Genomic DNA, 115343 nt, shown 5'->3' with positions numbered 1-115343 from the left:
CCTGCAGTTGAACAGGACGCTGTTGAAACCGACGAAGACGCCGTTACCCACGCTGCAGGGGCCATGGACGATCGCTCGGTGGGCGATCGACGTGCGCTGCCCGATCTTCACGCCAGCGCCGGACTTCGAGTGGATCACGACACCATCCTGAATATTCGAGTGTGCGCCGATGACGATGGGCTCGATCTCCCCTTCCTGGTTCATCTCGTCGGCACGAATCACAGCGTAGGGGCCGACGAACACGTTCTCCTCGACCACCACGAGACCGCAGAGGATCGCGGTCGGATCGACAAAGGCACTTGGATGGATACGCGGCAGGTCGCCGCGTGGATTCTTCCGGATCATCTAGGGCGCTCCATCGAAGCTCGCGACTCCCGGTCGCGGTCGCTAGGTTCAAAAAGGCTGACGTTCCGCCAGGCCGCGACGATCGCGGGCGAAAACTGGATCTCGCCAATGTCGATGCGGCCCATGCGAGGGTTTTCGGCGTCCTCGCGGAAGCAGTGCGCATAGCCCGTTTCAGTTTCGTGGACGATGACGGAATGCAGTCGCACGTCGGCCTCGCCATTGCTCAACGGCGTCGTCGACAGTGCAGCGTCCACCAGGCGGAAGATCACGCGAGAGAACTGTTCCGCGCTAGGCGAGACGGGCAGCAGAACCCATCTCTCCGAATGGCGACGCACCGCAGTCAGATAAGACTCGTCATCGCCAGACCAGAGAGCAAGCGCATGGTCGAACGAATCGATCAGCTCCCGCACCTCCCCTTGCAACAGGCCGAAATCGTAGATCATCTGCCCGTGATCGAATGCATGTGCTTCGAGGAACAGCTCGACCCTGTAGGAATGACCATGGATCGAATGTGAACACCGCCGCGTACTGCACCCGCGAACGACATGCGCGTTCTCGAATCGGAACAACTTCCGGATCAACATCGTTGCTTCAACTCCTGCTCATGGCGAGCACCAAATCCGTTCCGCTGTGGCCAAGCCACGCACCGCGTGCATCATGTGCAAGGACAGGCGAGCCACCGCCGTGGGCGCCGTACGCGGTAACCGGCTCCCTCGCGAATGTCGGACACCTGCCGGGCGACGGCAGCGCTGTCCGGACCACACATCGACGCATGCGCGATTCCTGCTGGCAGCGAATGCCACGAACGCGATGAATTCTGCGCAGGCCACTCTCATCAGTTCTCCTGTTGAAACGGTCGGAGAACCGGGCCGTCCAGCTTATCTTGTATCGCAAAACCGGCGCGAGCGAGTTCGAGACGCAGCGCATCTGCCCTCGCAAAGTCTCGTTCGCGTCGTGCCCGACTACGCTCGTTCAACAGCTGTGCAGCCAGATCGGCGTCCCCACTCTGCGGAAGCGAATGAGCGCAGAGACTCTGCAGCGCCACATGGGCCGGCTGCCGAAGTAGGCCGAGCAGGGCTGCCGACTTCAGCAGACGTGCTTTCGCGACGGATTGCGCAGCGACTGTTTCCGCGTCGTCCAGAACTGTGAGGAGCGCGCGCAGCCGCGCGAGGGCCAACGGTACGTTCATGTCGTTTCGAAGCGCAGCGAGCACGGTTGGATCGGGCAGTGCGCTGCCCGATGCGGTGACGTCATGCACTCTCGCCAGACTTTCGTAATAGCGCCGCAACATGCGCCGGGCCCCCGACAGACGCTGCGCATTCCAGTCGAACGGATACCTGTAGTGAGTTGCAAGCAGTGCCAGCTGAATCGCCTCGCCGGGCGCCTGCCGAAGGAGATCGCGTACCAGCAGCACGTTACCCATGGACTTCGACATCTTCTGCCCGTTCACGGTCACGAAACTGTTGTGCACCCAAGTCTGGCAGTAGCGTTGCCCGTAAGCGCACGTGCCCTGCGCAATCTCGTTCTCGTGGTGCGGGAAGATCAGGTCCTGGCCGCCGCCATGGATGTCTATCGTGTGTCCGAGATGCTGGCTAATCATCGCGGAACATTCCACGTGCCAGCCCGGGCGTCCTCGTCCCCACGGGCTGTCCCAGCCCGGCGCAGCGGACAACGAGGGCTTCCATAGTACGAAGTCCAGCGGATCGCTTTTGTACGGTGCGACTTCGATACGCGCGCCAGCCAGCATGTCCTCGGCGCGCCTCCTGGAAAGGCGCCCATATTCGGCGTATGACCGAACGTGGAACAGGACATGACCCGCTGAAACATACGCATGGCCACGCGCGATCAGAGTCTGCACCAAGTCGATGATCGCCGGGATGTGGGCGGTGACGCGCGGCTCCAGGTCCGGAGCCGCAACACCGAGTGCACGCATGTCGCCGTGGTAGGCGTCGATGTAACGATCTGCGATCGCAGCAATCGACACACCCTGCGCCGCAGCCGCGGCATTTATTTTGTCATCGATGTCGGTGAAGTTCCGCGCATAGACCAGCTCGGCATAGTCGTGGCGCAGCAGGCGAGCCAGCACGTCGAAAACCACGGCCGGTCGAGCATTGCCGAGGTGGGCATAGTCGTACACCGTCGGGCCGCAGACATACATCGTGACTCGGTCCGGCACCAGCGTACGCAACGCCTCCTTTTTGCCGGTAAGCGTGTTGTGCAGGCGGATGACCGGTTTCATGCCGTCGCCTCCGCATTAGCGCAACGAACCGGAAACAAGGACGGCGCGAAGCGCTCGATTGGCAGCACGTCAGGCGGAATCGTGATGGGGACACGACGGTCGGCCGCTTGCATGGCCCAGGACCTGTGGCGCACTCTGCCGGCGCGCGCCAGATGCGACGCATCGCGAGCGTCGACGTTGGCGCGGGCACTCGACGCGCCAGCGCCGGAGCCCATCGGCCGCTCGCTGTATCGAGGTTCGGTCGCGCTGTCCGTACCGACTCGATTAGCAAAGCTACGTGTCACGACACAAGAGAGACATCCTGCTGGAATCGAACGCCACATCTCAGTATGACCCATCAAATTGCGCCGACCGCGGTGCGGCAGTCCAAGCTACCGCATCGTGCGGGTGCAGGCTTTCAAGATGCCGTACATGGACATGCGTGCCAATATAGTCGTCGAGACGCGTCTGGATACGGCGGGCGGCATCCTCGACGAACATCAAATTCTGGCCATTGAGCGCTGCAAACGCCTGCTCGTCGGCACGCTTGACCGCCGTCTGCAACGGGGTTTCCAGCGCGTGCTCGACGGAGTCGATCAATCCCATTATCTCGAACGAGTCCGCGCCGCAGTCGACGTCCACTGCCACTTGGGCTTCGCTGCGCTGGCTGTGCGGCGTCGCCAGCGTCGCATGGTCGCGGAGCCATGCCGAGACAGTCGCCGCATCCAGCGATTGCTGACTCGCGAACTCGTCAATGAAGCATTGTGCGACGAGATGACGGGAAAGGGCCGCCGAGCACGGGCATGTCGACGAATAGCCGACTACTACCTGCAGGCGGCAGTGTCGCGCGCCATCGATGAGTGCCGTTTCGACGCGAACCGGATAACGCTTCCAGCCCGCCAATCCCTCCGTCACCAGCGCGCGACGACGCACCAGCAAATCGAAGCCAAGCCGCAGGCGGGCACGCCCGCTGCCGCAGTCGCGGTGACTGTCGAGCATCGCTTGCGGCAGCGCCGCGACCGCCGACGGCGACAGCGGTACACTCGCATCCAGTTCGTCGAGCAGGCGATAGAGTCGGGACATGTGGATGCCCTTGGCATGCGGCGCCGGCAGATCCACATGCATGTCGACGCGGGCGTCGACTTCGCGTCGATAGTTGCGCTCCGCCACGGTGACCGGCAAATCGATGCCTTGCATGCCGACCCATGCCAGCGGACCCGGGCGCGCCGCCTCATCGGTCAGCGATACGTCGGGAAGTATTGTATTCATGCTTCCGTTCCTGGCGCCGTCGCGCCCGGGCCGAGGCAGATGCAGACGCATGTGCAGACGCAGATGCAGATGCAGATGCAGATGCGGCCGACGATCATTACGACCAATCCGGAAAAGGCGTCTCCCACGTCGTCCACGTGTTCGGCCCCTTGGCCATTTCTTCGTCGGTCAGCAGACATGCGTCTAGCCGCGCGCGAAGCGATGGCTCGTCCATGTCCATGCCGATCAGCACCAGCTCCTGGCGGGCATCGCCGACGCTGTCGTCCCATTTGCTGCGTATCGCAGCGACGCTCTCCGCATCTTGCGGCCAGCGCTCTGGCGGCACCGCGGCCCACCAGTAGCCGGCCGGTCCATGCCTGGCGACAGCACCGGCCTGCGACCACGAGCCGGCGAGGGTCGGATGACTGGCGAGCCAAAAGAAGCCTTTCGAGCGAACCACGCCCGGCCATTCGCTCTCGACGAACTCGAAGAAGCGTTGTGGATGAAACGGTCGACGCGCGCGGTAGACGAAGCTGCGAATCCCGTACTCTTCCGTTTCCGGCGTGTGGGTGCCACGCAATTCCTGCAGCCAGCCAGGCGCTGTGGACGCCTCGGCAAAGTCGAACAGCTTGGTATCGAGCACCCGATCGAGCGGTACCTTGCCGAACTCGGCGACCTCGATGCGCGCACGTGGGTTCAACCCGCGCAGGATGGCGTGCAGCCGTTCACGGTCTTCTTCACCAATCAGGTCGGTCTTGTTGAGCACGATCACGTCGCAAAACTCGATCTGCTCGATAAGGAGATCGACCACGGTGCGCCGGTCCTCCTCTCCCAACGATTCGCCTCGGGTCTGCAGACTGTCCCGCGAACTGTAGTCGCGCAGGAAGTTGTAGCCATCGACGACCGTCACCATGGTGTCGAGCCGTGCCACGTCGCCGAGGCTTCGCCCATCCTCTCCCTCGAAGGTGAACGTTTCGGCAACCGGCAACGGTTCGGAGATACCGGTGGATTCGATGACCAGTTGGTCGAAACGGCCGTCCCGCGCGAGCCGGTCGACTTCGACAAGCAGGTCTTCGCGCAGCGTGCAGCAGATGCACCCGTTGCTCATCTCGACCAGCTTTTCGTCCGTTCGCGACAGTTCCGCGCCGCCGTCCCGGACAAGGGCCGCGTCGATGTTGACCTCGCTCATGTCATTGACGATGACCGCGACTCTCCGCCCCTCTCGGTTGTTGAGGATGTGGTTCAGCAGGGTCGTCTTCCCGGCGCCCAGGAAACCGGATAGGACCGTAACGGGAAGCTTCTGCGCCTCCGCCACGTTGCTTGCTTCAGTGCTCATCTTGATTCTCTTTCCGGGAAGAATGGCGAAACTTGCCGCCCTCGTTTGCTGCGCTGCCCGAATCACCGCAGCCGGCGCAGCGGCCAAGCAGTTCGATGGCGGCGCCGCGTAGCGAAAATGCGTTGCCTTTCACCCATCGATCGAGGCAACCGCTGAGGTCACTGTCAGCGAGCTCGCTTACGCTGCCGCATTCATCACAAATCGCGAACGCCCGCAGGTCGTGCCGACAGGTTGCGGTGCAAGCGCAGCACACGTAGGCATTCAACGTCGACAGGCGGTGCACCAATCCGCACGACTGCAAGCGATCGAGCGCTCGATACACCTGAGTCGGCGCACTGAACCCGTGCGAGCGCAGCCGGTCGAGCAACGCATAAGCGCCGAGCGGGCCACGCGCCTCTTTCAATGTCGCCAGTACCGCTTGCTGGTTGCTCGTCAGTCGCATGCACGCCTTGTCCGATCGCTGATCAGTGCGTAAACGATATGTTATAACGTTACCGATGGCAAGCGTGAGATCGCGTTGCCGCGCCGATTACACCGGAGTCCGTTCTCGGAGACGTCGACAATGATCCCCTCGACCTACGCGCAATGGCGCCACTGCATCACTGTCGAATGTGGCATTCCGCTAACCCACGCCTTCATCGATCAACGGCTTGGCATCTGGCGGAACGCCGACTGCGACGAAACGATGCGCTTCCGTCGCCTGTACGGCGACCTGCATTGGAAAAAAGTCCTGATGTGGCTGGAACACGCCAAGCGGGAGCTGAACGTTCCGTCTCGTTAGTTCCGTCTCGCTAGTCACGTTCTCGCTAGTCACGTCTCAGTCGACGCTGGCAACGCGCCGCGCCATCGAAGCGCGGTTCGGCCGGAGCTTGCGCAACCGTGTTGCCAGACGCGCCGTGAGGTCAAACCAGATTTACTTCTTGGTCGGCCGCGCAGCGGTTGGCAAGACAAACGGCGAATCGTGCGGCGCGAGCAGAATTCGCAGTTGCGCGTTCTCGTGCGCAATGCGGCTGAAGCGATCGGCGCCGCTCTCGCTGCTCACTGCATGCGGCAGCGCATCAGCCACCTGCTGCGCATGGCCAATCCGCTCGGCCGAAACAGGTGCGCGCGGCGGGCTTTCCGAACCGCGCGCCACGACGCATTCTCGCTTTCTCGAAACACTACGCTTGCACAAGATGACGTGCTCCTCGGGACGTGCCCAAGCGACGTCGCCTCTGAATTGGCGCCTCCGACGAATGCGTCTGGAGGCGTGCCGGGCCGGCCGCAGGACGGGCATGACCGCGCAGCCGCGGCCCATGTCAGGCGGCCGTGCCGCGACCGGCGGGCGCGCTCGCAATACCACCCTTCGAGCGGCGACCGCGTGCCTCGCTGCTGTTGCTCCGGTTGGACTCATTCCGCCTGCCGACGCTTCAGCGTTGCGAAGCCAATTGCGCCGCGGCCGCGTCCAACTGCCGGGCAGCTACGGCCAGGGCCTGCGTGCGCTTGCTCTGTCGTGCGTCTTCGGCACTCAGCTCTCGCCGCGCCTGCTCGATGGTCCGCTGCACGGCGGCGGGCGCGGGGCCGCCGACGCCGTTGCGTCGCGCCACGTTGCTGGTCGGGTCCAGTGCATCGCGAATCGCGGCATCGGACACGTTCAGTGGATGACCGAGTTGCGCCTGTGCCGCCTGCTGCACCATCTTCGCGTCGATCCTGTTCGCCGGCATCCCGGCGTCAATCGCCGCATTCACGACCCGCGCGACAATCTCATGCGCCTCACGAAAATCAATGCCGCTCTCCCTCACGATGGCATCGGCCAGGTCGGTCATCGTGGAAAAGTTCTCGGCCGCGTAACGCAGCATCTGCTGCTTGTTCGGATGCAGCGTCTGCACCACCCCGGTCATCGCATGCGTCGCTGCGAGCAGCGCATCGATCGAACGCGGTTCCAACGGCACGCGCGCCACACTGTGCTGATATTCGATGGCGTTCAAAGAGGTCAGGATCGAAGTCAGCGCGCCGACACTGTTGGCAGCAATCTGCCGCGATCGCTCGATCGAATCCGGGTTCTTCTTCTGCGGCATGATGCTGCTGATGCCGGCATAGGCGGAATCGAGCTCGGCGGAACGATATTCGTCGGTGGTCCAGAGCTGTATCTCGGAACCCAGGCGTCCCAAGCCACTCAGGTAGATCGCATTGTCCGAAGCAAACTCGGCAATGTGATCCCAGCCCGCGGTTCCCTCGATCGTGTTGACCACCAGACCGTCGAAGCCAAGCAAGCCGGCGGTTCGCTCGCGGTTCAACGGCCACCCGGTGCCGGCCGACGCGGCTGCGCCAAGCGGGCTCTGATTGACTCGCTGGTAAAGCTGTTCGTAGCGATCGATGCTTTTGCCGAGGCTCTCGGAGACGGCCATCAGGTAGTGCCCCAGCGTGATCGGCTGCGCCTCCTTGCGATGCGTGTACACCACCATCACGGTGTCGACGTTGTCCGCGGCCTTCTGCACCACCGCCTTGCGCAGGGCGATCAACGCCTCGATGGTTCGGTTCAGTTGGTCGCGGTAGTACATGCGATTCACCGTGTTGGCGAGATCGTTACGGCTGCGGCCGGTATGCATCCGTCCCGCGACGGGACCGATTTCCTTGATCAACGCGGCCTCATAGGGCAGATAGGTGCGCAGGCCAGGATCGCGTGCAGCGCGAGCGTCGACGGCATCGAGCCCGCGCAGGATCGTCGCTGCGTCCGCCCGCGTGACGATGCCTTGCTCTGCCAGCATCACCACATGCGCGCGATGCACCCTTACCTCGTAGCGAAACGTCGCATCCGCGAGCGTGGGCGCGGCCGCGTCGAAGTCGTAGAGTTCCTGGAAGCCCGGCGCCTTCGGGACCGATGTGCGACCGATGCGGGTGGCGTCGGCTCGCGGCGATTCTTCGGCTTGCGCGGAGGCCGCGAGACCGATCATCGAAAGCGCGACAATGTTGGCGATACGACGCAGTGCATTCATGCATGACCTCATAGAAAGTACCGAGAACCTTGGGCCCGAACGGATCGACCGAGCTGTAGAGCGATCGAGGCCACCACAGCTGTTCAGGAGCGCCATGCGCGCACGCAGGCGAGGCAGGCGTCGGCCGTTCGCCCAGTCCGCATGCAGCGATGGCATGTTGGACCGTTGACAAAAGTGCTCCGCTGCCAGACGCTGAATGCGTTCGCGGCACGAGCCGATTTCCTTGTCCGGTGCGGCCGCTTCTGTTGGCGTGATACGTATTTATCGCGGCATGCGGCCGGCGCCGGCGTCTCGCGGTGTCGGCGCCGGCAACGGCTGTCTCCTTTGCCAGACATTCTTCCGGCTCTCGACATTTTCCGGAAGCGACACTTTCTCTATCAAAGGTTGAATTGCGCTCAACTCATGAAGACCATTGCGACGCGTACTCCCCCGCTCACGGCGCTGCGCGCGTTCGAGGCCGTCGCCCGCCTCGGAAACCTGAGCCAGGCCGCGGCGGAACTGCATGTCACCAAGAGCGCCGTCAGTCACCAATTGCGCGCCCTCGAAGCGGACCTCGGCGCGACGCTCCTCAAAAGAGGCGGCAAGCTGCGTCGCGCGGAGCCGACCGAGATCGGCTGGGGCTTGCTGGCTTCCGTTCGGCACTCGCTGTCGCTGCTGGAGGCCGCGTGTCGGAGTACCCGGGCCGCCGCCCAAGGTGAGGAGCGCCGTCGTATCAGGATCTCGGCGAATGCGTCGTTCGCCTCGCTGTGGCTGGTTCCACGACTCGGGGGATTCATGTCGCAACGGCCTGATGTCGACGTCGAAGTGCGACTTCATACCAACCAGGCGCCGTCCTGGAAAGCGGGAGACATCGATGTCGCGTTCCTGCACGTCCGTGACCAGGGACCCCATCGCATGCACGCTGATGACGTACCGCTGATGCGGGAGACCATCGTGCCCGTGTGCAGCCCAGGGCTGATCGCGCCGGCGTACCGCACTGACCCGGAGGTGTTCCGACGGCATCGGCTGATCATCGAGAAGCATGTCGCGAGCCCGGAGACCTCCTGGCGCACGTGGCAGGCGCGATTGCAGTTGGCCGAGGCAACGTGGTGCGAACCCCTGGTGCTGCACGGAATGAGCGCGGTCGTGTCCGCCGCGGTCGCTGGCTTGGGCATCGCGCTTGGACGGCTACCGCTGATCGACGCGGAGCTGGCCGATCAACGCCTGGTGAAGTTGATGCCCGACGCCGAGATGGAAGGATCGTGGCGCTATGTGATACGCCCGCGCCCCGAGCAGACGATAGACGAGGCCACTGCCGAGTTCATCGACTTCTGCGTCGCGCAGTGCGTCGACGACACGACACTGAAAACGACTGTGCGCACCATCGCACGAACCTGACGGCACGGCTGTCGACCGACACGGTGAGGCAAGCGCACATGCCGCAGCACCGTCATGCGCGTTTGCGTTACATTCTCTGCGTGGCTCGCGTGGCAGGCGCGTCGAACGTATTTCGTGAGGTTCACAGCAGAGACGGCCGACGCGTGCGCCGCTTGCATCGTACAGACGTTCGGCACGCCGAGCGGGGCGAATGCGGGCGCACGCCCCAAGCCGGACGCAGTCCGGCCGCATCGCCGATCATCGGCCATAACGTTGTCTGCGACGTGGGCGCGGCGCACTGCGTTGCCGAGCGCCAGCCCAGGGCAGTCGCGGCGCGGCTGGCAGGGATCGCACGCATCGGCACCATGGCCGGCCTGGACGATGCGAACGCGCGACGCCCCGCGCCCGTCCGCGATACACGATGTCGATCGCTCACGCCCTCAGCGACTTACCGCGCAGCGGACGATCGCGACGCGCGGGGCCGGCCGCCGCGCGTTCAAACGGCTAGCGGTTCTCCGCGCGCTTCGGCGGCGCATCGGCCTTCGCGGCCTTGCGCACCTTGGCGACCTGCTCGGCGCTGACCGCGGGGGCGTGGTTGCCCCAACTGGAACGCACGAACGTGAGCACGTCCGCAACGTCGCGGTCGCTGAGCCGATCGGCAAAAGCCGGCATCGCATAATGCGTCGGCGCAGCGTCGGTCCACGGCATCTCACCGCCGCGCAGCACGATGCGGATCAGCGAGGTCGGGTCGTCGGTATTGACGACGCTCGACAGTGCCAGCCGTGGGAACGTGTACGCGTAACCGCTGCCGCTCGTCCGGTGGCACGCCGCGCAGTTGTCGATGAACGTCATCGCGCCGTTGCCGCGGTCCGTGCCCGCGCGCAGCGCCTTCGCGGCCGTGTCGTCGGCGCGCAGCGGCTGCGCGGCCGGATCGACCGGCGAGAGCGTTTTCAGGTACGCCGCGATCGCACCAAGATCTGCCTCGGTCATGTACTGCGTGCTGTCCTGCACCACCTCGGCCATGCCGCCGAATGCCGCGGAGTGCGCGTTGCGCCCGCCCTTCAGGAACGCGACGATGTCCTCATCGCTCCAGCTGCCCAGCCCGTCCTTCGGATCGCCCCGAAGATTCTTCGCCAGGTAGCCGTCGATCAGCCCGCCGGACAGGAACAGCCGACCATCATCGCCCAGCGCCTTTTCCTGCAAGCCGACACCGCGCGGCGTATGGCAAGCGCCGCAATGGCCGAGACCTTCGACAAGATAGCGCCCGCGCGCCACCCGGTCGGACGGTGCCGACGGGTCGTCGCTTGCGACGTCGGGCGCGAACGCCATCCGCCAGAAGCGCAACGGCCAGCGCATCGACAACGGCCACGGAATGTCCGTGCCCTTGTTGGCCTGCGCCACGGGCGGGACTGCCTGCATGAAGTAAGCGTACAGCGCCTTGATGTCGGCAGGCTTCACCTTCGCATAGGACACGTAGGGCATCGCCGGATACAAGGTCGAGCCGTCCTTCGCGATACCGTGCCGCAGGGCCCTGTCGAAATCTTCCAGCGAGTAATTGCCGATGCCGGTCGCCTTGTCGGGCGTGATGTTCGTCGAGTAGATGGTACCGAGTGGCGACGCGATGCCAAGCCCGCCCGCAAACGGTTTGCCGCCCTTCGCAGTGTGGCAGGCAACGCAGTCGCCGGCGGCCGCCAGATAGCGCCCGCGCGCGAGCACGGGATCCTCGGTCGCATTTGATGCAGCCGCCGACGCGGCGCCGGGAGCCGCCCGCAACGTCCCGTCCGCAGCCGCCGGCGGGACGGCCTCGGAGGATGGACGGGGCGTCGCGTCGCGGCCCTGGCCGTGCTCGTTCGACGGGCCCAGCGACGAGGCCGGCTCGGGCGCGCGCGGCGCCGACGATCCGATCGGTGCCTGCGCGTGGGCAAGCAGGGTCCAGCCCGCACCGGCGAGCACGGCGGACGACATGGCGCCAAGCGCCCAATTTCTGATCTTCATGCCGGTCTCCTCAAGCCTGCACCAGCGGAGCCGGGTCTTTGAGATACTGTTCGCGAATTGCCTTGGCCGCGTGGAACGCGAGCGCAGCCACGATACCGGTCGGGTTGTAGCCCATGTTCTGCGGGAAAGCGGACGCGCCGGTCACGAACACGTTCGGCACGTCCCAGCTCTGCAGATACTTGTTGACCACGCTGTTGACCGGCGAGCTGCCCATCACGGCGCCGCCGGTGGTGTGCGTCGACTGGTAGACGCGTGTGTCGTAGTGCTGTCCCTTCTTGCGAATCGAACGGAAGTATTTCTCCGGATTCATCGCCTTCGCCACCTCCTCCATCCGCGTCCCGATATGGTCGAGCATCGCGTATTCGTTGTCGTGCCAGTCGAACGTCATGCGCAGCAGCGGCAGACCGTGCGCGTCGCGATAGGTCGGGTCGAGGTCGAGGTATGCGTCGCGATAGGGCATCACGGAGCCGGATATGCCGATCGCCATGTAGCGCTGATAGGCATCCGACACCCCCGCCTTCCATTGACTGCCCCAACTCGGCGTGCCGGGCACGGCTTGCGCCTGCTTGATCGGGCGTCCGCCTGTGCGGACGTGGCGAATGCTCGCGCCACCGACGAAACCCAGCGGACCGTGGTCGAACTGGTCGCCGTTCAGGTCGTCCATGCCGACGCCGCCGGCACCGGAACCGATGAATGGATTGAGCTGCGTACCCTTCGGCAGCAGCACGTTGATGCCGCCATTCATCTGGTACGCGTAATTGCGGCCGACCACGCCCTCCCCGGTCTGCGGGTCGTACGGCTTGCCGATGCCGGAGAGCAGCAGAAGGCGTACGTTGTGCATCTGGAAAGCGGACAGGATGACCATGTCGGCCGGCTGCTCGACTTCGCGGCCCTGCGCATCGATGTACACCACCCCTGTCGCACGCTTCTTCTCGGCGTCGAGCAGCACGCGGGTGACATAGGCATTGGTGCGCAGTTGGAAGTTCGGCTTCTTCAGCAGCACCGGCAGGATGGTCGTCTGCGGCGACGCCTTCGAATACATGTAGCAGCCGAAGTTTTCGCAGTAGCCGCAGAAGTTGCACGGCCCGAGCCGCACGCCATATGGGTTCGTGTACGGTTCCGAGCAATTCGCCGCGGGTGCCGGATACGGATGGAAGCCGACGTCGCGCGCCGCTTTCTCGAACAGCGAGGCACCCAGCGAGTTGGCAAGCGGCGGCGTCGGAAACTCGCTGCTGCGCCGACCTTCCAGCGGATTGCCACCGGCCTGGATCGTGCCGTTTAGATTGCCGGCCTTGCCCGACGTGCCGAACACCTTCTCGGCAAAGTCGAAGAACGGCTCCATCTCCTCATAGGTCACGCCGAAGTCCTGCACCTGCATGCCCTCGGGAATGAACTTCTTCCCGTACCGCTCTTCATAGCGGGTACGCAACTGCAGTTCTTCCGGCAACATCCGATAGTGCATGCCGTTCCAGTGGAAGCCCGCACCGCCGACCCCGTTGCCGAGCAGGAACGAACCGTTCTGACGGTAGGGCACGGCCACGTCGCCCAGACCGTGCCGGATCGTCACTGTTTCGGCCGACAGGTCCTGGAACAGATCGCCGCGAACCGCATACCGGAGTTCGTCCGCGACGCGTGGATAATTCGCCTCGGTCGGCGTGTCACGCATCGGTCCGCGTTCGAGCGCCAATACCTCGACGCCCGCGCTGGTCAGTTCCTGCCCGAGAATTGCGCCCGTCCAGCCCATGCCGACGATGACGCACTCCACCTTCTTGTTTTTGATCGCCACGACTCAACCCCGGCTGCCGTCGATCGACACCGGGCCGTACGGATACTTCGCGCCCGGCTGTTCGATCCAATCCATGAAATCCGCTCGCGCGCCCGTGAAGCCGACCATCTTCCAGCCGACCATGTCGCGATTGCCGCCGTAGATCGGGTCCGACAGGAACCCTTCCTTCGCGTTGTTCAACAGGTAAGAGAAAAAAGTTTTCGCCGGCACCGGCTCGAGGGTGATCTTGCCGTGTTCGAGATCGCCGAGCACCTTGACCTGCGTATCCGCATCGAGATCGGCAAACGACTTGCCACCGAATTGCCGCACACAGAAGTCGTTGCAGGCCTTGATGCCGTGACGATACATGTCACGCGGCGCGAGACTCATCTGATAGCCCATCTCCGGCGCTTGATCGGGATGGAAGGGTCCCTGCATGTACCAAAGTTTGCCGTGCCCGTACGGCGTGTCCATTTGCCGGTCGATGAACTCCGGCACCCCTGCCTGGAGCGCACCCGGTCCGAGCGCGTCTGCGGGAATCAGTTTGTCGACTGCCGCATTGATGAAGCGCCACTCGTCGGCAGTGAAATAGGACGGATGGTAGTCAGCCCTGGCCGCCGGCGCGGCGTGGTCCGCCGCGTGGCTGGTGCAGGCGGCGGCACCGAGTGTCGCGCCGGACGCCACCGTCGCGGCCGGCACGATGGCAAACACCTGTCGCAAAAATCGACGGCGCGGCTCCTTCGTCTCAGACATCAGGTTTTCTTCTTCGATTGGGGGACGGAAGATACGCGATACCTTTCGTATTCCTAACACCGACCCGATATGCCCGGGCCTGCATCGAGGCACGTCTGGACGTGCCTTCGGCATCGCATTATGAGGGCAACACAATGAAGAAAACCTGGCTTTTTGTCCAGCAATTTTAACTTTTCCGTCTCGCAAGAAAAGCTTTGAGCCGCCGACCTGCACCGATCCGGGCCGCGCTGCCCGGACATCCGACGAGCGCAACCGGAGGGCTGCGACGCAACTGTCGGACGTCCGCGAGACGTAGCCGGGGTCCCGTCTCTGCGTTGCGGAAGCCGCGTCGTTGGTCGTTCGTCGACGTAACGACCTGAGCGGGCGCAGGAAAGAACGGCAGCCCGCGATGCCGATCGCGACGACACACTCGGCGCAGCGCTCAGGTAGGTCGGCTGCGCGCTGGCGAGCTTTCAACGCTCGACGGTGCGGCGCAGGAATGCCGTCATGCGGGATGCGATCTCGCTGCCGTGCGTTTCGATCGCGAAATGGCCGCTGTCCAGGAAGTGCACTTCGGCCCGCGGGTTGTCTTGCTTGAACGCGTCCGCTCCGGCCGGCAGAAAGAACGGATCGTTCTTGCCCCACACAGCCAGCGTAGGCGGCCGATGCGTACGAAAATATGCATGGAGCTCGGCGTATTGTCGGATGTTGCTGCCATAGTCGAGCAACAGATCCATCTGCGCGTCGACGCCGATGCGTTCGATCGCGGCGTGCGCCAGCTGATAGGTCTCGGGCGCGATCAACGAGACATCGCGAACGCCTTCGGTGTACTGCCACTTGATCATCTCATAGGTGTTGAAGCGACGTAATGCTTCGCGATTGTCGGCGCTGGGATCAGCCCAAGCCTTGCGCATGTCGTCCCAGCCGTTGCTCAAGCCGGCCTCGTAGGCATTGCCGTTCTGCGTGACGATGGCGGTGACGCGCTCGGGATGGGCCACGGCCAATCGCCAGCCAACCGGTGCGCCGTAATCGAACACGTAAAGCGCGTAACGTTCAAGCTGCTTGGCTAACGTGAACGCATCGATGACGGCTGCCAGCCGTTCGAAGCGGTAGTCGAATGCAACCCCGGCTTGCACCGTCGTTTGTCCGAAGCCGGGCAGGTCCGGCGCGATCACGTGGTAGTCGCGCGCCAGTGCCGGAATCAGGTTCCGGAACATATACGACGAGGCGGCGAAGCCGTGCAACAGCAGCACGACCGGCGCACCCGGCACACCCGCCTCGCGGTAGAACAGATCGACGCCGTCGATCGGCATCGTTCGGTGGCGAACCTGCGTCGTTCCGACTTTCGTCTCCGCTGCATCGTCGCGCGCAACAACGTTGCGTGCCGGCACACTGTCGATTGGGCTCATGGCGCTCTCCTCATGTTGGAACAGATGTCTATATAACCGGTATAATTTGATATTTCAGGTTACTTGACGGCACTATCCGCCATTCGAGATAACCTGTCAAAACGTATTTACCGAGTTACTTTCGATGACCCAAGCACGGCAGACGACGACGGACGGTCGGCACGCCCCGATGCTCGGCGATCACTTGGCAATGGACCTGCTCAACACCGAAGCACGGGTGGAGGGCACCGCCGTCGATTACTGGCAGCACGAGGACGAAGTGCTCGCTTGGCTGGCGCGGTACGGCATCGCGCCTGTTGCCAGGCTCGACAAGACCGAGCGGGCCGATCTTCTGAGCAAGGCCAAGACGCTGCGAGCGGCCGCCCGCAGATTGGTCGGACAAAGCAAGGACGGCAAGGTCGGCGACGCCAGCGCGTTGCATGCATTGAACGCGTACCTGCAGGCATATGTGACCGCGCCGCGCTTGCAACGCGACAAGCAGGGCAAGCTCAGCCTGGCTCGTACCGCTTGCAGCGGTACGGTGGCCGCGCTGTTGGGGCCGGTCGCGGAGGCCGTGTCGGACCTGCTGATCGAGGGCGACTTCACGCTGGTCAAGCAGTGCGAGCACCCGGACTGTGTCCTGTGGTTCTACGATCGGACCAAGGCACACAAACGGCGCTGGTGCAGCATGGCCACCTGCGGCAATCGCTTCAAGGCAGCGCAGTTCCGGCAACGGAACCAAGGCGCCGTGAGGGAATAGGCTGCGGCTCCGCATCACGCCGATCATCGCGATATTCGAAGCGCATGAGGGAGACCGCCCGGCGTTGTCATCGTGGGATGGTTGCTAACGGACGGCGTAGCCCTGCCCGATGGCCACCAATGGAGGCTTTCGCGACCTTTCGAGGTGCCGATGCCGACCCATGTTGCCCCACCCGGCGCGACCACACCGCGCCAGCTGCGCTCGCCTGCCGTGGCGTACGCCGGTGGGGTGCCCCAAGCACCGGATGAACCAAGGCCTGCCATTACTGAGACGTGCCGGTTACATGGCCCTGCCGTGTGGAAATCCGCCCCCGAGGGCCTGTGGGCAAGGATCAAGGCAGTGTTCAACGCGCCCGTGGCCGGCACCTGGGCGCCGCCGCCGTGCGCGGCGTGTCGTGCCGCCTTCGAAGCCGAGTGCGATGGCATCAGCGCACTCCTGGGAGCGCCAGCGCCGCACCCCGTTCCAGGAGGGCCGGCGCCCCACCCTGTCGCCTTTAGGTTCAGCTGGAAGTGGGCCGTGTCGCTAGCCGGCCTGGCGCTCGGGGGTGCTGCGGCACGCCTTGCTTCCGAAGCATGGCATGCATCGCCGGCACAGCCAACCACGCTGCGCGAGAGCGGCGCGTCACGCCCCTTGCCACTACCTTTGGCAGATGTATGGCGTCAGCCGCCGCCCGGCGCAGCGGCTCCGGCTCCGGCTCCGCACGGGGCGGCAGCGCGCCGCGAGGCGTATGAACGAGCCCGCGTGGCGCCACCGCGTGCCGCCGCGCGTCTGTTGCCAGCGGCGCCCACAACGCCGCCGACCGCCACCTCGACGCCCCCCCCCTCCACGGCCTCCGACGACGTCGTCGCCATCAAGCTCGACTGGTCGTGCGTCGAAAAGCGCGCGCATCTCTCGTTCGCCGACGTGCTGCGTCAAATCGGGCGCACACTGCAGAATCCGTTTTCGGCACTGGCCGAGGAAGCGCAAGTCGTCTATTTCTATGAGAACCTGGGACGATGTCCGACGCCCGAGGAAGCCGGGCGGCTGGCCGGTATCTTCGGCGCGGTCGACAAGATAGTCTCGATGATCGTTGGCTTGCTGCCTCACTCGCAGCCCTTCGTGCTGTCGCAGGCATGTCTCGCGCCCCTCCTGCAACTGATTGCCGACGACCTCGACGGATTGGCGCCGGATACCGAGCAAACCGCCGACGCCGTCGAGAATGCAATTTTTCTCGCCCGCTCGATGGTGGCCGCCGCACCGCGTGACCGCGCGGGCAAGGTGATCAGCGAGCGCCTCGCTCCGCCGGCCAAGACCCGCTTCGATCGGGCCGGTCCACACACGGAAATCGATGGCGAAAGCTGGCGACTCGCGTATCGCGACGGGACCTTCATCGCTTCCCGGGACGGCCGCACGGTCGAGGTCGAATACCACGAATCGGCGCGGGGCTGGCGTTTCCGCAAGCAGGAAGCCGCCGCGTTGCAGATGCGCGGCGCACGCCCCGCCGCGGCGGGTAGGCGCCTCGCACGCGTCGCACGGCGGTTTGGCGTCACGCCGTCCGCTTACCAGCCAGTCGCCCATGCCGGCGAAGGCACGCTGTACGCCGTGACGTTGCAGGGTTCGACGCAGACAGCGTTGTGTGCGCAGCTCGGGCAGCGCTTCGTGCCCGTTCGCCTGGACCGCGCAGGTGTGATGCTCGAGGCGTACGACAGACGCCGGCCGCGCAAGGCAGGCTATCCGCTCAGTGTCGGCAGCGATGGCGGCTGGCGCGTGGGACGCCGCGTCCGCCTGTCGGCGAAGCTGGATGAAGAGACATCCTCGCCGCGTTCGCATCTGTCCGACCGGCTGCGTGAGGCACTTCCCCGCCAGTGGACCGTTCGCACCGATACTGCGTTCATGCATCCCACCGACAGCCGCGGCATGCTGCAAACCGAACAAGGGCGCCGTTACCTTAGGGTCGAGGGCGGCGTGGTACCGATCGAGCGTCATCGGCTCATTCCAAATCTCCATCAGATCGGACCGGCCGAGAGCGATAAGGTGCTGTGCGTCTACGACCGTGAGCAACGCCGGTTTCTACTGGTGCCGGAGGAGCGCGGCTTCGCCTCGACGGCGATCGAGCAAGGCGAGGCAGGCGAGGCAGGCGAAGCAGGCGACCGAAGCGACGAACTGACCGAATTGCTGCTTGGCCAACGTCGCATGGCGGCACGCTTTCGCGACCAGCGGAGCAAAGCCACTTACCGCGAGGGCTACCGTACCGCCCGCCGGGACGAATACCCGCGCATCGCGATGGTCGACGCAAAAATAGAGGACGCGTCGAAACGCATCGTCTGCTACGGCCTGGGTAACGACGAACTGGCCGTCGCTGGCAAGTATGCACCGGCCGCGGCGGAACTGAAGCAAGCAGTCATCGACGCGTCGCGACGCATGCAGACCCTCGCGGCTGCGTTGCGCCAAGCCGAAGCAGCGCAGCGCCCGCTCGCCCGGTTGTTCGAACTGATTGGCGGGCAAGTCGACGAGGCCACGCAAAAATACATTCGACGGCAATTCAGGCGCAGGGTCGTGGCCACCGCCCGCTTGATGAGCGATCACGTCGCCGACGATTGTGCACGGATCTGGTTGGCCGATCTGCACGACGGCGAGACCTATGGCCTCACGCTGAAGGATGACCCGCTGCACCGCATTATCGTCAACGTCAAGGCGAGCGGCGCGTATCGGAGCGGCAAGACGGGCTGCGGGCTCGGCTGCGGGCAGCGCGTCAGCGACGACGTCGCGACGATCATTCACGAGGCATCGCATTTGGGCGCGGGTACTGACGACATCTTCTACATGGACACACCGCAAGGCGCCCGGCCGCTGACCAAGGAAATCGAGCGTATGTCAGCCGGCCGGCTGACACGCCGGGAGACTCGGCAACTGTTGAATCTCGCGATGGCGAGTCGCCGGCAAGCCCGCCCGCCTACCGGGAACGAGCAGGCGGCCGACCTCTTCAACACGCGTCCCGAGCTACGCGCGCAGCTTTTGATGTCCAACGCAGACTCATTCGCGCAGATGGTGCTGGAGCTGAGCGACGGGCTAGTCAGCCGGCCGGTGCGTAGCACCGAAACGTCCCTGCCCCTGATGAAGTCACTCCTGAGCGGTTTTGCCGCCCAGGCGCTGTGGCACACCCAGCAAGGGAAGCGCGCTTGACCGCACCGTTGCCACGCGCCTCAGCGCCGCGGTGATCAACGTCGCAATGACGCTCGACGCATACAGCGTCGATGGCAAATGACGCACCGAGCTTCGGCGCTCAATGACGTCTGTCCCGACTGCGAAAAACGGGCATCGGAACCGGAGCCCCGCTTGTCCTGGCAACCGTGACCGATAGCAGATAGCGCCGGCGCGTCGGTGATTTACAAGAATACAGGTCACCTTCGTCGGGAGTCCGCATGCCCACCGATCTGCCATGTCAACGAGCCAGCGATGCTCAAAGCAAGACGCCTTTGCGTGGTGTCGAAACTCGGCCGATGCAGCGGCCGCCCGCACCGCGGTCGAGCCAGCGCGGTCTGTCCACCTGCGTCGAACGCGTCGGTAACGCACCGGCCTTCGAAGCGCGGTCGGTAAGACTGGCGTCGTTACCGTTCCACCCACACCCGCCGACCCCGCCGACCGCGTCCACTGCCCCCGCCCCCTCCCGGTCACTGACCGGCAAGCGCGCCCTGCTGCTCGGCGGCGCAGTGCTCGGCGGCGTGGCCGGCGCGTTGGCGATGAGCCATTGGCGTGCGTCGTCGATCGGCCTCGTCCATAGCAACGCTCCGGGGTTCCCGGACCTCCCGCCGACGCCGCCCCTCGCCGCGTGGCATGTGACGCAGCAGGCATCGCTTCCCGAGCCGCACGCTGAACAGTGGCAAGCAGGGCAAGCGGCGCGGCCTGCCGCCGCGGCACGCATTGGGCGTGACGCGGAAGGCGCCGAAGAAGGCACCGCAGTGCGAAGCACGGGGCGAACCGCACACGGCAGTACAGAGGGAAGCACAGGGGAACGCATCGCGCGCGCTCACCGGCAGACCGAAGCGCGCACCAAGCAGCGCGCCGGCCGCGCGGTCGCGGCCTCGAATGCCGAAGTGGCCGCGGCGACGCACAGTGCGACAGGGCATCCGCCGGTCACGATGGTGCTGCGCGATGTCGGCGGCGCTGCCGACTACCCGTTATCCGCAATGGACGGCGCAGCGCAGCTCCGCTTTTTCTCCGCATTGATCGGGCGCGACGCGACACCCGATGAAAGCAAGCGAATGAGCACGATCCTGCGGGCTGTCGACGTGGTGATTGCCGAACTCGTCGCGCTGCTGCCAGCTCCGCCCAGGACCGTGCTGCTCGATCGACTGGGCGCGCCGCTGCTCAGACTCATCGTCGACAATCCCGACGCGCTGGACCCGCGGGCTGCTGAGGACGGAAACATCGCAAACCTCGACAAGAGCCTGGCCTGCCTCACCCGCGCGATCATCGCGACGAACCTGCGCGACAGACAGGGGGACCTCATCGTCGCCTCACTCAAGCTCCCTCCGCACACGCGGCTCAGCGCGCGCGGACCGGTAGCCGAAATAGGGGGGCAGCCGTGGACGCTCAGCCTCGACGATGGAACATTCCAGGCGACGCGGGACGGTCGAACGACGCACGTCAGATACTCGGCCGAAACGGAGCAATGGCGCCCGGTGCCGTCGGCCCGGGCGCGTCCGCCAAGGCCGGTCAAAGTGCTGCTGCCGACCCGCACGCAGCTGGATGCGAGAATCGCGATGCGTCTGCGGGTGGTGGCGCGTAAACAGGACGTTGTTGCGACCGAAGGTACAGGCCGCCTGTACAACGTAACGCTGCCCGCAGTTGGCGGGCCGATCATGTGCGCGCGCGTGGACGGCTTGCTTCTGCCCGTCCGTGCCGTGCCCGACAGCCAGCACTACGAAGCATACGATCTGAACCGGCCAATGAAGGCGGGCTATCCGCTCCGCTTCGCCAGCGCAGAGGAATGGGAATTTGGCATGCCGAGCGCCACGCCGTCCGACGGCCACCAGCCAAAGCCGCCTCGTCACGTCTCCAGTCGACTTGAGCAGTTGATTCCTGACGCGTGGCTCATCACCGGCAACGACACGGCGCACCTGTCCTCGCCGGATTCGCGCGGTGTCATGATGTCGAGCCAGAGACGGCGCTATCTGCAGCTTGGTAAAGGCATCGCGCCAATCGAAGCGGTCGTCAGCCACCCACGCTTGTATCGAATCGGCCCACTCGGGAGCGATCGGATCCTCTGCACCTACGACCGCGACCAACAGCGCTTCCGACTCGTGCCGGAGGAAGCGAGCGCGGCGGCACATACGCACGGTGACGCTGGCATCGATCGCTTCGCAGTGACGCTCGCGCTGCAACAGGAGCGGATCGCGACTTGCTTTGCCCGGCAGAGCGTTGCCACCAGCCATCGCAGCGGCTTTCGCACGCAGGAGCGTGACGTCTTCCCGCAAATCGTCACGATCGACACGGCATTGCAGGACGATGTCGAAACCATTTTCTGCTATGGTCTGGACCAACACGAACTGGCGATCTCGGGAAGCTACTACCCGGCCGCGCGACGCGTCAGAGACGCGATGCTGGACACGGCGCGCCGCGTTCAGGCGTTGAGCGCGGCGCTGCACGACCCGCTCGCTGCCCCGGCCCTCTGGAACCGTTTCTTCGCACTGATCGGTCGCCACAACGAGGGCGGTTCGCGCTATCCGACCAGACGCCGCTTCACGCAGCGCCTGGCAGCCAGCGCGCGATGGCTCGCGCGCCACGTGCTGGAAGACTGCAGGCGCGTCTGGCTGGTCAGCTTGGTCGACGGCGATCTGCACGGTCTGACCTATCGGCACGATCCCCTCGAACGCATCCTGATCGACGTTGCCGAGCACTGCGCCCACGACGACGGAACGCTTGAGTGCGGGCTGCGGGTGTCGGCCGACGTGCCGTTGGCCGACGATCGCGCGCTGCTGCAACGTAAAGCATCGCACCTGCGCGATGACGCGGACGACGTCTTCCACATGCACGCGTTCGAGCTGAAGGGATCGGTGCCCGACACGCTTGCGCGACTTACCTGGAATCGTTTCGATCTCGCCGAAATTCGACGCCTGCTCAGGCTGACGGGGATCAGCAGGAAGCACGACCGCTTCCAAGCATCGAACCTCGCAGCGGCGTTCGACATCCTTGACGAACGCCCGCTGATCCGTACCCGCCTGCTGCTCGACAACCCCAGTACGTTCGCCAGCATCGTGCTGACCCTGAGCGAGTCCGCCGTTGATTCTCAGTCCGACGAAGCGGTGCCGTCCGCCGCGATCGAGCACGTGTTGCTGAGCGCCGCTGTCGCCCATGCGCAGTGGCAAGAAGCGTCGTAACAAGCGTCGTAACAAGCGTCGTGAAAGATGTCTCGCAAGGTGTTTTGTGAAACATTTCGACAGGCGTGCGAGGAGGCGTCGCACCGCACCTGCCGAACCGGTTTCTGAACGGATGGGAATCTGGAGCCGCCGGATGGACCGCTGAAACCGTCCCGGCAGCGCTGCCGGGACTCACCGCTTGCGGCAGCGCCTCCGCTACCGCAGCCCCGGCATTACAGCAGCGCCTGTGTCACCGCGGCGTAGGTCCGGTACACCGCCGTGATGGGCGGCGATGGCCCTCTCACCATCGTCACCGACCGGTCAACGGCAGTCAGGCCGCAGCCCGCCAGCCATGGCGCCAGGCCGCTCTCCGCTGGCACGTCGATGCGCACAAAGCCGCCGTCAGCGCGTGCGAGCCAATATCCGATCAGCGCGCGGGCGTCTACCGTATCGCGCGCGATCACGGGCCCGATCACGCTGCCCAAGCCGAACGCACGGATCGCAGCGTAACCCTGGACCGCTCCGGCGCGCGCGATGACAACCGCATGACCGGCGTCCAACACGGCATCGACGACCGCCTGCCGATCCATCCCACATGCAGCCGTTGCAAGCGCGGCCAGGGTCACGCGGTCGGACGGCGTTGCAACGCGCAGCAAAGCACCGTCCTCGATGCCCGGCTGCGTAGCCCGGATGCGATCGGACTGGCATTGCACGATCGCGCCGCAGGCGCGAAAGCCGACGGACTGATAAAGCGGCTGGCCAGCCGGCGTCGCGTTCAGAAACACGGTTCGCCCCGCCAGTGCATCCAGCGCCGCGCCGAGCAGTCTGGCGCCAAGGCCTTGGCCACGCTCGGCCGCGCTGACGATCACCAGGCCAATCGACGCACCGGCGTCGCCATGCTGCCAATACAGCGTGGTGCCGACCACCCGACCCGCCCGCTCCGCGACCCAGCCATGCCCCAGCCGCGCCGCGAACGCCCAGTCGTCCCGCCGGTGCGGCCAGCCCACCGCCCGGGACAAACACTGAGCAGCATCGAGATCGCCATCGTTGAATTGGCGCAACCGCAGCACACCACGCGTCATCGCTTCCTCCTCATTCGATCGCCCTCGATCCCGTGGCTTTCCCTAGCCGCCACACAGTACGCTTGCACATCTCGTCGCCGCACGCTACCGTGCCGGACACGCTTCCGATCGCCGGCGCGTTGCCAGGAGTCTCAGTCGATGTCCGTACCGTTTTTCTTCGAAGGCAAGTTCGACCCGCACCGCGAGGCCCGCGTCGATGAACTGCCCGCCGCCGCGTTGCTCGTCCGCCCAGCCGACGACGCGACCGCCGGCAACGGTTGGGTCTCCTCACTGGCACAGCCGGCCAGCCGCGTCGCCAGCGCGACGGCCGGGCATACGTCCAACCGTGTCCGCGCCGCGCTCGTCGCGTCGATGCACCGTCTGCGACGACCGCACCACCGATTGACACAGGCCGCTCGGGTGAGCCTGGCCGCGCTGGCTTGCTCCATCGCGTTGATGGTGCCGGCCGGCGCGGCGGTCGCCGCTCCCTCAGCCGATGCGCCACAGCTCGCTGCCCAAGCAAGCGCCGCGCCGGCCACGGCACAGGCAGACGCCGGCCTGCCAGACAACGTCGTACCGGTCACGGTACGCAAGCCGCGCCACGGCTACAATCGGGCCCTCGTATCCGTCACTGTCTGCGTGCCGGGCACCGACCAGTGCGAAACGATACACGATGTGCTGATCGATACGGGCTCTGTCGGCTTGCGGCTGCAACGGGACGCGATGCGTCATCCCGAACGCTTCGCCGCGATGCCCGGGCCGGACGGCAAGCCAATGGCGGAATGCCTGCGCTTTCTATCGTCGAACGCGTGGGGACCGGTCGCCCGCGCCGACGTCACGCTTGGCGGTATGACGGCGCGCGCCATTCCAGTCCAGATCGTCGATGAGGTCGGCCGCGTCGACGCCAGCCATCCACGGCCGCAAGGCTGCCAATCACAGGGGCATCCCACGTCGAACGGTACGCTCGGCATTGCCGCCACGCGGCGCACCGACTGCGGCGAACCTTGCTCGCTGCCGGTGTCCGCGGCACGGTACTTCACCTGCGACGCAGGCGAAGCGTGCGCGCCGGTGGTCGGTGCGCTGCCCGCCTCGTTCCGCGTCGCGCATCCGGTGGCCGCGTTGCCGCGCGACAACAACGGCGTCGTGCTGGCGCTGGACCTGCCGCCAGCCAACGGCATCGACGCCGTATCGGGCTCGCTGACGCTCGGCATCGATACCCGGGCCAACAACAGCCTGGACGCGCGTGCCCGCGTGCGGCTCGACAACGCCGGACGCTTCATGACGCGCTTCGCCGGTGTCGACTATCCGAAGAGCTATTTCGATACCGGGACGCAGGACCTGTACTTCAGCCAGGCAGCCGCGCCGATCGAGACATGCGGGCGGCAATGGTGCGCGTCCAGCGAGGCGTCGCCAAGCGCGACGCTGGTCGGCAATGACGGGGCGAGCGTCGATGTGACGGTTCGCGTCGGCGACACTGCCGCGCTCGAGCGCAGTGGCAAGGGCGCCTTGCGCAACGTGGCACGCGTCAGCGCTGCGACTTCGCAGGCATTCGTCTGGGGCCTGCCGTTCTTCTTCGGCAAACGCGTCTTCGTCGGCTTTGCCGACGCGCCGGGGCGGAGCGACCGGCGGCCCTTCTACGCCTTCTGATTGATGCAGCGCGTGGCACCGCGACGGCGGTCGTCACGGTGGGCAAGCCGGGGGGGCTGCGCGCGCAACGAGGCTGCGGGAGCGAAGCGATGCACTATATCGAATGCGGCGACGCACGGGTCGCTTATCGCGTTGATGGCCAGGGACCTGGGCTGCTGCTGATTTCGGGAACCGGCGGCGACGGCGACAGCAACTGGGGCCATCTGCTCGACGCGTTGACGCCGGCCTGGACAGTTTTGCGACCGGATTACGCCGGCGCCGGCGCGACCCGCGACAGTGGCGCGCCGCTCACGCTGGCCGGGCTCGCGTCGCAGGTCGCCGCGGCAGTAGACGCGTGCCGCATCTCGCGATGCGTGGTTGTCGGCTACTCGCTGGGCGCCGCGATCGCGACGGTGCTCGCGGACCGCAGGCCCGACCTGGTGCGCGGCCTGCTGCTGGTGGGCGGCTTCGCCCGCGGCGACGCGCGCCAAACGATGATGCTCGCGCTGTGGGAGAAACTGATCGCAACGGATCGGGACGCGATGGCTTCTCTCGTCATGATCAACGGCTTCAGTCCGGCTTTTCTGGCACGCATGTCGTCGGCGGAGCAGCGCGCGATGCAGCGTCAGATCGTCGAGTTCAACGATTGGGAAGGCATGCTGCGGCAGATCGAGTTGGGCGCCCGCGTCGACGTGCGCGACGCTGCAAGCCGGTTGCGCGTGCCGACCCGCGTGGTCGGTTGTCGTCAGGACCAGGTCGTGCCGGCCGCGCAAGCGATGGCGCTCGCGGCGCTCATCCGCGACGCCCGCTACGCCGAGATCGACACCGGGCATCTGACCATGTTCGAAGACCCCGCCGCGCTGCTGGCTCAGTTGCAGGCCTTCGCCGCCGCCCTGCCCGACGACCCGGCGCGCTAGGGCCGACGCGGGAACGAACGCGAGTCGGCCCGGCAGCGCAGTCGGCGCTCACATGGCGACGCCGCTTGCCGTCCTCTCGTCGAGCGGGCGAACGGTTCGTCCTGCTTTGGCTCGGCGCGATCGCTGCGCGATGCCATCGCGACGCCGATGCCGACGCCGATGCCGACGCCGACGCCGACGCCGACGCCGACGCCGATGCCGATGCCGATGCCGATTCGATTCGATTCGAAGCCGAGGTGAAGCTGAAGCCGAGCCGGAGCGGCCCGGCCGCCTGGCTCACGAAACGGTGCGCGTTCCGCCGCTCGTGATTCGACCCGGCGCATGCTGGAAGGCGTCCCGTCCGCCGCAAACTGAGCAGCCCCGCCGGCGCCCACGGCCCGCGGCCGACCGCTCGCCCGCGATCAGCGGCGCGCTTCCGGGCCCGAGCCGTCGAGCGAGCGCATGTCTCGTAACTGGGGAAACAGTCGCATCCATAGCAGACTGACGAGTATCGTGCCGACGCCGCCCATCGCGGTCGCCGCAACGGTGCCGAACAGCCCGGCAGTGACACCCGATTCGAATTCGCCCAGCTGATTCGAGGTGCCGACGAACAATGTGTTGACGGCACTGACCCGCCCCAACATTTCGTCCGGGGTCAACAACTGGACGAGCGTGATGCGGACCACCACGCTGATCGAATCGGCCGCGCCCAGCACCACCAGGGCCGCGACCGTCAGCGGCAGGCTGCGCGAGAACGCGAACACGACTGTCGCCAGTCCGAACAGGATCAATGCGCCGAACAGGATTCTCCCGATCGGGCCGCTGAGGGGACGGCGGCCCAGCCACACTGACATGGCCAGCGCGCCGACCGCGGGCGCGGAGCGCATCACGCCGAGCCCCCACGGTCCGACGGCCAGGATGTCGCGCGCGAAGATCGGCATCAGTGCGGTGGCGCCGCCCAGCAGCACCGCGAACAGATCGAGCGACAGCGTGCCAAGCACGACCGGCTGACTGCGGATGAAGCTGACGCCCGAGAACACCGATGCCAGGGTGACAGGCGTACGACTGACAACGCGCCGCGCCAGCGTCAAACGTCCGATCAACACCGCGCCGATCGCGAACAGCACGGCGGCCAATGCAAACGCAAAGGTGGGCGCGATCGCATAACACACGCCGCCGAGCGCCGGTCCGAGAATCTGCGCGGTCTGGTTGGCGGACGTGGACCACGCGGTCGCGCGTTGCAGGCCCTCGCGCGGCGTCAACGCCGGGACCAACGTGGCGCTGGTCGGCGCCTCGAACGCGCGCGCCGCGCCGTTGACGATGATCAATGCATACACTGCGGGCACCGCGAAGCTGGCACTCAGCGCACCGGCCAGCGACACCGCGACGACCGCGGCAAGGCCGAACGCGGCGAGCGACTCGATGCCCATGCAGACGGCGACGATGCGCCGTCTGTCGAAGCGATCGGCGACATGACCGACCACCAGCGTCAGGCAGACCATCGGCAGAAACTGCGCAAGCCCGACGAGACCGAGCGCGTAAGCGCTGCCGGTAAGGTGATAGATCTGCCAGCCGACCGCGACCGACAGCATCTGAAACGAAAGCGACGAGGCAGCCCGCCCGAGAAGGTAGCGCGCGAAGCGTCGCGCATCGTGCGCGGGCGGCGCGGGAGAAGGAGATGAGGAGGAAGACGGAGCTGGGGCGGAAGGCTGCGGTGCGTCGGGCATTGGCGGCAGAAGACGAGGACCGGAATGTAGACAGCCGAACGAAAGGCGCTAGCGGCATGAATGCGATCGCCTGCGTGGCAGTCATCCCGCTCGCGTGCGCGCTGCGTCCGGCAAAGCTTGCAAGGATAGCGGCAACCGCGAAATGTTGCGCACGGTCAAGTGCGCGCCGGGCCGACCGTGTGCGCTGGTTGAGCGCCCGCCGCGCGACGGCGATCGGCGCTTCGGTCCGGCTGCCCGCTTTGGCCGGTTTGGCCGGCAGCGCGGCGGCGCCGAGCGATCAGCCCGGCAACGGCGTGTCGAAGCGGCCGGCGCGATAGTCGGCAAGCGCTTCCTCGATCTCTTCGCGCGTGTTCATCACGAACGGGCCATAGGAGACTACCGGTTCGCCGAGCGGTTGCGCAGTGCCAAGCAGCACGCGCGCGCGCTCGGCCGCCCGCAGGCGTAGCCGTGGCGCACCAAAGTGGAACTCGATCATGTCCGCCGGACCCGCGCGGCTGCCGTCAGCCTCGATCACGCCGTCGATTACATGGCACAGCACCGTGTAATCAGGCGGCAGCGTAACGTCCAGTGTCGCGCCGGCATCGAAACGGACCAAGCCAAGACGCACGTCGGTCGACGACGAGAACGGTCCGGTCTGCCCGAACCAATCGCCCGACACTGCCTCGATTGCCACGCCCTGCGCCGGGCGCACGGTCGGGATCGCGTCTCCCTGCAGGCCGACGTAACGCGGTGCGACACGTTTCAACCGTGCAGGCAGATTGACCCAGAGTTGCAGGATCTCGAGGTCGCCGCCTTGCTCGATGAAGGCGGCGGGAGACAGTTCCGCATGGACGAGGCCCGCCCCCGCCGTCATCCATTGCACGCCGCCCTGCCCGATCACGCTTTCGTGTCCCGCGCTGTCGCGGTGGGCCAGCATGCCGCTGAGGATGAAGGTCACCGTCTCGAAACCGCGGTGCGGGTGCGGTCCGAACGGCAGTCCCTCATTGGCCGGCGGATAGTGCTGCGGACCGTGGTGATTGAGGAAGAGGAAGGGATCCAACTGACGCAGGCCCGGGCCGGGCAAGGCCCGGCGCGTCCGCAGCGAACCGATGTCGTCGCGCTGCGCCCGGTGCACAGCCTTGACGCTACGATAGGTCATGAGGCGCTCTCCAACCACACGCCGGCTTGGCGCGCCAGCGTCGAAGCGCTCATTTTAGCGGCGGGGTAACGAGCGCGCTGCGCGGCGGTCCGGCCATTTCGCCCGAGCGCGCCGCAATGGCCGGCGACAGGCGTCACCGCGCGGCTTCGACATGCCGGCCGACGACTTGGGGCACCGCATCCGGGCAGAAGGCGCCGGCCGCTGATTCGAGCCAACAACGCGGGCCGATCGCCCTAGAGAATCACTCGCGCGAAGCAGCCGAGCGAATCGCTCGATCCGACGAGTCGAGCCAAGCAGTCGAGCCAACGCCTCGGGTCGACGACGCGAGCCGAAAGTCCGTGCCAACGCTCAATCGGACAGCGCTTCGACCCACGCGCTGATCTTGCGCGCAGCCGCGTAATGCACCATGTGACCGGCGTGCGGCACCACGCGCAGTTCGCTATGCGGGATCTGCTTATGGAGCTTGTGCGAGTGCCGTTCCGCGCTGACGACATGGTCGCCGTCGCCGGTCACGATCGTGACCGGCTGCGTGATGCGCTTGTAGCTGCGCGCCAGCGAAGCGGCGCCTGGGATCATCAGGCTGCCGTCGCCTGTCATTCCGCCGACCGTCACCGGCCGCGTCATCATCGCGCGCGGCACGAACGCCTCGAACTTGGGCGCGACCGCTCTCGGCGCGAACATGCGCTTCGCCGCCAGCGGCAGCGTCAGCCGCCCGGTCACCGGCAGCAACGTATGACGGAGCAAGCCCCCCAGCAGCGGCGTCTTGGCCAATGCACTTGTCAATGCATCGACGCGCGGCGTCGGAAAGTAATAGCCCGACAGGAGGACCAGCGCGCGAACCGTCTCAGGATAGGACAGCGCCATTGCCGCGGCGATCGTCGCGCCATACGAGTGGCCAACGACGACGGCTCGCTCGACGCCCAGTTCCGCCAGCGCCTGGTGCAGCAGGTCGGCCTGAGCGGCCGGCGTCCAGACCCGGCCCGCCGGACGATCGCTATAGCCAAAACCGGGCCGATCGAAGGCGATGACGCGGTGGCGCTGCGCCAGCAGCGTAAACAATCCGCTGGCTTCGAAGTCGCTGGCCTGTACCGAGTTGCCGTGTATCAGGACCACCGGTGGTCCGTCGCCAGCTTCGAGGTAATGCAGGCGACCGCCGGCGACGTCGACGAAGCGCCCGGCCGGCGGGTGGCGCCGTTCGGCGCGCCGTGTCTGCCAACGCGTCCAGACGGCGGAGCCGAGCAGCACGCCGCCGACCACTGCACCTACGCCAAGGGCAACGCGCAAGCCACAGTCTGTCTCAGGATTCGCCTGCTGATCGGTCATCGTATTCTCCTTTCCTTGCTTTCTCGATGTGACATTGCTGCTCGCGATGCCCGGTTCACGGCCGGCGCCGGACTGATCGGTCAGTGCCGGCACCGCGCTTCGCTTGACTGCGCCTGAGCGCAATGACGCGGCCGACGTGCGCACCTCACGGAAGCGGCCCAGCGCTGAACGCGAGCAAAAACATGTGAAGCATGCAAAGTTTGTTCCAAGTCCCGGTCAGCGACCGTCTTCGCGCAACACCTTCATCTCCTGACGCAGATTGCGTTGCCAATCGGTCTCGCCGCAGCCGCTCGGCGTGTCTGGACCCAGCAGGGTGACGTAGCCCTTGCCATGCATGCATGACTCATAGGCCCGTACCTGCGCGCAGCGATTCGCGGCCGCGCTGCGTGCCGCCTGCTTGCAGTCGTCGACCGCCTGGTCCATGCCGCGAAAGTCGAGCTGTGAAGCCGTATCGGCGCGACTGCCCGCCTGCGGGTCGCCGATAGCCACTTCCAGCGGCGTCGCCGTCTGGCATCCCGCCAGCCCGGCGCTCCCCGCGACGATTACGGTCGCACCAGCGATCTTCTGCATACCGAGGAGCGCGCGGCGCCGGGTTCGGCGCACCGCCGTCGCGACGGACGAATCCTCATGCTCGGTTGGTCGTACGGGAGGGGTGTCGATCATCTTGCCTCCAGGAGCAGCTTTGTCGAAGCGGATAGACAGGCCAGTGCACGCAGCCGGTGCCGCTATTGTGAGGGAATGCGCGTGCGGCTGGAAGCGCCTAAGGGCTTACCCGGATAGCCAGTGACACCCTAAACGTCGAAAACTCTGGAATCGGTTCCAGTGCTGGCGGATAATGCCGCGCAGGTCGGCGCCGCGCAGGCGCGCCGGCGCTGGCCTGTCCTCCCCATTCAAGACATGACTCACCCTCCGTCCAGCTCCTCACCGCCGCCGACGGCCAGTGCCACCGCCGGCACGGACGCGGCAAAGCGCTTCCGCTCCTTCACCGCCCGTGAAGGTCGGGCGGCCGGCATCGTGGTGGCCAGCGCCTACGGCGCCGATCGCGTGCGCGAACGCGGCCAGTTGGCGGCGGCGCAGTGGGCGATGGCAGCCGGCGCCGACGGCTTCGAAGTCCGCGCCGAATTGTTGCCGCCCGAGTGGCGCGACCGGGACGCCACTGCATTTGCCGGCGCGCTCGCCGCTATGCCTGGCAGCGTCGGCTTCGCGCTGGTCTATTCGACGCCCGCCGAGTTCTTCGGCGAAGACGGCTTGCCGTCCGTCGCAACCGTCGGCCGCGCCCTGCGCGAGGCGCAGGCGTTCGGCGCGATCGCGCTCAAACTGCAACTGGGACCGTTCGATGCACCTGGCCGCCAGCAACCGGCGGACAGCGATGCGCGCGCGGTGGCCGCCGCAAGCGGCCGACGCGCGTCGGCGACCTGGGCGGCGCACTGGTCAAGCGCGATGGACGCGGTCGCGGATGTGTTGCGGCGGGCGCCGGTGCGCGTCTTTGTCGAGAACGGGCAGTCAGCGGTCGGCGGCAGCCGCGCCGATTTCGAGGCACTGTTCGCTAGCCTGCGCGCCAACGAAGCGTGGCGCGGGGCGTTCGGCATGACGCTCGACATCGGCAACTGGTACTGGGCCGGCGACGACACCGCGTCTGCCTGCGCCTCGCTGGCACGCCATGTCGAGTATGTGCATTGCAAAGGCGTGCAGATCCGGGACGACCGTTATCACGCCGTCGCACCCGACGAGGGCATTGGGCCGTGGCGAGACTGGGTCGCGGCACTGCCGCCCGCACTCCCGCGCGGCCTCGAATTTCCGATCGTCGGCGCCGACCCGGTCGCCGCCACCCGCGATGCGTTGCGCGCCGTGTTGCGCGACTGAACGATGCGCGCCCTGCCGTCCGTGCCTCGGTCCGCGCAAGTCAGCGCGTCGGCCATCGCGCTTCACAGATTTCGCTCCACCTCTCCATCATGAAGATACTGACCTACGGCGAGGCGATGATCATGTTCGTCGCCGAAGCAGCCGGACCATTGGAAAATGCCGACCGCTTCATCAAGCGCATTGCCGGCGCCGATCTGAATGTCGCGATCGGACTCTCGCGCCTCGGCCATGACGTGACCTATCTGAGCCGGGTTGGCGATGACTCGTTCGGCCGGACGATCAACGCGGCGATCGCGGCGGAAGGGATCGACACCAGTCGGATCGTCAGCGACCCACGCTATCCCACCGGCTTCCAGTTGAAGTCCCGCGCCGAGCGCGGCGAAGACCCGGCCGTGGAATATTTCCGGCGCGGCTCGGCGGCCAGCCATCTGAGTCGGGACGATTTCGATCCTTCGCTCGCCGACACGAACGCACATCTTCACCTCACCGGTGTGGCGCCCGCGATTTCCGCCAGCTCGTGCGAGCTCGCGCTGGCCCTGGCCGATGCGTTCCGACAGCGTGGCCGCACGATTTCCTTCGATCCCAACCTGCGGCCGACTTTGTGGCCGTCTCGGGAGATCATGGTGGACACACTGAACCGACTCGCCAGCTACGCCGACTGGGTGCTGCCGGGAATCGGCGAAGGCGAGATCCTCACGGGTTGCGACACTCCCGAAGGGGTCGCCGAGTTCTATCTGTCGCGCGGCGCCCGCGGCGTGTTCGTCAAGCTGGGAGCCGCGGGCGCCTACTGGGCCGACGCCAAGGGCGCGGCCGGGCGAGTAGCCGCGACGCCGGTGCGCGAAGTGGTCGACACTGTCGGCGCCGGCGACGGCTTTGCGGTCGGCGTCATCAGTGCATTGCTGGCCGGCGCCGATGCGACCGCGGCCAGCCGGCGCGGCGCGCTGATCGGGGCGCTGGCGGTGCAGGTGATCGGCGACAGCGAAGGATTGCCCACCGCGGATGCGCTCGCGGCGCTGGAGGACAGCGGCGCGGCGCCGTCGGCAAGCACCAGCCGCGCCTCCGCGGCATAAGCAGCAAGGACAAGGAGACAATCATGCAATCGCACGCGCTTCCGATACGCCGCTGGTGGTACATCATGCCGGTGGTCTTCATCACCTACAGCCTCGCCTACCTCGATCGTGCGAACTACGGCTTCGCGGCGGCGGCTGGCATCAATCGCGACCTCGGCATCACCCACGGCATGTCGTCGCTCCTTGGCGCGCTGTTTTTTCTGGGCTATTTCTTTTTCCAGATCCCCGGCGCGATCTACGCGGAGAAGCGCAGCGTCAAGAAGCTTGTCTTTGCAAGCCTGATTGCATGGGGGCTGCTGGCGGCGGCCACCGGCTTCGTGAGCAATCTCGAAGGTCTGATCGCCGTCCGTTTCCTGCTCGGCGTGGTGGAGGCCGCGGTGATGCCGGCCATGTTGATTTTCATCAGCAACTGGTTCACGCGCGGCGAGCGCTCCCGCGCGAACACGTTCCTGATCCTTGGCAACCCGGTCACGATCCTCTGGATGTCGGTGCTGTCCGGCTACCTCGTCGACAGCTTCGGCTGGCGGCACATGTTCATCGCCGAAGGCATTCCGGCGGTGCTCTGGGCAGTCTGCTGGTGGTTCATCGTGCAGGACCGTCCGGCGCAGTCGCGCTGGCTGCAACCAGCCGAACGCGAAGTGCTGGAAGCCACGCTGCGCGAGGAACAGCGCCAGATCGCACCGGTCCGCAACTACGGCGAGGCATTTCGCAGCCCAGCCGTGATCAAGCTGTGCGCACAGTATTTCTGCTGGAGCATCGGCGTATATGGCTTCGTGCTATGGCTGCCTTCGATCCTGAAGAATGCTTCCGCGTTCGGCATGGTCGAGACCGGCTGGCTGTCGGCGCTGCCCTACCTTGCCGCGACCATCGCGATGCTGCTCGCGTCCTGGGCCTCCGATCGCACCCGCAACCGCACGCTGTTCGTATGGCCGCTGCTGCTGGTCGGCGCATTCGCGTTCGTTGGCTCCTACCTGCTTGGCGCCCATCACTTCTGGTTGTCGTACACGCTGCTCGTCATTGCGGGCGCGAGCATGTATGCGCCGTATGGTCCGTTCTTCGCCATCGTGCCGGAACTGCTGCCGAAAAGCGTGGCCGGCGGCGCGATGGCCCTGATCAACAGCATGGGCGCGCTCGGCTCCTTCGTCGGCTCGTATGTCGTCGGCTACCTGAACGGCAGCACCGGCAGCCCGGCCGCGTCGTACGTCTTCATGGCGGTCGCGCTGTTCGCGTCGGTGGTGCTGACCATCATGGTGAAGGTGCCCAGGCAGGCCGCGCGCGACGTATCGGTCACTGGCGCGCGTTGAGCCGTCCGGGTGCCGTTGCAAGCATCATCCCGTCTAGCCACCGTGCGCCGCGCATCCGTGCGGCGCGCCTCATCGCCTTCCCTGATCCGTCATGAAACCTCGCATCCTTATCTACCGCGCGCAACCGGACGCCGTCGAGGCCAGGCTGGCCGAGCATTTCTCGATCGAGCGCATCGATGGCCTGCGTGCCAATCCCGACGCACTGGCTGACGCGCTGGCCCAGGTGGACGGTGCGCTGGGTTCGAGCGTGGCCATCGGCGCGGCCGAACTGTCGCGCGCGACGCGGCTGCGCGCCATCGCCACGGTCTCGGTCGGCATCGACAAGTTCGACCTGGCCGCTCTCGACGCGCGCCACGTCGTACTGTCCCATACCCCTGATGTCCTGACCGAAACCACCGCCGACACCGTCTTCGCGCTGGTCCTCGCCACCGCGCGACGCGTGGTCGAGTTGGCCGACTACGTTCGTGCCGGTCGTTGGCAGAAAAGTATCGGCGCGGAACTCTACGGTGTCGATGTGCACCACAAGACCATCGGCATTATCGGACTGGGTCGCATTGGCCAGGCCGTCGCGCGCCGCGCCGCGCTGGGTTTCGGCATGAAGGTGCTGTACCACGGCCGCCACCGCGACGAGACGGCCGAACGCACCTATGGCGCGCGCTTGTGTTCGCTCGACACGCTGCTGGGGGAAGCGGACTTCGTCTGCCTGCAGGTGCCGCTGACCGACGCGACGCGCGGCATGATCGGCAGCCGCGAACTGTCGTTGATGAAGCCGGACGCGATCCTGATCAACGCGTCGCGCGGCGCCGTCATCGATGAAGCCGCCCTGATCGCGGCGCTGACCGAAGGACGCGTCCGCGCCGCGGGGCTGGACGTGTTCGAGCACGAGCCGGTCTCGGCCGACTCGGCGCTGCTGCGACTGCCGAACGTCGTGCCGCTGCCGCACATCGGGTCCGCAACCGAAGAAACGCGCGTGGCGATGGCGATGCAGGCGGCCGACAATCTGATTGCCGCCCTGATCCGCAACGAACTGCCGAACACCGTCAACCCGGCGGCATGGGCCAAGCGTTGAGCGCCCGGGCAGCCAGCGCTCGGGCACCGACCATCGCCGACGTGGCTGCGTCGGCCGGCGTCGGCAAGACCAGTGTGTCGCGCTTCCTCAACGGCGAAACCGACATCCTGTCCGCGGCGATCCGCGAACGCATCGGCGCCGCCATCGCCGAGCTGGGTTACCGGCCGAGCCAGATGGCGCGGGGCTTGCGCGCTGGTCGAACCCGCCTGGTCGGAATGCTCGTCGCCGATCTCGACAATCCCTATTCCGTCGAAGTGATGGGGGGCGTCGAAGCAGCGTGCGGCCGTGCCGGCCTGATGCCGGTGCTCTGCAACGCCGCCAATGCGAGCGAACTCGAGCGCCGCTATCTCGATCTGCTCCAGACATACCGGGTCGACGGCGTGATCGTCAACCCGGTCGGCATGAGCGGCACGGCGTTGCGCCGCGTCGTTTCCGCCGGCACGCCGACCGTGCTGGTCGACCGCCGCCAGAGCGGCCTGAATTGCGACATCGTCGGTCTCGACAATGCGCGGGCTGCCTCGCTGCTGGCCGATCACCTGCTGTCTTCCGGGTTCTCGCGCTACTACTACGTGACCGGTCCGCATACGCGCATCAGCTCGCGGCGCGAACGCGAGGCCGCGCTGCGTCAACGCGTGACCGAAGCGGGGCTGCCATTCGAGACAATCGTCGTGACCCGCGCCGATACGCCCGCGGCGATCGACGCACGGCTTATGCCGGCGTTCGAGGCCAGCGCCCGCGCGCGCGTCGCCATCGTGAGCGGGAATGGCCAGACGATGCTGCTGGTTGCGCTGGCGTTGCAGCGCGCACGCGCCAACCCGCCCGCGGGTCCGGGCGGCGCCGCCGGCGCGCTGCATCCGGGGCTGGCCAGTTTTGACGAACCCGGCTGGCTGCCACTGGCCGTGGATGGCATCACGACCCTGCGCCAGCCCACCGCGGACATCGGCGCGGCCGCCGTCGCGTGCCTCGACGAGCGCATCGGCGGCTATGCGGGCGCGCCGCGGGAACTGCTGTTCGACGCGGTGCTGACCGTGCGCGCGTCCACCGCCGCGGCCGGAGCGCACGCCGCGCCGGCTGCACGACCCTCAAGGATCTCAGCACGCGGCGCTTGACTTCGAGTCCGCTCTAAGTCGCACCATCACGCACAAGATGACAGGACAGCACACGTGAAGATCGGCGAACTTGCACGGCGTACCGGCTTGAGTGCGCATACGCTCCGCTATTACGAACGCATCGGGCTGCTGCCCGCCACGCCTCGCGACGGCGGCGGCCAACGGGACTACAATCCGTCCGTCCTGACGTGGCTCGCCTTTCTGGGTCGCCTGAAACAGACCGGCATGCCAATCCGCGAGATGTTGCGCTATGCGCAGCTGCGCGCGGCCGGGCCTGCCACGTCGGGGCAGCGTCAAGCGTTGCTGACTGTGCATCGGGACGAGGTACGGCAAAGGATCGCGTTACTGCAGGCGGCGCTTGCCGTCCTCGACGACAAGATAGCCGGCTATGCCGGCGCCGCAGGAAGCATCGAACGTGACACACACACAGCAAAGCAAGCCCACCCCGCCCGAAAGCCGCCTCGAACGCGGCCGGCGGATGTTGAACGAGGTTGACGGCGAAGCCGGCGCGCGGGTCGTCGAAGCACTCGCCGACATCGCGCCAGACTTCGCAACCTATCTGCTGGAGTTTCCGTTCGGCGACATCTACGCGCGTCCGGGCCTCGATCTGCGGGCGCGCGAAATTGCGACGATCGCGGCATTGAGCGCGCTCGGCAATGCCGCCCCGCAGTTGCGCGTTCACATTCGTGCCGGTCTCAACGTAGGCATCAGCCGAGAGGAAATCATCGAAACCATCATGCAGATGGCCGTCTACGCCGGTTTCCCCGCCGCGCTCAACGCACTCGCAGTGGCACGCGACGCGTTTGCCGACGATGCACCCTGACGGCGGCGGCGGCTTCATGCTCCCGACCACGCTTCCGACCAGGCGCCCGGCCACGTTCGATGCGGTGCGCGCGCGGCGCCCGATCGGCCGCGCGCAGGCGCTGACGGTGGGCAGGTCAACGAAGGCCGCCCAGCATGGCTGAGCGCACTTTCACGCAAGGTCTGCGCGCCGCGCTCGCGCCCTTCTGGCCGGCAGCGATGCGCGTCGATGCGCGTGAACGCTGGCGCAGCGCCATCGGCGGCGCGATCGGCATCCTGCTCGCCGGCCTGCTCAGCCGTTGGGGCGGCGGCGGCGCCGGCGCCTGGCTGGTCGCGCCGATGGGCGCAAGCGCGGTCCTGGTCTTCGCGGTGCCGGCGAGCCCGCTGGCGCAACCGTGGTCGGTGATCGGCGGCAACTCGCTGTCGGCACTGGTCGGGGCGGTCTGCGCGATGGCGATACCCGACCCGGCGCTGGCCGGCGCGGCCGCGGTCGGCATCGCCATCGGGGTGATGTTCCAGATGCGCTGCCTGCACCCGCCGGGCGGCGCCGCCGCGCTGCTGTGCGCGCTGGGCGCGGTCGGCGTCAAGTTTGTACTGTTTCCGGTGCTCGTGAACTGCCTGCTGCTGACCGCGACGGGCATCGCGTACAACCGCCTGCTGGGGCGCCGCTATCCGCACGTGCCGCATGCGCCGCCCGCGGCGCCGGCGCGCTCGAGCCGCTTCAGCGCGACCGATCTCGATGCAGCGCTCGCGCACTACAATCAAGTGCTCGATGTCAGCCGCGACGACCTCGAAGCGCTGCTGCAATATGCCGAGGCGGCAGCGTATCAGCGTCGCTTCGGCGACCTGCGCTGCGCCGATGTCATGTCGCGCGACCCGCTCGCCGTGCAATTCGGCACGCCGCTCGACGAAGCATGGTCGTTGATGCTCGCTCGCCGCATCAAGGCGCTGCCGGTGATCGACCGCAGCCGCCGCATTGTCGGCATCATCACACGCGCCGACTTTCTCCGCGAGGCCGACCTGGGCCAGCGTGACGGCATCGGTATGCGGCTGCGGCACCTGCTGCGACCGAGCGGTCGCGTGCACGGCGACAAGCCGGAGGTGGTCGGCCAGATCATGACGCGCGAAGTGCGCGTCGCGAGCGTGGACCGGCGCGTCAGCGAGCTGGTGCCGGTCTTCTCGGACGACGGTCACCACCACATTCCGGTCATCGACGGCGAGCAACGCCTGGTTGGCGTGATCACCCAGTCGGATTTCGTGCGCGCGCTCTACCGCGCGGCGGACCCGCGCGACTGACTATCGGCGATACCGCGGCGCGGCCAGAGGAGGCGCCCTGTCGGCTCCGTCGCAGCGTCGCGCCCGCGTATAATCGGGCGCAACCGTTACCAGCCCACGACGACGCCATGAGCTACCAGACAGACAATATCTTCGCGAGGATTCTGCGCGGCGAACTGCCCTGCGTGAAGGTCTACGAGGACGCACACACGATCGCGTTCATGGACATCATGCCGCAAGCGGAAGGCCATCTGCTGGTGATCCCGCGCGAAGGCGCCGCGTCGCTGCTGGACCTGTCGGCCGAGGCCGCGCGCGAGACGATCGTCGTCGTGCAGAAGCTGGCGCGCGCGGCCAAGCAGGCGTTCGACGCGCCAGGCATCCAGGTCGTGCAGATGAACGGCAGCGCCGCCGGGCAGACCGTGTTCCACTGCCATTTCCACGTGATTCCGCGTCAGGAAGATGCGCCGCTGCGGGCGCACGCGACGGAGCCGGTGCCGACCGAACGCCTGGAAGCGCTGGCGCAGAAGGTTCGCGCAGCACTTGCGCAGACCTGAGGCGGGCCGGGTCGCGCCGGGTCGGGAATTCACTGCCCGGATTCGCAAGTGGCCGCAGGGCTGGCTCGGCGCTACCGGCTACCTGCGTGCCGCCGCGTGCAACCGCGCCGCGGCATCCGCACGGCAATGCGGGCGCGTCGCGCGGCAAGTCATGGCGCGGACACCCTTATGCGGGTATCGCCGTAGCCCACCGTCTGCCCGGCGACGATCTTGCGCGTCTTGCGCAACTCGACTTCGCCGTCGACCGTGACTTCACCCTGGGCCACCGCGACCTTGCCCGCGCCGCCGCTCGCCACCAGGCCGGTGACTTTCAGCAGATCGTTCAGCGGGATGAAGTCGCCCCGCAGCATGAATTCAATGCGATTCATCTTTTCTCCTCCACCATTGGGCCGCTTGCGCAGCCCTTGTGCCAACGCACAGCGCGGCCAGCCGCTGCGCTGAACTGCCCGACGCCACGCCACAGGCTTGCGATCATGACCCTCGACGATGAACTGGCCGCGCTGGCCGAGCAGGAAGCCCGGCTCTGTACCCCACCACTCGATGGCGATGCGCTCTGGCGACTTGGCAGCCGGGTCGTGGCGCTCGCGACCCGGCCGGTGACGGTCGAGATCGTGGTCGGCGAGCAGTTGCGCTTCCATTATGCGATGCCGGGCACCACGTCGAGCCACGCGCTGTGGGTGCAACGCAAGGCACGCCTTGCGCGGCACTTCGACCGCGCCTCGTTGTCGGTCGGCCTGCAGTTGCAGCGCGAGGGCAAGTCGCTGAGCGAACGTTTCGGCCTGGATCCGGCTGCCTTCGCGCCCTACGGTGGCGCCGTGCCACTGCGCATCGCCGGCCTCGGTTGCGTCGGCAGCCTGGCAGTGTCGGGCTTGCCGCAGCGCGACGACCATGCGCTGGCCGCCGCCGCCCTGGCCGAATGCCAGGGACTGCACTGAACGCCGTCAGAACACGACCCGATTCTTGCCGCTGCGCTTGGCGCGATACAAGGCGCTGTCGGCCAGCTCGATCAACGGGCAGCGCAACGCGTCGTCCTCCGGCGTCTGCACCGCCACCCCGATGCTGACGGTGAGGATCGACGCGACCTCGGACGCGGCATGCGCAAGGCCGAGTGCCTCTACCGACGTGCGGGTCTTCTCGGCGATCAGGCGCGCACCGAGTTGCGTCGCACCGGGCAGAATCACCGCGAATTCCTCGCCGCCATAGCGCGCCGGCAGATCCGGCGCGCGCTGGCACACCGCGCGCAGCACGCCGGCCACCTGCTTCAGCGCCTCGTCGCCGGCCACGTGACCGTACGTGTCGTTGTAGGACTTGAACGCGTCGACGTCGATCATCAACAGGCCGACCGCGTGACGCTCACGCACCGCGCGCCGCCACTCGACCCCCAGATACTCGTCGAAGTAGCGCCGGTTCGACAGCCCTGTCAAACCGTCCAGGTGAGTCAGCCGCTGCAGTTCAAGATTCATCTCCAGCAGCTTTTGCTGGCTTTCGCGCAGCGCGCGATACGCTTCGTCGCGCTCCAATTGGTTCCGATACGCGCGCGAGTGGTGGCAAACACGCGCGATCAGCTCGATTGCATCGGGCAGCTTGACGAGGTAGTCGTTGGCGCCGGCGGAAAACGCCGCACTCTTGACCGCCGGCTCTTCCTTGGTCGAGAGCACGATGATCGGGATGTCACGAGTGCTCCGGTCCGCGCGATACTGCCTCACCAGGTCGAGGCCGTCGACCCCAGGCATGACGAGGTCCTGCAGGATCACCGTGGCCTTCAGCTGGCGCGCGGCGGCCAGCGCCTGATGCGGATCGGAGACGTAATGGAAGTCGATGGCCGGCTCGCTCGCCAACGCGCGCCGCACGGCCTCCGCGACGAAAGGCTGGTCATCGACCAGCAACACCATTGCGCGGGCTTCAACGTTGGCGTCGCGCAGCGTTGCACGGGCGCCGTGCGGGCTGTCGGCGCGGCTGAGAGGGTCGATCATGACATTGCAATCCGAAGGAGCGGCCCGGCATCACGCCGAAGCTCGTCCTGCGTCGGCCCGCGCGGAACATATTGGCGGGCAGGGAAACGGTGGAGGCAAACCAATTCAGGCGCCATGTTATCGCATTCACCCAGGAAGCGCGGGAAATCCGGCAACAGTGGCGGTCTATCGCCGACCCGCCGCGTACAGCGCGCGCGCCGCCGCGCGCGCGATCCAGTCCAACGGCAGGATTTCGCTGGCGGCATCGAGCTCGGCGGCCGCTTTCGGCATGCCGTAGACCGCCGACGTCTCCTTGTCCTGCGCGATCGTGAAGAAGCCCTTGCGGCGCATCGCGCGCAGGCCCAGTGCGCCGTCGCGGCCCATGCCCGTCAGCAGCACACCAACCGCTTCGCCTTGCCAATGTCGCACGACGCTGTCGAAAAAGACATCGACCGATGGACGATACAAGGCCGCGCGCGGTTCCGGCGTGTACCGCAGCCGGCATCCGGCGTCCAGTTCGAGATGGTCGTTGGTGGCGGCAAGCAAGATTGAGCCAGCGACCGGGGCCTCGCCCGCCTCGGCCACGCGGACCGGCAACGTCGTCTGGGAATCCAGCCACGACGCCATGCCCTCGGCAAAACTGGCATCGACGTGCTGGACGATCACCACCGCCGGCGGTTCGGCACCGCCGGCGACCGTCCTGAGCATCTCTGGCAGGCCGCCGAGAATGCGGGCCAGCGCGCCCGGGCCGCCAGCCGATGCGCCGATCGCCAGTAGCGCCGCCGGCAGCGCACGTGCCTGCGCGCCCGCTACGGGCAGCGCCGCCGGCACCTCGGCGTCACGATGCATCTGCGCGATACGCGCAATCTTTTCCAGCAGTGGCGCGGACGCACGCCCGGCATCGGCGCCGGCGAGCGAAGGCGTGTCGACCGCGTCGAGCGCACCGTAGGCCATCGCGTCGTACACCCTCGGTACGTTCGCGCCGATATCGACCGTCACGATCAGAATCGGGCACGGCGTGGCGGCCATGATGCGGCGCGTCGCTTCCACGCCATCGACGCGGGGCATGATCAGATCCATCAGGATCAGATCTGGTCGATCGAGCGCGCATTGCGCGATGGCGCGCTCGCCGTCCGACGCAACCCAGGCGATCTCGTGACCACCGCGCGCCGTCACTGTCTGAGACAGCGCGGCCACTGCCAGTGGCAAGTCGTTGACGATCGCAATCCTCATTCGAACGCCTCCCCGATCAGGTCGTTCACCGCGTCGAGCAGCCCTGCGTCGTGGAAGCTGCCCTTCGCCAGATAGTAATCTGCCCCGGCCTCCAGACCGCGCTGCCGGTCCTCCTCACGATCCTTGTACGACACGATCATCACCGGCAAGCGGGCCAGCTCCGGCTCGCGCCGCAGCGTCCGGACCAGTTCGATGCCGTCCATCCGTGGCATGTCGACGTCCGTAATGACCAGGTCGAACGCCGTGCCATGCAGCGCATTGAGCGCATCGACGCCGTCGACGGCGACCATCACCGCGTAGCCACGGGAGACCAGCAAGGTGCGTTCCAATTCGCGCACCGTCAGCGAATCGTCGACGACCAGCACACGCTTGGCGCGTGCCACGTCACCTGCCTCCGCAGGTTTGGCGATTTCCTCGAAGCGTCGGGAGGCCGAGAACTTCGCCAGTGAATTCAGCAGGTCGTCGACATCGACGATCAGGACCGGACTGCCGTCGTCGAGCAAGCCGATGGCCGCGACGTCCTCGACCTTGCCGAGGCGCGGATCGAGCGCGTGGACGACGACGGGCCGCTCGCCGACAAAGCCGTCGACCGCCAGCCCATAGGGCGCGTCATCGCCGACGATCAGAATCTGCATCGCGTCGTCGCTGCCGCGGCCGGGCCGCCCGCTCGCCGTCGGCGCGCCGCCCACCCCGCCCAAGACCTGCCGTGCGCTAACCAGCGCAACGCTGCGCCCATCGCGCTCGAAGTGCTCGCGGCCCTCGACTCGCTGCACGCCATCGCGCGGCAGTCGCAACGCGGCCTCCACGCGCGCCAGCGGGAACGCGAACGGGGTCTCGTCGACCTCGGCGATCAGACAGCGCATCACCGAACGCGTCAACGGCAAGACCAGCACGAAGCGCGTGCCCGCGCCACGCGTCTGCACGATACGCAGGATGCCGTGCACTTCGCGAACCATTGCCTGGACCGCGTCCAGGCCGACGCCGCGGCCCGACACGTCGGTGACCGCGTCGCGCAGCGAAAAGCCCGGTAGGAACAGGAATTCGAGCAGCTCCGGCTCGGACAGGCGCGCGGCAACCGAGCGGTCGGCGAGCCCGCGCGCGATCACCCGGCGACGCACTGCCTCCACATCGACACCGCGACCGTCGTCGCTCACCGTAATCTCCAGCGCGCCGGCCCGATGCGCCGCGCTCAACACGATGTGGCCGGCCGCCGGCTTGCCCGCGGCGGCGCGCTCCTCCGGCGGCTCGATGCCGTGGTCCAGCGCGTTGCGTAGCAGGTGACCGAGGGGCGCGTCGAGCATCGACAGGATGTCCCGGTCGACTGGCGTGGCCGTGCCCTCGATGTCGAAGGTCACCGGCTTGCCCAAGGTGCGCGACAGGTCCCGCATCGCACGTGGGTAGGCCGGCGTGAGGTCGCCAAACGGCCGCATCCGCATCGCCAGGGTCTGCTCGTACAAGCGTTCGGCCTGCGCGAACTGGCTGCGCTCGAATGCATCGAAGGCCGCTTGAAAACGAGAAACGGCGGCGGCGTTTTCGTCGATCTGGTCCTGCAACGTCGCAAGGACACCTGCTACCGTCGTCGACAGTGACCCGATCTCGGCGCCATGCGCGCTCGCCGCCGCATCCGAGCTGGCCCGCCCTGGCGGCCCGGCCGCCAATGCGGGTTCGGTATTGAGCGCCTGCCGCAGCGTGGTCAGCGAACGGCGCAAGTCGTGCTGGCGACGATGCAGGGCGGCGAGTTCGAGGCCCAGCGGTGCAAGCCGACGCGTTTCCACCAGCGTCTGCCCGGACAGCGCAAGCAGCCGATCCAGGCGGGCGGCACCGACCCGCAACGTGCGTTCGCCGCTCTTGTCGGCGCTCGCGCCCGGTTCCTTGCCATGCGTCCGGGTGGCGCCCGCCGCGCTGTCTTTCCCGTCGCCGTTCCCCGATCCGGTCGCGCCCGGTCCGTGATTCGCAGCGGCGACGGCGCCGTCAGCGTCCGGCACGGTCGCCGGTTCGGCGTGCGCGTCGATGGGCGCATCGACGTCGACATCCGCAGCCGCCGCGCTTGCCCGGTAGGGCCCCGCAAGCGCTTCGTGTGCTTCGTGCGCTACCGCCCCACCGTCCGGCTCGTCGCGCGCCGGTCTGTCGCCGTCCGATGCCCTCCCGAGCGCTGGGTCGTCCGCTCCGCCTGCGATGCCACCGCCGGCGTCCGGCACGTGATGCGGCGCGCCGGCGCCGCCAGGCGGCAGCGCCGCCGGTGAAGCGAGTGCCGCGATCAACGCCTCGATGCGCTCGGCCGCTGGCGCACGGCCGGGTATGCCGAGCGCGCGCAACTCGTCCACGCAGGCGAACAAGGTGTCGAGATCGCCGGCAACGAGACGGCGGTCGCCGTGCTGGGCAGCGACGAAAGCGTCTTCCATCGCGTGCGCCAGGGCAACGCCGGCATCGACGCCGACGATGCGGGCGGCGCCCTTCAGCGAATGCGCCGCCCGCATGCACGCTTCGAGCGTCACGGCGTCGTCGGGGGCGCGCTCCAGCACCAGCAAACCGTCACTGAGCACCTGCGCCTGTTGTTCGGCTTCCTGCGCGAACAACTCCAGCAGCGACATATTCGAGAAATCCATGCCACCGCCCGTCATCGCAGCCCCCTGGCGATGCCCTCGTTCAGGCGCTCGGCGTCGAGCAGCCCGACCGGACGATCGCGCCACACCGCGGTGGCGAATGCGTAGTGTTGCAGTGCCCGATCCAGCGTTGCGGGCAGACGGTGCAAGGCGCGCACCGTGATCACATCGGCCACTTCATCCACCGCGAGCAGGGTACGGTGCCCGTCGTGCTCGAACACGACGCTCAAGCCGCCCTGCCGCGGACGTTCGGCGATTTCCAACAGGCGCGCCAGGCGCAGCGCCACGGTCGGCGCGCCCGCGACATTGGCAATACCCGGGCGCAAGCCGCCGCGGCGCTTGGCGATCGGCACGATCGGCGGCTCCGGCACCACCTGCGCGATGGCCCGCGCGGACAGGCCCAGCCATTCGTCGCCCACCCGAAACACCAGGAAACGCCCGATGACCGCTGCATCGCCGTCCGCTGCGTCATTCAATGCACCCGTTGATGCACCCGTCGATGCACCCTTTGATGCACCCGTCGATGCACCCGTCGATGCGACATCCGATGCGCCGGCCAGCGCGCCGTCCGCGCCGCTTTCCATGCCCGGTGCACGCGGCACGGTGTCGTCCAGGCCCGGCGCCGCCATATCCACAGGCACGCGGTCCAATAATCGAATCGCCGCGCTGGCGTATACCTCGCAGTTGCGACAGTGAATTGCCTCGGCCAGCCGTTCGCAACTGGCGTCGCCGTAGACGCCGATCCGGTTCCAGCAATCGTCGACCGCCTCGAAGCGCGCTGGCACCGCGTGCATCGCTGGCGTCCCCGCCGTGGCGGGGCGCTCCGCATTCGCCTGCGGGGCACCGCCGCCGCTCGGGCCGCCCTGACCGCCATCGGTGCTGTCGTCGGTAACGTCGACGGTCATTGCTCAACCCCGCTCGCCTGCCCGCCCCCACCCGCCTGCGCTTCGGCGCGTCGGGCCCGACCCAATAAACGCCGCGCGCCGTCGCGGTCGCCGCGCGCCTCCAGACGCGCGCTCAACATCAGGAGGGTGTCGCGATGATTGGCGTCGAGATACAGCGCCTTGCGGTAGCAGTCCAGCGCATCGTCCGCGCGGCCGCGCGCGTCGGCCAGCGCGCCTTTCAGGTAGAACGCATCGGCCGATGGTCCATACGTCGCCAGCGCCTCGCCGAGCGCGGCATCGGCCGCGTCGAGCCGCCCCGCATCCGAGAGCGTCGTCGCGTGGCGTACGGCCGCCGCAACGGCGGTGGCGCCGGGCGACAGCGACGCGGTCGGCCCGCTCGCCGGCCCTGGCTTCGGCATCGCGACTGCCGAGACTGCCGAGACTGCCGATTCAGCGCGCCGGTTTTGCGCAGCCGTCTGCGCGCCGCCGGCACGGGGCGGCGCAAGCGACGCTGCGGTGCCCGCGGGCGGCCGCGGCGCTGGCGCGGCGGCAGGGCGCCCGAGGGCGCCCTGCGCCGCTCCGCCAGGCGCGGCCAGCGCGGCACTTCGGCGCGCGCTGGACAGTGTCGCGGTTTGCCCGCCGCCGAGTCTGGCGCCGGCGTTCGGCACACCGTCGCGACGAACGCCGCCGAAAGGCGTCCGGCGCGGCAGCGCACCGGCCGCGCTTGACCGGAAGAAGCCGAAAGCGCCATGTTCGGCAAGGCTGCGCAGCCCGGCGGCCAACGCCAGACTGCCTTCGGCCGGCCCGACGAACAGCAGGCCATCGTCGGCCAGCCGCTGCGTAAGCGTGTTCAACACGCCGAGCTGGACCTCGCGCGGGAAATAGATCAACACGTTTCGACAGAAGATCGCGTCGAAGCGTTGGCCCGCGCCGAATTCGCGCGCGACCAGATTGCCCACGCCGAAGCGCACCGACGCACGCACCCGGTCGTCGATACGCCAGCCGCCGTCCTGCGGCGTGAAATGGCGGGCGCGGAAGGCCAGGTCGTGCGATCGGAACGCGTTGTTTCCGTAAATTCCCCGACGCGCCATCGCAAGTGCGGCCGCGCTGATGTCGCGCGCATCGATCTCGAATTGCTCGGGAGCGAGTCCGGCATCGAGCAGCGCGATGGCGATCGAGTAGGCTTCCTCGCCCGTCGAACAGGGCGCACACAGGATGTGCAGCGGTCCGTCGCCCGGCCGCCGGATGCGTTGCGGCAAACGTGCCAGCAGCGCGGTAAAGGCACCGGGATGCCGGAAAAACCAGGTCTCGGGAACGACCACCGCCTCGATCAGCGCCTGCAGCTCCGCGGCGTCCGCCGCCAGGACGCGTGCGTATTCGCCGGTCTCGCAGATGTCGCGCGTTTGCATCCGCGCCTGCAACGCGTGACGGACCGCGCTCGGGCCCAACAACGCGGGCTCGAGTCCGGTGGCGCGCTGCAGAATCGTCGCGATGCGGGTGTCGACGGTCGCCGCCATCATCACGCCTCCCGTGCCCGGCCGGGTGCCGCCAACCGATCGACGGCGCCGTCAGCGCTTCCAACGGCGCTTCCAACGGCGCTTCCCATGCCGCTTCCAGCAAGCTCCCGCGCCCCCCCGTCGTCCGGATAGAGACGGCCGCATACCTCCGCGCCCAGCAGCGCGTCCACCTCGACCCACTGCACCAGGCCGTGCTTGCGGCTGGCGAAGACCGGCCCGAGAAACGGTGTCTCGGGGGTGTCGATACCGCTGGGCAACAGCGCATCCTCGCCGACACGCAAGGTCTCGGTCGCCTGCTCGGCGATCAGGCCGAGCGGCACCGCCGGTGCCCAGGGGCGGTCGGCCCGCACGTAGTCGACCAGCAACAGACGCGTGCTGACGCGCGGTGTCGCTGGCTGGCCCGTCATCCGCGCAACCAGATCGATGACCGGCACCGATCCATGCCGCTTGTCGCTCGGGTCGCGCCAGAGCCCCGCCAGCCAGTGCGGCGCGGCGGGGATCTGCTTGAGGGCTTGCAGGGGCAACACGCGTCGGATCCGCCGCACGTCGAGCCCGTACCAGTCCCGCGCGATGCGGAAAGTCAGAAACAGCATCGTCATGACGCGCCGCTCAAACGTGCCGTGGTCGCAGCGTGGGCCATCGCGCCGGCGTCATGCCTTGACCTTGAAGCGCGTGACGCCGGTGCGCAGCTGGTTCGCCACCAAGGTCAGATCGTCGATCGCCTGGTTGGACTGGCGCAGGGACTCGACGGTCTGCTGCGCCGCTTCGGTCAGTTGCGACAGCGCCTGCGTGATCTGCTCCGCACCGCCCGCCTGATTCTGCACGCCGTCGTTGACGACGGCGAAGCGCGGCGCCAGTGTCTGCACCTGCTGGATGACCTGCGACAGTTGCTGGCCGACCTGCTGCACTTCCTGAATGCCGCGGCGCACCTCTTCGGAGAACTTGTCCATGCCCATCACGCCCGCCGAAACGGCCGACTGCATCTCCCTCACCATCTGCTCGATGTCGTAGGTCGCAACCGCCGTGCGGTCGGCCAGACGCCGGATCTCGGTCGCGACGACGCCGAAGCCGCGGCCGTACTCGCCGGCCTTCTCGGCCTCGATCGCGGCATTCAGCGACAGCAGGTTGGTCTGGTCCGCCACCTTCGAGATCGTCGACACCACCTGATTGATGTTGCCGGCCTTTTCGTTGAGGATGGCCAGCTTGGCGCTGATCGAGCCGGCCGCGCCCATCACCTGCTGCATCGTCTCGCTCATGCGCGACAGTCCGTCCTGACCGGTGCCGGCGAGCGCGACGGCGGTATCGACCACCTCGGTCACCTCGCTCATGGTTTGTACCAGGTCGCGTGACGTGCCGTAGATCTGCTGTGAAGTCGCGCCGATTTCGGCGGTGGTTGCCGCGGTCTCCGCGGCGGTGGCCTGCTGCTCCTTCGAGGTCGCGGCGATTTCGGCGACCGACGTCGTGACCTGCATCGACGATTTCTGCGCCTGCCCGACCAGCGCCGTGAGTTCGTCGCTCATGCGATTGAAGCCGGCTTCGAGCAACGCGAATTCGTCGCGACGGTCGCTTTCGATGCGTCCGGTCAGGTCGCCGGTACGCATGGTGTCGATCACCCCGGTGATCGTGCGCAGCGGCGAAGTCACCGCGTTGAGGAGGAAATAGCCGCAGGTCACCGCCACGCCGAGTGCTATGACCAAGGCCACGGCCATTGCGGCCTCGGCGTCGGAGACCGAATTGCGGATCTGCGCGGCGGAATCGTCGGCAGAACGCTTCTGCGTATCGGCGATGCCGCTGATCAGTTGCCGTCCCGCGTCGAAGACCTGCGTCAGCTGGCCGCTGAACAAGACGCCCGCCTCGACCGGGCGTCCATCCGGCAGTTCGAGGAAGCGGTTGATCACCGCGCGATATTTCTCGCGTGCGTCGCGGAACTGCTTGAAAGCCTGCCGGTCCTCCGCCGAACTGAGCAGGCTTTCGTAGCGCGACATCAACTCGTCGGTACGCACCCGGGAGTCGACAATGCGCAGGCGGTCGGCCTTGGCCTTGTCCGCGGTCTCGTCCGAATAGGCGATCCGGCTCGCGGCGAGGTAGCTCTCGGCCCAGGCGGCGCGGATCGCGAAGATCAGGTACATCTGCTGGACCGACTCGCGCTGCACGCTGCGCGCCTCGTCGTCGATCTTGAGCAGGCGGGTGTAGGCCAGCCCAGCCATCACGATCATCAACGCGAACACCAGACCGAAGCTGGCGATGATCCGACTACGGATTGACAGGTGCCTAATCATCCTTTCCCTGGCGGCGATGCCGCATTGCGCTAACAGGCCGGGCTGGTGCCCATGTTGTTGTGAGCTGTCGTTGTGAGCTGTCGTGCCGACGTTGTGCTGGCTGACGGTGCCGCTGTGGTCTGACAGCCGTTCCGGCCGCCACGCCAGGCGCGGCGCGTCGCATCCCGCCCACCGCGGCGCGCGCGGCCGCAAACCGCAGCCAGCGCGCCGGTCCGCCTACCCCTGTTGCGAGCGCTGGCGCACCGACATCGGGAGTGTACGTGCTTTTCCGGGGCGCAAGACCCCTTCCGTGCGCGTCAGCCCCGGCTGGCGCTGGCGCGCAACAGGCCGGTCACCGAGCCGCGCCGCTTGAGCGACCCAAGGACAATGTTCGAGGTGATGTTCATCACGCCTGGCGTACGATAGAGGCGATTGACGATGAAGTCCGAGTAGTGCGCGAGGTCACGCGTGTGCACCACCAACAGATAGCTGCACGAGCCGGTGATGATCAGCGCGTCGAGCACCTCCGGCCACGCTGCCACTGCCTCGACGAAGGTTTCGTGCCAATGTTCGACGTCGTGGCGCATCGTGACCTGCACGACGGCCTCGACTTCCAGCCCGACCTTCTTGAGGTCGATGTCGCAGTGATAGCCGGCGATGACGCCCGCCTCTTCGAGCAGCTTGACGCGACGCAGGCAGGCCGACGGAGACAGCGCCACGCGGGCAGCCAGATCCTGATTGCTGATGCGGCCGTTGCTCTCCAGGCAATGCAGAATCCGCATGTCGATCGCATCCAGCGTCACGGCAATCTCCTGTCTTATTAAGTCGGTTTGCGGCGATTCTATGCGAAAGTGCGGCGCAGGCGCCGTATTTTTCGCAAGCACATTCGAATTTTTACTCACTATTATTGTCGCTTCGAAGCACCTGCGGAAACGGCCCGGCGACGACCGGGCCTTCGCCACGCACGCCCCACGTCCCCCATGAACGAAGACACGCCTCCGACCTGCCCCTTCAACAGTCCCCGTCCGGCGAGCGAAGGGTGGCACGACGCCAAACTCGACTTCAGCAAGTCGATGAGCTATGGCGACTACCTGCAGTTGGACACGCTGCTCGCCGCGCAGAAGCCACTGTCGGGCGAGCACGACGAAATGCTGTTCATCATCCAGCACCACACGAGCGAGCTTTGGATGAAACTCGCGCTGCACGAGTTGCGTGCCGCGCTGCTGTGCGTGCGCAATGACGAGCTCGACCCCGCGTTCAAGATGCTGTCGCGAGTCAAGCGGATCTTCGAGCAGATCGTCACCGGCTGGAACGTGCTGGCTACCTTGACGCCGTCGGACTACACGCTGATGCGCGGCTCGCTCGGCTCCTCGTCGGGCTTCCAGTCGCATCAATACCGCGAGATCGAGTTCCGGCTGGGCAACAAGAACGAGCAGATGCTCAAGCCGCATGCGCACCGACCGGAACTGCACGACGCGCTCGCCACCGTGCTGGCCGAGCCGTCGCTGTACGACGAGGCGGTTCGCCTGCTTGCGCGACGCGGCTTCGAGATCGACGCGGCGCGTCTGGAGCGCGACTGGACCGGTCCGACGGTGTACGACGCAACGGTCGAGGCCGCCTGGCTCGCCGTCTACCGCGAACCGCGCCGGTACTGGGACCTGTATCAGCTCGCCGAGGACTTGGTCGACATCGAGGACCGCTTCCGCCAATGGCGCTTCCGGCACGTCACCACCGTCGAACGCATCATCGGTTTCAAGACAGGCACCGGCGGCACCAGCGGCGCCACGTATCTTCGCAAGATGCTCGATGTCGTCCTGTTCCCCGAGCTTTGGCAACTTCGCACCCAGCTTTGACGCTACACTCGCGGTTCCGAGCGCAAAGCGATCGCCCCGCGCCCGAGCCGTTCATTACCGATCCACTCACCGATTGACAGTCACCATGTTCGAACGCGTTGATGCCTACCCCGGCGACCCGATCCTTGGCCTGATGGAGGCCTATTCGAAAGATCCCCGCCCGACGAAGGCGGCGCTGTCGATCGGCCTGTATTACGACGAGAACGGCGACGTGCCGCTGCTGGCCAGTGTCAAGGAAGCCGAACGGATCGCGCAGGCACAGGCTCTGCCGCGTCTCTACCTGCCGATGGAGGGCTCGCCCGCCTATCGCAAGGGCGTGCAGCAACTGGTATTTGGCGCCGACCACAAGGCGCTCGCCGAAGGACGCGTCGCGACCATCCAGTCGATCGGCGGCTCCGGTGCACTGAAGGTCGGCGCTGACTTCCTGAAGCGCTACTTCCCAGACAGTCAGGTGTGGGTCAGCGATCCGACCTGGGACAACCACACGGCGCTGTTCCAGGGCGCGGGTTTCACCGTCAATACCTACCCGTACTACGATGCCGCGAGCAACGGCCTGCGTTTCGACGCGATGCTCGACACGCTGTCGGGCCTGCCTGCGCAGAGCATCGTCCTGCTGCATCCGTGTTGCCATAACCCGACCGGCATCGACCTGAATCGCGAGCAGTGGTCGCGGGTGATCGAGGTGGTCAAGGCGCGCGAACTGCTGCCGTTCATGGACATGGCCTACCAGGGCTTCGGCGATGGCCTGGCGGAGGACGCCTGGCCGATCCGCGCGATGGCCGATGCCGGCGTGGTGTTTCTCGCGGCGAACTCGTTCTCGAAGAACCTGTCGCTCTACGGCGAACGCGTCGGCGGTCTCAGCGTCGTCTGCGAGGACGCCGAAAGTGCGGGCCGGGTGCTCGGGCAATTGAAATCGTCGGTCCGCCGCAATTACTCGAGTCCGGTCCTGCATGGCAGCGAGGTCGTGGCCGCCGTGCTGGGCGACGCCCGGCTGTTCGCGATGTGGGAGAAGGAGGTTGCCGCGATGCGCGAGCGCATCAAGGCGATGCGCGAACGTCTGCACGCGGTGCTGTCGCAAAAGGTGCCGGATGGCGACTTCTCGTACATCCTCACGCAGCGCGGCATGTTCAGCTACACCGGCTTGAGCGCCGAGCAGGTCGACACGCTGCGCGAAGCATACGGCGTCTATCTGGTCCGCTCGGGGCGTATCTGCGTGGCCGGCCTGAACGAAGGCAATATCGAGTACGTTGCGAACTGTTTTGCCGAAGTCCTGAAAAAGTGACCGACGCGCGGCGCTGGCGATCCTGCAGGCGCCGCCCCCGCCTGCATCCACCCTACCTGGATCACCCTCCCTGGGGTCGCCCTACCTGGGTTCGCCTACCTACGTAGCGCGGCAGGGGTCCACCACCGCCAGGTTCATCCGGCTTGCCGCTGCGCAATGTAACGGCGAAGTCGCCGGCTGAGTCTTTGCTCCGCAGTCGAGCGCGCGGAAGCAGAACCGCTCGCAGCGCCGTTAAACACTTCTATTGTGTCATCGCCTCGCTCGCCGCCTGCGCGTCTGTCCTGATGGATTCGCGCCAACGGGCAGCACACGCCGAGGGCAGACCGCTTTCCGAGGTCGCCCCAGCTCGCCCATGCCGCCCATGCCGCCCATGCCGCCCTCTCCGGGCGCGGTCCGGAGTTGCCTGAACGAGTCGCCAGGGGAGCAACGCGATGTGGCCGCAAGCTCTCGCCACGCTTGCTTGCTCACCGCGCCGACCAGGCGCCGGCAGTTGCAGTGCAGCTCGCTCATTGTTCGCCATCCATCCGCTTTACTTGCCCGCGCGACCTTGTTCGCGGCACAGCCGGTCCATTTCCCGCATTGCCAGATCTCCCAGCGAACGTTCCGGCTGTCGGTGCGCCATGCCACACTGCGTAGGCATGGGGTTTGCATGTATGGGCGCTGTCTTCCGCCGACCCATGGGGGTTGGTCGCAAAGGAAGTTACAGGTTCTTAACACCTGTAAATGCCGGAAGTGCATAAGCTGTACTCACCGCGAAACAAAACGGTTCACTAAAAACGAGGAGGAACTATGACCCGCTTCCAATCGATGCTGCTTGCTTCCGCCCTGACCATCGGCGCGACCGGCGCCGCGTTTGCGCAAACCACGCCGACGACCGATGCACCCGCCACGCCGCCGGAGCAGCGCGTGACGGCGCAGACCACCGATCCGCTGGTTCAGCACCGCAACGACAACTCGGCGGCCAACGCTGAATACAAGCAGAATCGCAAGGCTGCGAAGTCCGACTACAAGCAGCGGGTCAAGGCCGCCAAGGCGGACCGCAAGCAATTGAAGAAGGATTCGGCTGCTGAAGAGCGCGCCGCCGTGAAGGCTCAAGCCCAAGGCGGCACGAACGGCGGCAATATCGCCACCAACGCGCCGGGCGGCGCGGACAGTGGCCCGGCTCAGCTGCAACAGGTGCCGACCACCACGCAGAAGCAATAAGATTGCGCGCCGCAAGGCGCGACTGATCGCTTCACGAAGGTCGACGGGACGGACGCCACGGCGTCCGTCTTGTCATTTGGGCGTCGCGCGGAGCGCACGCTTCGCGTAAGGCATGACCGGCTGGTCGAGTCGAGCAGCAAGCCGGTGCGGAGTCCCGCCAGCGGCGCACGGCCCGCACCACGTCCCGCTTCGGCGACGGTGCGGTGCTCGTCTAGCGCGCGCGACCCAGCGCGCCGTACACCGTATAGCGGTACAACAGCGCCGCGGCGCCGAGCATCGCACACGCGAAAGTCGTCATCGCCGCGCGCATGCCGAACGCGTCCGCACCGACGCCGATGGCCAGCACCGGAATCGCGTTGCCGACATAACCAAGCAAATAGAACAAGGACACCATCGCGCCGCGCTTGTCGGGCGGCGCGGCGCGATTGACCAGCCCCGCTGCGCCGACGAATGCCGCGCCGTAACTCGCGCCGGCCACGACCAGGGCGCCGGCATACAGCAACGGCCACACGGCCCATGTCGCCAAGACCGCCGCCGCCAATGCGACGCCGAGCAGGATGGCGCCGCGCAGCGCCAGACGGTCGGGGGCCCGGCCGCGCAGGGTCAACTGCGCAAGTCCGGCGGCAAGTTGGAAGCCAGTGACGGTGAGACCGGCAGCGGAACGGCTTGCAATCCCGGCGTAGTCGCTGGCGATCAACGGGCCCAGCGCTTGGATCACCGAGGCAATCGCCCACGAAAACATCAGGGTGGCGGATGCGGTAATGAAATCGGGATGGCGGATACTTTCGCCCAGCCTGCGGCTGCGCTGCGTCGTCGAATGCGCGACGGGGACACGCGCCGGCCAATGCACGGCATACAGACCTGCCGCGGTTCCCAACGCGATCAACGCGACAACCAGATACGGGGTCAGAAGCGGCCACAGATCGAAGCGCAACGCGATGCCGGCCAGAATCGGGCCGAGCGCGCCGCCGCAGGTCAGCGACAGCGTCGCCAGCGCCGCGGCACGCCCGTGCGCCTCGCGTGGCAGCAATTCAAAGAGCGCCGCGTTGCAACTGCCGGTCAACACACCGGCGCCAAGACCCGCCAATGCCCGCCCCGCGAAAAGCCACACAGGGGCGTCGCCGAAGGCAAGCGCGAGCGCGCCGCCCGCCACCATCGCCAGTCCGGGCACAATGAACCAGCGACGGTCGCGAAGCCGATCGGCAAGCGGTGCGCAGCCCAGCAGCGTGACGAGCACCGCGATGCCGTAGGCGGTGAACGCGCCCGTGAGCGCGACGGAACTCATCTGCCAGCGTTGCTGGTAGAGCGGATAGAGCGCGGACGGGGCGCTGCTCAGCAGCATCGCGCTGGCCAATGCACACACCACCAGCCACAGCGCCGCGCCGCATGTCGCCCCGACACCCCTGGTGGCCTCCGCGGCGGCATGCGGGCGCGTGTCGGGGCGCTCGGGTGCCGCCGCGCTCACGCCGGCGCGCAACGGGCCAGCCACGCCCGGCACGTTTGTGCCGGTGGCACCGTCCCTATGCCCGCTGGCGTCATGCGGGTAACCGTCCGCGGCATCGAGCGCAGGCGTGACAGGCGCTGCCCGCGACGCCTCAGGGACGGACGCTGGGTCGCTGAACGCAGCGGGCGACGAAGGTCGAGAGACAGGCACGATGGTCAACGACGAAATCTGAAAAACGGGACGGCGGACGGGCAACGCGGTACGGAATGGAACGCGGGCACAGCGCGCGACGTCGCCCTGACTCGCGCAGCCGGCCAACCGTTGGCCCGGGTCGAGGGTACGGCGAAACGGTCGAGGCAACCTGCTGCCACGCCATTCCGGGTCGGCCCGGTCCCGACGAATCCACTACAATACAGGGTTTTCCGCAGTCATTGCTGCCGACGCGCTTGGGCCCTCAAGGCAGACCGGCTTGCCGAGGTTCTGCCCGGCGCCGCCCGCGCCACTCTTTCCCCGCCGTTCCCGCCTCTTGCCATGCAGCCCACAGTTCATACGTCCCCCGCCGGGGCTCGCATCGCATACATCGAGAAGGGCCATGGGCCCACCGTCGTCCTGGTGCACGGCTCGCTCTGCGACTACCGTTTCTGGCAGCCGCAATTCCAGGTCTTCGCCGCCGAGCATCGCGTTATCGCGGTCAGCCTGCCGCACTACCATCCGGTTGCCGAACAAGCAGTGCCATTCGATTGGCACACTCACACCGAAGCGCTGCGTTCTTTGATTGATGCGCGTAGCGACGAGCCGGTACATTTGCTTGGCCATTCGCGGGGCGGCACCCTGGTCGCGCATCTCGCGGTCGCCGCGCCACATCGAATCGCAAGCCTCACGCTCGCCGAACCGGGCGGCGCCCGCGGTCCGCTGGGCGGCGCCGAGACCCCGCAAGCGGGCTTGACGCCATCGCCAGCGTATTCGCACACTCAGCCACCCACTCAGCCACCCGCTCGCGCAGCCGACTACGCGCCGGAAATCGCGTCAGAAGTCGTCCCGGTTGCGGCGGACTGGCTGGTGCCGGTGCTCGCGCTGCTCGAAGAAGGCCACACCGATGCAGCGTTGGCGCGCTTCGTGGATACGGTTTCGCGCCCCGGAACGTGGCGGCAAACGCCGCCGATGGTGCAGGCGATGATGCGCGACAACGCGTCGACCATTCCCCTGCAAGCGCGCGAAGCAATGCCCGGCGTGAGCAAGGACGCAGCAGAAGCGCTCGACGTCCCGGTGCTGCTGGTAGCCGGCGAACGCAGCCCTGTCCGCTTCCACGCGGTCATCGCGGCGCTGGCCGCGCAGTTGCCGCGCAGCCAGCGGCAAACGATCGCCGGCGCATCGCACGGGATGAATCTCGCGCACCCACGCGCCTTCAACGAAGCGGTCCTGCGGTTCGTGTCCGCGCACCGCTGAGGCCGGTATTGCGGGCGGCGCGCAGCGGCCCGAAGCAACTCGACACGACGCAACGCAACGCGCCACAAGGCGACGAAGCAGCATCACAAACGAAAGGCGCCGCGACCAGGGTCGCGGCGCCTTTTGGACCCGAGCAGGCGCGTGTGCGCCTGCTCGGTCGATCAATCGGCTTTCAGCCTCTGTTGTCGATCCACCACGCGCCGTACTGTTCGCCGTGCGTGACAGCGCTGGTCATATCCGCAAAGTATTCGATCGCGTGGAACGCGTAACGACGAGACGGATCGTCGTTGGCCGCGAGTTCGACGTTCGAATGATAGGTGCCATCGCCAAGCGGATGGGCAAAGGCGTGGATTTCATAGCCACGATACTGGTTTTGCATGTTCTGCATTTCACTCCGGTGTTGCGACGGCCCGGCCACTTCATTACGCGGCTGGGCCGATACTGTTGTCTGTTTTTCTAATGACTTGCCTGGCACGACGTGCAGCGACACGAACCTCTGTCCAGAGGGTGTCAGCCGAATACGTGGGCCCGCCGTGTTTGGTAGCTGCAGGACGCGGGCCGCTTCACGGCAACGTCTGCGTAGGAAGATAGGCGGCCGCTTCGAACCGCCAGATTGAACCGAGATTGTGACGAATCTACGATTTTCAAGGTGGCCGCGTCATTGCGGTCGGCACCTTAAGCGAGAATCATACCCGTTTTAGCAGAAGCGTGCCGGCGCCGCTGCAATCTGGCTGCCGCGTGACGGTCGATCGGATGTCGCTTGGCGCGGCATCGGACGCGGCATCGGGCGCGCCTCCGCCACGCGCCAGTGACGCGCGTGGCGAGCGGACCGAGGCCTACAGGCCCGCCATGCAAAGGTACTTGATCGACAGGTAATCCTCGATCCCGTATTTGGAGCCTTCGCGTCCCAGACCGGACTGCTTGACGCCGCCGAACGGTGCGACTTCGTTCGAGATCAGACCGGTGTTGATGCCGACCATGCCCGACTCCAGGGCATCGGCGACCCGCCACACACGGCCGATATCGCGGCTGTAGAAGTAACTGGCCAGGCCGAACTCGGTATCGTTCGCCAGCGCGATCGCCTCCTCCTCGGAATCGAACGGGAACACCGCGGCGACGGGGCCAAACGTTTCCTCGCGTGCGATCAACATCGACTTGTCGAGATCGGCCAGCACCGTTGGTTTGAAAAAATTACCGCCACGCTCGTCCGGCTCGCCGCCGAGCACCAGGCGAGCGCCCTTGGCCTGCGCATCCGCAATGTGCTCGCTCACCTTTTGCACCGCCGCCCGGTTGATCAGTGGGCCAATCGCGACGTCCGCTTCCGTACCCGCGCCGACCTTCAATTTTGCGGTCGCCGCGGCGAGCTTCTCGACGAAAGCGTCATGCACCTCGCGCGCGACGTAGATGCGATTGGTACACACGCACGTCTGCCCTGCATTGCGATATTTCGAGGCAATCGCGCCCGCCACCGCAGCATCGAGATCGGCATCGTCGAAAACCACGAACGGTGCGTTGCCGCCCAGTTCGAGCGACAGTTTCTTGATCGTGTCGGCACTCTGCCGCATCAGCAGGCGGCCGACCGCCGTCGAGCCGGTGAAGGTCACCTTCTTCACCGACGGATTGCTCGTCATCTCACCGCCGATTGCCGCCGGCTCGCCGGTCACGACGTTGAAGACGCCTGCCGGGATGCCGGCGCGCAGCGCCAACTCCGCCAGCGCCAGCGCCGTGAACGGCGTCGCCTCGGCCGGCTTCAAAACCACCGTGCAACCCGCCGCCAGCGCCGGGCCGACCTTGCGCGTGATCATCGCCGCGGGAAAGTTCCAGGGCGTGATCGCTGCAACCACGCCGACCGGCTCGCGCGTCACGATCAGCCGGCGATCGTTGGCCGTGGTTGGAATCACGTCGCCGTAAATGCGACGCGCCTCTTCGGCAAACCATTCAATGAACGACGCCGCATAAACGATCTCTCCCCGTGCTTCGGCAAGCGGCTTGCCCTGCTCCGCTGTCATCAACCTGGCGAGATCGTCGGCATGCTCATTGATCAGCGCGAACCACCGTTTGAGCAGGTCCGCGCGTGCCTTGGCGGTCTGTCGCCGCCAGGGACCGAACGCACGCTGCGCCGCATCGATTGCTCGTCGGGTTTCGGCCGCCGCCATTTTCGGCACGCGGCCCACGATGGCGCCGTCCGCGGGATTGTCGACGGACAGCACGGCGCCATCGTCGGCAGTGCACCACTCGCCGTCGATCAAGGCATTCTGGCGGAACAGCAGCGAATCGTTCAGGCTCAGCACAGCTCATCTCCTCAAGCGAGGCCGCGCGCCGGCCCCTGTCAAACACGCGGCGCAGGCCCCGTGCCAGCCCGCGCGAACCGAGAACGCGTCGGCGTTCAGTACACGCCGCCGCTCGGCGCGGCGGCCACCCGCACGTCGCGGAACTGCGCCAACACGTTCTCGGCGCCACGCGCCAGGATGGTGGTGTCCACGCCGACCGCCGTGAACAGGGTGCCGAGCTCGATGTAGCGCTTCGACGAGGCCACGTCAGCACTGAGGATGCCGGCGCCCTTGCCCGCCGCGTTGATCGCGGCGATGGCCGTGCCGATCGCGGCCTGCACGTCGGCCCGCCCTGGATTGCCAAGCGCGCCGAAGTCGGCCGCCAGGTCCGACGGCCCGATGAACACGCCGTCGACCCCCTCGACCGACAGGATTTCGTCGAGGTTGTCCAAGGCCTTGCGCGTCTCGACCTGGACCAGCACGCAGATCTGCTCGTTCGCGCGCTGCAGGTAGTCGGGCACGCGGTTCCAGCGCGATGCACGGGCCAGTGCGGCGCCGACGCCGCGCGAGCCCTGCGGCGGATAGCGCGTCGCCGCGACCGCGCGCCGTGCCTGTTCGGCGTCGTCGATCATCGGGATCAGCAGCGTCTGCGCGCCGACGTCGAGCACTTGCTTGATCATCACCGCGTCGTTCCACGCGACGCGCACGACCGGATGCGTCGGATAAGGCGCAACCGCCTGCAACTGCGCAAGGATGGTCTGCAGCGTATTCGGTGCGTGCTCGCCGTCCACCAGCAGCCAGTCGTAGCCGGCGCCGGCCACCATCTCCGCCGCGTAGGGGCTGGCGAGGCCAAGCCACAGCCCGATCATCGAGCGGCGCGCGGCCAGTGCCGCCTTGAACGGATTGTGCAGGATATCGCTCATCGTTTATCCGAAGTAGCAGGCAATCGTACCCAGCGGACCGTAATCGACATTGAAGGTGTCACCGACACGCGCCGCGCACGGCCGCGTGAACGAGCCGCCCAGGATGACCTGGCCGGCCTCCAGTTCGACCCCGAACGGATGCAGCTTGTTCGCGAGCCAGGCCACGCCATTGGCCGGATGATTCAACACGCCGGCGGCGACGCCCGTCTCCTCGATCACGCCATTGCGCGACATGATTGCCGACACCCAGCGCAGATCGATATCGCGCGCCTTGACCGGTCTGCCGCCCATCACCACGCCGGCGTTCGCGGCGTTGTCCGCTATCGTATCGAAAACCTTGCGCGGCCGTTTGGTCTCGGGGTCGATCGACTGGCTGCGCGCATCGATGATCTCCAACGCGGGCGTGACGTAGCGGCATGCGTCGAACACATCGAAGATCGTACAGTTCGGCCCGCGCAACGGCTTGTCGAGGATGAACGCAAGTTCGACTTCGACGCGGGGCAAGATGAACCGCCCGGTCGGAATCGTGGTTCCATCGTCGAAGAACATGTCGTCGAGCAGCGTTCCATAGTCGGGCTCGTCGATCTGCGAGCTGGACTGCATGGCTTTCGAGGTCAGGCCGATCTTGTGCCCCCGGACCTGCCGGCCCTCGGCCAGTTTGATTTCCAACCAGCGCCGCTGAATCGCATAGGCGTCGTCGATCGTGATGTCGGGATGGTCGAGCGAAATCTGGCGAATCTGCTGACGCGTCTTTTCCGCTTCGTTGAGTCGGTTGGCGAGCGTCTCGACGATGTCCTTCGCGAGCATGGCAATTCCCTTGCGTCAGGCGCGCTTGTAGCGCGCGTGGATGTTGTTGTGCTTGTAGGTGCCGCCTTCGTCGAACTCGGCGAATTCCATCGAGAGCGCCAGATAGCGCTTCGCGAACAACTCGGCGAAGTGGTCCTTGATGACCTCGAACACCGCGTCACAGGCGGCGCGCTTGGCCTCGGGCGGGCGCCCCGCGCCGATCTTCATCGTGACGTGCACGAATGCATCGTCCTCGCTGCCGTCGGCGACGCAGTAGTCGTGCAGCGCAAGCGCCCGCGAGCGTATGCCGCCGGTCGGAAACAGACCGTTCTGCGCGATCAGCGTCTCGTTGATACGTTTCAGCAGCACCGGCATGCGGGCTTCGCTGGCGATGTTGTCGGTGTATTCGACGACGATATGAGGCATGGCGGACCTGGGCGAAAGAAGCTGGGTCAGTTCAGCGGGAAGATCGCGTTGATCTGTCCCGTTCCGGAGCTGGTGAAGTAGTCGGTGACGACTTCTACGGGTTTGTCGTAGCTGTCCCAGCCGAGCAGCCCGAGCAGCATCGCGGTGTCGTGCATGCCGCCTTCGCCGTAGCAATGCTCGTTGTATTCGGGCAGCATCTTGCAGAACGTCGCGAAATCCCCCGCCTTCCACAGTTCCACGACGCGGTGGTCGACCTGCTTGAAGAATTCGCGGCTGATCTGATGCATCGCTTCTTCGGGACTGTTGTTGTCATTGAAACGATGCGACAGCGAACCGCTGGCGAGAAAGGCCACATTGGCGTCGCTCGCTTCGATCGCTTCCTTCAGCGCCACGCCGAAGCGACGGCTCTCGTCGAGCGAATGCCAGGCGCACCAGCCTGCGATGGACACCACCTGGAAGTGCTGGTCGCCGTTCATGTAACGCATCGGCACCAGCGTGCCGTACTCGAGTTCCAGGCTGTCGATCTCGTGGGCGCGCGTGCCGACGCCATGGCGGGTCGCGGTTTCGGCGATCAGCCGGCCGAGCGCCGGATTACCGGGATAGGCGTACCGCATGTCCTTGATGAAATGCGGCAACTCGTTGCTCGTGTAGATGCCTTCGAAGCGACTGTTGCAGTTGACGTGATAGCCGGCGTTGACGAGCCAATGCACGTCCGACACGACGATGGTGTCGACGCCGAGCGCGCGGCAGCGCTCGCCGATGATCTTGTGCCCCTGGATGGCCGCTTCGCGACATCCCTGATGCTTGCCCGGCAGTTCGGACAGATACAGCGACGGCACGTGCGTCACCTTGGCCGCCAACGACAGTTTGCCCATCACGCCTCCTTGTTTGCTATTGCGGCGCGTCGCATGCGGCGACCGGCGCCAGCCTGCGCTGCCGCGGCGCCCCGGGCGCCGCCAGCGCGCTTCACACGCCCCACTTCGGAATGTGGTGGCTGCCCATCGAGATGCAGACGTTCTTCACCTCGGCGAACACCTCCAGGCTGTACTCGCCACCTTCGCGGCCGATGCCGGAGTCCTTGGTGCCACCGAACGGCTGGCGCAGATCGCGCACGTTCTGGCTGTTCACGAACAGCATCCCGGCTTCGATGCCGCGCGCGATGCGATGCACCTTGCCGACGTCCTGCGTCCACAGATAGGACGAGAGACCGTACTTGACGTCATTGGCGAGCGCCAGGCCGTCTTCCTCGCCCTTGAACGGCAGCAGGCAGACCACGGGGCCGAAGATCTCTTCCTGCGCGATGCGCATGCGATTGTCGACGTCAGCGAAGACGGTCGGCCGCACGAAATTGCCCTTGCTCAGATGCGCCGGCAGGCCCTCGGGCTTGTCCGCGCCGCCGGCCACCAGCCGCGCGCCTTCCTGCTCGCCAAGCTTGATATAGCCGGTGACCTTCTCCCAATGCTGCTGGGTGATCATCGCGCCGACCTGGGTTTTCTCGTCGGTCGGGTCGCCTACCCTGAGCCGCTTCGCGCGTTCCGCGAACTTCTCTACAAAACTGTCGTACACCGTCTCCTGAATGAAGATGCGGGAGCCAGCGGTGCAGCGCTCGCCGTTCAGCGAGAAGATGGTGAACAGGGACGCGTCGAGCGCGCGGTCCAGATCGGCGTCGTCGAAGATCAGCACCGGCGACTTGCCACCGAGTTCCATCGACAGCTTCTTCAGACCAGCGCGTTCGACGATCCGCTTGCCGGTGGCCGTGCCGCCGGTGAACGAGACGACCCGCACGTCGGGGTGACGTACCAGGGCGTCGCCGGCCGTCGCACCGTAGCCCTGCACGACGTTCAGCACGCCGGCCGGGATGCCCGCCTCCATCGCCAGCCGACCCAGCTGGTCGGCCGTGAGCGGCGACAACTCCGACATCTTCAACACGGCGGTGTTGCCGAGCGCGAGGCACGGCGCGACCTTCCACGTCGCCGTCATGAACGGCACGTTCCACGGCGAAATCAGCGCACACACCCCGACCGGTTGGAACAAGGTGTAGTTCAGCATCTGGTCGTCGACCGGGTAGGTCCGACCGTTGACCTGCTGGCAGACTTCGGCGAAGAAGTCGAAATTGTGCGACGCGCGCGGAATCAGCTGCTTGGATGTCTGAGTGATCGGCAGACCGGTATCCTGCGTTTCGAGCCGGGCCAGCTCGGGCACATTGTCCGCAATGAGTTGCGACAGGCGTCGCATCAGGCGCGCGCGCTCCTTGGCCGGCGTGTTCGCCCATTTCGGGAAGGCGGCCTTGGCGGCGGCCACCGCCGCGTTGATCTCCGCCTCGCCGCCCGACGCCACCGCCGCGATCTCCTCGCCGGTTGCCGGGTTGTAGGTGACGAAGGTTTCGCGGCTTTCGACCTGCTTGCCGTCGATCCAGTGCTTGATGACGCTCATCGGATTGCTCTCCTGTCGTGCAAGCCGCCTCAGGCGGCGCTGTGACGTGAACCGTAGTATTCGGATTGCGCGGCGATGGTATTGACCAGCCGCCCCAGGCCTTCGATCTCCGTAACGATCTCGTCGCCCGGACGCGTATCGGCCAGTCCCTCCGGCGTGCCGGTCAGGATCAGATCGCCCGGCGCAAGCGTCATGAAGCTGCTCAGATACTCGATCAGCCAGGGCACGCTGAAGATCATGTCGCGCGTCGAGCCCTCCTGCGTCAGCCGCCCGTTCACATGGGTACGCAAGGCAAGATTCATCGGGTCCGCAATGTCTTCCCGATCGACCAGCCAGGGACCGAGCGGTGTGCAGCCGTCGCGGTTCTTCACGCGCAAGTTCGGCCGATAGTAGTTTTCGAGATAGTCGCGAATCGCATAATCGTTCGCGATCGTATAGCCGCGCACGTAGTCGTATGCGTTCTCGGCCTTGACGTTGCGCGCCTTGCGTCCGATCACGACCGCCAGTTCGCACTCGTAGTGCATGTAGTCGACGTTGTCGGGACGGACCGTGCGGGCCCGGTGGCCGATCAGCGCATTGGGCCCCTTCAGGAACACCAGCGGTTCCTCGGGCGCCTTGAACGCAAGCTCCTTTGCGTGGTCGGCGTAGTTCAGCCCGAGCGCGAAAATGGTGCCGGGCACCACCGGCGGCAGGAAGGTGACGGCCTGCTCGGCAACCAGGCGGCCGTCGCCCAGCCGCAGTGCATCGGTGTCCGTCGGATGCGCGACGTGGATGGCGCCGTCGTAGGCGACGCGTGCTGTCTTCATCGTGTTTGCTCCGCGGCGGCAGCCACCAGCCGCCCATTGACCGAACCCACGCTGGCGATATCGATGGTGAATGCCTGTCCGGCGTGCGCTTGCGGCGCGCCGTGCGGCACGCCGACCAACAGAATGTCGCCAGGCATCAGCGTCATGAAGTCGGTGACATCGGCGATCAGGGCCGCAACCGGGCGCACCAGGCTCGACGTGTTCGCGCGCTGACGCACCTCGCCGTCGATGCTGACCGTGATTGCCAGCGAGTCGGGGTTCGCCACCTCGGTCGCCACGCGCATCGCGCCGATCGGACAGAAGCCGTCGCGGCACTTCTGCCGGACTGCCGGCCGATAGACGCTCTGGTGCGGCACGCTGATGTCGGCCACCGCGACGTAGCCCGCGACGTGCGCCAGCGCGTCGCGAGGCGCGACACGTGTCGCTTGGCGACCAATCACCACGCCGAGCGCGGCGCCGATTTCCAGCGCCGGGACGTCGGCCGGCACGGCGACGGACGCGCCGTCTGGCGCGAAGGTGTTGCGCGTCTTGATATACAGAATCGGCGCGACCGGCGCCTGCTTGTAAGGCGGCTGCTCGACGGCATCGCCGAGCGCGGCCAGCGCCTCGCGATAGTTGAGCAGCGCACCGTACACGGTGCCGACTGCAATCGGCACGCCGGACGTGCCAGTGAGTTGGAATGACATCGCTTCCGCTCGGACGATTGTGCGTCATGCGCTGCCGCCCCGGCCAGCGCACCCCTGGAAAAGGCAGCGCAGGGCCGCCGCCTCTGAATAATTAACATGGTAACGATGAGCGCGCAACACCGGCTACTGCGGGAAACCCTAGCCCACATCCTGCTCGGCAGCCCGAGCCTGCGAGGCGGCACAAGGCAACGCGAATCGCGCATCGGTGCCATCCGCGCCTGTTTGCGTTGCGGCCCCCCAGCGACGCCTCAACCGGCGATGCGGTTGCCTCTGCCCGGCCAGAAGCCGAGGCTGCGCAGGCGCGGCGCCGCCAAGCGCAGCGCCGACGCCTGCCGCCGCCTACGGGCGCCGGTCATCAAGCGCAGCTCAGGCCGTCGAACCACAGCAGCCTCATCGAGTGGCGAGAAACCGAGCATCGTCGTCCACCATGGTCCGACGATGGCCCACGCGTCAGGAAGTCGGTGCGCGCTTCAGCCGATGGAACAGGCGGTTGAAGTACACCAGGCTGTCAGCGGACTCGCGCTCATCCACGCGCACGTCGTCAAGCTCGACGAACAGGATCGAATGCGTGCCCACCTCTTCCACGCGCGTGATCCTGCCCTGCAGATTGACCAGGGCGGCCTTCAGCACCGGCACCGAACCGTGGCCCTCGTCCCAGTCGGCCCAGCCGAATCGGTCCGCCATGGACAGGCTGGTGACGCCGGCGAAGTGCTGTGCAAGCGCTTCGTGCTCGCCGCCCAACACGTTCACGCACAGGCGCTTGTTCGCCTTGAACGTCTCGTTCGTGGCACTGTTCCGGTTCACGCAGGCGATGATGGTCGGCGGCGTGTCGGTCACCGAGCAGACCGCGGTCGCGGTGATGCCGCAGCGGCCGGCGGGCCCATCGGTCGTCAGGATGTTGACCGCGGCCGACAGGTGCGCCATCGCATGGCGAAAGCGCTTCTGTTCCTCGCCGATCTCGTTCATGTCTTGCCTCCAGCCGACGATCTACTGACGAATGCGATCGAGGGCGTTGATATCTTCAGGGCCGTGCAGATGGTCAACGAGCCAGCCGTTCTCGTCGTAGTCGGCCATGCAACGGTCGACCATCGCGGTCATCTTTGCCAGCGTACCCGTACCTTGCGCATGGCGCAGGCACTGCATGCGAATCTCGTCCTGGCTGCCGGCGTAGTTGATCTCGTACAGCTCATGGCGGCCACCGAACTCGCTGCCGATGGCATCCCACAGCAGCTTCAGGATCTTCACCCGCTCGGTATGACTCATGCCGCCCGAACCGCGGACGTACTGTTCTAGATAGCGATTGAGCATCGGGTTCTTCAGATCGCGTACGCCCGATGGCAGATAGATCAGGCCACTGGCAACCACCTGCTCGATGATCTTCTTGATTTCGGGATACGCCTGCGGCGCGAGCACGCGGTAGGCCTGCAACGCCGAGGAATTCGGCGTGATGGCACCATTTTCCCAGTTTTCGGGATTGCCGACCATCGCGTCGGTCAGCGCCCAGAAGGTATTGCGCCAGGCGATCACCTCGCCCACCGACGCCTGCACGCCGCGGAAGTCCATCGTCCCGCAACAGGTCAGTGCCTTGACGAGCAGACCGCAGATGAAATCGAGCTTGACGGCCAGCCGGGTGCAGCCCTGCATCGGGAACAGGCGTCCGAAGCCGCCCTTCTGGAACCACATCTTGCAACGCGCGAAGTCGCGGTAGATCAGCACGTTCTCCCATGGGATGAACGCGTTGTCGAGAATCAGGATCGCGTCGTTCTCGTCGAAGCGGCTGGACAGCGGATAGTCGAACGGCGCGCCGCCCAGGCCGGCCGCCAGTTCATACGACGGCCGGCAAATCAGCTTCATGCCCGGCGTGTTCATCGAGGCGATGAACATCAGCGCGAAATCGGTGTTGTCGCCCAGCACCTGTGCCGAGCCTTGGCCGACAAAGTTGTAGTGGGTCAGCGCGGAGTTCGTCGCCACCACCTTCGCGCCGCTGACATAGATCCCCGCGTCGGTCTCGCGATCGACGGAGATGTAGACGTCGCGAACCTGGTCGACCGGCTTGTCGCGGTCGATCGGCGGGTTGACGATTGCGTGGTTCAGGTACAGGCCGGCTTCCTGAATGCGTTTGTACCAGGTGCGGGCGTTGTCGGCGAAATCGCCGTAGAAATCGGGCACCACGCCAAGGGCGCTGCCGAACGCCGCCTTGTAGTCGGGCGTGCGCCCCATCCAGCCGTAGCTGAGTCCGGACCAGCCGGCGATTGCATCGCGCTGCTGCCGCAGATCGTCGGCCGACTTTGCGAATCGGAAGAACTTGTGCGTGTAGCCGCCGTTACCCGTGTCGGTTGCCCAACACAGATCGTCCTTCGACGCCGGATCGTGCAGCGCGTCATACAGCTTGGCGATCGACGCAGCCGCGTTCCGAAACGCCGGATGCGTCGTGACATCCTTCACGCGGTCGCCGTAGATGTAAACCTCGCGGTCGTCGCGCAGGCTGGCAAGGAACTCCTCGCCGGTGAACGGGCGGGTGCGGTCGGCGCGGATATCTTCGGGGCGCGGGCTGGCTTGTGTGGTGGTCATCGCTGTCTCCATTGTTCGTTGCGCTACCTGGCGCTACCTGGCATGAACGCCGGCGCGGCATGCATGACCGCATCTTGCGCGCTGCCGGCCACGCTCGCCAAGACACGATGCGCGGAAAAAATGGTACTTTCCGTGGATTAGGCGATGCCAAGCCCATGCCATGCCGACCGACTCACCCGCGCTGATCCCGAACATCAATCTCGGCCGAGACTTCGATCGACGGTACGAGGGGGCTGACATCCACTACGAGGCGCTCGCGCGTCTGGCCGATTTCTTCGGCCGCAACATGGGCGCGCACCGGCATGACCGCGTGTTCCAGGTGCACTTCCTCGAGACCGGCGAGGTGCGCCTCCAGTTGGAGGACCAGTTCTACCAGGCGAGCGCACCGCTGTTTTTCGTGACGCCGCCGTCGATTCCACACGCGTTCGTGTTTTCGGACGACGCGCAAGGGCATGTGCTGACCGTGCACCAGGCCATCGTGTGGGCGCTCGCGAGCGAAGGCTTCGCAGGCGAACCGGGCCGCGCGCTGACCGAAGCGCGTTGCGTCGCGCTGCCGCCGTCATGCGTGGCCTCCGAACGGCCGGCGTCCGAACTTGCCAGGGCCGCGAGCGGCTTCGACGCAGTGCCGCGAGGCAGCGTCACGCGCACGCTGATCGATCTGTTCCACATGCTGCGCGACGAGGCGTCCGCACAGCGACCGGAACGGGGGCAAAGTCTGCATGCGCTCACGCGGCTCATCTTCATCTGGCTGCACCGTGCGTCGGACGCACCGTTACCCAAGCGTGCCCAGAGTGGACGTGACCTGACCGTGTTTCGCGCCTTCAACGAACTGGTGGAGCACCACTATGCAGAGCATTGGCCGTTGGCGCGCTACGCCGAAGCGCTCAACGTCACGGAGTCGCGCCTGAACGATATCTGCAGGCGCCTGGCGGACGTGCCATCGAAGCGTGTGCCGACGGATCGGCTGATGCAGGAAGCGAAACGTTTGCTGCGCTTCACCCGAGCGTCGGTGTCGGAGATCGCCTGGCAACTGGGGTATCGCGACGACGCGTATTTTTGCCGGGTGTTCCGGCGCGAGATCGGGGCGGCGCCGGCCGCGTGGCGCAGACGCCTGGCACCGAACAACGATGGTGACGATCGCCCACCAACGCTGGACCAGCGCCCAATGCAGGAATGACAGGCGGTCAGGATGAACAGCGCAACGGGCGCTCGCCCGCTCCCAGGCCTCAGGACCGTACTGGTACTTTCGAAGGGTTTAGAGAAAAGACGCCAGGAGCGCATTCCAGCACAAAATTTAACAGGTTAAAATCTTTTCACAAGCTAGGGTTTTCGCCAGTCGGCAACGGGTCGCTTCCGTCGAGACAATCCGAGAGGCGTCGTTGCACGCTCGCTCTCGCAAGCCGACGCCGGGCGGCAGCGCACCCTGGACGAACCGCCGCCCACCAAGGCCCAATGCCGCCCTATCGCCTCGATGACTCCTGCGTTCAAACACCGTAACCTGCCGCATCTGCTCCTGCTTGCGCGCGAACAGTTCATGGCGTTCTTCCGTCCGATCCTGCGCGAGCATGGCGTCACGGAACAACAATGGCGCGTAATGCGGGTGCTGGCCGGCTCGGGTCCGCTGGAGCCCAATCAGCTTGCGCTGGCCTGCACGATTCTCAGTCCCAGCCTGACGCGGATGCTTGTTGCGATGGAAAGCGCGGCGCTGATCACGCGAACCCGCTCCGAAGTCGACCACCGCCGCCAGATCATTGCGCTGACCGACAAGAGCCGCGCGATGATCGCCCGGATGGAACCGATCATCGAGCAACAGTACAAGGACCTCGAGGCGCGCCTGGGCGAAACCTTGATCGGCGAGCTGTATGGCGCGCTCGATGCGGCAATGGGACGGCTTGCCGACGGCAGCGCTCCAGCCGGCGACGATGGGCTTGGACTGGACGGCGACAGCGATGCCACCGCCGCGATCGCGCTCGACGGCTTCGACACTCGCAAGCTAGGCGCGACCAACTGAACTGCCGGGCGGAACGCAGGTCCCCAACCGCCGCACGCCAGACCGCGATTGCGCGGCGCACCGATTTCAACCTGCCAGTCGCGGGTGCGCAACACCTCGCCACGGTGCCTGCCTTGCTGCCCATCGCCGCGATGCGCGTTGCCGGCGGGACTGCCTGTCGCCGCCGCGTGCGCTCGGCCCGGCACCGTTCGGGATTCGGCTGAACCCATTGCTGGACCGCTCCTTGCACCGGTCGCCATCGGCGGGGTTTTCCGCCGGACGCGACATGACGCACCGGAGAAACAGACATGGAAGCAGCGCTCCTCATCGACGCACGACAGACGCTGGCGGAGGGCATCGTCTGGTCGCCCGCAGAACGTGCGCTGTGGTGGACCGACATCACCGGCGCGCGGCTCTGGCACTGGCGCGCGGCCGACGGGCAGCTGCGCAGCTGGGCGATGCCGGAGCGGCTTGCTTCCTTCGCGCTGTGCGACGACGCGCGCTGGCTCCTGCTGGCCCTCGCTTCCCGGCTGGCATTCTTCGACCCCCAGCGCGGCGATCTTCATCCGATATGCAGCGTGCGCGGCGAACCCGGCACCCGCCTGAACGATGGCCGATGCGACCGGTTCGGCAACTTCGTGTTCGGCAGCCAGGACGAAGCGGAGCGGCCTGCACGCCGCGGGCGTTACTACCGCCTCAACCGCGATCTCACGCTGATCGAACTGGACCTGCCCCGCGTGGATATTTCGAACAGCGTCGCGTTCAGCCCTGACGGCGCACGCATGTATTTCACCGACACCCCCTCGCACGTCATCCAGTGCGCCGACTATCGGGCGTCCGGCGAGATCGCGAACCGCCGCGTGTTCGCGCGCCTCGGCCCGGGCGAAGGGCAACCGGACGGCGCCATCGTCGATGCCGACGGCGGTCTGTGGAGTGCGCACTGGGGTGCCGGCCAGGCCGTCCGCTACAACCCGGACGGACGCATCAGTGCCCGCGTGCACATCGGGGCACCGCATGTCACCTGCATGGCCTTCGGCGGTCCGCGCCTCGACACGTTGTACGTCACGACGTCGCGCGAGGCACTGGCACCGGGTGAGACACGCTATCCGCATGCCGGCGGCATCTTCGCGGCGGTGCCCGGTTACCGCGGACTGCCGCCCGCGCGCTTCGGCGGACGACCGCATCGCAAGTGACGCAATGCGGTGCGGGCTGACCATGCGTCGCGGACGGCCGGCGCACGGCGGCGAGATGCCGGGACGGCGCTCGTCTCGTTCGCGGTTGCGCCGGCGCCGTGGTCAGCCACGGCGCGCGATCAACGCCGAGATCTCTTCGCTGGCGCTTTGCAGCGGCGTCAGGAAGGCCTTCACCATCTGCTTGGCCGATTTGCGCTGCGCGTTACCGCTGATATTGATCGCGGCGATGATGCGACCCTGCCGATTGCGAATTGGCGCGGATAGGGAAATGAGGCCGCGCTCCAGCTCCTGATCGACCACTGCCCAGCCTTGCGCGCGCACGCGCGCGATTTCTTCGCGCAGCGCGGCCGGCTCCACCAGCGTACGCGGCGTGCGCGCCTCAAGCGGTGCCTGCGCGATGACACGATCGAGGGCGGCATCGTCAAGGCCGGAAAGCAGCACGCGGCCCATCGACGTCCACAGCGCAGGGAGCCGACTGCCGATCGACAGGTTCACCGTGATGATCTTGTGCGTCGGCACGCGCAACACATAGACGATTTCATCGCCGTCCAGCACTGCCGCAGATGAGCTCTCATGCACCGTGGCGACCAGCGACTCGATCACCGGTTCCGCGACATTCCAGAACGGCATCGACGTCAGATATGCAAAGCCGAGATCCAGGATACGCGGCGTCAACCGGAACAGCCGGCCCTCGGTTTCGACGTAGCCCAGCGCCACCAGCGTCAGCAGAATGCGCCGCGCGCCCGCGCGCGTGAGGCCCGTTGCCTGTGCGACGTCGGTAAGAGTCTGCGCCGGCCGTTCGGCATTGAACGCGCGAATCACGGCCAGACCGCGCGCGAATGACTGCACGTAGGCGTCTCCAGGACGTTCGGTGACGTCGGCGCTTTCGGCGGCGCTTTCGGCGGCGCTCACGGCAGTTTGGGCGGCAGGTCGGGGCGTCGGATCGGTCACGGCACGCGAGATCTGTCTGGTGTAGGGGGAACGCGAAGCATAGCGGAAGCGTGCGCGCCACGCCATGCATGCGCTGCGCTCGATCCATGCCGGTACTGGCGACGTGCGCGTCCTGCGGTCACCGGTTCGCATCCGCCGCCGCAGCGGCCCGCGCGGCGCGGCGCAATTACCCGCCTGACCAGTCGGTCGGCCTTGACAGCGCCCTCCCGCGCTCCTAATATCGCCGCAAAGCGTTCGCTATACGAAACTACGTTCGATATGCGAACATTTCGAACCCTTATCTCGGTCGCTGGCCCCTGCCGCGGCCCGAGCTGCCAGCAGCTTGCCGCCGCGCACGCGGAGCCACGGCTCGCCGTCAAAGGAAGACCATGATCGACAAAATCTGCCCGGACATCGCCGACGCGGTTGCGCCGCTTCGCGACGGCGCAACCGTGATGATCGGCGGCTTCGGACTGGCAGGCATGCCGGCCGAACTGATCGATGCGCTGATTGCCCACGGCGCGCGCGACCTGACCATCGTCAACAACAATGCCGGCAACGGCGAGACGGGGCTGGCGGCACTGCTGAAGGCGCGGCGGGTTCGGAAGATCATTTGCTCGTTCCCGCGTCAGACGGATTCCTACGTGTTCGACGCGCTGTACCGCGCCGGCGACATCGAACTGGAACTGGTGCCGCAGGGCAACCTCGCCGAGCGGATTCGCGCCGCGGGCGCCGGCATCGGCGGCTTCTTCACGCCGACCGGCTATGGCACCGCGCTTGCCGAAGGCAAGGAAACGCGCGAGATCGACGGCCGCCAATATGTTTTCGAGACGCCGCTGCAGGCCGACTTCGCGCTGATCAAGGCGCATCGCGCGGACCGCTGGGGCAATCTCGTGTATCGAAAGACGGCCCGCAACTTCGGCCCGATCATGGCGACGGCGGCAACCACCACCATCGTGCAGGTGAAGGAAGTGGTGCCGCTGGGCGAACTCGATCCCGAAGCGATCGTAACGCCGGGCATCTTCGTCGACCGCGTGGTCGCGGTCGGCTGACCGCCCAGGAGAACATCATGAAGAAACTCAGCCGTGACGAAATGGCCGCCCGCGTGGCCGCCGACATCCCGGAAGGCGCGTACGTCAACCTGGGCATCGGCGTGCCGACGCTGGTGGCGAACCACCTGCGCGCCGATCGCGAAATCTTCCTGCATTCCGAGAACGGCGTGCTGGGCATGGGCCCGGCGCCCGCGCCGGGCGAGGAAGACGACGACCTGATCAACGCAGGCAAGCAGCACGTGACGCTCAAGCCGGGCGGCGCGTTCTTCCACCATGCGGACTCGTTCGGCATGATGCGTGGCGGCCATCTCGACTTCTGCGTGCTCGGCGCGTTCCAGGTGTCGGTCGATGGCGACCTGGCGAATTGGCACACCGGCGCACCGGACGCGATCCCCGCCGTGGGCGGCGCGATGGACCTGGCAATCGGCGCCAAGCAGGTTTATGTGATGACCGAGCACCTGACCAAGAGCGGCCAGAGCAAGATCGTCGCGGCCTGTACCTATCCGGTCACCGGCGTGCGCTGCGTCGATCGCATCTATACCGACCTCGCGATGATCGACGTGACCGACACCGGCCTGGCCGTGCGCGAGATTTTCTCGGATCTCGACTTCGACGCGTTGCTGAAACTGACCGGCGTACCGATGCGCTACGAGCCGCTGAGCGCCTGAGACGGTGCCGCGGTGGCGCGGCCGATCCGGCTGGCGCCGACTGACACGCGCAGCACTGCGCAAGGAGACACTGATGAGCGAAGCTTTCATCTGCGATGCGATCCGCACGCCTTTTGGCCGTTACGGCGGCGCGCTATCCAACGTGCGGGCCGACGATCTCGGCGCGGTACCGATCCGCGCGCTGACCGAGCGCAACGCAAAGGTGGATTGGGCGGCGCTCGATGACGTGATCTACGGCTGCGCCAACCAGGCGGGCGAGGACAATCGCAATGTCGCGCGTATGTCATCGCTACTCGCCGGCCTGCCCGAGGCGGTCCCGGGCGCGACCGTGAACCGTCTGTGCGGCTCGGGGCTCGACGCGATCGGCATCGCCGCGCGGGCGATTCGCAGCGGCGAGGCCGGCCTGTTGATCGCTGGCGGCGTCGAAAGCATGAGTCGTGCGCCGTTCGTGATGGGCAAGGCCGCAACGCCGTTTGCCCGCGACGCGCAGCTGCAGGACACGACGATCGGCTGGCGCTTCATCAACAAGCTGATGCGCGAGCGCTACGGCGTGGACTCGATGCCTGAGACCGCCGAGAACGTCGCGACCGACTACAAGGTCAGCCGCGCAGACCAGGACGCATTCGCGTTGCGCAGCCAGCAGAAGGCGGCGCGCGCGCAGGCCGACGGCTCGCTTGCGCAGGAAATCGTGCCGGTCTGGGTGCCGCAGCGCAAGGGCGAGCCGGTCGCCGTGTCGCGCGATGAGCATCCCCGCGAAACCAGCCTCGAAGCGCTGGCGCGGTTGAAGGGCGTCGTGCGTCCGGACGGAACCGTCACCGCGGGCAACGCGTCGGGCGTCAACGACGGTGCCGCGGCCCTGCTGCTGGCCGACGAAGCCGGCGCACGCCGTCACGGCCTGGCGCCGCGCGCTCGCGTGCTCGGCATGGCCACCGCGGGCGTCGCGCCGCGCGTGATGGGCATCGGCCCGGCGCCCGCCACGCAGCGTCTGCTGGCACGTCTGGGCATGTCGATCGACCAGTTCGACGTGATCGAACTCAATGAAGCGTTCGCAAGCCAGGGACTTGCCGTCCTCCGTCTGCTTGGCGTCGCGGACGACGACCCGCGGGTAAATCCAAATGGCGGCGCGATTGCGCTCGGGCATCCGCTCGGCGCCAGCGGCGCCCGGCTGGCGACGGCCGCCCTGCTGCAACTGGAGCGCACCGGTGGTCGCTACGCGCTGTGCACGATGTGCATCGGTGTTGGCCAGGGCATCGCGCTGGCGATCGAACGCGTCTGAGTTGTCGGGCGGAGGACGCGCGCGGCATCAGCACCGCGGTAGCCCGGCCTGCGCTGCGTGGCCTGGCCGTGCGGGCGCAGGCTGGCCAGCGGCGGCGGGCCGGCTCGCGGACGCATGCCGCCGCCCCGCTTTACTGCCGGTGGCGCGTCGGCTGAAGCGAATGCGGTAGCAGCGAACGCGGCAGCACTGCTGAACCCGATGCGGCAGCCATCCGCAATACACAGAGGACTGCGGAACGAAACGGGTCGCGGGACAGATCGCGATGCAGATGGCAATACATGCAGCGACGCGGAATGGAAGGAGCGCAAACCGCTCCCAGCATCAAGCAAAGGAAGTGAAGTCATGAGCAACGACATGCCTGCCGGCCGGTCTCCGCGCTGGCGGCAGCGCCCCGCCGGTTCGACCTGGGGCGATTTCGGCCCGGACGATCAGCTGGGCCGCTTGAATCTGATCACCCGGCAGAAAGTGCGGGAAGGGCTGGCCGAAGCACGGGAAGGCCTCCCCTTCTCGCTGAGCCTGCCGCTCGACTACCCCGGCGGCAACGCGCTCAACCCGAATCGCCACCCGCCGGTGCTGCGCCCGACGCGCCGACGCGGGCTGGTGAACTTCAACTGCCTGCTCGGCGAACTCGAACCCGGACGCCCGGACGTGCTTTCGGACGATCTCGCCATCCTCCACCTGCAATATTCGACGCAGTGGGATGGACTGTCACATGCCGGCTCGATGTTCGACGCCGACGGCGACGGCATCCCTGAACCGGTCTACTACAACGGCTTCCGCGCCGGCGTCGAGCTGATCGGCCCGAGCGATCGCGCGGATGCGGGCATCGACGCGGACTCGCGGCAGGTCGACGGGCGCTGGCCCAGCACCTCCGCCGCGCACGCGCTGGGCGTGGGGCCGATGGCAGAGCACGCGGTACAGGGACGCGCCGCGATGGTCGACCTGCATGCCCATTACGGCGACGCGCGCACGCTGGTCGGCTACGACGCACTGCAACGCGTGCTCGACGCGGACCGCGTCGAGATCGAACGCGGCGACATCGTCTGCCTGCATACAGGCTTCGCCGAAGCGGTGCTTGGCATGAACCGCCAGCCGGATCCGGCACGCCTGAACGCGCTCGGCGCCGTGCTCGACGGGCGCGACGAGAAGTTGCTGCAGTGGATCACCGACACCGAACTGGCCGCGATCGCGGCCGACAACTACGCGGTCGAAGCGCATCCGGCCGCAGGCGGCGACGCCTGCTGCGCCGCCTTGCCGCTGCACGAGCACTGCCTGTTCAAGCTTGGTGTCCATCTCGGCGAACTGTGGCGCCTGTCGCCGCTGGCGGCCTGGCTACGCGCCCACGACCGCTACCGCTTCCTGCTGACCGCACCGCCGTTGAACCTGCCCGGCGCCGTCGCCTCGCCGCTCACGCCGGTGGCAACCGTCTGAACCCTGAACGCACCCATTCGAGGCGGCACGGACGGTGCCGCCTCGGACAAACAGAGCAACCTGCATGGAAAGAGTACTGATAACCGGCGGCGCCTCGGGCATCGGCGCGGCCACCGCCGCGCGCTGCCGCGCCGACGGTTACGACACCGTGATCATCGACCGCGTCGGCGACGGCATCCGGGCCGACCTGTCGGATCCGACGGAAACCGCCGAGGCGCTGCAAGCGGCCCTGGCCGGCGGGCCGATCACCCGGCTGGTCAACAATGTCGGCATCGTCTGCCCGGCCAATGCCGAAGCGCAGACGCTCGACGAACTGTCGCTGGCATGGTCGCTGAACCTGCGCACCGCGCTGCAGTGCATGCAGGCCTTGCTGCCGGGCATGCGCGCCGCCCGTTTCGGGCGCATCGTCAATATGTCGTCGCGCGCCGCCCTCGGCAAGGAACTGCGTACCGCCTATGCGGCGACCAAGGCCGGTCTGCTCGGCATGACGCGCGTCTGGGCACTCGAACTGGGCGCGGACGGCATCACCGCGAATGCCATCGGTCCGGGACCGATTCGCACCGAACTGTTCGACCGCGCCAACCCACCGGGCGCGCCCCGCACGCAGGCGATCATCGACGCCGTGCCGGTCAAGCGCGTCGGCACGCCCGACGATGTTGCGCACGCGGTTTCCTATTTCCTCGATGCGCGCAGCGGCTTCGTCACCGGCCAGACCCTCTACGTCTGCGGCGGCATGACGGTCGGCGTCGCGGGAGTCTGACGGTGTCGAGCGCGCTCTCTTCGCAGCACGGCAAGATTGCCATCGTCGGCGGCGGCAGCATCGGCGTCGCGTTCGCCGTGGTGTTCGCGCGCGCCGGTCACGCGGTCGGCCTGTTCGATCCCGACGCCGAGCGACGCGCGGCGGTGCCCGGGGAATTCGCTCAGCGCGTGCGCGGTCTGGCGGCGTTCGGTTTGCTCGACGAGCCGGCCGACGTGTTGTTGCGCCGCCTTTCGATCGACGACACGCTGAGCGACGCGGTGGCCGGCGCGATGCTGGTGCAGGAATGCGCGCCGGAGCGCCTCGACCTGAAGGCATCGCTGTTTGCCGAGCTGGACCGGCTCGCAGCATCGGACGCCGTGCTGGCCAGCGCCAGCTCGGCGCTGCCCGCCTCGGCCTTCGCCGCCGCCCTGCCAGGCGCGCACCGCTGCCTGATCGCGCACCCGGGCAATCCGCCGTATCTGATCCCGGTGATCGAGCTGGTGCCGGCGTCGTTCACCGACGCCGCGACCGTCGCGCGCGCCGACGCGATTTATCGCGGCGCCGGTCTGTCGCCGGTGCACGTGCGGCGCGAGATTGAAGGTTTCGTGTTCAACCGCCTGCAGGGCGCGCTGCTGCGCGAAGCCTACTGCCTCGTGCGCGACGGCGTCGCCTCGGTCGACGACATCGACACCGTGGTACGCGACGGCCTCGGCCTGCGTTGGTCGGTGATCGGCCCCTTCGAGACCGTCGATCTCAATACCCGCGGCGGCATTGCGTCTCATGCGGAGAAACTGGGACCCGCGTATGCACGGATGGGCGCCGAGCGTGGGCAGCACGATCCGTGGACCCCGGAGCTGGTCGCCGAGGTCAATGCGCAACGCCGTCAGGCCGTGCCGCTCGATCAATGGCAGGCGCGCGTCGACTGGCGGGATCGCGAGCTGATGGCGCTGGTGCGTGAAAGGCGCCGACGCCAACCCGACGACGCATGAACCATCGGCCGGACACCTGTCCGGCGCGGCGCGGCCCCGTGGGGTCGCGCCAACACCAAGCCAGCCGACCCCACCGGGTCGGCGTCACTGCCGTGCGAGGCGACAGCACGATCGCCGCGCGGCATATCGAGATCTGAGAGGAGCAACATACGATGTCCAAGATCACCGGCTTCTTCACGGAGCTGATGCGGCGTTACCTGCCAGACCCGTTCGTCTTCGCGATTGCGCTGACACTGCTGACCATGCTGCTGGCAATGTTCGTCGAGGGCCAGGGCTTCCTCGCGGTGACCAGTGCCTGGGGCAAGGGCTTCTGGAATCTGCTGTCGTTCACCACGCAGATGGCGGTGATCCTGGCGATGGGCTATGTGCTCGCGACCGCGCCGCTGACGGACCGTCTGCTCGATCGCATCGTCAATGCGGTGCACCAGCCGCGTACGGCAATCGTGGTGGCGACGCTGGTCGGCGCGATCGGCAGCTATCTCAATTGGGGCTTCGGGCTGGTGGTCGGCGGTATCGTCGCGCGCAAGCTGGCCTTGCGCGTGCGCGGCGTGCATTACCCGCTGATCATCGCTGCCGCCTATAGCGGCTTCACCTTCTACGGACTGGGCCTGTCGGCCAGCATCCCGGTGCTAGTGTCGACCAAGGGTCACCCGATGGAAGCGCAGATGGGTGTCATCCCGCTGCGGGAAACGATCTTCTCCGTGCCGATGCTGATCACGACGCTCGTCGTACTCGTCACGTTGCCGCTGCTCAACGCATGGCTGCATCCGAAGCGCGGCGACACCGTGATCGAGATCGATCCGGCACTCGGCGAGAAGGGGCCGGTCAATACCGGCCTGCAGGCGGTGCTGGCCGAGAACACGCTCGCCAACCGGCTCAACAACAGCCGCGTGCTCAGCCTGATCATCGGCGCGGTGGGCGTGGTCTATGTCGTCGGTCACTTCATCGCGGGTGGCGGTCTCGACCTCAACCTGATCAACTTCATCATCCTGTTCCTCGGCATCATTCTGCTTGGCACGCCGCAGAACTACGTCGACAAGCTCAACGAAGGCATCAAGACGATCGCCGGCATCATCCTGCAGTACCCGTTCTATGCTGGCATCATGGCGGTGATGGCCGCCTCCGGGCTGGTCGGCACGATCTCGCATTGGTTCGTCGACGTCGCCTCGGCACAAACGCTGCCGTTCTGGGGCCTGGTGAGTTCCTGGCTGATCAACTTCTTCGCGCCATCGGCGGGCGGGCACTGGGTCATTCAAGGACCGTTCATGATCGATGCGGCCAAGGCGCTGCACGGTTCGGTTGCGCAGACGGCCATGGCGGTAATGCTCGGCAATGCCTGGAACGACCTGGTGCAGCCGTTCTGGATCCTGCCGGCCCTGGCGCTGTCGCGCCTGAAGCTGAAGGACGTGATGGGCTACACGGTCATCATGATGTTCTGGGTCGGGATCGTGTACGTAGCCGCGGTCCTGCTCTGGGGCTATCTGGGCTGAATCCGGCCGCCGCGCAGCGGCAGCCACTCCTGGTCAAGACGCTTTCGCACGCGGCCGCGTCCGGCCATTCGATCCACCATGCGAGGAGAACGCGATGCTGTATCTGGTTCACATGATCGTCCGGATTCCGGACACCGTCGCCGCCGAGCGCGCCGATGCGCTGAAAGCGGACGAAAAAGCGATGGCGCAGCGGCTGCAGCGCGAGGGCAAGTGGCGTCACCTGTGGCGTGTGGCCGGCGAGTATGCCAACTACAGCGTGTTCGACGTTGCCGGCAACGACGAACTGCATCAGTTGCTCAGCGCCCTGCCGCTGTTTCCGTTCATGCAGATCAGTGTGACGCCGTTGGCACAGCATCCGTCCGCCATCGCACCCAACTGAGCAACACGGGACCGACCGCCCCGACCCGCGCGTGCAGCCCCCGTGGAGGAGCCGCAACAGCAGCGGTTGCGCCGCGCGGCGCCCGGGAGCGGTGGTTCCCCTTCGCCGTCCGCCGATGGCGCGACGGCCCGGAGCAGATCCATGCCCTACCTGATCCAAACCTTCGACAAGCCCGACCACCTGCCGGTACGCCTGGGCGCGCGCCCCGCGCATCTGCGCTTCCTGGAGGACAACAAGGCCTTGCTGTTGGCGTGCGGCGCGAAGCTGGCGGACGACAGCGAGGACGCGGACGGTGGCGTCTACCTGCTCGCGGTCGAGACGCGCGCCGAAGCGGAGGCTTTCATCGCCGCCGATCCGTTCACGCAAGCCGATCTGTTCGACCGCGTCGAGATTCGCCGCTGGCGCAAGGCCTATCTCGACGGCAAGTCCTTCCTTTGACCGCAGCGGGCCGCGCCGGCGCCCGACACGCGCCGACGCGCGCCGACACCCCCGCACACGTCGACACTGCGCCGACGGCCGCCGCACTCGTGCATCCCAATTCCGACCCGACAAGGAGACAAGAACATGCCCTACGCTGACCTGCCCGATGTCCGTCTGCATTACGAACTGGAGGGCGACGTGCAGCGCCCGGTGTTGATGCTGTCGAACTCCCTCGGCACTTCGCTCGACATGTGGGCACCGCAACGCGACGCGTGGCTGCGCGACTTCCGCCTGCTGCGCTACGATACCCGAGGGCACGGCCAGTCATCGGTGCCGCCCGGTCCCTATCGTTTCGCAACACTGGCGGCCGACGCGATCGGGCTGCTCGACCATCTCGGTTTGCAAAAGGTCCATTTCTGCGGCCTGTCGATGGGTGGCATCACGGGCCAGCAGCTCGCTCTGGATTACCCGGATCGGATCGAACGGCTGGTGCTGTCCAACACCGCGGCGTACATCGGCCCGCCCGAGAACTGGGAAAACCGTGCAAGCGCGGTCGAGCGGGATGGCATCGGCTCAATCGCCGACGCGGTGATTTCGCGCTGGCTGACGCCCCCGTTCGCGGCCGCCAACCCCGAGCGCGCCGCCGCCTTGAAGGCCATCCTGCTGCGTTCGCCCGACGCCGGCTACGCCGCAAATTGCCGGGCACTGGCGGCGAGCGACCTGCGCGAACGCATCGCTTCGATCACCCAGCCGACTCTCGTGATCGCAGGCAGCGGCGACGTGCCGACACCGCCGTCGGACGCCGCTTTCCTGGCGAGCCACATCCAGAACGCCCGCCTGGTCGAATTCGATGCCGCCCACCTGTCGAACTGGGAGCAACCGCAAGCGTTCGCCGAGGCGGTCAGCGATTTCCTGCTGAACTGAGCGGCGCGGCACCGTCGTCCGCGCTGCGGCGGCTTCGGCAACGCGCCGGCTCATCGAGCGCCGTCGTGGCCGATGACGGTGGTTCTGCCAGCGCCGTCGGCACGCCGGTGGTACACGCGGCTTACCGCTCCAGAAGGTGGAAGACGACGCAACCGGCCAGCACGCCCCGGAATGCCGAACCCACGCCGAGAAAGCTTGCTTGGCTCAGCACGGTGACGAACACGACCAGCGCGCTGAGCGACAACCGGGGCGCAAACGCGGCAAAAGACGCGGCAAAAGACGCGGCGAAAGACGCGGCAAACGACGCGCCAAAACAGGTACTCTCCAGTGCGCGCAGCATCGCCAGCCCCGCAAGCAGGGTCACGAATGCTGCGGGCAGCACCCCCAGCGGGTTCGCGTAGGCGGTCGAAATAAGGCCGATCGCGACGAACGTTGCGCCGACGCTCAATGCGCCAACGTATTGCCGCCCACGCGCGCCGGCCGATACCAGGATTGCATTCGACGGACCGGCAAGCACCGCGAGGCAGGCGCCGAAAGGTGCCGTCAGCACGGTGAGCAGGCCGCTGATCGCCGTCACGCGGCGCAGGGACGCGCGATGACGGGCGGCCCGCAATACCGCTATACCCTGCGCGTTCTGCACGAAAACCATCGTGACCAGCATCGGCACCGCCACTTCGGCCAACGCCCCGATGTCGAAGGTCGGCCACAGCAGCATCGGTGTCGCGAATCAATGGTTCGCCGCATCCGCGCCTACGCAGAAACCGCTCAGCAGCAGGACCGCGGCACACGCGACCAACGCACCGGCAATCGGTGGCAACGGCGTGGTCCGATGGCGCTCGGGCCAACTGAGGCCAACGAAGACGGCCAGCATCGCCGCGCCGAGCCAGGGCGCGGTGACGCTGGCATGCACGACAGCCACCACGTAGCGCAGAAACAGCGCAGCGATCATTGCCATCGCGACCGGCATCGGTACCCAGCGGTCCGGCACCGTGACGATGCCCGTCACGCCAAGCGCCACCAGTGCAGCACCGCATACAAGACAGGTGCCGACAGCGGCGCCCAGGCCGTAATGCAGCACCACGGGCGGCATCAGCAAGGCCCCCGCAATCGTCGAAAGAAACAGCAAGGGCTGGCGCGTCATGTAACTCACCACGACGCTGGCCAGTCCACTGATCAGCAGCGCCGCGAACATCAAGGACGACGTCTGCTGCTTCGACAGGCCTGCTTGCCGCGCCGCCGTCATCAGGATGCCGATCGGCCCCGTCGCGGAAAACGTGACGCAGACGAACGCCAGCGCCAGATACAAGCTGCCGCTCGTTCGCGCTCGGCCATCGGGACTCGCGCTAGCGGTCAACCTGATACTGCTTGGCTATGTGCATCACAGATGCGCCGACGCAGCGATGGAACACGCGGCGGTGAAATGGCTCGGATCGTCCAAACGCGCCTTGGCGGCCGGCACCCGCATCGCGTCGGCGAGGTCGACGCCGTTCTTCGCGGCCGTGACTTCCGCGAGGATCGACACGGCAATCTCCGCCGGCGTCTTGCTGCCAATGTAGATGCCGGCGGGGCCACGAAGCCGCGCGATCTGCCACTCGGTCAGATCGAATTCGCGCAGCCGTTCGCGCCGCATTGCGTTGTTGCGCCGTGACCCGAGTGCGCCCACGTAGAAGGCCGGCGTGCGAAGGGCTTCCATCAGTGCGAGATCGTCCAGCTTGGGATCGTGCGTCAACGCGACGACGGCACACCGTGCGTCCAGGCGCATCTGCAGCACCAGGTCGTCAGGCATCTCCCGCGACAGCCGGCTGCCCGCGACCTGCCAATCGTCCGCATAATCGTCACGCGGATCGCAAACGGTAATCTGGTAGTCGAGGCCGCGCGCGATCTCGCAGAAATAACGGGAGAGTTGACCGGCGCCGATCACCAGCATTCGGTAGCGAGGTCCATGAATCGTGGTCAGCACATTGCCGACGAGCGTGACGGCCTCGGCCGCCGACGCGCGCCGCAACGACGAGGCGCCGGTGCGCAGGTCGAGCGTCCTTGCGATCAGTTCGCCGCGCGCCACCGCTTCGAAGAGCGCCGCAATCTTGCTTTCCGACGAGACAGGCTCAAGCACCAGCCGGATGGTGCCACCGCAAGGCAGGCCAAAACGCCGCGCCTCGTCGGCCGTGACGCCATACTCGACGATTTCGGGACGGACCGGTCGCGATTCCGAGCGCTTGAAGCGCGCGATCAGGTCGTCCTCGATGCAACCGCCTGAAACCGACCCGACGACCCGTCCGTCGCCCCGGATGCACAGCATGGCGCCCTCCGGACGCGGCGACGAACCCCACGTCTTGACGACCGTGGCCAGCACCACCGGCGACTCATCTCTCGCCCAGGCCGCGCAGTGCGCAAGCACGTCGAAGTCCTCGCTGTTCATCGCAGGGGCCGGGCAGGTGGCGCTGGCATCCCCGGACCCTTGCGCCCGTCGATCCCTGCCTGGATCGCCGTTGATCGGCATGCGGCGCAATCAGTGCTGCAACTCGGCGTCGTCATGATTCGGTGCCTTCCAGACCAAGCCGATCAGCACGCCGAGCACGCAGAGCGCACCGATATACCAGGCGGGTGCCATCGTGATGCCTTGCTTGCCGACGAGGAACGACGCTATCGCGGGTGCGGTACCGCCGAACAACGCGTAGGCGATGTTGTAGGACAGCGCGAAACCGGTGAAGCGCACCTCCGCCGGGAAGCTTTTCACGATGATGTACGGGCCCAGGGTGATGGTGCCGATCACGAAGCCGCCGATGATGTAGAGCGGCCAGACCGCGCCACTGTTGTTGCGCAGTGCAACGAACAACGCCGTGGTGACCACCAGCATGCCGACGCTGCCAATTGCATAGGCGCGACCGCCACCGATCTTGTCGGCCAACCAGCCAGCGGTGGTGCTGCCGACGATCAAGCCGAAGATCGACCAGGAGTTGTTGGTGAAGACCTCCTTGGCGCCCAGATGGAACTGCGTCTGGAAGAAGGTCGGGCTGTACAGAAAGTACAGGACGAAGATGCCGGAGAATACCCAGGTCGAGAGCAGGCCGAAAATCAGCGCCTTGCGGTGCTGTGTGAGCACCACCGACAGTGGCAGACGCGCATCGGCTTCACGCTTGGCGCGCAGCGCCTCGAACACCGGCGTTTCCTGTAGATAGCGGCGCAGATACACGGAAATCAGGCCGAATACGCCGCCAGCGATGAAGGGGATGCGCCAGCCCCATGTCTTCAGCGCCTCCGCGTCCAGGTTACCGATCAGGAACTTCGCACTCAGCGCGCCGAGCAGGATGCCCGTGCACAAACCTGACATTAGCAGGCCACAGGCCAGCCCAATACGGTCGCGTCGCACGTGCTCCGCACAGAAGATCCACGCGCCCGGTACTTCGCCACCGACCGACAGGCCCTGCAGGACGCGGCACAGCAGAAAGAGAAGCGGCGCCGCCAAGCCGACCAGTCCATAGCCGGGCAGCATGCCGATGACGAGCGTCGGCGCCGCCATCAGAAACAGGCTCAGTGCAAACATCTTCTTGCGCCCGATGCGGTCGCCGAAGTGAGCGAAGAAGATCCCGCCGATCGGCCGCACCAGATAGCCCGCCGCGAAGATGCAGAACACTTCCAACTGCGCCAGCCATTCAGGGGTGTCTGGCGGAAAGAACACCGTGGCCAGCAATTTGGTGAAGAAGACCGCGACGATGAAGTCGTAATACTCGAGCGCGCCGCCGAGCGACGCGAGCATCAAGGTCTTGATGTCGTTTCCCGACATCGAGCGACCGTCGACGGCCGACCGCGTGCGTACCGAGGTTGAACTCATGTGTTTGCTCCATCTACTGTGCAAGGGTGTTTCATTGAGGGGACGCGCATTTAATCAGTGTACTGATTATAAAAATGGAATTGTCGGAGCGAAAACATCATCTGCACTATTTCGGTGAACTTAGCGTATGACTCAGTGCAGAAAACGGCGCCGTGTTTCAAAGCGGCCCGATCATGCACTAGAACCGGGATGCGTCTTCGTCAGTACGCTGACGTTATAATTTGTATCTTGAAAAAAAACCGCGCGCAAGGCGGGGCGCGTGCAAAACAGCCAAGCGGTTAGCCAGGGTTTTCCCGCGAGCTACGGTAATGCCCATGCCGCAATGTGGCAATCGCCTGGCATCAACGCTACACTTGCGCCTGAATCAGACTTTTTGCGAGCTTTTGACACCGGAAATGAGCAGAATTGACGACGACAATGGGATAAGCGAGACGGGCGCGGTCGAAACCGGCCATCTCTGGCAGCGACCCGGTTTCCTTATTCGGCGTCTCAATCAGATACACGTCGCGCTCTTTTTCGAAAGCTGCAAGGACTTTGCGATAACGCCGGTTCAGTACGGATTGTTGACCACACTGAGCGAACGTCCCAATCTCGACCAGACCTCCTTGTGTGCCGAAGTGGGGGTGGATCGAACGACGATGGCCGACGTGCTGCGGCGGCTGGAAGAGCGCGGCCTGGTCAAACGCGAGCCGAGTCCGACCGACGGCCGCTTGAAGATCGCCAATATCACTGCGCGTGGCCGGAAAATCATGAAGGAGATGTATGCCAGCATGCGTGAATCCCAAGTGAGGTTCCTGTCCCCGCTGAGCGCGCAGGACCAGACCGTGTTCGTCCGTTTGATGATGCAGCTGGTCGAGGGCAACAACCAGTTCGGGCGTACGTCGTTGAAGCATTTCGATTGATCGCCGGCCACGGCGACCGGCGCCCTGTTAGAAGCGATGCAGAATGCCGATGCGGGTTAACAGCTGCCGGTCGTTTCCTGACGCCTTCGGCACAGCCATGATCCACGCCTTCGGATCGTCGTCACCCGAAACCTTCTGGTAGACCACTTCGAGATAGGCGACCGTCGACTTGGATAATGCATACCGTGCCCCCGCGGACAGTTGGTGCGCCTGGTCTTCGGCGAGCGTGGCGTTGCCCTTCATCAACTGATAGGCGCCGCCGAACGAGAAAGCCGGCGTCAATTGGTAGCGGGCGCCGACTTGCAGGACGTTGATCGCCGCGCCGTTGGCTGTGTTCCGCGTGTTCGTATATAGAAAATCGATGGCCAGCCGCTCTAACTTGTAGTCGACGCCGGCACCGAAGTTGCGGATCCCGGCATAGCCCCGATCGAGCGCCGCATAGCGTTGGTAGGTGTAGGCGGCTCCGACGGCAAGCGGCCCCGCCGCGTAATTCAGGCCGACGCTGTTGCCGTCGCCACGGGCGAGCGAACCCGGCACACCGCCAAAGCTGTATAGCGCACCGCCCGAAAAGCCCGCGACCGTCGGCGTAACGTACTTCACCGAATTTGAGATCGCCGTACCGGACATCCGGTCGAAGTTCGCGCTACCCGAGACGTTGCCTGGGATCCCGAGGCCGGCGAACGGGCCCTGCCTGAAACCATACAGACCGGCGATCGAGATCGAGTTGTCGAAACGTAGCAACGAATCGATCATGAAGTCGTACTGCTCGCCAAAAGTGAGTTTTCCATAACGGTCGCTTTGCAGTCCCACATAGGCGTTGCGTCCAAAAATGCCGCCGCCATTGGTCGGGAAGGTAGTGCCGGTACCGAGGTTGAATTGATCGATCAGCTCGAACACCGCTCGGTTGCCGCCGCCCAATTCCTCGACGCCACGCATGCCGAACAGATTCGGCATCGCGATGCCGTTGTCCATCGCATAGCTGTGTCCACCCACTTGATTGTTCACGTAGGTCACGCCCGCGTCGACGGCGCCCCAAAGCGTCACGCCGGACGCAGCGCGGGCCGGCAGGCTGCAGACGACGCCGATGCAACAGAGCGCGAGCCACGCCAGCCGCGGGCTTGCGGCCGCGCGTTCGATCCGCCCCCCCGCGCAAGCCACCCGCCGCGGTACAGGTCGATTATTGCGTGATATCACGCCGGTACGTCTCCGGAACGAAAAGCGCGCCGACGACGAACGAGATCGCGGCGATCACGATCGGATACCAGAGGCCGAAGTAGACATTCCCCGCTGCCACGGACATCGCCGAGACCACGAACGGCAGCATGCCGCCGAACCAGCCCGATCCGAGATGGAACGGCAGCGACAACGAGGTGTAGCGGATCCGCGCTGGGAAAAGCTCGACCATGAACGCTGCCATCGGCCCGTACACCATTGCGAGATACAGCAGCAGCAGCCACATCAGGAGAACAACCATCGGTCCATTCACCGTCGCAGGGTCGGCGTGCTTGGACCAGCCGTTCGCCACCAGCGCCCGCTCCAACGCGGCTTGATCCGCGCCTTCGACTTCAACCCGGCCGATCGTGGTGTGTGCGGCTCGTCCTCGCAGCTGGGGCGCCTGTTCATACGACACGCCCGCGGCACTGAGAAAGGTGCGGATGCGGTCGCAATCGCTGCTCGGCGCGGCAAACAGCGAGAAGTTGCAGCCGCTTGCGTGCACCGTCACCGGCGCATTCCGCTGGAACGCCTCCAGCTTCGGGTTCGCGTAATGCGTCAACACACGGAAAATCGGCTGCGTGGTGACGGCCAACAGCAGGCATGCCAGCATCATGATCCATTTGCGGCCGATCCGATCGGACAACCAGCCGAACAACAGATAGAACGGAAATACCCCGACCAGCGCAATGGCAAGAAAGAGATTGACGGTGTTCGGGGCCACCTTCAACGTGTTCTGCAGGAAATACATCGAATAGAAGTGCCCGGTTCCAAACACGACGCCCACGCCCGAGGCGGTGCTGAAGAGCATGATCAGCACATACTTGAGATTGCCCCAGGTGCCGAAGCTTTCGCCGATCGGCGAGGCAGAGAGCTTTCCCGCGTGCTTCATGCGCTGAAAGGTCGGCGATTCCGACAACTTGGTCCGCAGATACACCGAGACCGCCAACAGCACGATCGAGACGAGAAACGGCACGCGCCAGCCACCGGCGCGAAAATTCGATTCGTCCATCAATCCCCGCGTCACGCCGACCACGACGATCGATGTCAGCAGCCCAAGCGTCGCGGTGGTCTGCAAGGAACTGGTGTAGAAGCCGCGCTTGGTCGGCGGCGAGTGCTCGGCAAGATAGGTGGCTGCGCCGCCGGTCTCTCCGCCGAGCGCGAAGCCCTGCAACAAGCGCAGCGCGACAAGCAGGATCGGCGCCGCCATGCCGATCCGTTCGTAGGACGGCAGCAGACCGACACCGACGGTCGACACCCCCATCAGCACGATGGTCGCCATGAACGTGTACTTGCGTCCGATCCTGTCGCCAAGCCGGCCGAAGAACAGCGCGCCCAGCGGGCGCACCAGAAAGCCTGCGCCAAACGTTGCGAGACTGGCGAGAAACGCGGTGGTGTCGTTGCCGCTTGGAAAGAACAACGATCCGAACACGCCCGCCAGTGCTGCATAGACATAGAAGTCGTACCACTCGAGCAAGGCACCAAACGACGATGCGAAGATCAGGAGGAACTGCCGCTTCGTCACGCCCGCTTCGGTATTTTCCGATGTTGTAGTAGCCATGTTTGGATCAGTGGATACCGCACAAGTACGGCCTCGATTCGGAGCCTGTTTGGTCCTGGACGAGACGGCTGATGATTCGAAAGACCTGTGGCAGAGACAGTGATCGCTGCCGTACCCGATCAGCGTTGCGACTCGCCGATCGGCACGCTTTGGCAACGTGACGACGGACCGGATCGCCGCATCGTGTGCGCCCATGACGTTGAACCGGGTCCCGATTCCGCAAATCGGGCACGACGACGAATGCGGGGGACGCCGTCCGAGCACCTACCCCCGTTTCCGCCCCGTTGATACACTTTGCATGCCTAATCTAACGGCTAAGATCTTCACGACCGATCGAGAAGCTGGCGCCATTGGCGCTGACAGCGCCGCCGCGTTCGCGAAGGCAGCCCAGATCACAGCGCGCCTAGCAAGCCGAGCGCGTCGTCGCGCGACATCACCACCGCGTACTTCTGCGCCATGTCGAATAGGTTCGCGTCGTGAGGAGCGAGCGCCCTGTCGCCCACGCAGTCGGACAGCACGAACGGCCGGAAACCGTACTGCATGGCATCGACGACCGACGCGCGCACGCAGCCGCTTGTCACCGCGCCGGCCACGACCAGCGTCTGGACGCCGCGTTGCGCGAGCCAGGCGAAAAGCGATGTGCCGAAGAATGCCGACGGCACGGTCTTGCGCACCACGAGTTCGCCCGCCTGCGGCGCCAGCTCGTCGACGATCGCGCTGCCGTCGTCATGCTCCTTCAATGTCAGCATGCCCGGCACCTTCTCCGTGAAGATGTTGTGATCCGACGCGTCGTCGGCAAAGACGATGCGCGTATGGGCCACCGGCCAGCCGCGCTCGCGGGCATGCGCGAGCAGCGGCACCGTGTTGCGGATCGCGTCGCGGATATTGCCGCCGCCGAAGCGGCCCGGGTCGGCGAAGCTGTTGACGAAGTCGACGATGAGCAGCGCTACCGGTGCCTTCGGCTGCAGCGTCTGGCCAAAACTCTGCCGCTGGTAGGTTTCGAGATCGTTTGACATGGTGACCGTGTGTTATCTATCTAGCACGACGCCATTCCGAACGACGGGCTCGTCGTCGAGAAATACGTCGCAGTGGCGCAGCGGCACGTCGATGTGACAGGTTGTCGTCCGGTTGCCGCCCGCTTCGTTGTTCGGGCCGAGCGAGAACAGGAAGTTGCCCTCGAAGGCACGCGCATCCATGCCGAGCGTCGCCTCCCGGTCATAAAGCCCGAGGGCACACCACTGTGCACGCGGCTGCAGGCCCCAACCGATATGCGATATCGCGTACGCTTCCTTGTCGTTGAAGGTGGCCATGTACTCCGACAGCAGTTCGGCGTCGATGCCGCCCGCGATCTTCGTGGCATAACCGCCTTCGATGGTCAGCTCGATCGGCTCCTGCACATAGCGCTTCTGCGGCAGCAGGATGTCGCCGCGGTCGATGACAATGCGCCCGCGCGCTTTCCCGTCGTCGGGGAAAGTCAATGCGAAGCCGCTCGGCCAATGGTCCCAGCGGCCGGGTTCGTCGACGAAGCCGTACTCGGCGATAGGCGCGAACTCCCCTAGCGGGCAATGGAAATCGGTGCCCGCGACGGATCGGATGCGCATGGTCCTGGCGCCGGCGATGCGGGCTTTTGCGGCGAGCACCCGCTCGCGATCCTGCAACGTCGGCACGAGACGGGTCAGCACCTCCGGCGGCTCGACCACCAGCAGGATCTTGGTGCCGGTCTTCAAGATGTCGAGCTGCTCCGGCGAGAACAGCAATGTCATCAGGTCGAGGACGAGATCGCTTTCCTTCAGTGCAGCGACCGCCGCGCGATTGCCGGTGAGCGGCGTCGTACCGAGGTAGGCCAACGCATCACGGCTCAACGCCTTCTCGCCGTTCACCGGCGGCAGATCGAGCCGGTTCACAACCGCGCCCATCGTCTGCGTGGCGATCAGCGCGGTGGCCAGCGTCTGCGGATGCGTCCCCGAGCTGGTGAGGATGGTCACCGTCTGGCCGGCTTCGAGACGGGACAGCCTGAGCACTTCCTTCCAGGCTTCGACCATCTGGTAATCACTGACTGGCATGATGGTTCTCCGTAATCGTGTCAGCGCGCAACGGGCGCGGAAGACGTGGCCAGCGGAACGGGGGCGCCGAGGAAATCGCCGAGCGCGGCATAGAAGCCAGCTTCGTTGTCCCAGGGGATCATGTGACCCGCGTCCGGCACGCGGGCATGGCGCACAGCTGGCAACAGTGTCTCGATTTCGGCCACGTCGGCATCCATCACGACATCGCCCCGGCTTGCGGTAACGAGCAGCACTGGCAGTTGCACGCGCGACAGATCGACATGAATGTCGTCCGTGTGGAAGCCGTCGAAGCTCTCGCGTACCGCCCGCTCGTCGCAGGTGTGCAGCCATTCCGCGCGCAGTTTCAGCTGTTCGTCGGTCCAGCTTGGACAGAATGCGCGCATCGCCTCGGCATCCATACCGTCGCGGGCCAGCGCCATCGAATCGACGTACCAGGGCAGCTTCGACGGGTACGGCCGTCGGCCCGGACCGGAGACCGGCGGATCGACCATCACGAGGCGTGCCATGGCGCCCGCATGACGGCTCGCCGCGCGAACCGCGATTCGCCCGCCCATCGAGTGGCCTACCACGCTGTAACGCTCGAGCCCGAGTGCCTCGGCGAAGGCGCTCAGATCCGCCGCCTGCACATCGAGGCTGTAGTCGAGCGTGTCCGAGGCCGACGAGAGACCCCGACCACGCACATCGAGGACATAGGTGTCGAACGTCTCGCCGAAGTGCTCGGCGACAAAACCCCATGTCACGGCCGGACTCGTGATGCCGGGCACGATGATGACGGGATCGTGTCCCGCTTGCGAGGCGGCGTCGCCGCGATATCGCAGATAGTGCTGGCGGATGCCATTTGCACCGACGTTGCCGCCATACAGGAGATTGGAGGATGGACTCATGCCGTTCTTCGACTCCGCCGAACTCAATATGCGCCGGAAAGCAAGGCGCCCGCACCGGGCACGTATGCCTCGAGGTCGAGCTGTTTCAGCATCGCGTACGTGGTGGCGATGGCCGCGGTAATGACTGGCTTGCCGGTCATCGCTTCCACCTTGGCAACGGCCGGCAGCGAGGGCATTTGCACGCAGGCGGACAGCACGATGGCGTCCGCGTCCTGATACGGCAAGGTCTTGACGATGTCGGGCAGTCGTGCGGGATCGTGCCGGCCGACATCGAGGTTGTCCGGGATCTCCAGCGCCCGGTAATCGATGACTTCGTAGCCTTCGTTGCGGATGTAGTCGACAACCAGCTCGGTCAGCGGCTTCATGTACGGCGCAACGACCACGATGCGCTTCGCGCCGATGACCTTCAGCGCATCGACCAGTGCGCCCGCGCTCGTGATCACCGGCGCCGCGCCACCATTTTCGACGGTGCGCTCGCGCAGGCGCTCTTGCGAGACGCGATGGTAGCCGTGCCCCATCGCCATGATCGCGACCAGGCACGCATACCCGAGCACGTCGACGCGGGCGTCGCTCAGCTCCACCGCACACCGGTCCGACTCCGCGTCCATTGCGGCCAGTTCCTCCTTGACAACCTTCTTCATCCGCATGCGGCTGGAGTGAAACGTGAAGCGCTCCGGCCGCACGGTCTGCCGCGCCAGCAGCATCGCCGGAATCTCGGTTTCCATCGTGGTGTTGGAACTCGGCACGATCTGCCCGATGCGAAAACTCTTGCTCATTCCCTGCTCCGATTTGATGTGTTGGATGCCGCTCGCTCGACAAGGCTCACAGGCGGAAGAGACGCTCGGCGTTGCCGTGGCAGACCAGCGCGCGAACCTCGTCGTCGAGCGGTGCGTCCGCGATGAAATCGGCTGCGAGCGCGGTCGATTCATAGGGGTAATCGACCGAGAACATCACTGCTTCAGGGCCCATCTCACCGATCGCGCCGAGCAGGGCGGGTGCCGAACAGACGCCCGAAGTCGTGATCACGATGTTCGAACCGATGTAGGCGGACGGCGCCTTCGCCAGTTGCACGCCATGCGAGTACACCGCGAAGCGGCTGTCGAAACGCCAGCGCAGGAAAGGCAGTCCCTCGCCCATGTGACCGAGAATCAGCTTGACGCCCGGGAACCGGTCGAACACGCCGCCGAACAGCAGCCGCAGCGCGTGACTTCCGGTCTCCACGCCCCACCCCCACGTGGCACCGGTAAGCTCCGGATGGCCGTCGAGCACCCGGGGCGAGACGAACGCATCGGTCGGGTGCAGATAGAGGGGCACGTCCAGCCCTTGCAGCGTCGCCCAGAATGCGTCGTACGCCGGATCGTCGTAGTACGTGCCGAGCGTATGGCCGTTCACGAGCGCGCCCTTGAAACCGAGTTCCTGCACCGCCCGCGTCAGTTCGCGCGAGGCGCCGGCCGCCGTGTGCATCGGCAGCGTCGCGAAACCGCCGAAGCGGCTCGGACGACGTTCGATCTGCCGCGCCAGGAAGTCGTTGCACTCCGCGGCGCGTCGAATCGCCACCTCGGGATCGGTCTCGCCCTGCACACTCGGGCCGGTCTGCGAGAGGATGGTGAAATCGATGCCGGCCCGATCCATCTCTTCGATCCGTTGTTCGTCGAAATCCGCCAGACGAGATGCGAGATCGCGCAGGACGTCGGGCGCAATGTGCTGCGTGAAGCCTTTCGAATAACTCTGGAAGCCCGGCGCTGTGAAGTGTTCCTCCAGCGCGATCTTGCGAATTCGCTTGTTGCTACTCATCGAGACATCTCCAAATCAGTGTACTGACGAATGGGTCGTATCAACGCGCCGTGCGTGGCGCGCCGGGGTAGAACGGTGACCGTGCACTGGTTACCATTAGCCGGTGACAGTGAGCGGGTGACAGTGAGCCGGCGACAGTGGGCCGGCGACAGTCAGCCGGCGACAGTCAGCCGGCGACAGTCAGCCGGCGACAGTCAGCCGGCGACGCGCATCCGAAGACCGCCGACTCACAAGCACCGACCGGCGATCAGCAAGCCGCAACCACCAACCGGCGGCCGGCGGCGGCTGCCGGACGCCGGCTTGTCGCTACCCGGCCCTGCCGAACAGCCGCCGTATGCGCCCCCAGACCACGCTCCAGACCAGGCTGCCCATATTGAATTTGGTGGTGGCGCCGAGCGCCGCCGGCGCCGTGTCGCCGCCAAGCTGCGCAGTGATGCGGGCACCGAAATCGGCGATCATGCGACGCACGAAATCCTTGACCAGTCCCGAGCGCGAGAACTGTGCGAGCGGGCCCTGCAGCATGTATTCGAGCGTGACCGCGACCCGCGTACTGCCCGCGCCGTCGCTGCTCAGGACATAGGTCACATCGCCGTTGGCTCGCGAGCGGCTGATGTTGTCCTGCCCCGCGCCTCGCACCACCGCGCGATGCGCGGCGTCGTCGCGTTCTAGACGCGCGCCGCCCGCGAAGTTAGCCGACATCGGCCCGAACTTGATCGCAATCCGACCCTTGACCGTCTCGCCGCCATGCTCGACCAGTTCGGCGCCGGGCAGGCACTGCACCACGCGCGGCAGGTCCCCCATGAATGCCCAGACCTGATCCAACGCGAACGGGACCACGAAGCTATCGTCTATCGCGGTCCAGCCCTTGCGCGAGGTCGACTGCGCCTCGGCCGAGCTGGTGCCGGCCGGCGCGGCCGCGGCATCGGGCGCTGCGCCGCTGCCCGACGCCGGCGCGGCGGCCGCCGCGAACGTCTGGAACGCCGCGGGCGGCGCAGTGCTTTCGACTTTAGCGGCCACGCGTGCCGACGCTTCCGGCGCCGCGATCGGACGCTCCTTCAGGTCCTGCAACACCGCCTTGATCGCCTTCACGATGCCCATATAGCCGGTACAGCGGCACAGATTGCCGGAAAGCTCCAGCCGAATCCGGGCCTCGTCGGCAGCCGGGAAACGTTGCACGATGTCCCGCGCGGCGATCAGCATGCCGGGCGTGCAGTAGCCGCACTGCAGGCCATGATGGACGGAGAACGACTGGCGAAGGCGCTGCATCAGCTCATCGTCGTCGAAGCCCTCGATCGTACGGACGTGCTGCTTCTCGCATGCAACCGCGAACGTGATGCAGGAGCGCACCGGTTCGCCGTCGATCAATACCGTGCAGGCGCCGCACACGCCGTGCTCGCATCCGAGGTGCGTGCCGGTGAGATGTTGCGTGTCGCGGAGGAAGTCACCGAGGTGCACGCGCGGCTGCACGTCGGCGCGTACCGAACGATCGTTGACGGTTAGTTCAATCACTGACATGGGGACTCTGACTCTTTATGCTTGTGGTCAAGCGCCGCCGAACGCTTGCGCCAGACAGCGCTCCAGCGCGGCGGTGTGCATCTGTCGATCGATCCGGTCCGCGGCCGGCATCGCTGCGGCCACCGCGGCCTGCAGCGCGTCCTTGCTGGCCACCGCCGTGCCGCGCTGTGCGATCGAGCGCGCCAGTGCGTCCAGCGCGGCCGGTGGCCCATCGAGCGCGCCGAGCACGACGCGCGCGAGACCGGTACGCGCGTCGAACGCCGCCGCAGCGCTGGCATGCGCGAATTCGCCAGTCTTGCGGCAGAGCTTGTGATAGCCCCAGCGCAGCGTATCGCCGAGCCTGGGCAGCAGGACCGCCGCGATGATCTCGCCCTCGTCGAGCACGGTCGTGAAGGCCCCCAGCATGAACTCGCCGACGCGCACTACCCGCGTACCCCCGCGCTTTGCAAGCTCCAGCCGGGCGTCCAGCGCAGCCAGCGCCAGCGGCCAGTCCGCTGCCGGATCGGCATGTGCGAGGCTGCCGCCAATCGTGCCGCGATTGCGAATGGCCCGGTACGCGATCCCGCCCGCGACTTCACGCAGGAACGCGTGCTGCAGCAACGCATGCCTGCCGTCCTCGATCTCCGCGTGCGTGACCGCGGCGCCCACTCGAATGCCGTCCTTCGTTTCGGTCACGGACCGCAGCTCGGGAAGCCTGGACACGTCGACGACGCGCGCAGGTCGCGCCAGTCTGAGATTGAGCATCGGACCCATCGACTGGCTGCCGGCAATCGGCTTGCCGTCGAGCAGCGCCTCAAGCGCTTCAGGAAGCGAATCGCTCCTGACGTATTCGAACGCGGCGGCTTTCATTGCACGACCTCCGCTTCGGCGGCGACCGGCTGGTCCGCCGCCTGCCGCGCGGCCTCGATGGCGGCAAGCAGCCGACGCGGCGTCAGCGGCGTTTCCGAGACGACCGCATGCAGCGGCCGCAATGCATCGTTGACCGCGTTGAACAGCGCGGCCGGTGGCGCGATCGCGCCGCCCTCGCCGACGCCCTTGGCGCCGAATTCCGTGTGAGGCGACGGCGTTTCCATGTGGATGATCTTCAGCGGCACCAATTCCGTCGGCCCGGGCAGCATGTAGTCCGCCAGGGTCGAGGTCAGCGGCTGGGCATTGTCGTCGTACAACGTTTCTTCATAGAAGGCCGTACCGATGCCTTGCGCGGTGCCTCCGATCGTCTGCCCCTCCACGACCATTGGATTGATCATGCGGCCGCAGTCTTCGACGATCACATAGTCGAGGATCTCGACATGCCCTGTCTCCGTGTCCACGGCGACGGCCGCGGCATGCGTCGCGTAGCTGAAGGCCCCGGTGTCCACCTTTGGCTTGAAGCCCTGGGTGGCTTCCAGTCCGGCCAGGTTGACGCCGGCAGGCAGGCGCTCCGGGCGCAGATACCATGCCGCGGCAATCTCGCCGAGCGACACCGTGCCGGCTGCGCCGACCACCTCGCCCGCCTCGAAACGCACGGCGCTTGCGTCCTCGCCGAGCAAATGGGCGCCAATCTGCACGATGCGCGGAATCAGCTCACGGCAGGTCGCCGCCACCGCGCCGCCGGCCATCACGATGCTGCGCGATGCATAGGTGCCGGTCGAATATGGCGTGAGCGCTGTATCGCCGTGGATCAGCTTGATCTTCCCGAGCGGCACGCCCAGCACTTCGTTGGCGATCTGTGCCAGCGTGGTCTCCATGCCCTGACCGTGCGAATGGATGCCCGCGCGCAGCTCCAGGCCACCGTCTGCGGTGATGCGCACCGTTGCCAGGTCGTAGCCAGGCACAACGGGCAGCCCCCACGAGGCGAAAACCGCCGTGCCGTGCGCCGATTGCTCGGTGAACGTCGCGAAGCCGATGCCGACGAGACGGCCATCCTTTTCCCCCGCCTTCTGCCGTTCGCGCCAGCGCGGCACATCGAGCGCGGCGACCGCGCGCCGCAGGCTTTCCTGAAAATCGCCGCTGTCGTAATGTTTCTTCACGACGTTGGTGTAAGGCATGTCGGTGCCGCGGACCAGATTGTCATGACGCACCTGCCACGCTTCGCGCCCGACCGCGCGGGCGATCGCGTCCATCGTCAATTCGATCGCGAAGCAGACGCCAGTGCGCGCAACGCCGCGATACGGCAGAAAGCCCGGCTTGTTGGTTGCGGCGCATTGCGTCCTGCATCGGTAGCCACGAAAGTCGTAAGGTCCTGGCAAGTTGCCCAGCGCTTGGCCGGTTTCCAGACCGATGGTGAACGGCCATGCCGAATAGGCGCCGCCGTCGATCAACAGCGTCGCGTCGAGTGCGAGCAGGCGCCCGCTGCGATCGGCGTAGGCCGTCAGCTCGTAGTGGTGCTGGCGCGTGTTCGCCCCGGCGATCAAATGTTCGCGGCGGTCCTCGATGAAGCGGAACGGTCGCTTGTAGGTGAGCGCCAGCCATGCGATACACAGCTCCTCTTGCTGCAACACGCACTTGTAGCCGAACGCACCGCCGACGTCGGGCGAGATCACGCGGACCTGCGCGTGATCGATGCCGAGACACTGCGCGAGGACCGTGCGGATCATGTGCGGCACCTGCGTCGACGTAATCACGACGAGTTGCGACTGCGTATGATCCCAATAGGCGAGGACCGCCTTGCCTTCCATCGGCACCATGCACTGCCGTGCCAGGTCGACCTTCTGCTTGACCACCACCGGCGCGTTCTCCGACAGCTTGTCGAAGTCGACGTCCGCGGTCAGATCAAGAAACAGATTGTCTGACCAGTGATCGTGGACGCGTACGTCGGTCCGTTCACGCGCAGTGAACGCATTCGCGAAGGCCGGTAGCTCGTCGAGCTCAAGTTCCACTTCCTCGGCCAGATCCTCGGCGTCCGCGCGGGTCGGCGCGAAGCACATCGCGACCGGCTCGCCCACGAAACGCACCTTTTCGTGCGCCAGCGGCGGATGCGCTGACGGTTTGTACGATGGCAGGCTCGAGTCCGCCACGATGTCCGTCGCACCGTGCATGTCCGCACGCACGATGACCTGCGCGGCCTTCCCTTGCGGCTTGCCGATCCGCACGATCCGCGCATGGGCGACCGGGCTGCGCAGGAAAGCGACCTCCTGCAGATCGGGAAAGGTGTAGTCGGCAACGAAGCGCCCGCGTCCATGCAGGTGGCGCTCGTCCTCGCGGCGCCGCACACGTGCGCCCACGCCGCCGCTTTCCACGGGCTTCTCATCGGTTTCAGTCATGCTCATGGCGTTCTCTCGTGCAGTGCGCTGAATGGCGGTGATGGCGGTGATGGCGGTAATGGCGGTAATGGCGGTAATGGCGGTAATGGCGGTAATGGCGGCGCGTTACACCGGATACGCCAGATCGTTCGCGATCACGGCCGTGTCGTACACAGCCTGCCGCTCCTTCAGCAGCAAAACATTACCATTGCGCGCGAAGCGGTCAAAAAGACGACCAGCCTGATGCAGTGTGGTCGCACCTTCGACCAGCGTCTGCAGCAGCATGTAGTTGCTCTGCGCGACGATCTCCTCGTCGTTCGCATCGAGGATGCGTACGTTCGAGACGAAATGCAGCATCTGGCGGGGTGCGAACATCTGCGTGCGCGCGATCGCCACCGCGCGATCGCGCAACATGCCCCTGCCTTCCGCGTAGACGAGGCCTACCGGCAGACCGTTCACCGCGTTCTCGACTTCGGTCACGCGGTACAGGCACGTGTCGGTGAAGAACTCCGGCCACCGTTCGATGTCGCCGCTATCCAGCGCGGCGCAATATTCGGCGTGGAAGTCCTCGACAGCGGCGCGCGCGACCAGTGCCTGCGCGTGTTCGATCGGCTTCTTGTCAAATCCTGGCAACATCTAGAACCCCATCACTTCGCGGTAGTGTTTGTACATCGCTCGAATCGCGGCTTCCGAGATCAGGTTGTCCGCGGTGCCAATCTTGTCGCCGTCGAGGCGCACGATGCTTCGGTCGCTCACCGAGCGGCGCACGCCTTCCTGTACGAACTTCATCGCCTCGTTGTCCTCCAGGCCGAGGAAACCGGACGGTCCCATCAGATTGCCCTGACGCAACCGGTGCCGCACCATGTCTTCGGTATCGTCTTCGTAGCCGAACATGGTCCACAGCATGATCATGCTGTTCGGACCGTTCGGCACGATATGCCGGACACCGAGCGTGTTCATCTCGCGTTGCACGATCAGGTTCGGCCAGATCGTCTGCATCGTGACCGACCATTCAGAGTCGAATTCCTTCACGAACTCCAGGAAGCGCTCATCGCTCAGCGTCATGCCGTCGTGGAACGAGCGCATCTCCTTCTTCTTGTCCTCGTCGACCGTCGCGTACAGCGAATCGCTCTTGGCGGATGCCATCGTGCCGTGGATGCCGTACTTGCTGTCCGCCACCATTGCCGAGCGGTTGCCCGCCACCAGCAATCCGAACACCACCAGGAACGAGTGCAGCAACGTTGCGTGGTACGGGTCCTTCAGATTCTCGTGATACATCTTCCAGTTGCACGGCAGCTCGTTCTTGTAGAAGCCGAGGATGCGCAACTTCTTGCCCGGAAACACGACGTCGAAATCCTTCAGGATTTCGGGCGTCAGATATGACGCGAGCGACTCCATGTCCTGTGCGAACGACGCGAACACCACACCGTTGCGGCAGGCGACGGCCAGCTTGCGCAGGCCGTGGTTCTCGTTGCGGAAGTCCTTCGGCATGCCGCCGAGCTTGTTGACGCCGCGCTTGAATGGAATGCCCTGCAGATTCCCTTTCAGGTCGTACGACCACTGGTGGTAAGGGCACACGAATTCCTTGTTGTTGCCCCGACTGTTGCGGCAGAACTCCGCACCGCGATGCGCGCAGCGGTTCTCGAACACGTGAATCGTGCCGTCGTCGGCGCGCGCGACGACGACGGGCGTCGGCCCGACATACGAGCGCTTGTAATCGCCTGGATTCGGCACTTCGGCCTCGAGCGCGACGAAATTCCAGGTGCGGCCGTGGAAGATGCGCTCGACCTCGCGCGCATACACCGCGTCGCTTGTGTAGACCCAGTCCGGAATAGCTTGCAGTCCTTCGTCCGGCCAGACGAACGAATCGATCGGGCCGTTCTTCACGGGCGATGTCACGCCGCCGATGATGGTGTCACTTGAATACACGAAAGTCTCCGGGTTACTTATCGCGCCAGCTTGTCGAGCTGCCGCAGCTTGATCGCGGTGTCGGCCAGCGCATCGGCGTCGACCGGTATGGCTTGCTCGATCAATCGCCGCAGCGCGCGCAGTTCGCCGCCCTGGTTGATCGCCAGCGCGTACTTGATGACATTGCCGCGCAAACCGATGCGCATCGCCTTTCGATCGCTGCCGTCTCGCGCCACCCACCGGTCGATGTCGTCGGTGAGCATGCCGAGCATCTGCAGGTTCCAGTCGTACTGGTCGGTCCAGAACCAAGGCGTGAGCTGGTAGGCGCAGGGTGCGCCCAGCATGTTCCGGGCAGCCGTGATCGCTTGCTGCTGCGCGTTCTGCCACGATTCGAGACGCGTATGGATCGCGTCGTCGCCGAGTGGAAAGCGCGCGCAGTCGCCGGCCGCGTAGACTTCCAGTGCCGATGTCCGGCAGAAGCGATCGACGACGATGCCGTCGTCGACGTCGATCCCCGACACGCGAGCGATCTCGTCGTTGGGCACCTGGCCAACCGCAACGACGCAAAAGTCGAATGCCGTTGCGTCGCCCGCGCGTGTCAGCAACACGTCCGCGTCGCGTTCGTTCACCTCGACCACGCCGGCATCGAACACGATGCGAACGCCGTGTTGCTCGTGCTTGGCGCGCAACTGGTCGGCGATCGGCACGGGAAGCGCGCGCGCAAGCAGACGCGCGCCACGCTCGAACACCGTTACCGCCAGACCGCGGGCACGGGCGCTGGCCGCGAATTCAAGGCCCAGAAAACCCCCGCCGATCACCGCGACCGATCTCGCGCGAGCCATCAGGCCACGAATCCGCATCGCGTCGTCCAGCGTTCGCAACGACACGACCCGCGCGCCACAACGTGCGCCGTCCGCCGAACGCGCCCGTCCGCCGGTTGCAATCAGACACTTGTCGTAATGCAGCGTGGCGCCGCTGCCAAGTTGCGCGGTGCGCGTCTGTATATCCAGGCGTGTGACGCTGTCTTCCAGATGTTCGACGGCCGCGTCGTCGTAGAACTGTTCCGGGTGCAGCCATCCCTTGAAGCAGTCGCTGTCGTCGGCAGCGAGCAGCGCCTCCTTCGACAGCGGCGGGCGCTCGTAGGGGCGCCACGCTTCGTCGCCGACCATCACAATGCGTCCGTTGAAGCCGTTGTCACGCAGCGCGTGTGCGGCCTGACCACCCGCCTGCCCCGCGCCGACGATGAGAATGGTGTCTTCCATGCGCACCCCCTCGCTCACAGCTCGACCATGATGTCGTCACCCTCGACCTGCACGCGGTACACGAGCACCGGCTGGGTCGCTGGCGCACACAGCGCGGCCCCGGTCCTGATGTCGAACTTCGCCTGGTGAAGCGGACATTCGATGCAACCGTCTTCCATGTACCCGTCGCTCAACAGCGCGTACTGATGCGTGCAGACGTTATGCGTCGCATGGACCTCACCCTCGAGGAGATACAACGCAATTTGTTCGTCGCCCAGCGTGACGGCCAGCGGCTCGTCTTCGACAAGATCGGAGAGCTTTGCTGCGAACGTAAGGGACATTTCTTTTTGCCTTGAAAACTAATCAGTGTGCTGATGAGTTGATGCTATGCGTGTCTTTGATCTACGTCAACTTTTTCAAAATTCAGGTTTACCCGGCCGCGTCGGCCGCGCTCGCTTCATGCTCGGGCAGCCGCACGCTATGCGCGCGTGCGGTTCCTCTTAACCGGACTGGAATCTTTTTGGAACGACGTCGCGCGTCATTCGGCACAGAGCGAACGCGGCTTACATGCTGGCAGCGTGACGACGCCTTCGCCACCGTTGTCACGGGCTCGCGGATGATTCGGGCGCGGGCAGCACCGGCTGCACATGCGTACCCAGCGCAGCCTGTCGAGGCAGGCGTTCGCGGCAAGCAAGTGCAACGAGCAGAAACGGGAAGTCCCGAAAAACGCGTCGTCCGTAGCAAGCATGCCGACACTGTCGCGCGTGTTGCGGAAGGCTCTCGCCTTCGGCGGGCTTCTTTGGTCGCGGGGGTGTGCGCATTCGACCTCGAAGCACGCGAGGATCGTTTGACTCCGCAGGTGCGGTAAGCGATGTGACCACGCCGATGTGGCCACGTAGCCCGCGGCTCGACCTGCGCATGGCGCCGTCGCCGCTTCACGGTGCAATGCACCGTCGATCATTTGCCGAATGTTGGCTGGACGCCGTACGGTAGGGCGATGCGCGCTCGCATCTAATGGATTGCGAGGCGCTTGCGGTGGTCCGGTCGACAACACAGGCATGCGTGCGCTAGCCTTCTCCGCGCGCGTTCCGCAGCCGGATCGGTGAGCCTATACGCCGATGCGTTTTCGCGGAGCATGCACCTCCTATGACGCCCAGCTCGGTGCGGCGGAGCAAACTGCCCTGGCACGAGCGCGCCGTGCAGCGACAGCGATGCACCGATAGCCGTCGCTGCCATGGCCCCCTCGCGTTCCGCATCCGACCGGCAACTCCCGGCCGCTGTTCATCTCCGCCATCAATGTCGTCGATCAATGTCGGACATTCATGTCGGCCGCTTGTGTCGGCCGCTTGTGTCGGCCGCTTGTGTCGGCCATTTGTGTCGGCCATTTGTGTCGGCCGCTTGTGTCGGCCATTTGTGTCGGCCATTTGTGTCGGCCATTTGTGTCGGCCACTTGTGTTGGCCACTTGGGTCGCGCGTCTATGCCGGCCATCGGAGCAGGGCCTGCCAACGCACGCTGCGCGGGCGCGCCACTGCGCGAAGGTCGACACGCGAACCGCCGTTCCGTCGCGTCGTTGGATAGATACGTCGGCTGGTCGGGCGCGACGCGCGGGGCTGCGGGCCGCAACTTGCCAGCCGCGACGGCTTAGCGCATCCCGCCATGGATGTGCAGATTGCGTCCGGCCAGATTGCCGATCGACGCGGCCAGTACGGCCAAAACGATGCAGAGCAGCAGCGGAACCGTCCAACCGTGCAACGCGTCATGCAAGCCGCCCATCGCCATCGGCCCCACGGCCGCCAGCAGATAGCCGATGCACTGCGACATGCCGGACAGCGCGGCCGCTTGATGTGCGTTGCGAGTACGCAGACCGATGAACGACAGGCCCAGGATGATGCCCGCCCCGGTGCCGACGCCGAAGAGCACGCACCAGACGAACGCAACCTGCGGCGCGAGCCAGAGGCCGCACAACGCGGCCGCGGACAGCAGCGATACGCTGGTGGCCGCCATGCGTTGATCGCGCAGACGGCGCAGGATCGGTCCCAGCAACAAACCGGGCACCGCGGTCGCCAACTGCAGCACGCCGTGCAGCGAACCGGCCTCCGACGGCGACAGGCCGGCGTCGATCAGCATCGTCGGCAGCCAGCCGATCGCAACGTAGTAGATCGTCGAATTCAGGCCGAGGAATAGAGTCACCTGCCACGCCAGCGGCGAATGCCAGACCTTGCCGCCATGCGGCGGGGGCGCGGCGGTCGTTGCCGGCCGCGTGCGGACGCCGAGCTGCGTCGCCCACACCGCAAGCGCCACCACCGGTAGCAAAACGAACGCGCCGAGCGCCGGACGCCACCCCCAGGCGTGCGTGAGCGGGCTGACCAGCGTCGATCCAACCGCCGCCGCCACGCCCATCGCCAACGCGTAGGCGCCGGTCAGTGTCGCGACCTGGTGCGGGAAATCCCGCTTCACCAGGCTCGGCAGCAGGACATTGCCGACGGCGATACCGGTACCGATGATTGCCGTGCCGAGGTACAGGCTCCACGACGCGCCGAAGGAACGCAATACGATGCCGAGGGCTACCGCGCCCAGCGCGCCGAACAGCGCTCGCTCAAGCCCGTATTCCCGGGCGAACAGCGCACTGAACGGCGACACCAAAGCGAACGCAAGAAGCGGCAGGGTCGTCAGCGCGCCGGCCGCCACCGTGCCGAGCTCGAAATCGGCGCGAATCGGGCCGAGCACCGGCGGCAGTCCCGTGATGGGCGCGCGCAGATTGGCGGCGATCAGCAGGATGCCAGCGATCAGAACCGCTCGGCTGGCCGAGCGCCGGTATGTCAATGTTGTCACTTCAAGCTCCGTACTTGGTACATACCCGAACTGTACGCGGCACCCGGCTGGCTATAATAGAGCGGTAATGACATTTAATCGCTAAAATATGACAGGATCGTGCGTCGGTCAGCTCGCTCGCTTCGACCCGGACGTGGACCACCGCCCCGCGGTCGGTCTCCGAATCGAATTCGAACAGAACGATGCCGAGCAACCCGTCCACTGCCACCGGAAAGGCCAGCTTGTGCTGGCGCTACGAGGCGCGGTCACGTGTGAAGTGCCCAAGGCGATGTGGATGGTGCCGCCGCACCATGCGGTATGGATCCCAGGCGGAATGCCGCACAGCAACCATGCGACCGACAACGCGCGCGTCTGTTTCCTGTTCGTCGAGCCAGAGGCGGCGGAATTACCGACGCAATGCTGCACGCTTGCAATCAGCCCGCTGGTGCGGGAACTGATTCTCTATCTCGCGGACCAGGGGCCCTCTTATGCGCCTTCCGGGCCGATCTCGCGTCTCGTCACCGTGCTGCTGGAGCAACTGGTCACCGCACCGGTCGAACAGTTGCACCTGCCGACCTCCGGCCATCCGAACATCCGCCGCATCGCGGACGCGCTGGCCGCCGACCCGGCTGACCGGACGACTCTCGCGGAGTGGGCCGAGCGTTCGGCGATGAGCGGCCGATCCCTGGCACGTCTGGTGGAGCGCGAAACGGGGCTGACGTTCGGCCGCTGGCGTCAACAGTTGCACCTGATCGTCGCGCTTCGCCAGCTCGCCGCCGGTGCGACTGTCCAGCAGGTTGCCGGTCATCTCGGCTATGACTCTGTCACCGCATTCATCACGATGTTCAAAAAGGCGCTGGGCCAGCCACCCGCACAGTATTTCGCATCGCTGCGCTAGCCGCGTGCGGTGCGACGCCTGGCGCACGGGAGCGAATCGAGTGGCCAAGCGCGTTGCAGGTCAGCCGCCCGGACCCAGGCGCCTGCCGGCACAGGTGCCGTCCACCACACGTGCCGTCTGCCGCAGCGGCCGTCGATCACGGGTGCCGTTCGCCCCGGTTGCCGCCGAGCCCGGGCGCGCCGCGCGCCAGCAAGCCGCAGCCGCTGCCGCACGACGGACCGACGACGCGTGGCGTTCATGTTCGCAACGACTGTCCTTCGAAGCCGTCGCCCGGCCTCGGCGCCGGCGCTGCCATCGCCCTTCCACGGCCGTGGTCAAACCCGCTTGTGCAAGTCCGGCGGCGCTGGCGGTCAGACCGCGCGCACCAGTAGCTTGAAGAACAACGCGACTGCGGCCACCGCCAATACGCCGGCGCACCACAGTCCGACGAACCACAGCGCGCGACGCCCGAACGTCCTGCCCGCCGGTGGCGCATCGCCGCCGTCACGGTGCGCGCTTGCTGCGGGCAATGGCGCGTTCGTTACGTGTCCGGTGGCCCGCGCCCCACGCCTGCCCGCTTCATGTCGATCGATCTGCATGGTCATCGCGCTCGCTCCGACAATTGCGTTCAGTGATAGCCCGCGTCACCGGGACGGACCTTGCCGCGGAACACCCAGTACGCGTACGCCGTATAGGCCAGAATGACCGGCAGCACGATGGCCACCCCGACCAGCGCGAAGGCCTGGCTTTCACGCGGGGCGGCGGCCTGCCATATCGTCAGCGACGGCGGCACGAGGTTCGGCCAAAGACTGATCAACAAGCCCGAGTAGCCCAGAAAAACGAGCAGCAGCGACATCGCGAACGGCAACAGCGGATGCTCGCGTTTGACGCCGATGCGCGTGCCGAACCAGGCCAGCACGGCCACCACCGGCACCGGCAGAAACCAGAAGAGATTCGGCGTGCTGAACCAGCGTTGCGCGATTTGCGGCGAATGCAGCGGCGTCCACGCCGAGACGATTGCAACCGCACCCAGCAGGACCACGATCAGCGGCGACATCAGTTTGAACAGGCGCCGCTGCATGTCGCCCTCGGTCTTGTAGATCAGCCAACCGCAACCCAGCACCGTGTAAGTCAGCACCACGCCGAGTCCGACGAACAGATTGAAGGCGGTCAACCAATCGAAGGGACCACCGGCATACTCGCGGTTGACGATCGGAAAGCCCGAGATCCACGCGCCCAGCACGACGCCCTGGAAGAACGCCGCGCCCGCCGAACCGCCGCAGAACGCCAGGTCCCAGGCATGGCGAGAACGACGCGCGCGCCCGCGCAGTTCAAACGCTGCGCCTCGGAAGATCAGGCACGCCAGCATCAATACCAACGGCAGGTAGAGGGCCGACAGCGCCGCCGCGTACACGACGGGAAACGCCGCGAACAAGCCCGCCCCGCCGAGTACCAGCCAGGTCTCGTTGCCATCCCAGACCGGCGCGATCGTGTTGACCATCACGTTGCGTTCGTGGTCGTCGTCGAACAGGGTAAACAGGATGCCGATGCCCAGGTCGAAGCCGTCGAGCACGATGTAGAGCAGTACGCCGAGCGCGATCACGCCAGCCCAGATGAGACTCAAGTCGAGCATGATGTCAGCCTCGCGCGGCGCGGCGGTTGTCGAGAGAAGGGGTCCGCGTCTGGTCGCCGACGCCGCCGCCCTCGGGCGGATGCGTGCCCGGGCCGGCCAACAGCACCCGCACCAGGAAATAGACCCCGCTGCCAAACACGGCGAAATACACGGCGACGAACAGCGCAAGCGACACGCTGACCTGCTGCGCGCTCAGCGGCGAGACCGCGTCAGCGGTGCGCATGACGCCATACACGACCCACGGCTGGCGGCCGGCCTCGGTGGTCACCCAACCGGCAAGCAGCGAGACAAAGCCGGCCGGCCCCATGGCGACCATCAGGCGATGGAACCAGCGTGCGTCGAACAGCCGACCGCGCCGGCGCAGCACGAACCCTGCGATGCCTGCCGCGATCATCAGCAGGCCCAGGCCCACCATGATGCGGAAGCTCCAGAACACGATCGTCGAATTCGGACGGTCCTCGCGGGGAAAGCTTTTCAGGCCCTTGATCTCGCCGTCCCAGGTATGCGTCAGGATCAGGCTGCCGAGATGCGGCACCTTCAGCGCATAGTGCGTGGTCTCGGCTTCCATGTCGGGCCAACCGAACAAATTGAGCGATGTCCCGCCTCGCTCGGTCTCCCACAGCCCTTCGATGGCCGCGATCTTCGCCGGCTGATGCTCCCGGGTGTTGAGACCGTGCGCATCGCCGACCAAGGCCTGCACGGGCGCCAGCACCAGCAGCAGACCCAGACCCATCGTGAACATCTTGCGCACCGCAGGGTCGCGCCGCCCCTTGAGCAAATGCCACGCGCCCGTTGCGGCAACCACCAGCGAGCCGCAGATGAACGCCGCGATGGCCATGTGCGCCAGCCGGTACGGAAAGGACGGGTTGAAGATCACCTTGAACCAGTCCACCGGGACCACGCGATGGTCGACGATCTCATAGCCCTGCGGCGTCTGCATCCAGCTGTTCGACGCGAGGATCCAGAAGGTGGAAATCAATGTGCCAACGGCCACCATCAGTGTGGCGACGAAGTGCGCGCGCTCGCCCACTTTCTGCCGTCCGAACAGCATGATGCCGAGGAAGCCTGCTTCGAGAAAAAATGCGGTGAGCACTTCATAGGTCAGCAGCGGGCCGGTCACCGGCCCCGCGAAATTCGAGAAGCCCGACCAGTTCGTGCCGAACTGATAGCTCATCACGACCCCGGAGACCACGCCCATGCCGAACGCGATCGCGAATATCTTGACCCAGAAGTCGAACAGTTGCAGGTAGGTTGCATTGCGCGTTTTCAGCCACAAGCCTTCGAGCACCGCGAGAAAGCTGGCCAGCCCGATGGTCAACGCCGGAAATACGATATGAAAGGTGACGGAGAACGCAAACTGGACTCGTGCAAGGTCCAGGGCGCTCATCGAAGTTGACATGGCATCGACTCTCGAACGGCCGTCCGATTTCGGACCGCCGTCATTGGAACGTGGGAAGACGGCGCCATTCTATTGCCGAGGCCGCGATTCCCTCTGCGGCCCGGCGTCGCAAAGCGTTCGCCCGCGCGCGTCCGCGAGCTCGCCGAACGCCGCTGGCGTCTGCCGACACGTCATTGAAATATATATGAAAATTCACGATATGCAGCGGTTCCGGCAGACCTGTCTGAAGCACTGCGACAACTCCGCACACCCGGCCACCGATCGTACCGACGGCCGGCGACGGCCATTTCCGTCTCGTCGCAGCCCTGTCGTATCCCCCTGCAAAATGTACGACGCGACGCTGTCAGGATCAGCGAAGCCGGTTAACATTGGCGTTTGATTGACGCTTGATCGACGCTTGATTGACGTTTGCCCGGCTGCGGCCGGTCCGCTTCCCCGCCCTTCTGGACTCTGCGCATGAACATTCTCGTCACCGGCGCCACCGCCGGCTTCGGCGAAGCCATCGCCAAGTATCTTCTGCAGGCTGGTCACACGGTGATTGCCACCGGCCGTCGCGCCGATCGGCTCGACGCGCTCGCCACGCAGCACAAGGGCTTGCACACGCATGTTCTCGACGTCAGCGATCGCGCTTCGGTGGCTGCCACCTTCGACTGGGCCGAGCAGACCGTCGGGCCGATCGACGTGCTGGTCAACAATGCCGGCCTGGCGCTTGGCCTGGAACCGGGCGACCGCGCCGATCTCGACGATTGGGAAACGATGATCGATACGAACGTCAAGGGGCTGGTCTACTGCACGCGGCGCGCCCTGCCCGGCATGGTCGAGCGCAATCACGGCTGGGTCATCAACCTGGGCTCCACCGCGGGCACCTATCCCTATCCGGGCGGCAACGTGTACGGTGCCACCAAGGCCTTCGTACACCAGTTCAGCGTGGGACTGCGGTCCGACCTGGCCGGCAAGAACGTGCACGTCGCGTCGATCGAACCGGGACTGGGCGGCGGAACCGAGTTCTCCAACACGCGCTTCAAGGGCGACGACGCGAAGGCGGCCAAGGTATACGAGGGCACGCAGCCGCTGCAGGCGGAAGACATCGCCGCCACTGTCGGCTGGCTGCTCTCGCTGCCCGAGCACGTCAATGTCAACGCGATCGAACTGATGCCGACCTGCCAGGCGCCGGGACCGCTCGTCGTCGTGCGCAACGGCTGAATCGGCGCAACACCGGGACGCTGCTGGCCAGTCGGCCAGTGGCAGCGACAAAGGCCGGGCGAGGCTCTAGAATACGCGCTCGGATAATCAAGAGGACGGGGCAATGCGAACCCAAGGAGCAAGCGGAGGCATGGTGCTGCTGGTCGAGGTGAATGCCGATACGGCATCGGCCCACCGCACCCTGCGTCTCGAGGCGACGCCAGATGGCAAAAGCGTGCTGCTGATCGACCGCGACGAGCGCAAGCCCGGCATTCATCGCGAAGTGCGCTACGAGATCACGCCCGCGGAGCTGATCGCGACGATCCGCGCGCATGGCGCGGAACTTCCAGGCGAGGGACACCAGACGGCGGGCTGAGCGGTGCCCGATGGAGACATCGCTCGCCTGGCCGCGTGGGTCCGGCGAGCGGCGCACCGCCCGACGCTGACGCGCCTGATGCTCGGACGGCCCAGGCAGTCATCGCGGATAATGGCCTGATCCCCGGCCTGATCGCCGTCCTGATCCCGCCAGCGTGCGCGACCAATCGGCGCCGCGTTGGCTCCCGTCATCGTCCAGCCGCGCACCGCCACATGCTGACGCATACCGCCATGTCGAGCGAGCTCGTCGGCGTTGCTGAGTCGGTCCCGCTCGCACGCGCGGCTGACGGTACCTCCCGGGGACTGCACCACTTGCTGTCTGGCCGCGCTGCGCTGCCGCCTGGAGCGGTGAGCAGGACGAATCCCGGCGTGGCATCGGCGGCCTGGGCGGCAAGCCGCCGAGTCGGCGGGCCGCGATGTTGCAGCCAGCGCGAACGGCCGGTGCGCTTGCCGCTGACGAGCTGATTTCCCCGGCCGCACGTGCGTCGCCGCCAGTTGGGCAGGTCGGCGTCAGCGCGCTCCGGCAATAGGCACTGGATGCCGATCGCACCGATCGCTTGCCACGGCCAGAGCAGCGGTCCACGCGGCGCCAGCACCGCCGAACGCCCACCTTCAACCGCCTTGCGTGCCGTGCTTGATGCTTGTACCGTGCGTCACGGTCCGGCGTTGCCCTGCGCCATGGTTTGCTGCGACGGCGATTCCGTTGGCCCGCGAGAAACGCCCTAGCTGCCCCGGAATGAGCGGCCGCGCCGCGTTCGGTGGCCCAGACAGCCGCGCGGAGGCAAGCACCGTCGCGCATGTTCCATCGATGGGCCAGCGATGCCACGTCGCAGCAAGACCGCTTCTTCGCAGCCCTCGACGACACCTGCGACCGTGCACATGCCGTTCGCGCAGCGGCCGCACGGCGCGGCAGGGTAATGCGAAGCCCGCTCGACGGTCCGGTGGGGCACCGCGACGAGCGAAGTTTCGCGCCCTTGCCGCGCCACCAACGAAGCGACAACACTGCCGAAAGCCGCGCGGCGCGGCGCGGTAAGACCCTGCCGCCGACTCGTCCGTCACAAAACGTTTATCCTGCCCGCATTGCCCCCCACTTTGCGACGTCGCACGGCGCCGCCTTGCGCATGACCTCCTTTTCCGTTCTCGACCTATCGCCCGTCGCCGAAGGTGCAACACCGGCGGATGCGTTCCATAACTCGCTCGACCTGGCCCGTCACGCGGAAGCGTTGGGCTATCAGCGCTATTGGCTCGCCGAACATCACAATATGGTCGGCATTGCGAGCGCGGCCACTGCGGTGGTGATTGGCTACGTTGCCGGCGGCACTTCGACGATCCGGGTCGGCGCCGGCGGCGTGATGCTGCCGAATCATGCACCGCTACAGGTTGCCGAACAATTCGGCACGCTGGCCTCGCTGTATCCAGGCCGCATCGATCTGGGCCTGGGCCGCGCGCCCGGTACCGACCAGGCCACCGCGCATGCACTGCGGCGCTACTTCGACAGCGCCGACAGCTTCCCGCGCGACGTCGCCGAGCTGCTGTTCTATTTCGAGCCGGCTGAGCCCGGCCAACGGGTGCGTGCGGTGCCGGGTGCCGGTCTCGACGTGCCGGTGTGGCTGCTCGGATCCAGCTTGTTCAGCGCGCAGCTCGCCGCCGAAATGGGCCTGCCGTTCGCGTTCGCGTCACACTTCGCGCCAACCCAGATGAGCGACGCAATACACCTGTACCGCACGCGCTTCAAGCCGTCCGCGCGACTGGCCGCACCGTATGTCATGCTGGGTCTGAACATCATCGCGGCGGACGACGACCAGCAGGCCAGACGCCTGTTCACCACCTTGCAGCAGCATTTCGTCCGCCTGCGGCGCGGCACGCCGGGTCAGGTGCCGGCACCAATCGACGATATCGAAACCTTCTGGTCCGCTGCCGAAAAGGTGAATACGGAGCGCGCGCTATCGTGCTCGGTGGTCGGCGGTCCCGACACGATCGCGGCCGGGCTGCGCGACTTCATCGCGCGCCACCAGCCTGACGAGTTGATGATCGCCGGACAGATCTTCGACCACGACGCGCGTAAGCATTCGTTCACGCTCGCCGCCGAGGCACTGCGCAGCCTGAACGTCAGGGCGCAGGAGTAAGCAGGCTTGCGTAACGCAGCAAGTCGACGTTGCCGCCGCTGATGATGACGCCGATACGCTTGCGGGCAAGCGTGTCGGCGCGCGCGCGCACCGCCGCGAACGACAGCGCGCCAGTCGGTTCGACGACGATCTTCATCCGCTCCGCGTAGAAGCGCATCGTATCGACCAGCGCGTCGTCGCTGACGGTGAAGATGTCGTCGACATCGCGCTGGATGATCGGGAAGGTGATCTGGCCAAGGTGCTGGGTCTGCGCACCGTCGGCGATCGTCTTCGGGGTGTCGATATGGACGATGTGGCCGGCGCGCAGCGACTGCTGCGCATCGTTGCCGGCCTCCGGTTCGACGCCGTACACCTTGCAGCTCGGGGACATTGCACGCGCCGCGAGCGCCGAGCCGGACAGCAGACCGCCACCGCCGAGACATACGAACAGCGCGTCCAGTTCGCCGACCTCCTCGAAGAGTTCGTGAGCTGCGGTGCCTTGTCCTGCAATCACGTCAGGATGATCGTAGGGCGGTATCAAAGTCATGCCGTGGCGTTCGGCCAGATCTCGGCCGATCTGCTCGCGGTCCTCGGTGTAGCGGTCGTAGTGCACGACGTTGCCGCCGTAGCCGCGCGTGGCTGCCACCTTCGCGGCTGGCGCGTCGAGCGGCATGACGATGGTCGCCGGCATGCCGAGCAGTCGTGCGGCAAGCGACACTGCCTGGGCATGATTGCCGGACGAAAACGCCACGACCCCCGCCTTGCGCTGCGTGGCATCCAGCCGGGACAAGGCATTCATCGCGCCGCGAAACTTGAAGGCGCCCATGCGCTGCAGGTTCTCCGCCTTGAAGAATATCGATGCGCCCGTCTGTGCATCAGCCGTCGACGACGTCAGCACGGGTGTGCGATGCGCATGGCCGGCGATGCGCTGAGTGGCGGCGACGACGTCTTCGAATCGAGGCAAGGCTGGCATGAGCAGTTCGAGTGAGCGGAGAGCGGGGACGGGAGGCGGCGCGGACGTCGACCGGCGCCGCTGACATTCTGCGTCGATTCGGCCGAGTCGTCCATTGCTCGCTGAGCCGCCCGACAAAGCGCCGGTCAGCCATCGCAGCGAGGACTTCGGAAGCTGCGCTGGGATCTGCTGCCTATATCGCGAACGCGCACCCGGCCAGGCGCGCCGCAGCCGTGTCAGGACAGTATCGACACGCGGATACGAATCGAGACGCCTGCGACGACGCGGCCACCACTACGTGGCGGCCATCCGCCGACACCGACCCACGCCGGCCGGTGGCTGTCTATGCCGAGTTCGAGCGGAACGCTGAACGAGGGACGGCAATGGCGTGCAAAGGCGTGGTCGAGCAATCGCGCTCGTCACACATGGTCGGTCGAAGCGGGCAGAAGGCCCGGCTGCTTCACGCAGGCGTTGGGACGGCCAGCAGGGTCCGACCCTGCCCGACCTCGGCCGCGCCGGTGCGCCCGGACGGTGAACGGAAGACGGCACTGAGCCGATGCGTCGCACGCGGCTTTGGCAGAGTCAAGCAACGTGGCGCGACGCTCGTCGCCGCAACAATTCTGGAAAGCCGACTGCGGCCAGGACGGTCGGCGGCGCGTCGAGACGCCCGCGCACCTACGCGCACCTTCGCGCACCGTCCCGAGCCGTCCGGCACCGCCCGCATCGGCTGCGGGCGGCACACGCCGGCCGGGGACGAAACTCAGGCTTCGCTGCCGCCCTTGGCGTCCGCGTCGTTCTGCAGGGCCGGCAAGCCGGCGCCGGTGGACGCCGAGAGCAGACCGGTCTTCGAGTAGACAATCAGCTTCTCGCGCGTGTCGGCAATGTCTAGGTTGCGCATCGTCAACTGGCCGATCCGGTCCTGCGGCGAGAACACCGACTCGCCCTTCTCCATCGTCAGCCGCTCGGGCTTGTAGGTGAGGTTGGGCGAATCCGTGTTGAGCAGCGAATAGTCGTTGCCGCGCCGCAGTTCGATGGTCACTTCGCCGGTGACCGCACGCGCCACCCAGCGCTGCGCGGTCTCGCGCAGCATGATTGCCTGCGGATCGAACCAGCGGCCCTGATACAGCAGACGGCCCAGGCGACGGCCACTCTCGCGATACTGCTCGATCGTGTCCTCGTTGTGGATGCCGGTGACGAGGCGCTCGTAGGCGATGAACAGCAGCGCCAGCCCCGGCGCCTCGTAGATGCCGCGGCTCTTCGCCTCGATGATGCGGTTCTCGATCTGATCGCTCATGCCCAGACCATGCCTCCCGCCGATGCGGTTGGCCTCCATCAGCAACGCCACGCTGTCCGGGAACGTCTGGCCGTTCAGCGCGACCGGCCGGCCTTCCTCAAAGCGGACCGTGACTTCTTCCGCCTTGACCGCGACATCGTCCCGCCAGAACGCGACGCCCATGATCGGTTCGACGATCTTCATGCCGCTGCTCAGATGCTCGAGGTCCTTCGCCTCGTGCGTCGCGCCCAGCATGTTGGAATCGGTCGAATAGGCCTTCTCGGCCGACATCTTGTACTGGAAGCCCGACTGGCGCATGAACTCCGACATCTCGGCGCGGCCGCCGAGTTCGTCGATGAACGCCTGATCCAGCCACGGCTTGTAGATCTTCAGTTCCGGGTTGACCAGCAGGCCATAGCGGTAGAACCGCTCGATGTCGTTGCCCTTGAAGGTGCTGCCGTCGCCCCAGATGTTGACGTCGTCTTCCTTCATCGCGGCGACCAGCATCGTACCGGTCACGGCACGCCCCAGCGGCGTCGTGTTGAAGTACGTGATGCCCGCCGTCGAAATGTGGAACGCGCCGGCCTGGAGCGCGGCGATGCCTTCCTCGACCAATTGCGCACGGCAGTCGATCAGACGCGCGTTCTCGGCACCGTACTCCTTCGCGCGGCGCGGAATCGCGTCATAGTCCGGCTCGTCCGGCTGGCCGAGATTGGCGGTGTAGGCGAAAGGAATCGCGCCTTTCTTGCGCATCCAATGCAGCGCCGCGCTGGTGTCGAGGCCGCCGGAGAACGCGATGCCGACCTTTTGGCCGGTGGGGATCGCCTGGAGAATGTTTGCCATTGTCAGAAGGAAGAGTTGGGAACGTATGCCGACGCAGCGGCGCAGTCCCGGCCAGCGGCAGCGACGCCAGAAAGAATCTGCCGTGTCAAACCCTCAATTGTCGGTGGGCATCGGGCATTGGTCAAGTTGAGCATGCCGGATGGCATGCTCGCAACGGCGGCATCGCGAGCCGCCTGGCTCCGCCCCCGTCGGCCAGCCATCCCGATGTCGGCCCGGCGTGCCGAGTGTGTCGCAGCCACGCGGTGCCGGTTTGCGCAGTGGCACGCGGGACGGCACGCCTGCACCGCGTGCGCCGCTCTCCGCACTTCGGAAGACCGCTCTGACCGCTCCATCCACACGGCTCGCCTTTGCTGCCCGCCACCTTCCCGAACTACCGTCGACGCTGCCGCGACGGCCGTACTCTGCGGCTCTGTGCCATGCCTTTGCCTCG

100 protein-coding genes and 1 pseudogene (1 of these 101 only partly in view) are annotated in these 115343 nt (G+C 66.2%); 40 read left to right on the top strand and 61 right to left on the bottom strand.

Features of this window, described 5'->3' with window-relative positions; genetic code table 11:
- The 6 genes from BLU54_RS01735 to BLU54_RS01705 form a co-directional block, all read right to left on the bottom strand.
- Positions 1-345, bottom strand: the 5' portion of a protein-coding gene (locus BLU54_RS01735) for a gamma carbonic anhydrase family protein (protein ID WP_091903922.1). It extends 216 nt beyond the left edge of the window; only the first 345 of its 561 coding nucleotides appear in the window; its start codon is at positions 343-345; the stop codon falls past the left edge of the window.
- Positions 342-929 (bottom strand): 6-pyruvoyl trahydropterin synthase family protein, encoded by a 588-nt coding sequence (locus BLU54_RS01730; protein WP_091903920.1) that lies wholly within the window; start codon positions 927-929, stop codon positions 342-344. The genes BLU54_RS01735 and BLU54_RS01730 overlap by 4 nt, the downstream gene beginning before the upstream one ends.
- Positions 930-1180: 251 nt before the next feature.
- Positions 1181-2584, bottom strand: a complete 1404-nt coding sequence (gene cysS, locus BLU54_RS01725) for a cysteine--tRNA ligase (protein ID WP_091903917.1) — start codon at positions 2582-2584, stop codon at positions 1181-1183.
- Between the two features lie 324 nt (positions 2585-2908).
- Positions 2909-3832: a GTP cyclohydrolase FolE2 gene (gene folE2, locus BLU54_RS01715; protein ID WP_091904486.1), complete on the bottom strand. Its 924-nt coding sequence runs from the start codon at positions 3830-3832 to the stop codon at positions 2909-2911.
- Between the two features lie 97 nt (positions 3833-3929).
- Positions 3930-5147: a zinc metallochaperone GTPase ZigA gene (gene zigA, locus BLU54_RS01710; protein ID WP_091903913.1), complete on the bottom strand. Its 1218-nt coding sequence runs from the start codon at positions 5145-5147 to the stop codon at positions 3930-3932.
- Positions 5137-5589: a Fur family transcriptional regulator gene (locus tag BLU54_RS01705; protein WP_091903911.1), complete on the bottom strand. Its 453-nt coding sequence runs from the start codon at positions 5587-5589 to the stop codon at positions 5137-5139. Before BLU54_RS01705 ends, zigA begins: the two co-directional genes overlap by 11 nt.
- A 120-nt stretch (positions 5590-5709) precedes the next feature.
- On the opposite strand from BLU54_RS01705, the gene BLU54_RS01700 reads away from it, so the two are divergent.
- Positions 5710-5928: a hypothetical protein gene (locus BLU54_RS01700; RefSeq protein WP_091903908.1), complete on the top strand. Its 219-nt coding sequence runs from the start codon at positions 5710-5712 to the stop codon at positions 5926-5928.
- A gap of 628 nt (positions 5929-6556) precedes the next feature.
- Here the strand turns inward: BLU54_RS01700 and argH are convergent.
- The gene (gene argH / locus BLU54_RS01690) at positions 6557-8122 is read right to left on the bottom strand and encodes an argininosuccinate lyase (RefSeq protein ID WP_170844978.1); all 1566 of its coding nucleotides are present in this window, start codon (positions 8120-8122) and stop codon (positions 6557-6559) included.
- 402 nt (positions 8123-8524) lie between these two features.
- Here argH and BLU54_RS01685 point away from each other — a divergent pair, with 402 nt between their 5' ends.
- Positions 8525-9499, top strand: a complete 975-nt coding sequence (locus tag BLU54_RS01685) for a LysR substrate-binding domain-containing protein (RefSeq protein WP_091903902.1) — start codon at positions 8525-8527, stop codon at positions 9497-9499.
- Between the two features lie 483 nt (positions 9500-9982).
- Here BLU54_RS01685 and BLU54_RS01680 read toward each other — a convergent pair whose 3' ends face one another.
- The 4 genes from BLU54_RS01680 to BLU54_RS01665 form a co-directional block, all read right to left on the bottom strand.
- Complete coding sequence (locus tag BLU54_RS01680) at positions 9983-11473, bottom strand: c-type cytochrome (protein WP_235837741.1); 1491 nt, start codon at positions 11471-11473, stop codon at positions 9983-9985.
- Positions 11474-11483: 10 nt separating this feature from the next.
- On the bottom strand, positions 11484-13259 hold the full coding sequence (locus BLU54_RS01675) for a GMC family oxidoreductase (protein WP_091903900.1): 1776 nt from the start codon (positions 13257-13259) through the stop codon (positions 11484-11486).
- 3 nt (positions 13260-13262) lie between these two features.
- On the bottom strand, positions 13263-13991 hold the full coding sequence (locus tag BLU54_RS01670; RefSeq protein ID WP_091903898.1) for a gluconate 2-dehydrogenase subunit 3 family protein: 729 nt from the start codon (positions 13989-13991) through the stop codon (positions 13263-13265).
- A gap of 452 nt (positions 13992-14443) precedes the next feature.
- Positions 14444-15283, bottom strand: coding sequence for an alpha/beta fold hydrolase (locus BLU54_RS01665; protein WP_235837760.1), 840 nt, complete (start codon positions 15281-15283; stop codon positions 14444-14446).
- A 220-nt stretch (positions 15284-15503) separates the two neighbouring features.
- Here BLU54_RS01665 and BLU54_RS01660 point away from each other — a divergent pair, with 220 nt between their 5' ends.
- The 3 genes from BLU54_RS01660 to BLU54_RS01650 all read left to right on the top strand — a co-directional run bounded on the left by BLU54_RS01660 (position 15504) and on the right by BLU54_RS01650 (position 22477).
- The gene (locus BLU54_RS01660) at positions 15504-16118 is read left to right on the top strand and encodes a CGNR zinc finger domain-containing protein (protein WP_091903894.1); all 615 of its coding nucleotides are present in this window, start codon (positions 15504-15506) and stop codon (positions 16116-16118) included.
- A 741-nt stretch (positions 16119-16859) separates the two neighbouring features.
- Positions 16860-19280: a M35 family metalloendopeptidase gene (locus BLU54_RS01655; protein ID WP_091903892.1), complete on the top strand. Its 2421-nt coding sequence runs from the start codon at positions 16860-16862 to the stop codon at positions 19278-19280.
- A gap of 317 nt (positions 19281-19597) precedes the next feature.
- The gene (locus tag BLU54_RS01650; protein ID WP_091903890.1) at positions 19598-22477 is read left to right on the top strand and encodes a hypothetical protein; all 2880 of its coding nucleotides are present in this window, start codon (positions 19598-19600) and stop codon (positions 22475-22477) included.
- Positions 22478-22689: 212 nt separating this feature from the next.
- On the opposite strand, the gene BLU54_RS01645 is transcribed toward BLU54_RS01650, so the two are convergent.
- Positions 22690-23538, bottom strand: a complete 849-nt coding sequence (locus BLU54_RS01645) for a GNAT family N-acetyltransferase (RefSeq protein ID WP_091904482.1) — start codon at positions 23536-23538, stop codon at positions 22690-22692.
- A 138-nt stretch (positions 23539-23676) separates the two neighbouring features.
- On the opposite strand from BLU54_RS01645, the gene BLU54_RS01640 reads away from it, so the two are divergent.
- The 3 genes from BLU54_RS01640 to BLU54_RS23070 all read left to right on the top strand — a co-directional run bounded on the left by BLU54_RS01640 (position 23677) and on the right by BLU54_RS23070 (position 26368).
- Positions 23677-25164 carry a DUF3443 family protein gene (locus tag BLU54_RS01640; RefSeq protein ID WP_170844977.1) on the top strand — a complete coding sequence of 496 codons (1488 nt, stop codon included), beginning with the start codon at positions 23677-23679 and terminating at the stop codon, positions 25162-25164.
- Between the two features lie 89 nt (positions 25165-25253).
- Complete coding sequence (locus BLU54_RS01635) at positions 25254-26060, top strand: alpha/beta fold hydrolase (protein ID WP_091903886.1); 807 nt, start codon at positions 25254-25256, stop codon at positions 26058-26060.
- A gap of 65 nt (positions 26061-26125) precedes the next feature.
- Positions 26126-26368, top strand: coding sequence for a hypothetical protein (locus tag BLU54_RS23070; RefSeq protein ID WP_139169398.1), 243 nt, complete (start codon positions 26126-26128; stop codon positions 26366-26368).
- Positions 26369-26461: 93 nt separating this feature from the next.
- Here the strand turns inward: BLU54_RS23070 and BLU54_RS01625 are convergent, their stop codons facing one another.
- From BLU54_RS01625 to BLU54_RS01605, 4 genes are all read right to left on the bottom strand, one after another.
- Positions 26462-27766, bottom strand: coding sequence for an MFS transporter (locus tag BLU54_RS01625; protein WP_091903882.1), 1305 nt, complete (start codon positions 27764-27766; stop codon positions 26462-26464).
- 277 nt (positions 27767-28043) lie between these two features.
- Positions 28044-28904 carry a pirin family protein gene (locus BLU54_RS01615; RefSeq protein ID WP_091903879.1) on the bottom strand — a complete coding sequence of 287 codons (861 nt, stop codon included), beginning with the start codon at positions 28902-28904 and terminating at the stop codon, positions 28044-28046.
- A 348-nt stretch (positions 28905-29252) separates the two neighbouring features.
- Complete coding sequence (locus BLU54_RS01610; protein ID WP_139169396.1) at positions 29253-30227, bottom strand: alpha/beta fold hydrolase; 975 nt, start codon at positions 30225-30227, stop codon at positions 29253-29255.
- A gap of 216 nt (positions 30228-30443) precedes the next feature.
- Positions 30444-30890 carry a hypothetical protein gene (locus BLU54_RS01605; RefSeq protein ID WP_091903875.1) on the bottom strand — a complete coding sequence of 149 codons (447 nt, stop codon included), beginning with the start codon at positions 30888-30890 and terminating at the stop codon, positions 30444-30446.
- 234 nt (positions 30891-31124) lie between these two features.
- On the opposite strand from BLU54_RS01605, the gene BLU54_RS01600 reads away from it, so the two are divergent.
- The 9 genes from BLU54_RS01600 to BLU54_RS01560 all read left to right on the top strand — a co-directional run bounded on the left by BLU54_RS01600 (position 31125) and on the right by BLU54_RS01560 (position 39272).
- Complete coding sequence (locus BLU54_RS01600; RefSeq protein ID WP_139169394.1) at positions 31125-32090, top strand: sugar phosphate isomerase/epimerase family protein; 966 nt, start codon at positions 31125-31127, stop codon at positions 32088-32090.
- Positions 32091-32179: 89 nt separating this feature from the next.
- Positions 32180-33160, top strand: coding sequence for a sugar kinase (locus BLU54_RS01595; protein ID WP_091903871.1), 981 nt, complete (start codon positions 32180-32182; stop codon positions 33158-33160).
- Positions 33161-33183: 23 nt separating this feature from the next.
- Entirely contained in the window at positions 33184-34464 is a 1281-nt protein-coding gene (locus BLU54_RS01590; protein ID WP_091903869.1) for an MFS transporter, read from the top strand.
- Between the two features lie 91 nt (positions 34465-34555).
- On the top strand, positions 34556-35533 hold the full coding sequence (locus tag BLU54_RS01585; RefSeq protein WP_091903867.1) for an NAD(P)-dependent oxidoreductase: 978 nt from the start codon (positions 34556-34558) through the stop codon (positions 35531-35533).
- Positions 35518-36642 carry a LacI family DNA-binding transcriptional regulator gene (locus BLU54_RS01580; protein WP_091903865.1) on the top strand — a complete coding sequence of 375 codons (1125 nt, stop codon included), beginning with the start codon at positions 35518-35520 and terminating at the stop codon, positions 36640-36642. The genes BLU54_RS01585 and BLU54_RS01580 overlap by 16 nt, the downstream gene beginning before the upstream one ends.
- Before the next feature lie 54 nt (positions 36643-36696).
- Positions 36697-37137: a MerR family transcriptional regulator gene (locus BLU54_RS01575; protein ID WP_091903864.1), complete on the top strand. Its 441-nt coding sequence runs from the start codon at positions 36697-36699 to the stop codon at positions 37135-37137.
- On the top strand, positions 37058-37465 hold the full coding sequence (locus tag BLU54_RS01570; protein WP_091903863.1) for a carboxymuconolactone decarboxylase family protein: 408 nt from the start codon (positions 37058-37060) through the stop codon (positions 37463-37465). The genes BLU54_RS01575 and BLU54_RS01570 overlap by 80 nt, the downstream gene beginning before the upstream one ends.
- A 134-nt stretch (positions 37466-37599) precedes the next feature.
- Entirely contained in the window at positions 37600-38739 is a 1140-nt protein-coding gene (locus tag BLU54_RS01565; protein ID WP_091903861.1) for an HPP family protein, read from the top strand.
- A 107-nt stretch (positions 38740-38846) separates the two neighbouring features.
- The gene (locus BLU54_RS01560; protein WP_091903859.1) at positions 38847-39272 is read left to right on the top strand and encodes an HIT family protein; all 426 of its coding nucleotides are present in this window, start codon (positions 38847-38849) and stop codon (positions 39270-39272) included.
- Positions 39273-39421: 149 nt separating this feature from the next.
- On the opposite strand, the gene BLU54_RS01555 is transcribed toward BLU54_RS01560, so the two are convergent.
- A complete protein-coding gene (locus BLU54_RS01555) occupies positions 39422-39640 on the bottom strand; it encodes an RNA-binding S4 domain-containing protein (RefSeq protein ID WP_091903857.1) in 219 nt (72 codons plus the stop codon).
- 105 nt (positions 39641-39745) lie between these two features.
- On the opposite strand from BLU54_RS01555, the gene BLU54_RS01550 reads away from it, so the two are divergent.
- Positions 39746-40207, top strand: coding sequence for a heme-degrading domain-containing protein (locus BLU54_RS01550; RefSeq protein ID WP_091903855.1), 462 nt, complete (start codon positions 39746-39748; stop codon positions 40205-40207).
- 6 nt (positions 40208-40213) lie between these two features.
- Here BLU54_RS01550 and BLU54_RS01545 read toward each other — a convergent pair whose 3' ends face one another.
- The 8 genes from BLU54_RS01545 to BLU54_RS01510 all read right to left on the bottom strand — a co-directional run bounded on the left by BLU54_RS01545 (position 40214) and on the right by BLU54_RS01510 (position 50522).
- Positions 40214-41245 (bottom strand): diguanylate cyclase, encoded by a 1032-nt coding sequence (locus tag BLU54_RS01545; protein ID WP_407919386.1) that lies wholly within the window; start codon positions 41243-41245, stop codon positions 40214-40216.
- Positions 41246-41410: 165 nt separating this feature from the next.
- Entirely contained in the window at positions 41411-42457 is a 1047-nt protein-coding gene (gene cheB, locus BLU54_RS01540) for a chemotaxis-specific protein-glutamate methyltransferase CheB (protein WP_091903854.1), read from the bottom strand.
- A complete protein-coding gene (locus BLU54_RS01535) occupies positions 42454-45078 on the bottom strand; it encodes a hybrid sensor histidine kinase/response regulator (protein WP_235837740.1) in 2625 nt (874 codons plus the stop codon). The genes cheB and BLU54_RS01535 overlap by 4 nt, the downstream gene beginning before the upstream one ends.
- Positions 45075-45965, bottom strand: coding sequence for a chemotaxis protein CheW (locus BLU54_RS01530; protein ID WP_091903851.1), 891 nt, complete (start codon positions 45963-45965; stop codon positions 45075-45077). The genes BLU54_RS01535 and BLU54_RS01530 overlap by 4 nt, the downstream gene beginning before the upstream one ends.
- Positions 45962-47461: a CheR family methyltransferase gene (locus tag BLU54_RS01525; RefSeq protein ID WP_170844975.1), complete on the bottom strand. Its 1500-nt coding sequence runs from the start codon at positions 47459-47461 to the stop codon at positions 45962-45964. The genes BLU54_RS01530 and BLU54_RS01525 overlap by 4 nt, the downstream gene beginning before the upstream one ends.
- A 2-nt stretch (positions 47462-47463) precedes the next feature.
- Complete coding sequence (locus tag BLU54_RS01520; protein ID WP_091903847.1) at positions 47464-48060, bottom strand: chemotaxis protein CheW; 597 nt, start codon at positions 48058-48060, stop codon at positions 47464-47466.
- A gap of 51 nt (positions 48061-48111) precedes the next feature.
- Positions 48112-49740, bottom strand: a complete 1629-nt coding sequence (locus tag BLU54_RS01515) for a methyl-accepting chemotaxis protein (protein WP_170844974.1) — start codon at positions 49738-49740, stop codon at positions 48112-48114.
- Between the two features lie 296 nt (positions 49741-50036).
- A complete protein-coding gene (locus BLU54_RS01510; protein WP_091903845.1) occupies positions 50037-50522 on the bottom strand; it encodes an Lrp/AsnC family transcriptional regulator in 486 nt (161 codons plus the stop codon).
- A 177-nt stretch (positions 50523-50699) separates the two neighbouring features.
- On the opposite strand from BLU54_RS01510, the gene kynA reads away from it, so the two are divergent.
- The 3 genes from kynA to BLU54_RS01495 all read left to right on the top strand — a co-directional run bounded on the left by kynA (position 50700) and on the right by BLU54_RS01495 (position 54057).
- Positions 50700-51572 (top strand): tryptophan 2,3-dioxygenase, encoded by an 873-nt coding sequence (gene kynA / locus BLU54_RS01505; RefSeq protein ID WP_091903843.1) that lies wholly within the window; start codon positions 50700-50702, stop codon positions 51570-51572.
- An 85-nt stretch (positions 51573-51657) separates the two neighbouring features.
- The gene (locus tag BLU54_RS01500; RefSeq protein ID WP_091903841.1) at positions 51658-52854 is read left to right on the top strand and encodes an amino acid aminotransferase; all 1197 of its coding nucleotides are present in this window, start codon (positions 51658-51660) and stop codon (positions 52852-52854) included.
- A gap of 789 nt (positions 52855-53643) precedes the next feature.
- On the top strand, positions 53644-54057 hold the full coding sequence (locus tag BLU54_RS01495) for a hypothetical protein (protein ID WP_211435279.1): 414 nt from the start codon (positions 53644-53646) through the stop codon (positions 54055-54057).
- Between the two features lie 211 nt (positions 54058-54268).
- Here the strand turns inward: BLU54_RS01495 and BLU54_RS01490 are convergent, their stop codons facing one another.
- The gene (locus tag BLU54_RS01490) at positions 54269-55546 is read right to left on the bottom strand and encodes an MFS transporter (RefSeq protein ID WP_170844973.1); all 1278 of its coding nucleotides are present in this window, start codon (positions 55544-55546) and stop codon (positions 54269-54271) included.
- A gap of 486 nt (positions 55547-56032) precedes the next feature.
- Here BLU54_RS01490 and BLU54_RS23560 point away from each other — a divergent pair, with 486 nt between their 5' ends.
- Positions 56033-56947, top strand: coding sequence for an alpha/beta fold hydrolase (locus BLU54_RS23560; RefSeq protein ID WP_170844972.1), 915 nt, complete (start codon positions 56033-56035; stop codon positions 56945-56947).
- 172 nt (positions 56948-57119) lie between these two features.
- Here the strand turns inward: BLU54_RS23560 and BLU54_RS01480 are convergent, their stop codons facing one another.
- The 11 genes from BLU54_RS01480 to hpaB all read right to left on the bottom strand — a co-directional run bounded on the left by BLU54_RS01480 (position 57120) and on the right by hpaB (position 67848).
- Complete coding sequence (locus BLU54_RS01480) at positions 57120-57437, bottom strand: hypothetical protein (RefSeq protein ID WP_139169392.1); 318 nt, start codon at positions 57435-57437, stop codon at positions 57120-57122.
- Positions 57438-57783: 346 nt separating this feature from the next.
- Entirely contained in the window at positions 57784-59235 is a 1452-nt protein-coding gene (locus tag BLU54_RS01475) for an NAD-dependent succinate-semialdehyde dehydrogenase (RefSeq protein ID WP_091904474.1), read from the bottom strand.
- Between the two features lie 98 nt (positions 59236-59333).
- The gene (hpaI, locus tag BLU54_RS01470) at positions 59334-60140 is read right to left on the bottom strand and encodes a 4-hydroxy-2-oxoheptanedioate aldolase (protein ID WP_091903834.1); all 807 of its coding nucleotides are present in this window, start codon (positions 60138-60140) and stop codon (positions 59334-59336) included.
- A 3-nt stretch (positions 60141-60143) separates the two neighbouring features.
- Complete coding sequence (hpaH, locus tag BLU54_RS01465) at positions 60144-60947, bottom strand: 2-oxo-hept-4-ene-1,7-dioate hydratase (RefSeq protein WP_091903832.1); 804 nt, start codon at positions 60945-60947, stop codon at positions 60144-60146.
- 15 nt (positions 60948-60962) lie between these two features.
- Positions 60963-61352, bottom strand: a complete 390-nt coding sequence (locus BLU54_RS01460) for a 5-carboxymethyl-2-hydroxymuconate Delta-isomerase (RefSeq protein ID WP_091903830.1) — start codon at positions 61350-61352, stop codon at positions 60963-60965.
- Positions 61353-61378: 26 nt separating this feature from the next.
- A complete protein-coding gene (gene hpaD / locus BLU54_RS01455) occupies positions 61379-62227 on the bottom strand; it encodes a 3,4-dihydroxyphenylacetate 2,3-dioxygenase (RefSeq protein WP_091903828.1) in 849 nt (282 codons plus the stop codon).
- A 91-nt stretch (positions 62228-62318) separates the two neighbouring features.
- Positions 62319-63785 (bottom strand): 5-carboxymethyl-2-hydroxymuconate semialdehyde dehydrogenase, encoded by a 1467-nt coding sequence (gene hpaE, locus BLU54_RS01450; RefSeq protein WP_091903827.1) that lies wholly within the window; start codon positions 63783-63785, stop codon positions 62319-62321.
- A 29-nt stretch (positions 63786-63814) separates the two neighbouring features.
- Positions 63815-64591: a fumarylacetoacetate hydrolase family protein gene (locus BLU54_RS01445; RefSeq protein WP_091903826.1), complete on the bottom strand. Its 777-nt coding sequence runs from the start codon at positions 64589-64591 to the stop codon at positions 63815-63817.
- Positions 64588-65277, bottom strand: a complete 690-nt coding sequence (locus BLU54_RS01440) for a fumarylacetoacetate hydrolase family protein (RefSeq protein ID WP_091903825.1) — start codon at positions 65275-65277, stop codon at positions 64588-64590. Before BLU54_RS01440 ends, BLU54_RS01445 begins: the two co-directional genes overlap by 4 nt.
- A gap of 450 nt (positions 65278-65727) precedes the next feature.
- Positions 65728-66243 (bottom strand): 4-hydroxyphenylacetate 3-monooxygenase, reductase component, encoded by a 516-nt coding sequence (hpaC, locus tag BLU54_RS01435; RefSeq protein WP_091903824.1) that lies wholly within the window; start codon positions 66241-66243, stop codon positions 65728-65730.
- A 21-nt stretch (positions 66244-66264) separates the two neighbouring features.
- Positions 66265-67848 carry a 4-hydroxyphenylacetate 3-monooxygenase, oxygenase component gene (gene hpaB / locus BLU54_RS01430; RefSeq protein ID WP_091903822.1) on the bottom strand — a complete coding sequence of 528 codons (1584 nt, stop codon included), beginning with the start codon at positions 67846-67848 and terminating at the stop codon, positions 66265-66267.
- 160 nt (positions 67849-68008) lie between these two features.
- On the opposite strand from hpaB, the gene hpaA reads away from it, so the two are divergent.
- The 3 genes from hpaA to BLU54_RS01415 all read left to right on the top strand — a co-directional run bounded on the left by hpaA (position 68009) and on the right by BLU54_RS01415 (position 71031).
- Positions 68009-69025 (top strand): 4-hydroxyphenylacetate catabolism regulatory protein HpaA, encoded by a 1017-nt coding sequence (hpaA, locus tag BLU54_RS01425; RefSeq protein WP_091903820.1) that lies wholly within the window; start codon positions 68009-68011, stop codon positions 69023-69025.
- 294 nt (positions 69026-69319) lie between these two features.
- On the top strand, positions 69320-69859 hold the full coding sequence (gene hpaR, locus BLU54_RS01420; RefSeq protein WP_091903818.1) for a homoprotocatechuate degradation operon regulator HpaR: 540 nt from the start codon (positions 69320-69322) through the stop codon (positions 69857-69859).
- Between the two features lie 287 nt (positions 69860-70146).
- On the top strand, positions 70147-71031 hold the full coding sequence (locus tag BLU54_RS01415; protein WP_091903817.1) for an SMP-30/gluconolactonase/LRE family protein: 885 nt from the start codon (positions 70147-70149) through the stop codon (positions 71029-71031).
- Positions 71032-71133: 102 nt separating this feature from the next.
- Here BLU54_RS01415 and BLU54_RS01410 read toward each other — a convergent pair whose 3' ends face one another.
- The gene (locus BLU54_RS01410) at positions 71134-71943 is read right to left on the bottom strand and encodes an IclR family transcriptional regulator (protein WP_235837739.1); all 810 of its coding nucleotides are present in this window, start codon (positions 71941-71943) and stop codon (positions 71134-71136) included.
- A gap of 407 nt (positions 71944-72350) precedes the next feature.
- On the opposite strand from BLU54_RS01410, the gene BLU54_RS01405 reads away from it, so the two are divergent.
- The 10 genes from BLU54_RS01405 to pcaD all read left to right on the top strand — a co-directional run bounded on the left by BLU54_RS01405 (position 72351) and on the right by pcaD (position 81329).
- Complete coding sequence (locus BLU54_RS01405; protein WP_091903813.1) at positions 72351-73013, top strand: 3-oxoacid CoA-transferase subunit A; 663 nt, start codon at positions 72351-72353, stop codon at positions 73011-73013.
- 17 nt (positions 73014-73030) lie between these two features.
- Complete coding sequence (locus BLU54_RS01400; RefSeq protein WP_091903811.1) at positions 73031-73681, top strand: 3-oxoacid CoA-transferase subunit B; 651 nt, start codon at positions 73031-73033, stop codon at positions 73679-73681.
- Positions 73682-73754: 73 nt separating this feature from the next.
- Positions 73755-74957, top strand: coding sequence for a 3-oxoadipyl-CoA thiolase (pcaF, locus tag BLU54_RS01395; protein WP_091904472.1), 1203 nt, complete (start codon positions 73755-73757; stop codon positions 74955-74957).
- A 342-nt stretch (positions 74958-75299) separates the two neighbouring features.
- The gene (locus BLU54_RS01390) at positions 75300-76388 is read left to right on the top strand and encodes a cyclase family protein (RefSeq protein ID WP_235837738.1); all 1089 of its coding nucleotides are present in this window, start codon (positions 75300-75302) and stop codon (positions 76386-76388) included.
- 64 nt (positions 76389-76452) lie between these two features.
- The gene (locus tag BLU54_RS01385; protein WP_091903808.1) at positions 76453-77148 is read left to right on the top strand and encodes an SDR family oxidoreductase; all 696 of its coding nucleotides are present in this window, start codon (positions 76453-76455) and stop codon (positions 77146-77148) included.
- Between the two features lie 2 nt (positions 77149-77150).
- The gene (locus tag BLU54_RS01380; RefSeq protein ID WP_091903806.1) at positions 77151-78116 is read left to right on the top strand and encodes a 3-hydroxyacyl-CoA dehydrogenase; all 966 of its coding nucleotides are present in this window, start codon (positions 77151-77153) and stop codon (positions 78114-78116) included.
- A 152-nt stretch (positions 78117-78268) separates the two neighbouring features.
- Positions 78269-79606 carry a short-chain fatty acid transporter gene (locus BLU54_RS01375; RefSeq protein ID WP_091903804.1) on the top strand — a complete coding sequence of 446 codons (1338 nt, stop codon included), beginning with the start codon at positions 78269-78271 and terminating at the stop codon, positions 79604-79606.
- Positions 79607-79700: 94 nt separating this feature from the next.
- Complete coding sequence (gene catC / locus BLU54_RS01370) at positions 79701-79985, top strand: muconolactone Delta-isomerase (protein ID WP_091903802.1); 285 nt, start codon at positions 79701-79703, stop codon at positions 79983-79985.
- A 141-nt stretch (positions 79986-80126) separates the two neighbouring features.
- Positions 80127-80423: a YciI family protein gene (locus BLU54_RS01365; RefSeq protein WP_091903800.1), complete on the top strand. Its 297-nt coding sequence runs from the start codon at positions 80127-80129 to the stop codon at positions 80421-80423.
- A gap of 126 nt (positions 80424-80549) precedes the next feature.
- A complete protein-coding gene (pcaD, locus tag BLU54_RS01360) occupies positions 80550-81329 on the top strand; it encodes a 3-oxoadipate enol-lactonase (RefSeq protein WP_091903798.1) in 780 nt (259 codons plus the stop codon).
- A 121-nt stretch (positions 81330-81450) separates the two neighbouring features.
- On the opposite strand, the pseudogene BLU54_RS01355 reads toward pcaD, so the two are convergent.
- The 3 genes and pseudogenes from BLU54_RS01355 to BLU54_RS01345 form a co-directional block, all read right to left on the bottom strand.
- A pseudogene (locus tag BLU54_RS01355) lies at positions 81451-82635 on the bottom strand (benzoate/H(+) symporter BenE family transporter).
- A 72-nt stretch (positions 82636-82707) separates the two neighbouring features.
- A complete protein-coding gene (locus BLU54_RS01350; RefSeq protein WP_091903796.1) occupies positions 82708-83748 on the bottom strand; it encodes an XdhC family protein in 1041 nt (346 codons plus the stop codon).
- 90 nt (positions 83749-83838) lie between these two features.
- Positions 83839-85161 (bottom strand): MFS transporter, encoded by a 1323-nt coding sequence (locus BLU54_RS01345; RefSeq protein ID WP_235837737.1) that lies wholly within the window; start codon positions 85159-85161, stop codon positions 83839-83841.
- A 308-nt stretch (positions 85162-85469) separates the two neighbouring features.
- Between BLU54_RS01345 and BLU54_RS01340 the strand changes: the two genes are divergently transcribed.
- On the top strand, positions 85470-86063 hold the full coding sequence (locus BLU54_RS01340; RefSeq protein ID WP_235837736.1) for a MarR family winged helix-turn-helix transcriptional regulator: 594 nt from the start codon (positions 85470-85472) through the stop codon (positions 86061-86063).
- A gap of 27 nt (positions 86064-86090) precedes the next feature.
- Here BLU54_RS01340 and BLU54_RS01335 read toward each other — a convergent pair whose 3' ends face one another.
- The 15 genes from BLU54_RS01335 to BLU54_RS01265 form a co-directional block, all read right to left on the bottom strand.
- The gene (locus BLU54_RS01335; RefSeq protein ID WP_268874489.1) at positions 86091-87221 is read right to left on the bottom strand and encodes a porin; all 1131 of its coding nucleotides are present in this window, start codon (positions 87219-87221) and stop codon (positions 86091-86093) included.
- 19 nt (positions 87222-87240) lie between these two features.
- Positions 87241-88836, bottom strand: a complete 1596-nt coding sequence (locus BLU54_RS01330) for an MFS transporter (RefSeq protein WP_091903792.1) — start codon at positions 88834-88836, stop codon at positions 87241-87243.
- Between the two features lie 392 nt (positions 88837-89228).
- Complete coding sequence (locus tag BLU54_RS01325) at positions 89229-89852, bottom strand: N-carbamoylsarcosine amidohydrolase (RefSeq protein ID WP_091903790.1); 624 nt, start codon at positions 89850-89852, stop codon at positions 89229-89231.
- A 12-nt stretch (positions 89853-89864) separates the two neighbouring features.
- Entirely contained in the window at positions 89865-90899 is a 1035-nt protein-coding gene (locus tag BLU54_RS01320; protein WP_091903788.1) for a M29 family metallopeptidase, read from the bottom strand.
- Positions 90900-90919: 20 nt separating this feature from the next.
- Positions 90920-91783, bottom strand: coding sequence for an alpha/beta fold hydrolase (locus BLU54_RS01315; protein WP_091903786.1), 864 nt, complete (start codon positions 91781-91783; stop codon positions 90920-90922).
- Positions 91784-91806: 23 nt separating this feature from the next.
- Positions 91807-92559, bottom strand: a complete 753-nt coding sequence (locus BLU54_RS01310) for a maleate cis-trans isomerase family protein (RefSeq protein ID WP_091903784.1) — start codon at positions 92557-92559, stop codon at positions 91807-91809.
- Between the two features lie 46 nt (positions 92560-92605).
- Complete coding sequence (locus BLU54_RS01305; RefSeq protein ID WP_091903782.1) at positions 92606-93577, bottom strand: amidohydrolase family protein; 972 nt, start codon at positions 93575-93577, stop codon at positions 92606-92608.
- 306 nt (positions 93578-93883) lie between these two features.
- Entirely contained in the window at positions 93884-95092 is a 1209-nt protein-coding gene (locus tag BLU54_RS01300) for a xanthine dehydrogenase family Fe-S subunit (RefSeq protein WP_091903780.1), read from the bottom strand.
- A gap of 27 nt (positions 95093-95119) precedes the next feature.
- The gene (locus BLU54_RS01295) at positions 95120-95941 is read right to left on the bottom strand and encodes an FAD binding domain-containing protein (RefSeq protein ID WP_091903778.1); all 822 of its coding nucleotides are present in this window, start codon (positions 95939-95941) and stop codon (positions 95120-95122) included.
- Positions 95938-98340, bottom strand: coding sequence for a xanthine dehydrogenase family protein molybdopterin-binding subunit (locus BLU54_RS01290; RefSeq protein WP_091903776.1), 2403 nt, complete (start codon positions 98338-98340; stop codon positions 95938-95940). The genes BLU54_RS01295 and BLU54_RS01290 overlap by 4 nt, the downstream gene beginning before the upstream one ends.
- Positions 98341-98439: 99 nt before the next feature.
- Positions 98440-98949, bottom strand: coding sequence for an aromatic-ring-hydroxylating dioxygenase subunit beta (locus BLU54_RS01285; protein WP_091903774.1), 510 nt, complete (start codon positions 98947-98949; stop codon positions 98440-98442).
- On the bottom strand, positions 98950-100242 hold the full coding sequence (locus tag BLU54_RS01280; RefSeq protein ID WP_091903772.1) for an aromatic ring-hydroxylating dioxygenase subunit alpha: 1293 nt from the start codon (positions 100240-100242) through the stop codon (positions 98950-98952). It lies immediately after the preceding gene.
- A 17-nt stretch (positions 100243-100259) separates the two neighbouring features.
- Positions 100260-101483, bottom strand: coding sequence for an NAD(P)/FAD-dependent oxidoreductase (locus BLU54_RS01275; RefSeq protein WP_091903770.1), 1224 nt, complete (start codon positions 101481-101483; stop codon positions 100260-100262).
- A gap of 14 nt (positions 101484-101497) precedes the next feature.
- Positions 101498-101803, bottom strand: a complete 306-nt coding sequence (locus BLU54_RS01270) for a non-heme iron oxygenase ferredoxin subunit (RefSeq protein ID WP_091903768.1) — start codon at positions 101801-101803, stop codon at positions 101498-101500.
- A 1301-nt stretch (positions 101804-103104) separates the two neighbouring features.
- On the bottom strand, positions 103105-104295 hold the full coding sequence (locus tag BLU54_RS01265; protein WP_091903766.1) for a CynX/NimT family MFS transporter: 1191 nt from the start codon (positions 104293-104295) through the stop codon (positions 103105-103107).
- An 88-nt stretch (positions 104296-104383) separates the two neighbouring features.
- Here BLU54_RS01265 and BLU54_RS01260 point away from each other — a divergent pair, with 88 nt between their 5' ends.
- Complete coding sequence (locus BLU54_RS01260) at positions 104384-105172, top strand: AraC family transcriptional regulator (RefSeq protein WP_091903764.1); 789 nt, start codon at positions 104384-104386, stop codon at positions 105170-105172.
- Between the two features lie 350 nt (positions 105173-105522).
- Here BLU54_RS01260 and BLU54_RS01255 read toward each other — a convergent pair whose 3' ends face one another.
- From BLU54_RS01255 to BLU54_RS01245, 3 genes are read right to left on the bottom strand one after another with little or no spacing between them, the layout of a single operon-like run.
- A complete protein-coding gene (locus BLU54_RS01255) occupies positions 105523-105756 on the bottom strand; it encodes a DUF2474 family protein (RefSeq protein WP_091903762.1) in 234 nt (77 codons plus the stop codon).
- A gap of 23 nt (positions 105757-105779) precedes the next feature.
- Positions 105780-106784, bottom strand: coding sequence for a cytochrome d ubiquinol oxidase subunit II (gene cydB, locus BLU54_RS01250; RefSeq protein WP_091903760.1), 1005 nt, complete (start codon positions 106782-106784; stop codon positions 105780-105782).
- A 4-nt stretch (positions 106785-106788) separates the two neighbouring features.
- Positions 106789-108183 carry a cytochrome ubiquinol oxidase subunit I gene (locus BLU54_RS01245; protein WP_091903758.1) on the bottom strand — a complete coding sequence of 465 codons (1395 nt, stop codon included), beginning with the start codon at positions 108181-108183 and terminating at the stop codon, positions 106789-106791.
- A 456-nt stretch (positions 108184-108639) separates the two neighbouring features.
- Between BLU54_RS01245 and BLU54_RS01240 the strand changes: the two genes are divergently transcribed.
- The 3 genes from BLU54_RS01240 to BLU54_RS01225 all read left to right on the top strand — a co-directional run bounded on the left by BLU54_RS01240 (position 108640) and on the right by BLU54_RS01225 (position 111866).
- Complete coding sequence (locus tag BLU54_RS01240; protein WP_091903755.1) at positions 108640-109386, top strand: SDR family NAD(P)-dependent oxidoreductase; 747 nt, start codon at positions 108640-108642, stop codon at positions 109384-109386.
- A gap of 103 nt (positions 109387-109489) precedes the next feature.
- Entirely contained in the window at positions 109490-109741 is a 252-nt protein-coding gene (locus BLU54_RS01235) for a hypothetical protein (RefSeq protein ID WP_091903753.1), read from the top strand.
- A gap of 1120 nt (positions 109742-110861) precedes the next feature.
- Positions 110862-111866, top strand: coding sequence for an LLM class flavin-dependent oxidoreductase (locus BLU54_RS01225; protein ID WP_091904464.1), 1005 nt, complete (start codon positions 110862-110864; stop codon positions 111864-111866).
- Here the strand turns inward: BLU54_RS01225 and BLU54_RS01220 are convergent.
- Complete coding sequence (locus BLU54_RS01220) at positions 111850-112818, bottom strand: threo-3-hydroxy-L-aspartate ammonia-lyase (protein WP_407919385.1); 969 nt, start codon at positions 112816-112818, stop codon at positions 111850-111852. The two genes, BLU54_RS01225 and BLU54_RS01220, sit on opposite strands and share 17 nt — an antisense overlap.
- A 739-nt stretch (positions 112819-113557) precedes the next feature.
- Positions 113558-114913 carry an argininosuccinate synthase gene (argG, locus tag BLU54_RS01215; protein ID WP_091903750.1) on the bottom strand — a complete coding sequence of 452 codons (1356 nt, stop codon included), beginning with the start codon at positions 114911-114913 and terminating at the stop codon, positions 113558-113560.
- Positions 114914-115343 lie beyond the last annotated feature (430 nt).

It is taken from the genome of Chitinasiproducens palmae (genome assembly GCF_900095735.1).
Lineage (GTDB): Bacteria > Pseudomonadota > Gammaproteobacteria > Burkholderiales > Burkholderiaceae > Chitinasiproducens > Chitinasiproducens palmae.
The sequence above is the reverse complement of the archived record's forward strand: the minus strand, read 5'-3'. Positions and strand labels throughout refer to the sequence as shown.

Excerpts from the sequence above, each read along its gene's own strand:
- hpaE (WP_091903827.1), bottom strand. The coding sequence starts at position 63,785 with ATGAGCGTCATCAAGCACTGGATCGACGGCAAGCAGGTCGAAAGCCGC.
- BLU54_RS01285 (WP_091903774.1), bottom strand. The coding sequence starts at position 98,949 with ATGTTGCCAGGATTTGACAAGAAGCCGATCGAACACGCGCAGGCACTG.
- hpaH (WP_091903832.1), bottom strand. The coding sequence starts at position 60,947 with ATGCTCGCGAAGGACATCGTCGAGACGCTCGCCAACCGACTCAACGAA.
- folE2 (WP_091904486.1), bottom strand. The coding sequence starts at position 3,832 with ATGAATACAATACTTCCCGACGTATCGCTGACCGATGAGGCGGCGCGC.
- BLU54_RS01640 (WP_170844977.1), top strand. The coding sequence starts at position 23,677 with ATGTCCGTACCGTTTTTCTTCGAAGGCAAGTTCGACCCGCACCGCGAG.
- BLU54_RS01660 (WP_091903894.1), top strand. The coding sequence starts at position 15,504 with ATGACCCAAGCACGGCAGACGACGACGGACGGTCGGCACGCCCCGATG.
- BLU54_RS01345 (WP_235837737.1), bottom strand. The coding sequence starts at position 85,161 with ATGAGTTCAACCTCGGTACGCACGCGGTCGGCCGTCGACGGTCGCTCG.
- BLU54_RS01610 (WP_139169396.1), bottom strand. The coding sequence starts at position 30,227 with ATGACCGATCAGCAGGCGAATCCTGAGACAGACTGTGGCTTGCGCGTT.
- BLU54_RS01290 (WP_091903776.1), bottom strand. The coding sequence starts at position 98,340 with ATGAGCATGACTGAAACCGATGAGAAGCCCGTGGAAAGCGGCGGCGTG.
- BLU54_RS01670 (WP_091903898.1), bottom strand. The coding sequence starts at position 13,991 with ATGTCTGAGACGAAGGAGCCGCGCCGTCGATTTTTGCGACAGGTGTTT.
- BLU54_RS01530 (WP_091903851.1), bottom strand. The coding sequence starts at position 45,965 with ATGACCGTCGACGTTACCGACGACAGCACCGATGGCGGTCAGGGCGGC.
- BLU54_RS01350 (WP_091903796.1), bottom strand. The coding sequence starts at position 83,748 with ATGAACAGCGAGGACTTCGACGTGCTTGCGCACTGCGCGGCCTGGGCG.
- hpaC (WP_091903824.1), bottom strand. The coding sequence starts at position 66,243 with ATGAACGAGATCGGCGAGGAACAGAAGCGCTTTCGCCATGCGATGGCG.
- BLU54_RS01340 (WP_235837736.1), top strand. The coding sequence starts at position 85,470 with ATGCCCATGCCGCAATGTGGCAATCGCCTGGCATCAACGCTACACTTG.
- BLU54_RS01375 (WP_091903804.1), top strand. The coding sequence starts at position 78,269 with ATGTCCAAGATCACCGGCTTCTTCACGGAGCTGATGCGGCGTTACCTG.
- BLU54_RS01385 (WP_091903808.1), top strand. The coding sequence starts at position 76,453 with ATGGAAAGAGTACTGATAACCGGCGGCGCCTCGGGCATCGGCGCGGCC.
- BLU54_RS01405 (WP_091903813.1), top strand. The coding sequence starts at position 72,351 with ATGATCGACAAAATCTGCCCGGACATCGCCGACGCGGTTGCGCCGCTT.
- BLU54_RS01600 (WP_139169394.1), top strand. The coding sequence starts at position 31,125 with ATGACTCACCCTCCGTCCAGCTCCTCACCGCCGCCGACGGCCAGTGCC.
- BLU54_RS01245 (WP_091903758.1), bottom strand. The coding sequence starts at position 108,183 with ATGTCAACTTCGATGAGCGCCCTGGACCTTGCACGAGTCCAGTTTGCG.
- BLU54_RS01500 (WP_091903841.1), top strand. The coding sequence starts at position 51,658 with ATGTTCGAACGCGTTGATGCCTACCCCGGCGACCCGATCCTTGGCCTG.
- BLU54_RS01235 (WP_091903753.1), top strand. The coding sequence starts at position 109,490 with ATGCGAACCCAAGGAGCAAGCGGAGGCATGGTGCTGCTGGTCGAGGTG.
- argH (WP_170844978.1), bottom strand. The coding sequence starts at position 8,122 with ATGAATGCACTGCGTCGTATCGCCAACATTGTCGCGCTTTCGATGATC.
- hpaI (WP_091903834.1), bottom strand. The coding sequence starts at position 60,140 with ATGAGCGATATCCTGCACAATCCGTTCAAGGCGGCACTGGCCGCGCGC.
- BLU54_RS01625 (WP_091903882.1), bottom strand. The coding sequence starts at position 27,766 with ATGCCCGACGCACCGCAGCCTTCCGCCCCAGCTCCGTCTTCCTCCTCA.
- BLU54_RS01555 (WP_091903857.1), bottom strand. The coding sequence starts at position 39,640 with ATGAATCGCATTGAATTCATGCTGCGGGGCGACTTCATCCCGCTGAAC.
- hpaD (WP_091903828.1), bottom strand. The coding sequence starts at position 62,227 with ATGGGCAAACTGTCGTTGGCGGCCAAGGTGACGCACGTGCCGTCGCTG.
- BLU54_RS01680 (WP_235837741.1), bottom strand. The coding sequence starts at position 11,473 with ATGAAGATCAGAAATTGGGCGCTTGGCGCCATGTCGTCCGCCGTGCTC.
- BLU54_RS01275 (WP_091903770.1), bottom strand. The coding sequence starts at position 101,483 with ATGGAAGACACCATTCTCATCGTCGGCGCGGGGCAGGCGGGTGGTCAG.
- BLU54_RS01595 (WP_091903871.1), top strand. The coding sequence starts at position 32,180 with ATGAAGATACTGACCTACGGCGAGGCGATGATCATGTTCGTCGCCGAA.
- BLU54_RS01605 (WP_091903875.1), bottom strand. The coding sequence starts at position 30,890 with ATGATCGACACCCCTCCCGTACGACCAACCGAGCATGAGGATTCGTCC.
- BLU54_RS01315 (WP_091903786.1), bottom strand. The coding sequence starts at position 91,783 with ATGAGTCCATCCTCCAATCTCCTGTATGGCGGCAACGTCGGTGCAAAT.
- BLU54_RS01225 (WP_091904464.1), top strand. The coding sequence starts at position 110,862 with ATGACCTCCTTTTCCGTTCTCGACCTATCGCCCGTCGCCGAAGGTGCA.
- BLU54_RS01270 (WP_091903768.1), bottom strand. The coding sequence starts at position 101,803 with ATGTCCCTTACGTTCGCAGCAAAGCTCTCCGATCTTGTCGAAGACGAG.
- BLU54_RS01585 (WP_091903867.1), top strand. The coding sequence starts at position 34,556 with ATGAAACCTCGCATCCTTATCTACCGCGCGCAACCGGACGCCGTCGAG.
- argG (WP_091903750.1), bottom strand. The coding sequence starts at position 114,913 with ATGGCAAACATTCTCCAGGCGATCCCCACCGGCCAAAAGGTCGGCATC.
- catC (WP_091903802.1), top strand. The coding sequence starts at position 79,701 with ATGCTGTATCTGGTTCACATGATCGTCCGGATTCCGGACACCGTCGCC.
- BLU54_RS01565 (WP_091903861.1), top strand. The coding sequence starts at position 37,600 with ATGGCTGAGCGCACTTTCACGCAAGGTCTGCGCGCCGCGCTCGCGCCC.
- BLU54_RS01320 (WP_091903788.1), bottom strand. The coding sequence starts at position 90,899 with ATGCCAGTCAGTGATTACCAGATGGTCGAAGCCTGGAAGGAAGTGCTC.
- BLU54_RS23560 (WP_170844972.1), top strand. The coding sequence starts at position 56,033 with ATGCAGCCCACAGTTCATACGTCCCCCGCCGGGGCTCGCATCGCATAC.
- kynA (WP_091903843.1), top strand. The coding sequence starts at position 50,700 with ATGAACGAAGACACGCCTCCGACCTGCCCCTTCAACAGTCCCCGTCCG.
- BLU54_RS01365 (WP_091903800.1), top strand. The coding sequence starts at position 80,127 with ATGCCCTACCTGATCCAAACCTTCGACAAGCCCGACCACCTGCCGGTA.
- BLU54_RS01685 (WP_091903902.1), top strand. The coding sequence starts at position 8,525 with ATGAAGACCATTGCGACGCGTACTCCCCCGCTCACGGCGCTGCGCGCG.
- BLU54_RS01305 (WP_091903782.1), bottom strand. The coding sequence starts at position 93,577 with ATGAGTAGCAACAAGCGAATTCGCAAGATCGCGCTGGAGGAACACTTC.
- hpaA (WP_091903820.1), top strand. The coding sequence starts at position 68,009 with ATGCCGACCGACTCACCCGCGCTGATCCCGAACATCAATCTCGGCCGA.
- BLU54_RS01535 (WP_235837740.1), bottom strand. The coding sequence starts at position 45,078 with ATGACGGGCGGTGGCATGGATTTCTCGAATATGTCGCTGCTGGAGTTG.
- BLU54_RS01700 (WP_091903908.1), top strand. The coding sequence starts at position 5,710 with ATGATCCCCTCGACCTACGCGCAATGGCGCCACTGCATCACTGTCGAA.
- BLU54_RS01445 (WP_091903826.1), bottom strand. The coding sequence starts at position 64,591 with ATGAAGACAGCACGCGTCGCCTACGACGGCGCCATCCACGTCGCGCAT.
- BLU54_RS01525 (WP_170844975.1), bottom strand. The coding sequence starts at position 47,461 with ATGGCGGCGACCGTCGACACCCGCATCGCGACGATTCTGCAGCGCGCC.
- BLU54_RS01460 (WP_091903830.1), bottom strand. The coding sequence starts at position 61,352 with ATGCCTCATATCGTCGTCGAATACACCGACAACATCGCCAGCGAAGCC.
- BLU54_RS01545 (WP_407919386.1), bottom strand. The coding sequence starts at position 41,245 with ATGATCGACCCTCTCAGCCGCGCCGACAGCCCGCACGGCGCCCGTGCA.
- BLU54_RS01550 (WP_091903855.1), top strand. The coding sequence starts at position 39,746 with ATGACCCTCGACGATGAACTGGCCGCGCTGGCCGAGCAGGAAGCCCGG.
- BLU54_RS01260 (WP_091903764.1), top strand. The coding sequence starts at position 104,384 with ATGACAGGATCGTGCGTCGGTCAGCTCGCTCGCTTCGACCCGGACGTG.
- BLU54_RS01590 (WP_091903869.1), top strand. The coding sequence starts at position 33,184 with ATGCAATCGCACGCGCTTCCGATACGCCGCTGGTGGTACATCATGCCG.
- BLU54_RS01300 (WP_091903780.1), bottom strand. The coding sequence starts at position 95,092 with ATGTCAGTGATTGAACTAACCGTCAACGATCGTTCGGTACGCGCCGAC.
- BLU54_RS01635 (WP_091903886.1), top strand. The coding sequence starts at position 25,254 with ATGCACTATATCGAATGCGGCGACGCACGGGTCGCTTATCGCGTTGAT.
- hpaB (WP_091903822.1), bottom strand. The coding sequence starts at position 67,848 with ATGACCACCACACAAGCCAGCCCGCGCCCCGAAGATATCCGCGCCGAC.
- BLU54_RS01390 (WP_235837738.1), top strand. The coding sequence starts at position 75,300 with ATGAGCAACGACATGCCTGCCGGCCGGTCTCCGCGCTGGCGGCAGCGC.
- BLU54_RS01645 (WP_091904482.1), bottom strand. The coding sequence starts at position 23,538 with ATGACGCGTGGTGTGCTGCGGTTGCGCCAATTCAACGATGGCGATCTC.
- BLU54_RS01705 (WP_091903911.1), bottom strand. The coding sequence starts at position 5,589 with ATGCGACTGACGAGCAACCAGCAAGCGGTACTGGCGACATTGAAAGAG.
- BLU54_RS01560 (WP_091903859.1), top strand. The coding sequence starts at position 38,847 with ATGAGCTACCAGACAGACAATATCTTCGCGAGGATTCTGCGCGGCGAA.
- zigA (WP_091903913.1), bottom strand. The coding sequence starts at position 5,147 with ATGAGCACTGAAGCAAGCAACGTGGCGGAGGCGCAGAAGCTTCCCGTT.
- BLU54_RS01650 (WP_091903890.1), top strand. The coding sequence starts at position 19,598 with ATGCAGCGGCCGCCCGCACCGCGGTCGAGCCAGCGCGGTCTGTCCACC.
- BLU54_RS01240 (WP_091903755.1), top strand. The coding sequence starts at position 108,640 with ATGAACATTCTCGTCACCGGCGCCACCGCCGGCTTCGGCGAAGCCATC.
- BLU54_RS01330 (WP_091903792.1), bottom strand. The coding sequence starts at position 88,836 with ATGGCTACTACAACATCGGAAAATACCGAAGCGGGCGTGACGAAGCGG.
- BLU54_RS01515 (WP_170844974.1), bottom strand. The coding sequence starts at position 49,740 with ATGATTAGGCACCTGTCAATCCGTAGTCGGATCATCGCCAGCTTCGGT.
- BLU54_RS01615 (WP_091903879.1), bottom strand. The coding sequence starts at position 28,904 with ATGACCTATCGTAGCGTCAAGGCTGTGCACCGGGCGCAGCGCGACGAC.
- pcaD (WP_091903798.1), top strand. The coding sequence starts at position 80,550 with ATGCCCTACGCTGACCTGCCCGATGTCCGTCTGCATTACGAACTGGAG.
- cydB (WP_091903760.1), bottom strand. The coding sequence starts at position 106,784 with ATGCTCGACTTGAGTCTCATCTGGGCTGGCGTGATCGCGCTCGGCGTA.
- cysS (WP_091903917.1), bottom strand. The coding sequence starts at position 2,584 with ATGAAACCGGTCATCCGCCTGCACAACACGCTTACCGGCAAAAAGGAG.
- BLU54_RS01310 (WP_091903784.1), bottom strand. The coding sequence starts at position 92,559 with ATGAGCAAGAGTTTTCGCATCGGGCAGATCGTGCCGAGTTCCAACACC.
- BLU54_RS01520 (WP_091903847.1), bottom strand. The coding sequence starts at position 48,060 with ATGACGATGCTGTTTCTGACTTTCCGCATCGCGCGGGACTGGTACGGG.
- BLU54_RS01440 (WP_091903825.1), bottom strand. The coding sequence starts at position 65,277 with ATGTCATTCCAACTCACTGGCACGTCCGGCGTGCCGATTGCAGTCGGC.
- BLU54_RS01580 (WP_091903865.1), top strand. The coding sequence starts at position 35,518 with ATGGGCCAAGCGTTGAGCGCCCGGGCAGCCAGCGCTCGGGCACCGACC.
- BLU54_RS01295 (WP_091903778.1), bottom strand. The coding sequence starts at position 95,941 with ATGAAAGCCGCCGCGTTCGAATACGTCAGGAGCGATTCGCTTCCTGAA.
- BLU54_RS01220 (WP_407919385.1), bottom strand. The coding sequence starts at position 112,818 with ATGCCAGCCTTGCCTCGATTCGAAGACGTCGTCGCCGCCACTCAGCGC.
- BLU54_RS01495 (WP_211435279.1), top strand. The coding sequence starts at position 53,644 with ATGACCCGCTTCCAATCGATGCTGCTTGCTTCCGCCCTGACCATCGGC.
- BLU54_RS01730 (WP_091903920.1), bottom strand. The coding sequence starts at position 929 with ATGTTGATCCGGAAGTTGTTCCGATTCGAGAACGCGCATGTCGTTCGC.
- BLU54_RS01400 (WP_091903811.1), top strand. The coding sequence starts at position 73,031 with ATGAAGAAACTCAGCCGTGACGAAATGGCCGCCCGCGTGGCCGCCGAC.
- BLU54_RS01255 (WP_091903762.1), bottom strand. The coding sequence starts at position 105,756 with ATGACCATGCAGATCGATCGACATGAAGCGGGCAGGCGTGGGGCGCGG.
- cheB (WP_091903854.1), bottom strand. The coding sequence starts at position 42,457 with ATGAGGATTGCGATCGTCAACGACTTGCCACTGGCAGTGGCCGCGCTG.
- hpaR (WP_091903818.1), top strand. The coding sequence starts at position 69,320 with ATGACTCCTGCGTTCAAACACCGTAACCTGCCGCATCTGCTCCTGCTT.
- pcaF (WP_091904472.1), top strand. The coding sequence starts at position 73,755 with ATGAGCGAAGCTTTCATCTGCGATGCGATCCGCACGCCTTTTGGCCGT.
- BLU54_RS01325 (WP_091903790.1), bottom strand. The coding sequence starts at position 89,852 with ATGTCAAACGATCTCGAAACCTACCAGCGGCAGAGTTTTGGCCAGACG.
- BLU54_RS01415 (WP_091903817.1), top strand. The coding sequence starts at position 70,147 with ATGGAAGCAGCGCTCCTCATCGACGCACGACAGACGCTGGCGGAGGGC.
- BLU54_RS01665 (WP_235837760.1), bottom strand. The coding sequence starts at position 15,283 with ATGCCGATCGACGGCGTCGATCTGTTCTACCGCGAGGCGGGTGTGCCG.